124 protein-coding genes and 5 pseudogenes (2 of these 129 only partly in view) are annotated in these 115,343 nt (G+C 34.9%); 97 read left to right on the top strand and 32 right to left on the bottom strand.

Annotated elements, in window-relative coordinates; all coding sequences use genetic code 11:
• The 3 genes and pseudogenes from U9R83_RS18655 to U9R83_RS18645 all read right to left on the bottom strand — a co-directional run.
• Window positions 1-172: the 5' portion of an SDR family oxidoreductase gene (locus tag U9R83_RS18655; RefSeq protein ID WP_116740277.1), read on the bottom strand. 536 nt of this gene lie to the left of the window's left edge; 172 of the gene's 708 nt are visible here — the first part of the coding sequence; it begins with the start codon at window positions 170-172; its stop codon lies beyond the left edge, outside the window.
• Window positions 173-303: 131 nt separating this feature from the next.
• A complete protein-coding gene (locus tag U9R83_RS18650) occupies window positions 304-1,473 on the bottom strand; it encodes an MFS transporter (RefSeq protein ID WP_014458812.1) in 1,170 nt (389 codons plus the stop codon).
• 81 nt (window positions 1,474-1,554) lie between these two features.
• Window positions 1,555-2,070: pseudogene (locus tag U9R83_RS18645) on the bottom strand (cyclophilin-like fold protein).
• A gap of 178 nt (window positions 2,071-2,248) precedes the next feature.
• Here U9R83_RS18645 and U9R83_RS18640 point away from each other — a divergent pair.
• The 6 genes from U9R83_RS18640 to U9R83_RS18615 all read left to right on the top strand — a co-directional run bounded on the left by U9R83_RS18640 (window position 2,249) and on the right by U9R83_RS18615 (window position 6,650).
• Window positions 2,249-3,151: a LysR family transcriptional regulator gene (locus U9R83_RS18640; protein ID WP_243549784.1), complete on the top strand. Its 903-nt coding sequence runs from the start codon at window positions 2,249-2,251 to the stop codon at window positions 3,149-3,151.
• A gap of 630 nt (window positions 3,152-3,781) precedes the next feature.
• Window positions 3,782-3,937 carry a hypothetical protein gene (locus U9R83_RS18635; protein WP_014458815.1) on the top strand — a complete coding sequence of 52 codons (156 nt, stop codon included), beginning with the start codon at window positions 3,782-3,784 and terminating at the stop codon, window positions 3,935-3,937.
• 282 nt (window positions 3,938-4,219) lie between these two features.
• Window positions 4,220-4,549, top strand: a complete 330-nt coding sequence (locus U9R83_RS18630) for a PadR family transcriptional regulator (protein ID WP_014458816.1) — start codon at window positions 4,220-4,222, stop codon at window positions 4,547-4,549.
• A complete protein-coding gene (locus tag U9R83_RS18625; protein WP_209367501.1) occupies window positions 4,536-5,099 on the top strand; it encodes an HAAS signaling domain-containing protein in 564 nt (187 codons plus the stop codon). The genes U9R83_RS18630 and U9R83_RS18625 overlap by 14 nt, the downstream gene beginning before the upstream one ends.
• Window positions 5,089-5,952: a DUF4097 family beta strand repeat-containing protein gene (locus U9R83_RS18620; RefSeq protein WP_328575376.1), complete on the top strand. Its 864-nt coding sequence runs from the start codon at window positions 5,089-5,091 to the stop codon at window positions 5,950-5,952. The genes U9R83_RS18625 and U9R83_RS18620 overlap by 11 nt, the downstream gene beginning before the upstream one ends.
• A 311-nt stretch (window positions 5,953-6,263) precedes the next feature.
• The gene (locus tag U9R83_RS18615) at window positions 6,264-6,650 is read left to right on the top strand and encodes a hypothetical protein (RefSeq protein WP_328575375.1); all 387 of its coding nucleotides are present in this window, start codon (window positions 6,264-6,266) and stop codon (window positions 6,648-6,650) included.
• Between the two features lie 131 nt (window positions 6,651-6,781).
• Here U9R83_RS18615 and U9R83_RS18610 read toward each other — a convergent pair whose 3' ends face one another.
• Window positions 6,782-7,894: a type II asparaginase gene (locus U9R83_RS18610; RefSeq protein ID WP_328575374.1), complete on the bottom strand. Its 1,113-nt coding sequence runs from the start codon at window positions 7,892-7,894 to the stop codon at window positions 6,782-6,784.
• Window positions 7,895-8,498: 604 nt separating this feature from the next.
• Between U9R83_RS18610 and murQ the strand changes: the two genes are divergently transcribed.
• The 3 genes and pseudogenes from murQ (at window position 8,499) to U9R83_RS18595 (ending at window position 11,389) form a co-directional block, all read left to right on the top strand.
• Window positions 8,499-9,389: an N-acetylmuramic acid 6-phosphate etherase gene (gene murQ / locus U9R83_RS18605; RefSeq protein WP_328575373.1), complete on the top strand. Its 891-nt coding sequence runs from the start codon at window positions 8,499-8,501 to the stop codon at window positions 9,387-9,389.
• Between the two features lie 32 nt (window positions 9,390-9,421).
• Window positions 9,422-10,828, top strand: a pseudogene (locus U9R83_RS18600) (PTS transporter subunit EIIC); the annotation flags it as partial.
• 78 nt (window positions 10,829-10,906) lie between these two features.
• On the top strand, window positions 10,907-11,389 hold the full coding sequence (locus tag U9R83_RS18595; protein ID WP_243550272.1) for a PTS sugar transporter subunit IIA: 483 nt from the start codon (window positions 10,907-10,909) through the stop codon (window positions 11,387-11,389).
• A 108-nt stretch (window positions 11,390-11,497) separates the two neighbouring features.
• Here the strand turns inward: U9R83_RS18595 and bioC are convergent, their stop codons facing one another.
• Genes bioC through bioF form a run of 3 tightly spaced genes read right to left on the bottom strand, consistent with a single transcriptional unit; the run spans window position 11,498 to window position 14,236 of the window.
• Window positions 11,498-12,322 (bottom strand): malonyl-ACP O-methyltransferase BioC, encoded by an 825-nt coding sequence (gene bioC, locus U9R83_RS18590; protein WP_328575372.1) that lies wholly within the window; start codon window positions 12,320-12,322, stop codon window positions 11,498-11,500.
• Entirely contained in the window at window positions 12,315-13,061 is a 747-nt protein-coding gene (locus tag U9R83_RS18585) for an alpha/beta fold hydrolase (RefSeq protein ID WP_028414877.1), read from the bottom strand. Before U9R83_RS18585 ends, bioC begins: the two co-directional genes overlap by 8 nt.
• On the bottom strand, window positions 13,058-14,236 hold the full coding sequence (bioF, locus tag U9R83_RS18580; protein ID WP_328575371.1) for an 8-amino-7-oxononanoate synthase: 1,179 nt from the start codon (window positions 14,234-14,236) through the stop codon (window positions 13,058-13,060). Before bioF ends, U9R83_RS18585 begins: the two co-directional genes overlap by 4 nt.
• Before the next feature lie 854 nt (window positions 14,237-15,090).
• Here bioF and U9R83_RS18575 point away from each other — a divergent pair.
• Window positions 15,091-16,011 carry a CPBP family intramembrane glutamic endopeptidase gene (locus tag U9R83_RS18575; RefSeq protein WP_328575370.1) on the top strand — a complete coding sequence of 307 codons (921 nt, stop codon included), beginning with the start codon at window positions 15,091-15,093 and terminating at the stop codon, window positions 16,009-16,011.
• 43 nt (window positions 16,012-16,054) lie between these two features.
• The gene (locus U9R83_RS18570) at window positions 16,055-16,201 is read left to right on the top strand and encodes a hypothetical protein (RefSeq protein ID WP_014458831.1); all 147 of its coding nucleotides are present in this window, start codon (window positions 16,055-16,057) and stop codon (window positions 16,199-16,201) included.
• Window positions 16,202-16,251: 50 nt separating this feature from the next.
• Here the strand turns inward: U9R83_RS18570 and U9R83_RS18565 are convergent, their stop codons facing one another.
• Window positions 16,252-16,965, bottom strand: coding sequence for a hypothetical protein (locus U9R83_RS18565; RefSeq protein WP_014458832.1), 714 nt, complete (start codon window positions 16,963-16,965; stop codon window positions 16,252-16,254).
• 226 nt (window positions 16,966-17,191) lie between these two features.
• Here U9R83_RS18565 and U9R83_RS18560 point away from each other — a divergent pair, with 226 nt between their 5' ends.
• The 3 genes from U9R83_RS18560 (at window position 17,192) to U9R83_RS18550 (ending at window position 18,638) form a co-directional block, all read left to right on the top strand.
• A complete protein-coding gene (locus U9R83_RS18560; RefSeq protein ID WP_316910273.1) occupies window positions 17,192-17,794 on the top strand; it encodes a type 1 glutamine amidotransferase family protein in 603 nt (200 codons plus the stop codon).
• Window positions 17,795-17,890: 96 nt separating this feature from the next.
• A complete protein-coding gene (locus U9R83_RS18555; RefSeq protein ID WP_328575369.1) occupies window positions 17,891-18,274 on the top strand; it encodes a hypothetical protein in 384 nt (127 codons plus the stop codon).
• 196 nt (window positions 18,275-18,470) lie between these two features.
• Complete coding sequence (locus U9R83_RS18550) at window positions 18,471-18,638, top strand: hypothetical protein (RefSeq protein ID WP_014458835.1); 168 nt, start codon at window positions 18,471-18,473, stop codon at window positions 18,636-18,638.
• Window positions 18,639-19,040: 402 nt separating this feature from the next.
• Here the strand turns inward: U9R83_RS18550 and U9R83_RS18545 are convergent, their stop codons facing one another.
• Entirely contained in the window at window positions 19,041-19,232 is a 192-nt protein-coding gene (locus U9R83_RS18545) for a hypothetical protein (protein WP_013084390.1), read from the bottom strand.
• Window positions 19,233-19,613: 381 nt separating this feature from the next.
• Between U9R83_RS18545 and U9R83_RS18540 the strand changes: the two genes are divergently transcribed.
• Window positions 19,614-20,033, top strand: coding sequence for a GNAT family N-acetyltransferase (locus tag U9R83_RS18540; RefSeq protein ID WP_014458837.1), 420 nt, complete (start codon window positions 19,614-19,616; stop codon window positions 20,031-20,033).
• 78 nt (window positions 20,034-20,111) lie between these two features.
• Window positions 20,112-21,314, top strand: coding sequence for an iron-containing alcohol dehydrogenase (locus U9R83_RS18535; RefSeq protein WP_328575368.1), 1,203 nt, complete (start codon window positions 20,112-20,114; stop codon window positions 21,312-21,314).
• A gap of 79 nt (window positions 21,315-21,393) precedes the next feature.
• Here U9R83_RS18535 and U9R83_RS18530 read toward each other — a convergent pair whose 3' ends face one another.
• Window positions 21,394-21,987, bottom strand: a complete 594-nt coding sequence (locus U9R83_RS18530) for a hypothetical protein (protein WP_208733014.1) — start codon at window positions 21,985-21,987, stop codon at window positions 21,394-21,396.
• A gap of 99 nt (window positions 21,988-22,086) precedes the next feature.
• Window positions 22,087-22,518, bottom strand: coding sequence for a hypothetical protein (locus U9R83_RS18525; protein WP_226701535.1), 432 nt, complete (start codon window positions 22,516-22,518; stop codon window positions 22,087-22,089).
• Window positions 22,519-23,852: 1,334 nt separating this feature from the next.
• Here U9R83_RS18525 and U9R83_RS18520 point away from each other — a divergent pair.
• The 4 genes from U9R83_RS18520 to U9R83_RS18505 all read left to right on the top strand — a co-directional run bounded on the left by U9R83_RS18520 (window position 23,853) and on the right by U9R83_RS18505 (window position 26,154).
• Complete coding sequence (locus U9R83_RS18520; RefSeq protein ID WP_034267402.1) at window positions 23,853-24,395, top strand: sigma-70 family RNA polymerase sigma factor; 543 nt, start codon at window positions 23,853-23,855, stop codon at window positions 24,393-24,395.
• Window positions 24,379-25,470 (top strand): DUF4179 domain-containing protein, encoded by a 1,092-nt coding sequence (locus tag U9R83_RS18515; protein ID WP_208733015.1) that lies wholly within the window; start codon window positions 24,379-24,381, stop codon window positions 25,468-25,470. Before U9R83_RS18520 ends, U9R83_RS18515 begins: the two co-directional genes overlap by 17 nt.
• A gap of 88 nt (window positions 25,471-25,558) precedes the next feature.
• Window positions 25,559-25,804, top strand: coding sequence for a GH32 C-terminal domain-containing protein (locus U9R83_RS18510; RefSeq protein WP_308015004.1), 246 nt, complete (start codon window positions 25,559-25,561; stop codon window positions 25,802-25,804).
• Window positions 25,805-25,956: 152 nt separating this feature from the next.
• Window positions 25,957-26,154: a ChaB family protein gene (locus U9R83_RS18505; protein WP_049165948.1), complete on the top strand. Its 198-nt coding sequence runs from the start codon at window positions 25,957-25,959 to the stop codon at window positions 26,152-26,154.
• A 220-nt stretch (window positions 26,155-26,374) separates the two neighbouring features.
• Here the strand turns inward: U9R83_RS18505 and U9R83_RS18500 are convergent, their stop codons facing one another.
• Window positions 26,375-26,569 (bottom strand): hypothetical protein, encoded by a 195-nt coding sequence (locus U9R83_RS18500; RefSeq protein WP_028414863.1) that lies wholly within the window; start codon window positions 26,567-26,569, stop codon window positions 26,375-26,377.
• Window positions 26,570-26,859: 290 nt separating this feature from the next.
• On the opposite strand from U9R83_RS18500, the gene U9R83_RS18495 reads away from it, so the two are divergent.
• The 20 genes and pseudogenes from U9R83_RS18495 to U9R83_RS18400 all read left to right on the top strand — a co-directional run bounded on the left by U9R83_RS18495 (window position 26,860) and on the right by U9R83_RS18400 (window position 44,098).
• Window positions 26,860-27,492: a TetR/AcrR family transcriptional regulator gene (locus U9R83_RS18495; protein WP_328575367.1), complete on the top strand. Its 633-nt coding sequence runs from the start codon at window positions 26,860-26,862 to the stop codon at window positions 27,490-27,492.
• A 68-nt stretch (window positions 27,493-27,560) separates the two neighbouring features.
• Window positions 27,561-29,258 carry an MFS transporter gene (locus U9R83_RS18490; RefSeq protein ID WP_328575366.1) on the top strand — a complete coding sequence of 566 codons (1,698 nt, stop codon included), beginning with the start codon at window positions 27,561-27,563 and terminating at the stop codon, window positions 29,256-29,258.
• A 149-nt stretch (window positions 29,259-29,407) separates the two neighbouring features.
• Window positions 29,408-29,941 carry an SF0329 family protein gene (locus tag U9R83_RS18485; RefSeq protein WP_155010464.1) on the top strand — a complete coding sequence of 178 codons (534 nt, stop codon included), beginning with the start codon at window positions 29,408-29,410 and terminating at the stop codon, window positions 29,939-29,941.
• A 535-nt stretch (window positions 29,942-30,476) separates the two neighbouring features.
• The gene (locus U9R83_RS18480; protein ID WP_115654620.1) at window positions 30,477-31,922 is read left to right on the top strand and encodes a DHA2 family efflux MFS transporter permease subunit; all 1,446 of its coding nucleotides are present in this window, start codon (window positions 30,477-30,479) and stop codon (window positions 31,920-31,922) included.
• A 157-nt stretch (window positions 31,923-32,079) separates the two neighbouring features.
• Complete coding sequence (locus U9R83_RS18475) at window positions 32,080-32,262, top strand: hypothetical protein (protein WP_115654619.1); 183 nt, start codon at window positions 32,080-32,082, stop codon at window positions 32,260-32,262.
• 30 nt (window positions 32,263-32,292) lie between these two features.
• Window positions 32,293-33,126, top strand: a complete 834-nt coding sequence (locus tag U9R83_RS18470) for an alpha/beta fold hydrolase (RefSeq protein ID WP_014458853.1) — start codon at window positions 32,293-32,295, stop codon at window positions 33,124-33,126.
• Between the two features lie 477 nt (window positions 33,127-33,603).
• On the top strand, window positions 33,604-33,969 hold the full coding sequence (locus U9R83_RS18465; RefSeq protein WP_014458854.1) for a DUF2089 domain-containing protein: 366 nt from the start codon (window positions 33,604-33,606) through the stop codon (window positions 33,967-33,969).
• A gap of 11 nt (window positions 33,970-33,980) precedes the next feature.
• Complete coding sequence (locus U9R83_RS18460) at window positions 33,981-34,370, top strand: SHOCT-like domain-containing protein (RefSeq protein ID WP_328575365.1); 390 nt, start codon at window positions 33,981-33,983, stop codon at window positions 34,368-34,370.
• Between the two features lie 10 nt (window positions 34,371-34,380).
• Complete coding sequence (locus U9R83_RS18455) at window positions 34,381-34,662, top strand: hypothetical protein (RefSeq protein WP_049166390.1); 282 nt, start codon at window positions 34,381-34,383, stop codon at window positions 34,660-34,662.
• 540 nt (window positions 34,663-35,202) lie between these two features.
• Window positions 35,203-35,601 (top strand): DoxX family protein, encoded by a 399-nt coding sequence (locus U9R83_RS18450; protein ID WP_209367472.1) that lies wholly within the window; start codon window positions 35,203-35,205, stop codon window positions 35,599-35,601.
• 142 nt (window positions 35,602-35,743) lie between these two features.
• Window positions 35,744-36,682 carry a ring-cleaving dioxygenase gene (locus tag U9R83_RS18445; RefSeq protein ID WP_328575364.1) on the top strand — a complete coding sequence of 313 codons (939 nt, stop codon included), beginning with the start codon at window positions 35,744-35,746 and terminating at the stop codon, window positions 36,680-36,682.
• 155 nt (window positions 36,683-36,837) lie between these two features.
• Window positions 36,838-37,404, top strand: a complete 567-nt coding sequence (locus U9R83_RS18440; RefSeq protein ID WP_014458858.1) for an NADPH-dependent FMN reductase — start codon at window positions 36,838-36,840, stop codon at window positions 37,402-37,404.
• A 174-nt stretch (window positions 37,405-37,578) separates the two neighbouring features.
• Entirely contained in the window at window positions 37,579-38,223 is a 645-nt protein-coding gene (ycaC, locus tag U9R83_RS18435; protein ID WP_014458859.1) for an isochorismate family cysteine hydrolase YcaC, read from the top strand.
• A gap of 255 nt (window positions 38,224-38,478) precedes the next feature.
• On the top strand, window positions 38,479-39,570 hold the full coding sequence (locus tag U9R83_RS18430) for a low temperature requirement protein A (RefSeq protein ID WP_209367462.1): 1,092 nt from the start codon (window positions 38,479-38,481) through the stop codon (window positions 39,568-39,570).
• A 36-nt stretch (window positions 39,571-39,606) separates the two neighbouring features.
• Window positions 39,607-40,449 carry an alpha/beta fold hydrolase gene (locus U9R83_RS18425; RefSeq protein ID WP_014458861.1) on the top strand — a complete coding sequence of 281 codons (843 nt, stop codon included), beginning with the start codon at window positions 39,607-39,609 and terminating at the stop codon, window positions 40,447-40,449.
• Between the two features lie 454 nt (window positions 40,450-40,903).
• Window positions 40,904-41,050 (top strand): annotated as a pseudogene (locus U9R83_RS18420) (DJ-1/PfpI family protein); the annotation flags it as partial.
• A 240-nt stretch (window positions 41,051-41,290) separates the two neighbouring features.
• Complete coding sequence (locus tag U9R83_RS18415; protein ID WP_028414839.1) at window positions 41,291-41,518, top strand: helix-turn-helix transcriptional regulator; 228 nt, start codon at window positions 41,291-41,293, stop codon at window positions 41,516-41,518.
• A gap of 1 nt (window position 41,519) precedes the next feature.
• Entirely contained in the window at window positions 41,520-41,870 is a 351-nt protein-coding gene (locus U9R83_RS18410; protein WP_115654613.1) for a DUF2178 domain-containing protein, read from the top strand.
• 1,030 nt (window positions 41,871-42,900) lie between these two features.
• A complete protein-coding gene (locus U9R83_RS18405) occupies window positions 42,901-43,452 on the top strand; it encodes an SF0329 family protein (RefSeq protein WP_226701497.1) in 552 nt (183 codons plus the stop codon).
• A 19-nt stretch (window positions 43,453-43,471) separates the two neighbouring features.
• Complete coding sequence (locus U9R83_RS18400) at window positions 43,472-44,098, top strand: hypothetical protein (protein ID WP_014458867.1); 627 nt, start codon at window positions 43,472-43,474, stop codon at window positions 44,096-44,098.
• Window positions 44,099-44,213: 115 nt separating this feature from the next.
• Here U9R83_RS18400 and U9R83_RS18395 read toward each other — a convergent pair whose 3' ends face one another.
• Window positions 44,214-45,089, bottom strand: coding sequence for a LysR family transcriptional regulator (locus U9R83_RS18395; protein WP_140451162.1), 876 nt, complete (start codon window positions 45,087-45,089; stop codon window positions 44,214-44,216).
• 106 nt (window positions 45,090-45,195) lie between these two features.
• Between U9R83_RS18395 and U9R83_RS18390 the strand changes: the two genes are divergently transcribed.
• From U9R83_RS18390 to U9R83_RS18380, 3 genes and pseudogenes are all read left to right on the top strand, one after another.
• Window positions 45,196-45,606, top strand: a complete 411-nt coding sequence (locus U9R83_RS18390; protein ID WP_226701496.1) for a tautomerase family protein — start codon at window positions 45,196-45,198, stop codon at window positions 45,604-45,606.
• A 2-nt stretch (window positions 45,607-45,608) separates the two neighbouring features.
• Window positions 45,609-45,920: a carboxymuconolactone decarboxylase family protein gene (locus U9R83_RS18385; RefSeq protein ID WP_328575363.1), complete on the top strand. Its 312-nt coding sequence runs from the start codon at window positions 45,609-45,611 to the stop codon at window positions 45,918-45,920.
• Window positions 45,921-45,966: 46 nt separating this feature from the next.
• A pseudogene (locus U9R83_RS18380) lies at window positions 45,967-46,140 on the top strand (stage II sporulation protein P); the annotation flags it as partial.
• 78 nt (window positions 46,141-46,218) lie between these two features.
• Here the strand turns inward: U9R83_RS18380 and U9R83_RS18375 are convergent.
• Entirely contained in the window at window positions 46,219-46,566 is a 348-nt protein-coding gene (locus tag U9R83_RS18375) for a DUF2834 domain-containing protein (protein ID WP_328575362.1), read from the bottom strand.
• A 130-nt stretch (window positions 46,567-46,696) separates the two neighbouring features.
• On the opposite strand from U9R83_RS18375, the gene U9R83_RS18370 reads away from it, so the two are divergent.
• From U9R83_RS18370 to U9R83_RS18355, 4 genes are all read left to right on the top strand, one after another.
• Window positions 46,697-47,236 carry a TetR/AcrR family transcriptional regulator gene (locus U9R83_RS18370; RefSeq protein WP_014458871.1) on the top strand — a complete coding sequence of 180 codons (540 nt, stop codon included), beginning with the start codon at window positions 46,697-46,699 and terminating at the stop codon, window positions 47,234-47,236.
• Window positions 47,237-47,912: 676 nt separating this feature from the next.
• A complete protein-coding gene (locus U9R83_RS18365; protein WP_217027085.1) occupies window positions 47,913-48,122 on the top strand; it encodes a hypothetical protein in 210 nt (69 codons plus the stop codon).
• Window positions 48,123-48,506: 384 nt separating this feature from the next.
• Window positions 48,507-49,685, top strand: coding sequence for a DUF418 domain-containing protein (locus tag U9R83_RS18360; protein ID WP_217027087.1), 1,179 nt, complete (start codon window positions 48,507-48,509; stop codon window positions 49,683-49,685).
• A gap of 11 nt (window positions 49,686-49,696) precedes the next feature.
• Window positions 49,697-50,104 carry a 3-isopropylmalate dehydrogenase gene (locus U9R83_RS18355; protein ID WP_328575361.1) on the top strand — a complete coding sequence of 136 codons (408 nt, stop codon included), beginning with the start codon at window positions 49,697-49,699 and terminating at the stop codon, window positions 50,102-50,104.
• 119 nt (window positions 50,105-50,223) lie between these two features.
• On the opposite strand, the gene U9R83_RS18350 is transcribed toward U9R83_RS18355, so the two are convergent.
• Entirely contained in the window at window positions 50,224-50,493 is a 270-nt protein-coding gene (locus tag U9R83_RS18350) for a YesK family protein (protein ID WP_208733025.1), read from the bottom strand.
• A 372-nt stretch (window positions 50,494-50,865) separates the two neighbouring features.
• On the opposite strand from U9R83_RS18350, the pseudogene U9R83_RS18345 reads away from it, so the two are divergent.
• The 5 genes and pseudogenes from U9R83_RS18345 (at window position 50,866) to U9R83_RS18325 (ending at window position 55,457) form a co-directional block, all read left to right on the top strand.
• A pseudogene (locus tag U9R83_RS18345) lies at window positions 50,866-51,789 on the top strand (ABC transporter ATP-binding protein).
• 132 nt (window positions 51,790-51,921) lie between these two features.
• The gene (locus tag U9R83_RS18340) at window positions 51,922-52,626 is read left to right on the top strand and encodes an ABC transporter permease (RefSeq protein ID WP_014458877.1); all 705 of its coding nucleotides are present in this window, start codon (window positions 51,922-51,924) and stop codon (window positions 52,624-52,626) included.
• Between the two features lie 37 nt (window positions 52,627-52,663).
• Window positions 52,664-53,533 carry a DUF4097 family beta strand repeat-containing protein gene (locus tag U9R83_RS18335; protein WP_217027091.1) on the top strand — a complete coding sequence of 290 codons (870 nt, stop codon included), beginning with the start codon at window positions 52,664-52,666 and terminating at the stop codon, window positions 53,531-53,533.
• A 278-nt stretch (window positions 53,534-53,811) separates the two neighbouring features.
• A complete protein-coding gene (locus tag U9R83_RS18330; protein ID WP_208733027.1) occupies window positions 53,812-54,519 on the top strand; it encodes a response regulator transcription factor in 708 nt (235 codons plus the stop codon).
• A gap of 2 nt (window positions 54,520-54,521) precedes the next feature.
• The gene (locus tag U9R83_RS18325; RefSeq protein WP_328575360.1) at window positions 54,522-55,457 is read left to right on the top strand and encodes a sensor histidine kinase; all 936 of its coding nucleotides are present in this window, start codon (window positions 54,522-54,524) and stop codon (window positions 55,455-55,457) included.
• Window positions 55,458-56,034: 577 nt separating this feature from the next.
• Here the strand turns inward: U9R83_RS18325 and U9R83_RS18320 are convergent.
• Both U9R83_RS18320 and U9R83_RS18315 read right to left on the bottom strand, forming a co-directional pair.
• The gene (locus U9R83_RS18320; RefSeq protein WP_328575359.1) at window positions 56,035-58,650 is read right to left on the bottom strand and encodes an ABC transporter permease; all 2,616 of its coding nucleotides are present in this window, start codon (window positions 58,648-58,650) and stop codon (window positions 56,035-56,037) included.
• The gene (locus U9R83_RS18315) at window positions 58,647-59,399 is read right to left on the bottom strand and encodes an ABC transporter ATP-binding protein (RefSeq protein ID WP_328575358.1); all 753 of its coding nucleotides are present in this window, start codon (window positions 59,397-59,399) and stop codon (window positions 58,647-58,649) included. The genes U9R83_RS18320 and U9R83_RS18315 overlap by 4 nt, the downstream gene beginning before the upstream one ends.
• 150 nt (window positions 59,400-59,549) lie before the next feature.
• Here U9R83_RS18315 and U9R83_RS18310 point away from each other — a divergent pair, with 150 nt between their 5' ends.
• From U9R83_RS18310 to U9R83_RS18225, 18 genes are all read left to right on the top strand, one after another.
• Complete coding sequence (locus tag U9R83_RS18310; protein WP_108674853.1) at window positions 59,550-60,251, top strand: response regulator transcription factor; 702 nt, start codon at window positions 59,550-59,552, stop codon at window positions 60,249-60,251.
• Window positions 60,244-61,665, top strand: coding sequence for a sensor histidine kinase (locus U9R83_RS18305; RefSeq protein WP_328575357.1), 1,422 nt, complete (start codon window positions 60,244-60,246; stop codon window positions 61,663-61,665). Before U9R83_RS18310 ends, U9R83_RS18305 begins: the two co-directional genes overlap by 8 nt.
• Window positions 61,666-62,226: 561 nt before the next feature.
• Window positions 62,227-62,754: an RNA polymerase sigma factor gene (locus U9R83_RS18300; RefSeq protein WP_328575458.1), complete on the top strand. Its 528-nt coding sequence runs from the start codon at window positions 62,227-62,229 to the stop codon at window positions 62,752-62,754.
• A complete protein-coding gene (locus U9R83_RS18295) occupies window positions 62,744-64,075 on the top strand; it encodes a DUF4179 domain-containing protein (RefSeq protein WP_328575356.1) in 1,332 nt (443 codons plus the stop codon). The genes U9R83_RS18300 and U9R83_RS18295 overlap by 11 nt, the downstream gene beginning before the upstream one ends.
• 249 nt (window positions 64,076-64,324) lie before the next feature.
• Window positions 64,325-64,921, top strand: a complete 597-nt coding sequence (locus tag U9R83_RS18290; RefSeq protein WP_328575457.1) for a GNAT family N-acetyltransferase — start codon at window positions 64,325-64,327, stop codon at window positions 64,919-64,921.
• Window positions 64,922-66,092: 1,171 nt separating this feature from the next.
• Window positions 66,093-67,490 (top strand): MFS transporter, encoded by a 1,398-nt coding sequence (locus U9R83_RS18285; protein ID WP_208733035.1) that lies wholly within the window; start codon window positions 66,093-66,095, stop codon window positions 67,488-67,490.
• 162 nt (window positions 67,491-67,652) lie between these two features.
• Complete coding sequence (locus U9R83_RS18280; protein WP_014458886.1) at window positions 67,653-68,333, top strand: transaldolase family protein; 681 nt, start codon at window positions 67,653-67,655, stop codon at window positions 68,331-68,333.
• Window positions 68,334-68,420: 87 nt separating this feature from the next.
• On the top strand, window positions 68,421-69,092 hold the full coding sequence (locus U9R83_RS18275; protein ID WP_140451168.1) for a DUF4867 family protein: 672 nt from the start codon (window positions 68,421-68,423) through the stop codon (window positions 69,090-69,092).
• 56 nt (window positions 69,093-69,148) lie between these two features.
• On the top strand, window positions 69,149-71,188 hold the full coding sequence (locus U9R83_RS18270) for an alpha-glucosidase (protein ID WP_328575355.1): 2,040 nt from the start codon (window positions 69,149-69,151) through the stop codon (window positions 71,186-71,188).
• A 110-nt stretch (window positions 71,189-71,298) separates the two neighbouring features.
• A complete protein-coding gene (gene sftI / locus U9R83_RS18265; protein ID WP_140451170.1) occupies window positions 71,299-72,639 on the top strand; it encodes a sulfoquinovose isomerase in 1,341 nt (446 codons plus the stop codon).
• 84 nt (window positions 72,640-72,723) lie between these two features.
• A complete protein-coding gene (locus U9R83_RS18260; RefSeq protein ID WP_014458890.1) occupies window positions 72,724-73,458 on the top strand; it encodes a GntR family transcriptional regulator in 735 nt (244 codons plus the stop codon).
• A gap of 30 nt (window positions 73,459-73,488) precedes the next feature.
• A complete protein-coding gene (locus U9R83_RS18255) occupies window positions 73,489-74,922 on the top strand; it encodes an aldehyde dehydrogenase family protein (RefSeq protein WP_328575354.1) in 1,434 nt (477 codons plus the stop codon).
• Between the two features lie 91 nt (window positions 74,923-75,013).
• Window positions 75,014-75,916, top strand: coding sequence for an AEC family transporter (locus tag U9R83_RS18250; RefSeq protein WP_016766289.1), 903 nt, complete (start codon window positions 75,014-75,016; stop codon window positions 75,914-75,916).
• A gap of 526 nt (window positions 75,917-76,442) precedes the next feature.
• Window positions 76,443-77,639, top strand: a complete 1,197-nt coding sequence (locus tag U9R83_RS18245) for a GTP-binding protein (protein ID WP_116740115.1) — start codon at window positions 76,443-76,445, stop codon at window positions 77,637-77,639.
• Window positions 77,640-77,797: 158 nt separating this feature from the next.
• Window positions 77,798-78,331, top strand: a complete 534-nt coding sequence (gene dcd, locus U9R83_RS18240) for a dCTP deaminase (RefSeq protein WP_047750166.1) — start codon at window positions 77,798-77,800, stop codon at window positions 78,329-78,331.
• Between the two features lie 143 nt (window positions 78,332-78,474).
• A complete protein-coding gene (locus U9R83_RS18235; protein WP_116740113.1) occupies window positions 78,475-79,419 on the top strand; it encodes a CobW family GTP-binding protein in 945 nt (314 codons plus the stop codon).
• A 143-nt stretch (window positions 79,420-79,562) separates the two neighbouring features.
• A complete protein-coding gene (gene sufU, locus U9R83_RS18230; RefSeq protein WP_208733039.1) occupies window positions 79,563-80,003 on the top strand; it encodes a Fe-S cluster assembly sulfur transfer protein SufU in 441 nt (146 codons plus the stop codon).
• An 84-nt stretch (window positions 80,004-80,087) separates the two neighbouring features.
• Window positions 80,088-80,393 carry a PTS sugar transporter subunit IIA gene (locus U9R83_RS18225; protein WP_243556215.1) on the top strand — a complete coding sequence of 102 codons (306 nt, stop codon included), beginning with the start codon at window positions 80,088-80,090 and terminating at the stop codon, window positions 80,391-80,393.
• Window positions 80,394-80,591: 198 nt separating this feature from the next.
• On the opposite strand, the gene U9R83_RS18220 is transcribed toward U9R83_RS18225, so the two are convergent.
• Genes U9R83_RS18220 through U9R83_RS18210 form a run of 3 tightly spaced genes read right to left on the bottom strand, consistent with a single transcriptional unit; the run spans window position 80,592 to window position 82,303 of the window.
• Entirely contained in the window at window positions 80,592-81,119 is a 528-nt protein-coding gene (locus U9R83_RS18220; RefSeq protein ID WP_243556218.1) for an NAD(P)H-dependent oxidoreductase, read from the bottom strand.
• 49 nt (window positions 81,120-81,168) lie between these two features.
• Window positions 81,169-81,816, bottom strand: coding sequence for an SDR family NAD(P)-dependent oxidoreductase (locus U9R83_RS18215; protein ID WP_028414818.1), 648 nt, complete (start codon window positions 81,814-81,816; stop codon window positions 81,169-81,171).
• A 49-nt stretch (window positions 81,817-81,865) separates the two neighbouring features.
• Window positions 81,866-82,303 (bottom strand): MarR family winged helix-turn-helix transcriptional regulator, encoded by a 438-nt coding sequence (locus U9R83_RS18210; protein WP_226555052.1) that lies wholly within the window; start codon window positions 82,301-82,303, stop codon window positions 81,866-81,868.
• Between the two features lie 226 nt (window positions 82,304-82,529).
• Between U9R83_RS18210 and U9R83_RS18205 the strand changes: the two genes are divergently transcribed.
• Entirely contained in the window at window positions 82,530-82,943 is a 414-nt protein-coding gene (locus tag U9R83_RS18205) for a DUF6892 domain-containing protein (RefSeq protein WP_226555053.1), read from the top strand.
• A gap of 228 nt (window positions 82,944-83,171) precedes the next feature.
• Here the strand turns inward: U9R83_RS18205 and U9R83_RS18200 are convergent, their stop codons facing one another.
• Window positions 83,172-83,993, bottom strand: a complete 822-nt coding sequence (locus tag U9R83_RS18200; RefSeq protein ID WP_328575353.1) for a MerR family transcriptional regulator — start codon at window positions 83,991-83,993, stop codon at window positions 83,172-83,174.
• Window positions 83,994-84,184: 191 nt separating this feature from the next.
• Between U9R83_RS18200 and U9R83_RS18195 the strand changes: the two genes are divergently transcribed.
• The gene (locus U9R83_RS18195) at window positions 84,185-85,066 is read left to right on the top strand and encodes an ABC transporter six-transmembrane domain-containing protein (RefSeq protein WP_115654596.1); all 882 of its coding nucleotides are present in this window, start codon (window positions 84,185-84,187) and stop codon (window positions 85,064-85,066) included.
• A 105-nt stretch (window positions 85,067-85,171) separates the two neighbouring features.
• Complete coding sequence (locus tag U9R83_RS18190; RefSeq protein ID WP_243549737.1) at window positions 85,172-85,741, top strand: GNAT family N-acetyltransferase; 570 nt, start codon at window positions 85,172-85,174, stop codon at window positions 85,739-85,741.
• Window positions 85,742-86,005: 264 nt separating this feature from the next.
• Here U9R83_RS18190 and U9R83_RS18185 read toward each other — a convergent pair whose 3' ends face one another.
• Window positions 86,006-86,632: a type 1 glutamine amidotransferase family protein gene (locus tag U9R83_RS18185; RefSeq protein ID WP_048020755.1), complete on the bottom strand. Its 627-nt coding sequence runs from the start codon at window positions 86,630-86,632 to the stop codon at window positions 86,006-86,008.
• A 52-nt stretch (window positions 86,633-86,684) separates the two neighbouring features.
• Between U9R83_RS18185 and U9R83_RS18180 the strand changes: the two genes are divergently transcribed.
• The 11 genes from U9R83_RS18180 (at window position 86,685) to U9R83_RS18130 (ending at window position 95,653) form a co-directional block, all read left to right on the top strand.
• Complete coding sequence (locus U9R83_RS18180) at window positions 86,685-87,017, top strand: isochorismatase family protein (protein ID WP_258232160.1); 333 nt, start codon at window positions 86,685-86,687, stop codon at window positions 87,015-87,017.
• Between the two features lie 243 nt (window positions 87,018-87,260).
• The gene (locus tag U9R83_RS18175) at window positions 87,261-87,581 is read left to right on the top strand and encodes a PadR family transcriptional regulator (protein WP_028414817.1); all 321 of its coding nucleotides are present in this window, start codon (window positions 87,261-87,263) and stop codon (window positions 87,579-87,581) included.
• Window positions 87,582-87,639: 58 nt separating this feature from the next.
• On the top strand, window positions 87,640-87,993 hold the full coding sequence (locus tag U9R83_RS18170; protein WP_048019363.1) for a DUF1048 domain-containing protein: 354 nt from the start codon (window positions 87,640-87,642) through the stop codon (window positions 87,991-87,993).
• Between the two features lie 189 nt (window positions 87,994-88,182).
• A complete protein-coding gene (locus U9R83_RS18165) occupies window positions 88,183-88,944 on the top strand; it encodes an ABC transporter ATP-binding protein (protein WP_328575352.1) in 762 nt (253 codons plus the stop codon).
• Window positions 88,945-89,694: an ABC transporter permease gene (locus U9R83_RS18160; protein WP_226555057.1), complete on the top strand. Its 750-nt coding sequence runs from the start codon at window positions 88,945-88,947 to the stop codon at window positions 89,692-89,694. It abuts the gene before it with no gap.
• Window positions 89,695-90,194: 500 nt separating this feature from the next.
• Window positions 90,195-90,953 (top strand): IclR family transcriptional regulator, encoded by a 759-nt coding sequence (locus U9R83_RS18155; RefSeq protein WP_115654590.1) that lies wholly within the window; start codon window positions 90,195-90,197, stop codon window positions 90,951-90,953.
• Between the two features lie 17 nt (window positions 90,954-90,970).
• A complete protein-coding gene (locus U9R83_RS18150) occupies window positions 90,971-91,924 on the top strand; it encodes a sugar kinase (RefSeq protein ID WP_115654589.1) in 954 nt (317 codons plus the stop codon).
• 17 nt (window positions 91,925-91,941) lie between these two features.
• Window positions 91,942-92,604, top strand: a complete 663-nt coding sequence (locus U9R83_RS18145; RefSeq protein ID WP_328575351.1) for a bifunctional 4-hydroxy-2-oxoglutarate aldolase/2-dehydro-3-deoxy-phosphogluconate aldolase — start codon at window positions 91,942-91,944, stop codon at window positions 92,602-92,604.
• Window positions 92,591-93,739 (top strand): galactonate dehydratase, encoded by a 1,149-nt coding sequence (dgoD, locus tag U9R83_RS18140; RefSeq protein ID WP_029323432.1) that lies wholly within the window; start codon window positions 92,591-92,593, stop codon window positions 93,737-93,739. The genes U9R83_RS18145 and dgoD overlap by 14 nt, the downstream gene beginning before the upstream one ends.
• A gap of 93 nt (window positions 93,740-93,832) precedes the next feature.
• Entirely contained in the window at window positions 93,833-95,152 is a 1,320-nt protein-coding gene (locus U9R83_RS18135) for an MFS transporter (RefSeq protein ID WP_182421841.1), read from the top strand.
• Between the two features lie 201 nt (window positions 95,153-95,353).
• Window positions 95,354-95,653 carry a hypothetical protein gene (locus U9R83_RS18130; protein WP_328575350.1) on the top strand — a complete coding sequence of 100 codons (300 nt, stop codon included), beginning with the start codon at window positions 95,354-95,356 and terminating at the stop codon, window positions 95,651-95,653.
• A 181-nt stretch (window positions 95,654-95,834) separates the two neighbouring features.
• Here U9R83_RS18130 and U9R83_RS18125 read toward each other — a convergent pair whose 3' ends face one another.
• The gene (locus U9R83_RS18125) at window positions 95,835-96,431 is read right to left on the bottom strand and encodes a hypothetical protein (RefSeq protein ID WP_115654587.1); all 597 of its coding nucleotides are present in this window, start codon (window positions 96,429-96,431) and stop codon (window positions 95,835-95,837) included.
• An 81-nt stretch (window positions 96,432-96,512) separates the two neighbouring features.
• Complete coding sequence (locus U9R83_RS18120; RefSeq protein WP_115654586.1) at window positions 96,513-96,965, bottom strand: hypothetical protein; 453 nt, start codon at window positions 96,963-96,965, stop codon at window positions 96,513-96,515.
• A 151-nt stretch (window positions 96,966-97,116) separates the two neighbouring features.
• Here U9R83_RS18120 and U9R83_RS18115 point away from each other — a divergent pair, with 151 nt between their 5' ends.
• Both U9R83_RS18115 and U9R83_RS18110 read left to right on the top strand, forming a co-directional pair.
• On the top strand, window positions 97,117-97,620 hold the full coding sequence (locus U9R83_RS18115; RefSeq protein WP_115654585.1) for a hypothetical protein: 504 nt from the start codon (window positions 97,117-97,119) through the stop codon (window positions 97,618-97,620).
• Between the two features lie 89 nt (window positions 97,621-97,709).
• Entirely contained in the window at window positions 97,710-98,162 is a 453-nt protein-coding gene (locus U9R83_RS18110) for a hypothetical protein (protein WP_328575349.1), read from the top strand.
• A 783-nt stretch (window positions 98,163-98,945) separates the two neighbouring features.
• Here the strand turns inward: U9R83_RS18110 and U9R83_RS18105 are convergent.
• Entirely contained in the window at window positions 98,946-99,146 is a 201-nt protein-coding gene (locus U9R83_RS18105; protein ID WP_042991987.1) for a hypothetical protein, read from the bottom strand.
• 341 nt (window positions 99,147-99,487) lie between these two features.
• Here U9R83_RS18105 and U9R83_RS18100 point away from each other — a divergent pair, with 341 nt between their 5' ends.
• The 3 genes from U9R83_RS18100 to U9R83_RS18090 are packed head-to-tail and all read left to right on the top strand — an operon-like array spanning window position 99,488 to window position 100,730.
• Complete coding sequence (locus U9R83_RS18100) at window positions 99,488-100,060, top strand: TetR/AcrR family transcriptional regulator (RefSeq protein WP_014458912.1); 573 nt, start codon at window positions 99,488-99,490, stop codon at window positions 100,058-100,060.
• A gap of 14 nt (window positions 100,061-100,074) precedes the next feature.
• Window positions 100,075-100,416, top strand: a complete 342-nt coding sequence (locus U9R83_RS18095) for a DMT family transporter (RefSeq protein ID WP_115654581.1) — start codon at window positions 100,075-100,077, stop codon at window positions 100,414-100,416.
• Entirely contained in the window at window positions 100,416-100,730 is a 315-nt protein-coding gene (locus U9R83_RS18090; protein WP_014458914.1) for a DMT family transporter, read from the top strand. Before U9R83_RS18095 ends, U9R83_RS18090 begins: the two co-directional genes overlap by 1 nt.
• Before the next feature lie 140 nt (window positions 100,731-100,870).
• Here U9R83_RS18090 and U9R83_RS18085 read toward each other — a convergent pair whose 3' ends face one another.
• Together U9R83_RS18085 and U9R83_RS18080 are read right to left on the bottom strand one after the other, a co-directional pair.
• Window positions 100,871-101,455 (bottom strand): YitT family protein, encoded by a 585-nt coding sequence (locus U9R83_RS18085; protein WP_328575348.1) that lies wholly within the window; start codon window positions 101,453-101,455, stop codon window positions 100,871-100,873.
• Between the two features lie 1,117 nt (window positions 101,456-102,572).
• Window positions 102,573-102,908: a winged helix-turn-helix transcriptional regulator gene (locus tag U9R83_RS18080; protein ID WP_116740089.1), complete on the bottom strand. Its 336-nt coding sequence runs from the start codon at window positions 102,906-102,908 to the stop codon at window positions 102,573-102,575.
• Window positions 102,909-103,051: 143 nt separating this feature from the next.
• Between U9R83_RS18080 and U9R83_RS18075 the strand changes: the two genes are divergently transcribed.
• Together U9R83_RS18075 and U9R83_RS18070 are read left to right on the top strand one after the other, a co-directional pair.
• The gene (locus U9R83_RS18075; protein ID WP_116740088.1) at window positions 103,052-103,546 is read left to right on the top strand and encodes a lactoylglutathione lyase family protein; all 495 of its coding nucleotides are present in this window, start codon (window positions 103,052-103,054) and stop codon (window positions 103,544-103,546) included.
• 298 nt (window positions 103,547-103,844) lie between these two features.
• Window positions 103,845-104,885, top strand: a complete 1,041-nt coding sequence (locus tag U9R83_RS18070) for a zinc-binding dehydrogenase (RefSeq protein ID WP_042991991.1) — start codon at window positions 103,845-103,847, stop codon at window positions 104,883-104,885.
• 51 nt (window positions 104,886-104,936) lie between these two features.
• Here the strand turns inward: U9R83_RS18070 and U9R83_RS18065 are convergent, their stop codons facing one another.
• Window positions 104,937-105,104: a gamma-type small acid-soluble spore protein gene (locus U9R83_RS18065; protein ID WP_033580113.1), complete on the bottom strand. Its 168-nt coding sequence runs from the start codon at window positions 105,102-105,104 to the stop codon at window positions 104,937-104,939.
• A 913-nt stretch (window positions 105,105-106,017) separates the two neighbouring features.
• Between U9R83_RS18065 and U9R83_RS18060 the strand changes: the two genes are divergently transcribed.
• Window positions 106,018-106,194: a hypothetical protein gene (locus U9R83_RS18060; protein WP_328575347.1), complete on the top strand. Its 177-nt coding sequence runs from the start codon at window positions 106,018-106,020 to the stop codon at window positions 106,192-106,194.
• A gap of 920 nt (window positions 106,195-107,114) precedes the next feature.
• Window positions 107,115-107,315, top strand: a complete 201-nt coding sequence (locus U9R83_RS18055; RefSeq protein ID WP_013056497.1) for a cold-shock protein — start codon at window positions 107,115-107,117, stop codon at window positions 107,313-107,315.
• A gap of 247 nt (window positions 107,316-107,562) precedes the next feature.
• Here U9R83_RS18055 and U9R83_RS18050 read toward each other — a convergent pair whose 3' ends face one another.
• Entirely contained in the window at window positions 107,563-107,763 is a 201-nt protein-coding gene (locus U9R83_RS18050) for a cold-inducible protein YdjO-related protein (RefSeq protein WP_144634986.1), read from the bottom strand.
• A gap of 309 nt (window positions 107,764-108,072) precedes the next feature.
• Here U9R83_RS18050 and U9R83_RS18045 point away from each other — a divergent pair, with 309 nt between their 5' ends.
• From U9R83_RS18045 to coaD, 3 genes are all read left to right on the top strand, one after another.
• Window positions 108,073-108,672 (top strand): hypothetical protein, encoded by a 600-nt coding sequence (locus U9R83_RS18045; RefSeq protein WP_328575346.1) that lies wholly within the window; start codon window positions 108,073-108,075, stop codon window positions 108,670-108,672.
• A 22-nt stretch (window positions 108,673-108,694) separates the two neighbouring features.
• A complete protein-coding gene (locus U9R83_RS18040) occupies window positions 108,695-109,606 on the top strand; it encodes a hypothetical protein (protein WP_328575345.1) in 912 nt (303 codons plus the stop codon).
• A gap of 271 nt (window positions 109,607-109,877) precedes the next feature.
• Window positions 109,878-110,363: a pantetheine-phosphate adenylyltransferase gene (gene coaD, locus U9R83_RS18035; RefSeq protein ID WP_208733053.1), complete on the top strand. Its 486-nt coding sequence runs from the start codon at window positions 109,878-109,880 to the stop codon at window positions 110,361-110,363.
• 260 nt (window positions 110,364-110,623) lie between these two features.
• Here the strand turns inward: coaD and U9R83_RS18030 are convergent, their stop codons facing one another.
• A complete protein-coding gene (locus tag U9R83_RS18030) occupies window positions 110,624-111,613 on the bottom strand; it encodes a ketoacyl-ACP synthase III (RefSeq protein ID WP_217027140.1) in 990 nt (329 codons plus the stop codon).
• Between the two features lie 491 nt (window positions 111,614-112,104).
• On the opposite strand from U9R83_RS18030, the gene U9R83_RS18025 reads away from it, so the two are divergent.
• Complete coding sequence (locus tag U9R83_RS18025; RefSeq protein WP_217027143.1) at window positions 112,105-112,917, top strand: class I SAM-dependent methyltransferase; 813 nt, start codon at window positions 112,105-112,107, stop codon at window positions 112,915-112,917.
• Between the two features lie 233 nt (window positions 112,918-113,150).
• Here U9R83_RS18025 and U9R83_RS18020 read toward each other — a convergent pair whose 3' ends face one another.
• Window positions 113,151-114,503, bottom strand: coding sequence for an MFS transporter (locus U9R83_RS18020; protein WP_014458930.1), 1,353 nt, complete (start codon window positions 114,501-114,503; stop codon window positions 113,151-113,153).
• Window positions 114,504-114,592: 89 nt separating this feature from the next.
• A protein-coding gene (locus U9R83_RS18015; RefSeq protein WP_328575344.1) for an FAD-dependent oxidoreductase crosses the window boundary here: on the bottom strand, window positions 114,593-115,343 show its 3' portion. The gene runs 446 nt beyond the window's last position; the window shows 751 of its 1,197 coding nt (coding positions 447-1,197); its start codon lies off the right edge, out of view; the stop codon is at window positions 114,593-114,595.

Genomic DNA, 115,343 nt, shown 5'->3' with positions numbered 1-115,343 from the left:
ATGAAACATCAAGATGAGAGTCTTTAAGTTTTTGCACGGCTTTATGTCCGGTTTCTGAATTTCGGCTCGTCAAAATGACCTTAAAACCTTTCATCGCCAATTGTCTCACTAGTTCATATCCAATACCCCGATTTCCGCCGGTGACAAGTGCCACTTTAGTGTGGTTTTCCATTTAAAGTCCTCCATTTTTTATATATTAATGCTGTAAGCATTGATTAGAACAGATTTCTGCTTTTCATAGATGTAATAAAAGAAAACAAAGGGATCCTACTAGGGATCCCGAAAGAAAGTTGCGTTGATGTCTTATTTTGAAAGTTGCCTTACAGGACGTTGCATGTAGCTTCTTGGTAAAATGAATAGTACACTCAATACCAATGACAAGATCCCCACTAGTACAACATATTGTGTACCCATTCCTGATATAAATAGTCCACCCACAGCTGTACCAATCGTTGTTCCTAAGTTAACGGATGCTAAAAATAGTCCATTTGCGAAATCAGGAGCTTCTGGAGCTGCTGAGGAAATCCAATATTGATTAATATTCGTTCCTATACCAGCAAATATTCCCCAAACTAAAGTCATGATAGCCATAGGCCAAGTAAACTGTCCGATGAAGAATAAAATGGTGTAAACGACTCCCAATGCGAAAGGGAAAACGACTACAGTTTTAATGGCATTTTTCGTAAGTAACTTCCCTGCGATAATATTTCCGAGAATATTTGCCCCACCGAATAGAATCAACATGAAGCTAATTAATTGTCCAGAGATGTTCGTAACGCTTTTAAGATACTCAGCAAGATAACTGTAAACCCCAAATACTGCTGAATTCAGTAAAAGAACGGCAATAATAGAAAGCCAAGTAATAGGTTTTTTTAATACGCTTAGCTGTGCTCCGTATGAAAGTCTTTCTGTAACAGGCATAGAAGGGAAGAATGCCCACGTAGCAATAAATACAATAGCATTAATAACAGCAAAAAACGTCATTGATAGTTGAAACGAAACTGTGCTTGCAAGAAAACTTGCGATTGGTACACCAAGTACCATGCCTGCAGATACGCCAATAAAGACTTTGGAAACAGCTTTTGGAGCGTCTTCTTTGCTAACGGAGTTCGCTGCCATTGTAAAAGCTGCTGAAAAATAAATTGGATGAAAGATAGCTGGAATCACACGTGCAATGATGGCAATAGCAAAGTTAGAAGTAAAGATAGAAATAATGTTACCTAAAACGAAAATACCAAGTACAAGTAACATTGCCTTCTTACGATTGACTCCTGAAAATAATAATGGCATCGTTGGACCGGATATTGACACAGTAAGCGCAAAGAGACTAACCAGCCACCCTGCCTTTGATACACTGATATGAAAGTGGTCAGCAATGTAGGGCAGTATCCCTATAACCCCCATTTCGGTATTGATAATACCGAAAGCTCCTAGGGTTAAGACAAATATAAGTAACTTATTTTGTTTAGACATAAAATAAAGATCCCTCTTTCTAAAAAATGTTGAGTTCTAGTTGCTGTAAAGTGGGGTGGTTAAAGGTGTATTGTAATGTTTTCACTTAGTCACTTTTTCAATTCTAACTGTAAAAGTACCGTCAACATTTTCAAAATTTTCCTTTCCTGATTCAATTTGACCTAGTATGATAAGGTCGTTTGTAGCATCCTCAAAATCTTTGTGAAAAATAGCTACATTTCCCCAAGGAGCGTAATAAGCAAAGTCTCCTTTTTTTGATTGATTTCCGGCTTGTACATCATCTATAGATAATTTTTTTGTAAAATACTAATTTTTCTCTTTACCTATATAATCTTCAAACGTTACTGTCAAAGGCAGTTGAGCTAGAAAATCCTTACTTATTGGGTTATCGTGCATCCTAACAAGCACTTCTTTGTTGTCGAATGTTAATTTTATTTTTGCATTTGAAATATTATCTTCTTTTGATTGTTCTGGTTCCCGGTTTAAGTTGTCATTTGCATTATGATCTCTGTCGGTTGCAGATGAATTATTGTTGCCACAAGCGGCGAGGGCAAGGCTTATTGCTAAGATAGAAGTGAGACACAACAGCTTTCTCATTTTAAGCTCCTTTCCACTTTGAATAAGTAAAGGTGTTGCTTTTGTGATATAACCTTCTGTGTTATTCATTCTAACGTCTTCTTTTTAATATAAAAAATACTTATATCTTATATCATGATATGTTTGATAAGCATTTCTGGAGTGTATATACTAAAGCTTATGAAAGGAGGAGGGGGATATGGAAATTCGAGTTTTGCGGTATTTTCTTACGGTTGCAAGAGAAGGAAACATCACGAGAGCCGCTAATGTTTTGCATGTGACACAGCCAACTTTGTCTAGACAATTAAAAGACCTTGAACAAGAGTTGGACAAAAAATTATTTATTCGCAGCAGTCACAGTATCATTTTGACAGATGAAGGAATGCTTCTGCGAAACAGGGCAGAGGAAATTGTTAATATGGTCGATAAATTAGAGGCGGAATTTAGTTTGATGGAAGAAACAATAGGTGGTGATGTCTATATAGGAGGAGGAGAAACAGAAGCAATGAAGCACATTGCACGAGTAGCAAAAGATGTACAGCTACGTTATCCAAATATACGATATCACCTCTACAGCGGAAATGAAGAAGATATAACGGCACGGCTTGACAAGGGATTGCTTGATTTCGGTATTTTAATTCAGCCAGCCGATATTTCAAAATATAATTATCTTAATATGCCTGCCAAAGATGTTTGGGGCGTTGTGATGAGAAAAGACAGCCCTCTTGCCCTCAAAGAAAGCATTCAAGCTGCAGATTTATTAAACGTTCCACTGATTTGTTCACGACAGGCCATGAAACAGACGTTTTCAAAAAATGAATTTGCGGATTGGTTTGGCGAAGATTTTCATAAATTAAACATCGTCACTACATACAATCTTGCATATAATGCGGCCATTATGGTTGAAGAAGGCGTTGGATATGCAATAACACTTGATAAAATAGTCAATACGTCTACTAATAGCAATCTTTGTTTCAGGCCGTTGCAGCCAAGGCTTGAATCAGGTTTAAATATTGTGTGGAAAAAGCATCATGTTCTTTCGGCCGCAGCTGATGCCTTTTTAAAAGAGCTGCAGGAGGAATTTGCACACACTTTAAACTGACAGAACATCGGTCTAGCACAAATAAATGGAGTAAAACAGCTCCCAGGTAATTTATAACCGACTAGAACATTTTAATGAAAGTTAACGTTGAAAACCGAGGGTAGTAAAAAGGTAGCTGATTAATTAGATACAATTAAATTTGCATTATCGCTAACAAAAAAAGACTTCATAGCTAGTGAAGTCTTTTTTGTTAGGAATTAGCCTTTTATTAAAGGTAAAATTAGATATAGATCTTTATTGCTATACTCAAGCTTCATCTTTAGTTGGAAGATTAAATTTCTGGGTTAAACAAGAGTATTCATTTAGTGTAGATTATATGGCTGAATAAATGGTTGAATATATTAAGCTTTTTGTAGCATTCTACTTAAAACAGTCATGAAATTGGCTGGTTTTTATTGTTAAAAAATGTGAAATAGCAGTTGCTTTATTCTTGAACTTATTACAAAAAATCAAATGAAATTGATCCATTTCTATCAATTGTGGCGGAAACTGTTAAATTTTATCTTAAAAAGTGATATTCTTACAGAAATTCAATCAGTATGCTTTCAAAGCTATTTGTGGATTTAATTTTTACAGTATAAAAAATATTGAGAGCCATGATTGTACTCTTAAACTAAGGATGAGCAATTTATGAACAAACTTGTAATACCAGCTATACTCGTTATATTCGCTTTGTGGATCTTATTACAATTAGCTTTAGATGGGAATATCTTTAAAAACCCGCTAAATTATTTTATCTTAATTACGGTTTTCTTTTTATTTATCAAACAGGCAAAAGAAAAATAGCTTGGCATGATCGCTGCTGAGTAGTCTATAGTTATAGGCTGCTTTTTCTTTTGGCCGCGTTAAAAATAATTCCATCTATAAGCTAATTAGAAAAAGGAGGTTGAACCTTGCTTTATAAAAAATACCTTACAACTATAAAAATGGTTAAAATTCAAAGAAATATTAAACAGTACCTTGCAATAAACAATAGCTGATGATATATTGTAATTATTAGGAAATCATTGTAAGTCAGTACTATACAATAAACAGTAGTGGACTTTAAAAAGAAAAGGGTGAAGAACAGTGAACGTGCAATTTAAAAAAGGAGTTTTAGAGCTTTGCGTCCTTGTATTACTTGATAAGAAAGACCGCTATGGATATGAATTAGTTCAAAAAATCTCTGATCAAATTGAAATATCAGAGGGGTCCGTATATCCTCTTCTCCGCCGATTAACGAAAGAAGAATACTTCACAACGTACTTAAAAGAATCTACAGAAGGTCCTTCAAGGAAATACTATCAGCTTACAGATAAAGGAAGAGATTATTTATACGAACTTGTCGATGAGTGGAACGAGTTTTCAAGAGGTGTTAATCAATTAATTAAAGAAGGTGTGAACAATGTCGAAGAGTAATTTTTTACAGCAATTAAACGAATCCTTAAAACCATTATCCTCAAAAGAACGAGCAGATATTTTACAAGATTATGAAGAACATTTTTCCATTGGTTTAGAAGAAGGAAAAACAGAAGAAGAAATTGTAGCGTCGCTAGGCTCCCCGAATCAAATAGCCAAAGAATTGCTGGCAGATTATCATGTTGAGCAAGCAACAGCTAAGGCAACAACTCAAAATATTTTAAGAGCCACTTGGGCCGTAATTGGTTTAGCTTTTTTTAATGTAGTTATTGTGCTTGGGCCCGCCGTTACATTAGCTGGCTTCATTTTGTCAGCTTGGGCAATAGGTCTATGTTTCTTGCTATCTCCTATTCTAGTTCTTGGTGAAGCTATTGTGCATTCAAGCGGATTTTTTCTCTTTAATTTTTTTATGTCGTTAGCATTTTGCGGACTTGGATATTTCATTATGCTAGGTATGTTCGTTGTAACGAAGCTAGCTATAAAAGGCTTTGTACGTTATCTGAAATACAATGTATCATTGGTGAAAGGCGGTTTAAAACGTGTTGAATAAAAAGAAACTCTCCGTTCTTGCAGGCATTCTCATTCTTATTGGGGTCATAGGAAGTCTCCTTACTTATCGTGCTATTGATCCTGAACCTATTTCAAAAGAAAAAACGATCAACAGTAATCAAGTATCCAAAGTAAACATCGATACGGATAATACTCGTGTTCATGTGTATCCTATCAAAGGTGATAATATCAAAGTAACCTTAAAAGGAGAAACATCTCCTAATATAAAAAGAGACTTCACTACTGACGTTAAAAATTCAACGCTTTTCATCTCCTATAATGAACAGCAGCGCAGCTGGGTCAATTTTGACATTGTTAGTGTATTAAAACCGCTATCTATCAACGTTTATCTGCCTGAAAAACAGTATAATTCATTGGGGATTTCCAGCAACAACGGATATGTGTCTGTTAAAAAATTACGCGCAGCAGATGTTTCTGTTCGTGCAAACAATGGACGTGTGGAATTAGGGGACGTTGACTCAGAAAGCCTGAATACAAACGTACACAATGGACTCACAAGCATAAAAAATGCTACGGCAAAAACAGTTGGAGTAAAAGGAAATAATGGGAAAATAACGCTGAGTAACGTGCAAGGTAGTTTAAAAGGCGAAACGCATAACGGAAGTATCGCTCTCGAAACAGAAGAACTTGATCGAGATATTGACTTTAAAACGAACAATGGAAAGATTAAAATTACAACGGAAAAAGAACCAAGTAACGTTCAATTTAACGTTTCTGTCGACAATGGGAAAGTTGATATTCTGAATAAATATGATAGTAACACTGTTATTGGAAAAGGAAAGAATATTATTAAACTAGCTACCCACAACGGCAATATTTCAGTAGTAAAGTAACTATTTGTTATATGGCATAAGCTCACCTACAAAAAGGTAGGTACAGAGCTAGCCTCAGATAATTAAAGGGGTTTCACTCATTGAACGTTAATGAGTGGAACCTTTTTAAATTTAGTATATGGTGAAGTAAAGTAATAGTGGCAGCTAAAAATGAGCCGTATACAAATCTCTCTTGGTTCTTGTAATTTGAGCATGGAAGGTCTAAAAAAAATATATCTTCTTTTATCTTTTCTTCAAAAAAGGAATATTTGTTTAAATAAAACGATACTATTTTCTGATACAACCTATTCCTGCGAAAGGAGCAAAAGTAAATGAAACGAAATGTTGTGTATGGCTTATTACTAACAGTGTCTTTAGTATTTGCGATTTTTTTAATTGTTGATTGGCGCCAGTACGAAAATGGGCTAGAACACGCTATTAAACCTGCTGATAAAAGCTATGAGAACAGCGAAAACTATATTTCTGACAAACGTATGATAGATGTAATTGTAAAGCTAACGGAAGAAAGTCCTGCAACATTTGGAACAAGATTAAAAAGTGCACAAAGAATAGACGAGAAACGTGTCCATGTGAATACCAATAAGTTGGAGGGAACTATTGAATTAAAAGATATAGAAGGTAAGACCTTGGTATGGCGTGTCCTAGACAACACATCCCATCATTTAATTATAGAAAGCAAGAACTGGGGAAATGAATAAGGGACCTGCTGATGCTTTTTCTTATGAAAACAGGCTGAGACAAAAGTATGCTAGTGGTGTCTCAGCCTGTTTATACTTTTGTTACCGATTGTTCTTAAAGCACCAAAATAGAGGAGGAAAGATATTTTTGATTAATACTCATTAAAATATTCTTGAATCTTTTTAGGGTCCTTTGTTTTCGTTAAAGCAAGCATTAAAAGAATACGGGCTTTTTGTGGATTTAATGAATCGGATGTAACAAACTTATCTTTATCATCTGATTCTTCATGTGTCACAACCCCGCTTCCTACGCGGCTAGATCTAACAATAACTATGCCTTTTTTTACCGCATCTCTAGCACCTGTTAGGGCAGCATCAGATAGCAGTCCATTTCCTGCTCCTGCGACGACTATTCCTTTTGATCCGGCTTTTACGGCCGTGTCATAAAAGTTCCTAGAGTCGTTTTGATACCCATATATGATGTCTACTTGAGGAAGCTTATCTAATTTTGATACATCGAATATTGATTGCGTTGTATGCTTACGAGTTGCTTTATTATAAAATAATACCTGATCTCCAGCTATTTCTCCTGCATATCCCTGTTCAGGAGATTTAAACGTATCAACTGCCGTTGTATGCGTTTTTGTTATATAGCGAGCTGCGCCAATTCGATCGTTAAGCGCTACTAAAACGCCGTTATTTCGTGCTTCTTTTGTAGAAGCAATTTTCACTGCATTATACAAGTTTAGCGGCCCATCTGCACTTATAGCGGTAGCTGGTCTCATTGAACCAACCACAATTACAGGTTTTTCACTTTTTACTACTAAGTTTAGAAAATAAGCCGTTTCCTCCATCGTATCAGATCCGTGTGTCACGACAATCCCGTCAACGTCCTTAGACGCTAATAGTGTATTAATTCGTTTTGCTAACTTTAACAGAATGGTGTTATCTATATTTTGACTTCCGATATTTACAACCTGTTCTCCGCTTACATTCGCTAGTTTTTTTAACTGAGGAACAGCTTTAATGATGGTTTTAATGTCAAGCGCTCCTGATTCATATCCAGTTGTGTCTGTGCTGCTTTCAGAAGAACCTGCAATCGTACCTCCAGTGGCCAAAATCTTTATATTGGGCAATTTTTCTTTCACTGAATTTTTCACAGGCATTTTAGAATCATTTACTGATGCATTGACAAATGATAAAGGTCCCGAAAATAAGGTAACGCTTGATAAAAAGGTGACAATTACTATTCTTTTCAGTTTCATCGTTACTTAGCTCCTTTTACGCAAAAGACATATAACGGTATTATTGGTAAGCTGAATTTAAAATATCCAATCATTTGTCCGCACGAAGAATAAATAGATAAACGCATTATTTTTATGAGATCCTTCTTGCTTTTTCTCTTAATAATTTTCTAATCTTCTCACATAAGTGAACTTGAGAATCTAAAAGCTTTATTTCTTTTATATCTTCTATTTGTTTAGACATGAGTTCGGCTCCTTTATAACCTTTTAAGGAACTAGTCTATTTTAAAAGATGGAAATCCTTTCGCTTTTTTACCCATTTAACATAATGTAGTCTCTATATAGGGATGAAAATAATGATTTTAATAGGAACGTTTGTAAAAAAAATCCTTGCTGCAGCAGGGAAGGAGTCATTATTGATATAAGACATGCTTGATATTTATACGGTGAGAGTTGTCTTATTTACTAAAATTCAGGTATATGATGTTTGTTCAAAGTCACATATTACTATAGTCTTTGAAATTAAATTTTAACATTTTAAAATAATTGTTGAAATTTAATTTCAAAGACGTTATTCTGTACTTGAGAACGATTTCAAACAAAAACAAAGATAGGATGATAAGTAATGCTTGAACATTTAACTACTGAGACTCGTAATGAAAAAACAATGAATCTGGATGAAATGTCCATTTTTGATTTTCTTACAACCATGAATGAAGAAGATGAAAAAGTTGCGAGTGCGATAAAAAAAGAACTTCCTTCTATTGCAAAAGCTGTAGAAGCTATTATAGAAGCTAAGAAACAAGGGGGGCGCCTTATTTATATAGGTGCAGGAACTAGTGGCCGCATCGGTTTGCTTGATGCTGTTGAGTGTCCGCCTACATTTGGTACAAGTCCAGATGAAGTAGTAGGCTTAATTGCCGGCGGAGAAAAAGCCTTTATTGAAGCAGTAGAAGGAGCAGAAGATAGTAAAGAGTTAGGCATGGAAGACTTACAAAACATTCGACTTACTAAGGTAGACATTGTGGTGGGGATTGCAGCAAGCGGTCGTACACCTTATGTCATTGGAGCATTAGAATATGCTAACTCAATTGAAGCTCAAACAATAGCAGTTAGCTGCAATAAAGATTCTGATATTGGAAAAGTAGCAAACATTGCAATTGAAGTAGTAAATGGTCCTGAAGTATTAACAGGTTCTACTCGCTTGAAAGCCGGAACAGCACAAAAATTGGTTTGTAACATGCTTTCGACAGCTTCTATGGTAGGTATCGGAAAAGTGTATGGAAATCTAATGGTAGACGTTCAGCTGACGAATGAAAAGCTCGTAGAACGCGCAAAACGAATTGTGATGGAAGCAACTTCATGCACGTATGATACGGCAGAAGAGTACTTAGCAAAAGCAAATTGTAATTCTAAGCTTGCTATAGTCATGATTTTAACAGGACTTTCATATGAGGAAGCTTTACATCGTTTAGAACAAACACAAGGATTTATCCGTCAAGCAATCGTGAATTAAGTAGCGAAACTATAAGGGAGATGGGAACAACTATGAGCAAACATCATCAAACAGCTAAAGAACTGCTTCAAGCTCTTGGAGGCAGTTCTAATATAGCGAATTATACACACTGTATGACAAGACTCCGAGTCACCCCAGTGAATCATAATAGAATTGATGAAGCGAGTATAAAACAAGTGAAAGGAGTGGTAGGAGTTGTCGATGATGATACGTATCAAATTATTCTAGGACCAGGAGTAGTTACGAAAGTTGCTGAACAATTTGGTATTGTACTTCAAGAAGGTTCTGCAGCTCCTTCACACGAAAAAGCTTCATCTGAAGATTTGACGTCAAAAGGTGCAGATATGAAGTCTGAGCTAAAAAAGAAAAACAATACGCCATTCAAAAATTTTTTACGAAAAGTTGGAAGCATTTTCATACCTTTAATCCCAGCATTCGTAGGCGCAGGTTTAATAGCTGGTGTTGCCTCTATTTTAGCAAATAGCATAACCGCGGGAGATCTTGATAAAGATACTTGGCAACAATACGTTACGATTCTTAATGTGATTAAAAATGCAATCTTCAGCTATTTAGTTATTTATGTAGGTATTAACGCAGCAAAAGAGTTTGGGGCTACTCCGGCCCTAGGTGGGGTTATCGGAGGTATTACTCTTTTAACGGGAGTTACAGAAGAGTTTCCTATTATGAATATCTTTACTAATCAGCCTCTAACTGCTGGGCAAGGCGGGGTAATTGGCGTTTTGATTGCTGTATGGTTACTCTCATTTTTAGAAAAATTCTTACGTCGATTTATTCCCGATGCAATCGATATTATTGTTACACCTACAGTTGCTCTTCTGATTGTTGGATTACTAACGATTTTCTTTATTATGCCTTTTGCAGGTCTAATTTCTAGTAATTTAATTGGAGGCATAGATTGGACACTTGAACGTGGAGGGGTTTTTGCAGGTTTTGTACTAGGAGTGGCATTTTTACCATTGGTGATGCTAGGTCTGCATCAAGTATTAATCCCTATTCATATTGAAATGATTAACACAGCTGGTATGACCATCTTGCTTCCGATTCTTGCCATGTCTGGTGCTGGACAAGTAGGTGCAACTTTAGCACTTTGGATTCGTTGTCGTAAAAATAAATCACTTGTTACCATTATTAAAGGGGCTCTTCCTGTCGGAATATTAGGTATTGGAGAACCACTTATTTACGGAGTTATTCTTCCATTAGGACGCCCATTCATTACGGCTTGTATCGGTGGAGGAATTGGAGGAGCCGTAATTGGAATGTTCGGAAACGTTGGTTCCATCGCTATCGGTCCATCTGGTCTAGCTTTAATTCCATTAATTGCTCACGGTTTATGGCTAAAATATATCATTGGCTTACTTGCAGGATATGCTGGAGGATTCATCTGCACATATTTATTTGGCATACCAAAAGAGGCTATCACAGAAGGCTCTAATAACAAAGAAGTACCTGAAGCGAAGACAAAAACTGAAGTTGCTGCAACAGGTGAGAAAAAAGAAATGAACGATACAACTTTAGAAAGCGCATTCAAACTTCCGTTTGATGGATATATTGTGCCTCTAGAAGGAGTCCCTGATGCCGTTTTTTCTTCAAAGATGATGGGAGACGGTTTTGCCATCGAACCAACTAATAATACTCTTGTTTCTCCTATCAACGGGGAGGTTGTTAGCATCTTTCCTACAAAACATGCCATAGGTCTAAAAACAGATCATGATCTAGAGTTATTAATTCACGTAGGGTTAGAAACAGTGAACTTGAATGGGAAAGGGTTTACATGTCTAATTAAAGAGGGAGAAAAGGTTACACAAGGAACCCCGCTTTTAAAAATAGACCTAAACTACATTAAAGAAAATGCTAAATCACTTGTTACACCAATCATTTTTACAAATTTATCTGAACATAATCAAATACAGTTATTAAAAACAGGGTACAATGAGCAAGGTATAACAAATATTATTGAGCTAGTTTCTAAAAAACAGTAAGTTAATTAAATCTAATTGATTATTTAAGGGTACTTTTCTACATAGAAGAGTACCCTTTTTTACTGGCAGCAATTCATCACTTCTAGAGAGTAACCAGGGCTGGATTGGCTATTGGTTCGTTTTTGTAATATTAAACATTAAGCAATGATAGGTTACTTTTACGCCATTTTCGTCACGATGATTATTTTCATATAAATTGATTAACTCACGAAAAAAGGAAGGGCGCTGACAGTATCTTTCCTCGTTACTGTTACTTGCTCCAATCTTTTTTATTGATGTAAAAAATTCCTGGACCGTCGGAAAGTATTGAATCTCTAGTTTCTCCATTTTTGATAGTTTAAATGGATCCTCTCTCAATGGAACTAATGCTTGTTCACAAATTTGAGACAACTCTTCAAGAGAAAAAAACAATTGGCCAGGTGAACTGTTACTGAAAAGACCAAGCCTTTGTTTCGCATGACTGTAGCATGAATGAAGCTCTTGAAATGTACGATTTCCAAAGGTTGAAAATAGCAGGCTGCCTGTAGGCTTAAGTTGTTTATACAATTTTTTGATTGTCGTATGAAGACTATTAAACCACTGAAATGTTGCATTCGAAATAATAAGGTCGTAATGTCCTTCTATACTTATTTCCTCGATATCTCCGCATATGAAAGAAACTCGATCTTCCGTTACTTTTTTCTTTGCTAACTCCATCATTCCTGATGACAAATCAACTGCTGTAATAGCAGCCTTAGGAAATTTTTCGCATAATAACTGTGTTAAATAACCCGTGCCGCAGCCAATTTCAAGAATAGCTATTTCCTGGTTAAAGAAATTGGTGGAAAGCTGATCTATTAATTGGTTTGCCATGCTTTTTTGTACATCGGCATAAGCATCATAAGTTTTAGCATGATTATTAAATCTTTTCTTTAAAAGTTGCTTATTAATCATAAATGAGCTCCTTTTCGAGAAATTTTTCTATAAGTTGCGTACAGTGCTGAGGCTTTGTAAAAAAAGGAATATGGCCAGCTTTTTCTAAAATACACAGCTGCGCTTTTCCACCAATTCTTTCAGCTATGAAAGAAGAAGACTCAGGCAAACATATTTGATCATCTCTTCCATGGATCAACAAACAAGGAGTTTGAATTTGATTGAGTTGCATTCTAACATCTTTTTGGAGTAAATAATCTAGCCCTGTAAGGAGGGAGTACGTACTGTCTCCTTGATAATCACGCTGAACAACTTCAATAAATTGATGATGAAATTCTTCTTCTTTTTCAGATTTAGTGAACATAGCGTTATAAAATGAAGTAAGGGTTTTTTCTTTATTACGCTGTAGTTGTTTTTTCATACGTTCAACGATGCGTTGCTCCCATCCAAATGTATTATGCATGTCGTTTGTAAAGCGACTAGTTCCGCCAATTAATATGAGTCCTTCTATCTTGTTAGGGTATAAACTTGCAAGTTCAAGCGTTACAAGGGAACCTAATGACCAACCCATTAAATAAACAGTACCTTGAGTAGAAGTAAGCAATTGGATTGCTCGTTCTCTAAAGTCACTTAGTTCTTTTACACCTCTCCAGTCTGTACACAAAACGTTACATATAGTAGACAATGGTTTTATGATCGGATGAAACGCTGCTTTTTCCATTCCCCATCCGGGAAATATTATAATAGTGGCTTGTTTCATTGAATCACACTCATTTCTTTTCCAATTAGAGAAATTCTCTTTATGGCCCAATTTAAATCTTCTCGAGTATGATCGGCTGTTACAGTAAAACGAATTCTTGCTTTATTTTCAGGAACAGTAGGAGGCCTAACTGCAATAGCAGCAATTCCTTCTTTCTGTAAACGCTCTGCAAACTGCATTGTTCTTTTGTTTTCTCCCGTCAAAATTGGAATGATTTGAGATTGACTTTTGCATGCGTTAAATCCTTCGTATGTAAGGGCCTTCCTGAAAAATAGTGCATGTTGTTGAAGAAGTGCGCGACGCCCTGTGTCTTGTTGCACCTTTTCAATTGCAGCCGTTATTGCACCGAGTATAGCAGGGGGAAGAGCAGTTGAATAAATGAGTCCTCGCATTCTATTTTTTAAATAATCTATGAGCCACTGTTTTCCGGTAACATAAGCTCCAAATGACCCTAGCGCTTTACTAAACGTTCCTATTTGAATATCAATTTTATCTTGTAGATCGAGAAAATGCGCATATCCTCCACCATTTCTTCCGTATATACCGCTTGCATGAGCCTCATCAACCATTAGTAGGGCGTTATACTGCTCTTTTAATTTAACAAGCTCCTTGAGCTTGGCGAAATCACCATCCATGCTGAAAACAGTATCTGTTACAATTAACTTCCGTGACTCCAAGGGAACTTTTTTTAATAAATTTTCTAGGTGGTTCATATCGTTATGGCGATAGCGCTGAAGTTTTGCACGGCTCAGTAGGGCCCCATCAATGATACTTGCATGATTTAACTTATCGCTGAAGATGAAGCCATTACGCGGAACCAAGGCTGAGATGATTCCTAGGTTTGCATTATAACCACTATTGATAATAAGTCCTGCCTCAGCTTTCTTCCAATTAACAAGGGATCTTTCTGCTTTCTCGTAAAGAGAGTGATTTCCTACTATTAAGCGTGAAGCTGTTGCTCCTACTCCATAAGTCATCACAGCATCACTCATTGTTTTCTTCAGTCCACTATCTCCTGCATAGCCTAAATAGTTATTAGAGGCAAGGTTTAACATTTTACGTCCATTGACTGTAAGCCATGGTTGTTCAGCAAATTCTGTAGTAACAAGGTGCCGTTTTTGAAAAATTTCATCTAAATAGGCAAGTTCTCTCTTAATATCTTCTTCCCAATACAATACACTCTCACCACCGACAATAAAATTAGTTAACTTTAATTTTTAAATGGTTAACATATATATCTAATCACTCCTTTAGAAGAGTGTCAAGATGAGATAGGTTATAAAAACTCTTGAATAAAAGAAGCAAACTCCTAACGGTAGGGAGTTTGCTTTTTTTGTTCTTTAAATATTCCTGTTTAATAACAAACGTCTTTTCCAACATGTTTTGGATTTATTTACACGCATCATATTAATCTAGCAATTTTATTAGTCTTACTGAGCACTTCATATTGATTATCCTCTTTTTCTTAGTTATAATGTAATTGTTACATTTGTAATAATAATGTAATATATTTGTAACTTAAATGCATTTTTGCGATGTTAGATAGAATGGTAGCTAATTTTAAAAAATGAAAAGCTGTTTATGGATAAGCCCTTAGCGGTTGTGGTAGCAGCCGTGAGGGGAAAACTTTAGATAAAAAGGTGAGGACGATGTTGAAAAAAATATTTATTTTAGTTGTTCTAGGATATATATTCTTGAGTAGCAAGTATTTTCTTCAAAATTATGTGTATGCGGGCACGTATGAGCAGGATATAAAGGTTAACGATGACTTGGTGTCGAGTCTTCTTTTAGAAAAAGCTGTTTTTTAACGGCTTTTAAGACGCTAAATTTTATATAGAGAGGTAATGGGTAGAGTTGTAATGTCTTCATATTGTCAGTCTCTTTCCTTATCTTCAAAGGTAAAAAGCAGGCGGTAGTTAAAATGATGGCAGGACTTCGGGTCCTAATAGATTTTTACATTGCCTAGACAACAACGAAGTAGAGAAGAACGATGTAATTGAGAAGAGAAGGCTGAGGGAGTAAGAATGAAATGAAAAACTATTTAAATGTGGAAGAAGGAAAAAATAGCTGGAAGCGTTATGTAAGTACAACAATCCTTGCTTCTGTGTTTATGCTGTTAGGATCAATTATTTATATTATTGCTGAAATGATAATGGTTTCAGCTGATGAAAGTGGAAAATCATACTTTGATTTTGATAGTGGGGTAGCTGTAGGAATCAATGCTAATCTTGATTTTCTGTTGTCTCATATTATGTACATATGCTGGATTTTTGGTTTATGGATCGGGATTCGTTTTATTCACAAACGAAAAATGAAATCATTAATCACTGCTAACAAACGTGTGAATTGGAAGAAAGTAATATGGTCTTTTGGAGCTTTTAGTCTGTTACTAATCGTTTCACAATTAATTGATGTCGTGTTTAACCACTCGGATTATTCATGGAATCATGTAAGTTTAAAAGAGTATGCCCTGTTAGTACTGATTACGCTTTTGTTAGTACCTATTCAAACAACAACGGAGGAGCTGTTTTTTAGAGGACTTCTTCTTCAATGGGTGAGTAAGAAAGTGAAGCGTCCAATTTTACTTGCTATTATTGTTGGGCTAATGTTTTCAATAGGTCATTTTGCTAATCCTGAAATGAATAAATCCATTATATTGGTGGGACTAGATTATATTGTAGCTGGTTTTGCTCTTACATATATCGCGATTAAAACAAAAAGCTTAGAAATTACCATTGGCGCACACGCAGCCAACAACATGTTTCTCGCTCTGTTCCTTACAACGGACGATTCTGTTTTCGGATCTATACCGAGTTTGTTTAAGGTAGCTAACACTGAGCCAGGAGCTAATCTTATTTGGTCGATTGTTATGTTTAGTGTTTTTTATATCTTATGTAGAGGGAAGATAAAAAAGGAAGAAGCAGCTGACAAAGATCAGCTTATTGCTTAAATTGGCAGAACCAATAACTAAACAGGATAGGAGATGTAATAGAGTGAGTGGAAATCACGATGAAAATAAACCATTGACTCGTGCAGAAATGAAGCGAGGCCACTTAGCTACTCAACATCGCATTTTGAATGTACTTATCGTTCTTGCATCGATTGCTGCAGTGTATCTAGTAATAAAAACCATACTTTAAAAGAGCAGCCTTTATGGCTGCTCTTTTTATTTTGTCCCAACACCTCGCAACTACCAATTGAAAAAAGCTTTTAACGAAATCATTGTAGCGGCGTAGACAAGAGATGAGATTAAAAAGGTAGGCAAATGCGCATGTTTTTCAAAAGGGAGCTCTTTACTGATCACGTTAAATAACATTGCACCTGAACTAAAAGCAATCATCGACTCAATAAGCAGTCCTGATGAGGGTCCGAAAACGCCCAGAATTGACCCAAGAAAAGTTGCTCCGGCCAGCATATAGCGACCTCTAGTTTTGTGTAAGCGCGGATGTTTTTTTCCTAGATGGTAAGACCATCCGATAAAATGAAGGCTGATAGCCAGTCCGTAGAATACTGATTCAACTCGCTTAACATCGGTTGAAAACACGACATAAGAAATGATAAAAGAATAAATCATAAAAAAACTAGCCTGTACCATATAAACGGTCAGTTCCGTTAGGTGTGTGGCTGCTTTTGTCTGAGCAAATGAATACACTGAAAAATAGACGAGTAAGCCGAGAAGACCAAGAAAATATAGTTCAGTATCAAGGGCTAGCGATCCTCCAAACTCTTCTTGTTTCTTATGAAGCGTCGGTAAGATATAAATAAATACATAAGCAATAGCTACACCGCCTGATAATGAGAGCAGCTTTTGTTCTCCGATTGGAGAACGTTCGACAATCGTTAATGCGTATAGTTGAATGAGAATAAAAACAATACCTATTATGATTGATTCAATTGTAACCATGATGGTCTCCTTTTAAGGTTCACTTTTAGGGTTTAATTCCCTTTAATAGAAGAAGAGAAACCATGATTTAGATGGAAACATTGCTCAATTATAGATAGATGTTTTTAAACGTAATAGTTTGATATTGGTGTTATTTTACACTATATATATAAAGTGGTAAATTAAAATAGGTGATTGATCATGTACTTAGTTATATTTCTAATCAAGAATTAGGGGTGGTGTATGTATGAAAAAAGTGATGGTCTTTATTACAGATGGTTTTGCTGATTGGGAAGCCAGTTATGTGACAGCTGAGTTAAATAAACAGGGAACAGGATTTCAAGTTCAGACAGTGGCAATCGACAAACACCCCAAAACTTCAATGGGAGGATTGACCGTTCTTCCAGATTACAGCCTAAAAGACTTTCCTTTTAAACTGGACTTTGCGATGTTAATTATGCCTGGGGGAACGGGATGGAGAGAAGAGAAAAATCATCAGGTAAAGAAACTGGTGAGCTTTTGTTTTGAACATAACATTCCGGTTGCAGCGATTTGTGATGCAACGACCTTTTTAGGGAACTATGGGTTTCTTGATCAGAATAAACATACAGGTAATTCATTACCTTATTTGAAAGAAGGAGCACCTAATTATCTAGGGGATGAAAATTATATAGAAAAACAATCTGTTAGTGATGGCTGTCTAATTACAGCTAATGGAAGCGGTGCATTAGAATTTTCGAAGGACATTTTAAATAAATTAAATGTTTTAAAGAGTAAAGAACTAGAAGAATGGTACGCTTTATTTAAAAATGGTTTTATTCCAATAACAGGAGAACATATTGAAAAATAACTCACTTTAAATTACTTAAAAAAAGGCCAGATAATAATAAAAATTTACCCAATAGGATAATATGGCTGCTTTTTTACCGTGTAGGAGGATTCAAAATTGAAAAGAAATTTGTTGTTTTTAGGATTCATGTCTATTCTTTTATTAGTATTGAGTAGCTGTGGGAGTAAGGAAGAAAGCGTGCGTTTTGAAGGGGAAGGGGATCAGTGGAAAGCTTTGTATCTTTTAAATAAAGGCGAGAATACTCAAAACGGACAAGGCAGTATCATTTATAAAGGAAAAGACAAAGAGAAATTAGGAAAAGTTTCTTATGTTGTAGAAGGGGAAACAAGCAAATTATCAGGTACGGATGACGAGACAGAAGGGAAAATTAATTTAAATGGAAGCTGCAGTGGGTGTTCGACCCAAAGCAGCAACGCTCCTTTTCATGTGACAATAAAATGGAATGGTAAAGAAGATAAATTTGATTTAACATCAAAGTAAAACGATAAAACGTTGTATGTATATGAAACTAAAAATCTGGCACATTAATAACGTATTTTTCCTATTCTAATAAAGTTAAAAACCCTTTGCCTACATCAGAGAAAGATTTTTTTGAAAAAATCTTGCATTTATTGGTTGTTAATCTAAATAAAGGGGAATTACATCTATTAAGAGCATACAAAGGGGATAAATATTAGTGACAAATTATAGGTACTATACGGGATCCCTGTTTGTCAGGGAATTAGAACGTTTAAAAGAAGAATATATTCAACTGGATCTCGACGATATGAAAAGAATGGTTGAAGAAGATATTTTACTGTTAGAAAAAGCGGTGAATATGTTGTCTATGAATACCGTTTCTTAAATTAAGCAAATTACTCAAAATACAATAAAGCATTATCTAACGACTACTGTTCATTCAATTTTAAAAAATGCTACCTCTTGTAACTGGGAAGAGGTGGTCTTTTTCAATTTCTAGACTGGATAGGGCATATGAAACAAAAAAAAGCGTTTGAAAGAAGTTTTATAACATTTCCTAGTTTCTAACAAATGTTGCCCAAACAAAAAAAGGACATTTCTTCTATGCCCTGTTCCCTCATATCAGCCCCGCCTACGCTAAATACTATGACAGCCACTCATGCCATCCAACCTATACTTAGTATAAACGAAAGCGTTTACAAAGTAAAGATATTGATAAAATATTCTGTCTATTTTTTATATTAAACTTATTTCTTTCGAATAATATCAAATATAATAGATGAAATTTTTAATGTCTAGAGATTAACTCACTCATTAATCTATTTAAAGCAATGTGTAATATATCATGTTCTGTATACTCTTGTTCAAAGGCTAGACTTCTTTTTTCTTTTTTTCTCAACAACTTTCTAATTTCATCACATAAGTAAATTTGAGAATCCAAAAGCTTTATTTCTTTTATATCTTTTGTTTGTTTAGACATAAAATCAACTCCTTTATGACTCTTTAAGAAACTATTTTATCTTAAAAAGTAAAAATCCTTCTTCTATTACATCGGAATAACGTAATGGGGTTTATTCTTTGCCTATATCCCATCTGATAAATTTTTCGGTTTCCCTGTCCCTAAAAATGCAAAGTTAGTAAAAGGAAAAGAACGTGTAAACATATATGAATGGTCTAAAGCTTCTGAAGAAAACGGCATACCGTCAGGATATAAATTAGTGATCAAATCAAAAGGGTGGAAGGAAAGGGACCGAGAAGGGGCCTCGACTTATTATGAAAAAGGAAATCAGAGAATTGATTTAATATCTCAAACCGATGAATTAACCCTCATAAATGGTTAAATGATGAACGTGCAATACGAATGATAGGCAGAACACCTTTAACTTATGAAGAGGTGGTACAAGAAGTAGAAAAGAAAAGAATGAACAACGATTTAATTCTAGGAATTGAAAGCGATGAAAAAGAATTAGTTGGGTGGATATTTCTGAAGGATATAGACCATGGACATGGAAGAGCTAGTATAGGAATTCTCCTATCTTCAGAATCTAGAGGTCACGGATATGGTCGAATGGCTATGGAGCAAATGATTGATTTAGGATTTAAACAGCTTCGTCTAAATAAAATCTATTTAACCACAAGAGGAATAAACGAACAGGCAATTGCACTATATGAAAAAATTGGTTTTATTATCGAAGGGAAATTAAGAAATCATGCCTATGTGGATGGGAAATACGTAGATACATATTTTATGGGTATATTAGCTTCAGAGTGGAACAAGTAAGTTTACAGGCCATGGTGAAATGAAAAAACAGTGCTTCTTAAGACAGGTATTTAAGTTTAGATAACCGGAGGGATATAAATGAAATCTTATAACTATTTTTGTTCTACACAAATTGAGGTAGGGATGGGCAAAGCTAGAGAATTACCAGCAATGCTAAAATCTTTAAATATCGGTTCATCAATTTTAGTCGTGAGTGATCCAGGTGTGGTTCGTGCAGGACTAGTTTCACCAATTGTAACTGCCTTGGAGGCTTCTGGTTACCGTGTGTTGTTGTTTGACTCAATTGAACAAAACCCTCGAGATACAAATTGTTCGGCAGGTGCTAAATTATTTTGTGAATTTGGTGCAGATGCAGTTGTTGCTATTGGGGGCGGGAGTGCTATGGATACAGGAAAAGCTATTGCACTGTGCGGTCCAAACGGCGGGGAACCATCTGACTATGCAGACGGACGGCTTTTGTATTCAAACATTGCACCAGTTATTTGTATTCCAACTACTTCAGGTACAGGCTCAGAGGTTACTCGGTCTGCTGTAATTACGGAGGCATCTACACATCGAAAGATGACGCTCAAACATGCTTCATTAAGACCTGTCTTGGCGATTCTTGATGCTGAACTAACATTAAGTCTTCCTCCTTCTGTTACGGCTGCGACTGGCATTGATGCACTCGTTCATGCGATTGAAGGTTATACGTGTAAAGTAACAAATCCTATTTCACAAGCGCTTGGGGCTCAAGCAATGAGAACGATTGTTTCAGCATTGCCTATCGTTTTCCGCAATGGTAAAAATGAAACGGCTCGTCAAGATATGCTGGAAGGAAGTCTCTTAGCTGGCCTTTGTTTTGGATCTGCAGATGTTGCCTCGGTACACTGCTTAGCAGAAGCGCTTGGAGGACTTTATGATACCCCGCATGGAGTTGCTAACGCAGTATTTTTACCATACGTATTACGATTTAATTCTATGGAGAATAAGCAGCTGCATGCTACATTAGCAAGGTATATGAGTTTTGCCAAAGATTCAGATTCAGATGAAATAGCTGTTGAAAAATTAATTCAAGGAATTATAGAATTAACAGAATCATTAAATATTCCTAAATTAAAAGAGCTAGAGGGTGTAAAGAAAGAAGACTTTCCGAGCATTGTAAAGTTGGCTATGCAAAACAACTCAACGCCAAGTAACGTCCGCTTAATTACCGAGGCTGATTATATGCAAATTCTTGAACAAGCTTACTTTGACCGTGTAGATAAAAAACGGCATTCTGAAGTAGAGAGTTTGAAGTAAAGAATGAAAATTAAAAACCGGCCCCAATTGTCAGACAGTGTCTAACGATTTGGGGCCAGTTTTTAAGTAGTATCTATTTTTAATAAGAAGATACATAATACCAGTTTTTATGTACTTTTTCTATCTGTTTAAAATCTCCGTCAAAATCGCTTTTGGAAGGTTTATGATCATTTGGGTCATAAACAAATCCTGAGAAATTGTCTAGCATCCCACGGTACGTAAAGAAAAGAATTGATGTCGACTTTCCTTTTGTTTCTACTTCAATGTCGCCTCCACCTTTAGACAATTGAGTATACTCTTTTGGCAATTGAATAAGTGATGGACTATCGGGTACGTTAGGTTTAATCATGCCATTTTCTATTTTAGCCGCAGCTTCTTCTCTCTTCTCTTGATGGATTTTAAAGTTCAAATCCAAGTTGACTTGAGTAAAGGGAAAGAAGAACCATAATATAATAGTAATGAGCTGAATAACAAGCGGCTGCCACTTTCTATTTTTAAAAAGATGAATCAATGCCCATACAGTTATGATGATAAAGAAGGCATATACAAATAACCAAACAGGCAACATTAAAAATTCCGTTATCATATCAACCAGATCCCACTGGAATAACGATACTGAAATAACTAACAAACTACTAACTAACGACAAAAGCAACAATCGACTACGTTTCACACATTTTCCTCTTTCTGAAATTATTCTTTTTTATAATATATATGAAAATCCTTCTGTATCATAATGTACGTTTGCGTTAGAAGCAAAAGCAAACCTTAATTAAATTTTCTTTCTGTTAAAAACCTTATTTATAAGTAGCAAAACATGATAAAAAGTATTAGATGCAAAAATACCCAGGGCAAAAAAATAAAATAACAATTGATAATCTAACTGAATTCCTTCAAACAGAAAGTAAAATGCTAAACCAGGAACTATTCCTGCTAACGAGTACATTAAGAGTTTAGACAAGTACATTTTTCTTGTCTGCCTGTTATGTGCTAGCATATCAATTAGATAGGAACAAATAAGTCCAACAACTATATAAACGGGTAAAGTATACATAAATGTAAATACGAATGTATCTGTAAAGCTGAAGTAATAAATATTAGGTTCTTTTTCACTTTCAGGTGTTAAGCTGATTATCCCGTAGACAGCACTAAAAATAGCAGTAGATAAAAGGGAAGTAACAACTAATTTTATAAAACGACTCAAGACAGTGCTCCTTTAATTTTATACTTAGTTCAGCTTTTTATCTTTTCTAGTCTTCTTGTTTGCTTAAAATGAATTTTAGTAGAGGTAAATCACTAATGCTAAATAAATCTGTGGGCTAGCTTGACCCACCCCAAGTAGGAGATTCCTAAAATAAAAGCCCAAAGAAATGCTACACGAATATTTCTAGGTATAGAAATCCATAGCTTTAACATGTTCCAAAGTAAGTGATCTTTATTCGATTTTTTCATTGTTCGTAGATCCTTTCTCAGCTAAGCCGTTCTTCCTTAAGCAGCTCTAAACCATTTTTGCTTACGTAATAGACTAAGTTTCTTTTTAGCAGCCATTGTTTCCTTGGAAGGCAAAAACGGTAGTGTTCCTCCAAATAAATCTTCTATCAACAAAATCACCTCTTATACAGTTAAAGGTAATTATATCATTGATTACCATAAGTGGAGTTCTTTTTTAATTAACTATCATATGAATTCCTTAAAATGTAGTATGTACAGCAACGACATAATAAAATTCTTGTTTTTTCACACAATGTTTACGTATATACCTTACTAGAAGGGGATTCTTTCTATCTAAAATTGTATGACAACCTTTCAATTAATATGCTATAATTATTTATAGACCTAATCTTTCTTAAACTTTTGCAATGCTTAAAATTCGAAAAAGCCATCTCACTTTTTAATATCAAAAGAATGAGGTGGCTTTTTATTTTATGATGTAGTTTATTCCTCTTCAGGAATCTTAATTAAAATAGTGATAGCAACTGTTGTCAGAAATATAACCCCTAAAATGATCAATAGATTTGTACTCATATGTCCCATCTGCCCTTCTGCTATAATCCCTATAATGTCATTTTAACAAAGAAAACAATTGAATAGAATAAGAAATGAAAGCGTTTTATTTTTTATTTATAATCTCCTTCGAAAGATACGTACTTTTAGTTCCACGTACTGTTATGTAAGTACAACATCTTGTTCTTCGCTCTTGGATGTGGATTGCAAGGCTTTGAATTTATTCGAGAAATGACTACTGCAAGAGGATCAGAAATAATGATGCTTTTAATTATAAAACAAGGGATATGTGTTTTATCCAAAGCAACAGACTCATCCATCCAATTATCTAAGTAACTTGAAACTTGGAGCACACCATTCTTCTCATGCAGCATGTACAGATGTCACGAATCGTTTTCACAAGAGCATAGGGTATTTATCGCTGATATTTTACTTTATAGATAGTAAAAATAAAATATTTTTTGAAAAAAATGGAGATAATGAAACTTTTTGCTTGTTGAGACGACTCTAATTAATGAAGGGAGTGATAATACTGTGAAACATAATATACATACAGTAAAACAAGCAATAAACGGAGACAGCAGAGCTTTTGAAGAGCTGCTTTTTCAAGAAGAGAAAATGCTTTATTATAAAGCTCTTTCTTATGTTGGAACAAAGGAAGATGCTCTTGATGTTATCCAAGAAACAGCATGTAAAGCCTTTCTGGCGATAGGTCACTTGCGAGAACCAGAATATTTTTCAACCTGGCTATTTAAAATCCTTATTCGAGAGTGTTACAAGCTATTAAAGAAACGAGAACAAATCGTACCTTATGAAGAACACGAATTATTAAAGAGGTTAGATGAAAAACAAGAAAAAGAAATTGAATCTTTTCATTTAACTGAGGCATTATCTAAACTTAATTCATCTTATCAAACGTCTATTATCTTATTTTACTACCATGATCTATCCATTCAGGATATTTCGGACGTGATGGAAAAACCGGTTGGTACAGTAAAAACGTATCTACGTAGAGCAAAGAAAAAATTGAGAAGTGAATTAGAAAGGAGCTATAAATTAAATGAAAGAATCTCATGAGCATGTAGAAAATTTCCCACAAGAACAGGTTCGGTCAGCTATTCAAGCAGGTATCAGTCAAGCAGAATCACAAATGAGTGGTAACAAGGTAAGTTATAAATATAGCCATAAAATCAGTAATAAAAAAAGGAAAGGCTTATATGCTTTGTCTAGTGTGGCAGTCGCTTTTGGACTATTAGTTGCTTCTTCTTATCAATCTCCAGCTTTAGCAAGCACTTTGTCTCAAATACCTCTTATTGGTTCTGTTTTTGCAGATTCTAATTCCGTTGGTTTGAAACAAGCTCAAAAAAATGGACTGACCAGCCAGGTTGGAGAGACCCAAACTGTTAATGGAATATCTGTTACGCTTGATGAAATTTTATACGACCAAAGTGGCATTAGCCTTAGTTATATCATAAAATCAGAAAAAAAATTGGGAGAATATTATTTTGGTAGCGGTATGGATTTTACCATAAATGGAAAATCACCTGACGGATCTTCGGGTGGATATGAAGAAAAAGTTCAATCTGCCACAACTCGAACGGCCATTCAGGAGATAAACGTATCCGAAGATATGCCAAATGCTTTTGAGCTTGGATTAATCTTACACGGTGAAAATGGGGAAACGTGGTATTTCTCAAATCCAATCAAAAAAATTACGGATATTAAGAAGGTTCCTATTAATCAATTACAGAATGTTGATGGCATCACTCTTAATGTTAAGGACTTATCTTTAAGTAAAACAGGTATGAACATATCTTATGAGAGTTCTGAAAAAGGAGAGGACTTTGAACTAAGCAGAGTTGGATATATAGAATTCCAAGTAGTTGATCAAGATGGAAAGGAAATTACAAGCCATTCAGGTGGAGCAAGCGGTCAAAAAGTGAAAGATAAGCTAGTGTTTAAGAGTAATAAAAAGTTTGATCCAATTGACTCACATGTTACTGAATTAAACGTTACTCCTTATTTATCTCTTCCAACAGACGGGGGAGGAGTCGAATTCGATGAAAACGGCGAGTCAAGAGATATAGGTTTTAAAGGTGGCTCTTTAAAACCAGTTAAATTTAAACCTTTTAAAGTGAAAATACCGCAATAAGTTTATTTTGTAAAAAGAGCTGATATCCAGCTCTTTTTACTTTTTTGAATCACCCTACATTAAGTATTAAAAGAGATAGTGTACAAAAATCCCCTCTAATGCTACTACTACAATTAAAAATCAAGTCAAATCGATAAAATTTTTTATTATTTTTTCTTACGAGGTTTCAATTGAAGTTTTTATTAATGAAGGCGAGAAAGTGATCACGAGCAGAATCTATCCTGTAGAAAATGCAAAAGGTATTTGTTTCTTTGCTGATCAAGAAATTGAATTGATTACCTTAAGCAAATGGAACTTAAGCAAGGGCGTTTCCCCGCTGATGTTTAAAGGGTAATTAGATTCACTTGAAGAACAGGCTTCCTAGAGAGGTGCTGCTCTTTTTTATAGAGTCAAAACTCCAATTCGTTTTCAGAGTTTATTAAATGTTTATACTCATTAAGAACAGGTAAATCATTAGTAAAAGACGTTTTCAAGGAGGAATACTATATGCCCTACAATTCATTAAAAGAACTGCCTGATGGAGTAAAAGATAATCTTCCTCATCATGCTCAGGAAATTTATAAAGAAGCATTTAATTCAGCCAGTGACGAATACAAAGAAGAAGCTACGGCGCATAAAGTTGCGTGGAATGCAGTAAAAACAAAGTACAAAAAGGATAGTAATGACCACTGGGTGAAAAAATAGCGAGAAAAGAGCTTAAAAGAAGTTTAGTGGAAGGAAGATTCGAACGATAAACTGTTCGGATCTTTTTTATTATGAGGGTGAATGTAGGTGCTTGTAGCCGTTAATTGGACAGCAAGGCAAAAGACTCCTGCGGGCTCACTTGCCGCCTGCGAAAAGCGAAGCCTTGCATGGAAATTAACAGCGGTGTAACAAGCAATTCATACCCCGTTTATATCGTTACTTATTCTTTTTCAGCTACGGTAAAGTATTGAACGCTGCTTTTAACGAGTACCAAGTCATTTGCTAAGTCCAATACTTTACTTTTATCTTCAAATCTATATTGTATGTAGTTCTTTGCACGAATAAGTGATTTAGTTTCAACTATATGACTGATTTCACCATTGATTAAGTGAAACGTTACTTCAAACTTTTTCATAAGAAAACACCTCCATAATATCAATTTTTACTATTCCTTCATTTCTAATACCATTTCTTTTGAACGTTTTTAAAAAAGATTTCACTCTTGAGTTCACGCAATCCATCTCTAATAATGGAATGTTTTAACCCTACCCAATTTTTGATATTGACAGATTGGCAATACTTTGTGAGACTTAATATACATGATGTTCATTAGTTTACATTATGTATAAAATGTATGTTGACGATACAGTATAGTTTAAATAGTCCATCGTATGTCTTAATAAAATTGATATAAGGAGATCAACTATGTCTAAAAAAACAAAAGTAGATCCCAGGATAAAAAGAACAAATAAATACTTAAGAGACGCTTTAGTCGAACTTCTTAAAGAAAAAGATGTCACGTCCATTACGATTCAAGAAATTACGGAAAAAGCGGAATTAACGCGAGGGACCTTTTATTTACATTATCAAGATAAGCAAGACTTTCTTGTTCAGATCATGAATGAAGTTTTAGAAGAGCTAATAGAGCAAGTAAAGCCTAAACAAAATAACGAGACTTCCTCAGAAGTAGAAGAAAAAGACGAGTCTGTTTCTTTCTTAAAGCTTTTTGAATTCATCTACGAACACGCGGATTATTTTAAAGTCATGCTAAGTGACCGAGGATTGCCTCAATTCAGAAGTCATATGACGGAAATTGTAAAGAAGAGAGTGTACGGAGAGCTCATCTCTTCGATTGGAGAAGCAGAGGATGGACTTGATATTCCTAAAGATATCCTGATTAGCTATATCACATCAGCTCATATAGGTGTCATTTGTTCTTGGTTAGAAAGCGATATGAAATTTAGCCCTGCATTTATGGCTGATAAATTAACCCGTTTAACCCTTCTAGGGCCAATTCGAGTGGCAGGTTTAGAAAATAAAATAAAGCTTCCTTACTGAAGCTTTATTTTTTAGTTTGTTGAAATAAAGATATTTTACAATCATGAAAGGCAGAAAGGAATTGTGGTATGAAAATAGAAAAACACTGGGAGATTTCCTTACTGGCAGTTTTAGCTATTGGTCCTGGTTTAATGTTAAACACTTCATTAAATTCTATACGTGAAATTCTCCAACAAACGTTTAACAATCAATCTTATATTTCGATAACACCGGTTTTAATAGGGATTATAAGCTTTGCATTTTGTATTCCGTTTGGACCGATTCTTCGACACGAGCTAGGGGAGAGGAGTACTTATGTTCTTTCGATGTGTTTGTTTCTTATAGGAGCTATCGTAAGTATTGCTTCTAACAGCTTTCTAGGAATGGGCATTGGTCGGTTTTTACAAGGGACAGGAACGGGTTTAGCACTTATGATGATGATTCCAATGCTGGTTCTTTCTTTTCCGATTTATAAACGGAACTTGGCATTACTGATTCTTATTGGTGGATTTTATGGCTCTAGCGTTGTGGGCATTTTTCTCGGAATGTTAGTGAACAGCTACGGACACTGGAGATGGTTATTTTATATAGCGGCCGTACTTTCCTTACTGGGAATATGCTTCAGCTACAAATTTTTAACAAATGATCACGCCAAGCAACAGAACAAACATCATGAACCATTTGACATCATCGGTGTAGCGTTAATGTTTATGGTTACTGCATTTATTACGTTTACATTACTTAATCTCCAAAAATCAGGATGGGCATCTACTTATGTATGGATAGGCATAGTAGGAAGCATCATTTTTTTATGTTTTTTATTTATAGCAGAATGGCATATTAAAAATCCTTTAATTCCCTTTCGATTAGTGGCTTCTCGAAAACCAGCTCTCGCTATCTTAATCGCTGTTATAGGAAATATTAGTATGAGTCTCACTCTTTTATCCCTACAAGGATTGCTTAAAAGTGGATCTAGTTTTGATAAAGGAGACATTTCACTGATCTATATCGGGCTTTTTGCGGGGATAGTGATTGCGGCCATATTAAGTGCCGTATTATATGATAAAGTCGGGCCGGGGGTATTAGGTATTATAGGAGCCATTATTATTATGGGAGTAAACATACAGTGGATGTATTTGGACGGTCAGGCTTCAGCTTTTCTCTTTGTTAGTAGCTTCGCAGCTTTAATCGCAGGAGTAGGATTCACAGTCGCTGCAGGTCTGATGGGTGCTGCTTTAGGCGGACCGCTACCAAGTTTAGTCCCTCGAATGGTCACCGTTCAATTTATAAGAGTTACAGTATCTGCAGTCATTCCTGTAATCAGCAGTATTGTTTTTGCAAAGGTGTATAAAGATCACCTTGCGACGGTAAGTGCAGAGAGCCAGGTTGCTAGTAAAGAAAATTTTACTCAGTCTCTACATGTAAAATCTGAAATCATTACGTATCATACCTTTTCTACGTTTTCGTGTGTATTGAGCATTGTGGTATTCATTCTCTCGTTTTTGATGTTTTTAACAGGTAAGGGACACAAGCTGGCTCACAAGCCGCATGATAAAGAAAAAAATAAAGAAAAGCTGAGTACCGAAGAGGTTCACAGTAAAAAAGCTATTCCCGTTTTTGAGCATTCGCCTAAAGAGATTGTTTCGAATCAAGTCATTGGTGACAGCGAGTATAGAGAAGCTTTAAAAAAGTTTGGCCAGCCTAAATTTTCTCCTGATAAAATGCTGCATATGAAAGATCAAGAATATAGAAAAGCTCTTAAAAGGATGAAGGATATGGGACAATAAGTTAAAATGAAGAAATTTGAATGAAGAAGAGAAAGAGCAAACTCACGTGTAAGAGAGTTTGCTCTTTTAATTTTTGCATATACTTCTTTTCTACTACCACAGATATGTTATAATGGTAAAATTTAATAGGTTGAAAGGGAGGGAGTTTATTGCTGTATCATCCAAAATGGAGCAAAGCAAAGAAACGTTTACTGAGTTTTGTATGCGAATCTTTGCATTCAAGAGTAGATTTTCAAGTGATTAATTATCGAAAAGCACATGACCAGTTAGGTAGAGCTGTTATAACTGTTGATAAAGTAGAAATGTTAAATATGTGTACGATTACTGCTGAAAAAGAAGAATATTATAGAGAAAGAGATATTCGTATTCAGTTAGACGATTTTACTTATGATAATGTTTTTAATAATCGAGCAATCCAAGAACAAGCTCAAGAACAATTAAAAACGGAAGGCATTTATGCACAATATGATTTCTTTTCTGCTTTGGAGGAATATTTTAATTCACCAATTGAATTATCTTTAAAGTCGAATGATATGTTAATAAAAATATTGTGTATGCTTGACCGTCGTGTAGGAAAAAGAACTTTACGTAAAATGAAAGAATCCATTTTAGAAGAAAACACATTCGTTCAGGATTTTTATAAATTACGTTGTGAAGCAGAGAATATACATAGTAGCCAATGAACATAAACAGAACTTCTATTACATTCAAAAATGACTATATACGTCATTGCTAATGAAATAACAGAAACAAATTTTAATTGTCACAGGGCACTAAGTTAGGTATATAGATATCATTATTTAGTATATTTTAGATAGAAACAGTACTTATAGATGTGTTACAATATTCCTGGTATACAAAGTGGAAATTCATTTTTCCTTTGTGCAGGGGAATGGTATAAATATGTGCCTTTCCTCTTTTCATTTTTTAGTTCTATCTTGCTTATTGAAAAAGCATATACATAAATGGGAAACAGTTTACATACGTAATTTAGAAATGAAATGGAGAGAGAGGTAACTGTGGGAAGAAACGAATTTAGAAGACAAAAAGCAACCCAGGCAAAAGAGAAGAGAAAGAAAAAGCTTAATCAGCACAATGTCTTAAACTTATTGCTAATCTTTATGTCGGTATGTATTGTTTGTCTGCTAATCAACTTATCATTGAGATAGAAAAAAATTTATCAAAAAGAGTACGTAAAAGAGAGGAAGACAATTTAATATGAGTAATCAACAAATAGCAGCCGAAGGCTCTAACATCAAAGTGCTGCCGATTATTACGTCGTTTCTTATTGCCGGGTTTATCGGTTTATTTAGTGAAACAGCGCTAAATATGGCGTTAAAAGAGCTAATTTCAGGCTTTGGTATTCACGAAACAACGGCACAATGGCTAACAACAGGGTATCTATTAACGTTAGGAATTCTGGTACCTATTTCAGGTTTTATTCTTCAGCGGTTTACGACGAGACAGCTTTTTATAGCATCGCTAATCTGCTCGATTATCGGAACATTTATTGCCGCTATCGCACCAACGTTTGGGGTGCTAATGATTGCCCGTGTCGTGCAAGCTGTGGGAACTGCCTTACTTTTACCGCTTATGTTCAACACGATTCTTGTTATTATTCCACCGCATAAGCGTGGAAAGTCAATGGGGATCATTGGCCTTGTTATTATGTTTGCTCCAGCTGTTGGACCAACTGTATCAGGCTTAATCTTAAAAACATTAACGTGGCACTGGATTTTCTGGATTTCACTTCCATTATTAGTGGTTGCCTTGGTGTTTGGAGCTTTCTTTATGCAGAACGTTACCACACCAACAAAGCCAAAAATCGATATGATTTCTGTTGTTCTTTCAACAATAGGTTTTGGAGGAATTGTATTTGGATTTAGCAGCGCTGGAGAAGGCGGGGGCTGGGGAAGTCTACAGGTTATTCTAACTCTTGTGATTGGAACTGTTGCACTAGTTGCCTTCTCTATTCGTCAAACGAAGATGAAAGAGCCAATGTTAGACCTTAAAGCCTTTAAGTATCCAATGTTTACAATTGGTCTTTTATTAATTCTAGTCTGCATGATGGTACTACTGTCTGCCATGATGATTTTACCCCTGTACTTACAAACATCATTAGCTTTATCAACCTTTGCCGCTGGCCTAATGCTTCTTCCAGGAGGAGTGATTAACGGAATTCTTTCACCGGTTATGGGCGGATTATTTGACCGTTTTGGTCCCAAATGGCTAGTTATTCCTGGTCTTTTGATTGTAGTCGGCACCATGTATGGTTTTTCAACCGTAACGCTGGAAACGTCAACAGGGTTTATCATTGGGTTACACATTGCGCTTATGATAGCTATTTCGATGATTATGATGCCAGCTCAAACAAATGGATTAAATCAGCTCCCACCTGAGCTGTACCCGCATGGAACAGCGATTATGAACACTTTACAGCAGGTTTCAGGCGCAATTGGAACAGCTGTTGGAATCTCGATTCTGTCATCAGGTTCAAGAAGCTTCCTTGAGACGGTATCAGATAAAATGGATCCATTAAACCAAGTTCTTGCCTTTACCAACGGTGTTCAGCATGCGTTCATCTTTGCGATTATTGTTTCAATTGTTGGATTGGTTATCTCGTTCTTTATCAAGAGAGTTAATGTTGAACAGAAGGCGCATTAATAAAAACCACAGACCATTATCGATGTAAAGGATTCAGTTTTCGAATACAAAAACTCAATTCATGAAAAATACAGTCCAATTGGAAACCGAATTGGACTGTATTTTTTTGTTGATATATTAGGATTTCCTGTGAATTTAATGAAGGGTTATCACTTTAGTGGAAAATATTATCAGCTTGCCAATTGGTACGCTAATTGTTATCCGGATGATTGTGTTAAAAATGGCAAGCAGGTTTTTGGATATTTATGTTGAAATCATAGGGACGCTTATGCAGTTAACGCAGCAGGATTGTTCAAGGTGGAAAATTCACCTCGACACAGAATTCTTATTTGGAAAATAAAAATTGATAAAAGGGATAACGGGGGGAAATATGCCGAAAGTAGAATTAAACAAAGCTCTGATAAATTATGAAGCAAGAGGAGAAGGTCAGCCTATAGTGTTTTTACATGGATTAGGAGGTAGCTGGAAGATGTGGCTCCCGCAAATAGATGCCTTCTCCTCTAGATATAAAATGATTATGTTAGATATGAGGGGACACGGAGAATCTACAAAAACCTTTCCAAATGATAAATTTTCAGCAAGAGTGATGGCGGAAGACCTAAAATTATTTTTAGATGAACTTAATATCACCAAGACTCATCTGGTTGGTTTATCCTACGGTTCTGTTACCGCTCAATTGTTTGCATCAAAGTACTCTAGCTACATTGATAAACTGATTTTATCGAATGGGTACAGTGAAATCCCTACAAAGGTGTCAGGGTTGGTATTAAAGTTGTCCAATGCCGTATTCAAAATGATGCCCTATGATACCATTATCACCCTGATGATGAAGGTGTATGGAAAGGACGAATTCACGAAGAAGGTATTACGTGATTCTTTTACATTCGATAAAGAAATGATAATCCTTGCAAAAAACTCTGAATTTCCTACTCATACAAATGAGTTAAAACATATAAAGGTCCCAACACTAGTGATGGGTGGAAATAAAAAAGTCATGGGAGTGGACGAAAGAAAGGGTTCACAAACACTATTTGACAATATTCCAAATGCCACACTTGCGTTGTTTGAAAATGCGTTCGACCCAATAAGCACAATGGAAATAGATATTTTTAATGAAATGATTCTTGATTTTTTAGATGAAAAAACACTTAAGGGATATGAAGGAATATCTATATTTGAAAAGTCGAAGAATCCTATGAAATAATCTCAATTTGTAAAAAGTTTCATTTAAACAAAAGGAGGGCTAATGTACAACATCATATTGCTATAAAAGAGCAAGTTCCAAGAGGTAAGGTTAAGCCAATCTTACCTCTTTTATTAGTGAGTGCTGCTATTCATTTAGCAGAAAGAGTAAAGGTATAAATAAAAATGAACAGTGCAAGCCGTGTTTTGACTGACATGCAGAGGGGAATATGGTGAAGTCTGCGCTGAAGACAGCACATATATTTTTTGAAGAGAAGGGGTTTATCCTTCTCTTTTTTTATTTAATCTCATCTTATATTCATTTTTGTAGGTTTGAAGCATCTCATTTATTAGTAGGTATAACTTAAAGTGGGATATTAATATTATTAAAATTAGTATTTATATATTTAATTTTTTTATTAATTTAATTTAATTTTATTGTTTTTAATATTAAATATTTGTTATATAATCAAATTAACTAAAAGAAGGAGATTTGATTATGGCTTATAAAGTGCTTACAAGTTGTCCTGTCTGCAGTGAAACGTTAAAAATTACAAAGCTGCAGTGCAGCCATTGTCACACGACGATTGAAAATGAGTTTGAATTATCTAAGCTGGCCTCCTTATCGAGTGATCAGCTTCATTTTGTAGAAGTGTTTTTAACATGCAGGGGAAATATCAAGGAAGTTGAGAAAGAACTGGGCGTTTCATATCCAACGGTTCGAGGCAAGCTGACTGACATCATTTCATCTCTTGGATATGTAGAAAAGAAGAAAAACGAAGTAGACGAGAAAAAAGTTGTGTCTATGCTAGAAAATGGTGAAATTACAGCAGAAGAAGCCATCAAGCTTTTAAAAGAAGAATAGGGGGATTGTCTATGAAAGATGAAATTACAAAAGTGTTAACAATGGTTCAAGAAGGAAAAATTGATGCAGAAAAGGGATCAGAACTCATTCAAGTATTAAAAGAAAAAGAAGAAACAAGCAATAAGCTTTTGAAGAAACCGACTGCGTATTTAGATAAAACGTTAAAAATTCGAGTTGTTTCAACTGAAAACGATAATGTGAAGGTTAATTTGCCTATAAAGCTTGTCAAGCTGGTATTAATGGCTGGACACAGCATTGCAGCCAGTATTCCTCAATCAGAAAAATATGTAAAAGATATAGACATAAACCTGATTGTTGAAGCAATTGAAAACGAGTTAGATGGTCAAATTGTTGATATTAAATCGGCAAACGGAGATACCGTTTCAGTCATCATTGAGTAATGGTTCGCTTATGATTCATGTAAAAGTGAAAACAAAAGATGTTCGGTTTAGCATTCCAGTTCCATATGCTCTTTTAAACGTTGCTATTAGCGTTGTTTTTTCGAAATTTATCCAGAAGCATGCAGATAAATGGACAAAAGAGCATTTTAAAAGAAAAGAGCTGAATTTTACTTTTCCGCAAATAGATAAAAGTGTGCTAAAGCCTATCGTCAAGGAACTAAAGAAACATAAGGGAATGGTGCTAGTAGATGTCAAAGCTACGGATGGTACGGAGGTAAGAGTTAGACTATAATTTAGTGTAAAGTGCAGTTGGCTTTAAAGAACTAAAATAAAAATGGCTCCGATTGTCTGAGCTTATTTAATAAAAGGTCTTAAATATTTGAAAGTAGAAAAAAACTTCGGTTAGTTATATACACGAGTACTATCTAACAGTTGGGTGTTCTCTATGTGTCCAAATAGAAGGAGCAAACTCTGGCGATACGGGATTGCTTCTTTTATTTATGTATAAGCTTCTGTTTATAGGCTTTGAGATAAGTTTTGATACAAAAAAGGGCCTCAATTTAGCTCAGAATCGTTAAGTATAGTTGCGTTTCAAAAACCACTTCACTTTTAGTAAGAACAACAAAGTTCACCCGTTATATTTTCCACCCCGTGCTCATATCCATATAAAATCATGAATATGTTTCTAATAAGCCGTTAAGCGTTTCAACTAGCTGCAAAAAAATATAAAAATTTATATTGACAGTGGAATTATAAGGTTTTATAATTATCCTTAATTCAAGATATTTTAATTCGAGATTTTAAAGTGATGAAAAAATAGGAGGAATAAAAAATGGTGAGCATTGGTTTATTGTTAATACGTTTAGTCATTGGATTATCTTTTATGGCCCATGGAACTCAGAAATTGTTTGGATGGTTTGGCGGCCACGGGCTAAAAGGAACGGGAGGCTGGTTTGAATCCATCGGAATGAAGCCAGGTGTTAGAATGGCTTTAATGGCTGGATTATCAGAGCTGGTAGGCGGGGCTTTATTTGCTGCAGGACTTCTTACGCCGCTTGGAGCGCTTTTAATTGTAGGAACAATGGTCATGGCGATTGTGAAAGTACACGGTCCAAATGGATACTGGGCAACACAAAACGGATATGAATATAATCTTACGCTGCTAGTTGTAGCAGTCGGTGTAGCAATCGCTGGACCAGGTTATTATGCACTCGATACTTTTATTTTCTAAAAGAGAGAATGGGTTGGAATAAGAAAGGTGCTTTTATTTTTTGACTAATATCTCGAATTCGAGATATTTACGATAAATAGTTGTAATTTTAAGAGGGATAACGAAACATATGACGAAAAATGTATCGAAGGAGATGGTAGTAATGAGTAAAAAAACAGCGGGTATTCATCATATCACGGCGATTGTAGGTCATCCTCAGGAAAATGTTGATTTCTATGCGGGCGTGTTAGGATTACGCTTGGTCAAACAAACGGTAAACTTTGATGATCCAGGAACGTATCACCTTTACTTTGGAAATGAAGGCGGAAAACCTGGAACGATTATCACATTCTTCCCGTGGGCAAATGCACGACAAGGAAAAATAGGCGACGGGCAAGTTGGCGTAACTTCCTATGTGGTTCCAAAAGGTGCGATGGGCTTTTGGGAACAACGATTAGCTAAGTTTGGAGTTCCAGCTACAAAGATGGAGCGATTTAGAGAGCAGTATTTAGAGTTTGACGATCCTCACGGTTTACATTTAGAGATTGTTGAAAGAGAAGAAGGAGAAAAAAATACGTGGCAAACTGGTGAAATTAATTCGGATGTTGCTATTAAAGGATTCGGAGGCGCTACGTTATTATCGGTTCGACCTGATGAAACAGCTCAGTTATTAGAAAATGTAATGGGTCTACAAAAAGTAGGGCAAGAAGGAGATTTTATACGTTTTCAATCATCAGCTGACATTGGAAATGTGATTGATTTAAAATTAACGCCCATTGGACGGGGGCAAATGGGCGTTGGAACGGTTCACCATATTGCATGGCGAGCAAAAGATGATGAAGATCAGTTAGAATGGCAGAAATACGTAGCTGATAGCGGATACGGAGTGACGGCTGTTCGAGATCGAAATTACTTTAATGCGATTTACTTTAAAGAACACGGAGAAATTCTATTTGAAATTGCAACAGACCCTCCAGGCTTTGCACATGATGAGTCACTTGAAACAATGGGAGAAAAGCTCATGCTGCCTGAACAGTACGAAACCCACCGAGATCAAATTGAAAGAGCTTTGATTCCTTTTGAAGTGAGAGAATTAGACTAAATTTTAACGAAAGAATTCTTTTAGTAATAGTAAAATGCTAGGTCGATCCCAAATTAGGTACAAAGAAGGAATTAATTTATCTATATATAAAACTAATATCTATATTTGAAACACCGTGGTAATATGAAATTAATTCCAAGTAAGGAGGTGAATAGATGACAAAAACCATTGGTCTTATTTGTGGAAGTTTACGAAAGAATTCGTATAACCGAATGATCGCTGAGTCATTGGCTACATTAGATGACTCAGCTCAATATCGCTGGATTGAAATAAGCAGCTTGCCTTTTTTTAATGAAGACCTAGAAGCCGACGGATCACCAGAGTCTGTCGCATCCTTTAGAGCTGCGATTCAAGATGTTGACGGCGTTATTATAGTTAGTCCAGAGTACAATTCCGGAATTACAGGAGTGTTAAAAAATGCCTTAGACTGGGCATCAAGACCTCGGACTTCTTCTGTTTTAAACAGAAAACCGGTTGGTCTCATTGGAGCAACTCCTGGAGGCTTCGGTACAGCATTTGCTCAAAAACAAACGAGAGAAGTACTGGAAGCTATGCAAGTTCATGTTTTACCATTTCAAAAAATGCTGATTTCGCAAGTTCATGAAAAAGTTGATGTTCAACAAAAGGTACTAACTGATGAATCAACAAAACGTTATCTTCAGCGCTACTTACAGCAGTTCATTCATTGGATTGATCAAGCGCCTGTTCCTGTTCTAGATTAAGAAAGAGAACACACCTCACGAACCTTCACCTCAGAAACAACTTTTCTTTCTATATATGTTTTACCTAACAGATCATAAATGAAATCCAAAAAACCGTTCAAATTATAGACCGCTTGTAAGGAACGAAAAAGGTACGTGTATCCTTACTTGCCTTAATTTAAGGAGGATTATAAAATGTCTGATCTTTACTCTCGCCTTTCAAAAGATGATGCTGCTGTGCTTTTAGTTGACCACCAAACGGGCCTTATTTCTGGCCTTGTACGTGACTATGGGGTTGATGAATTTAAAAACAACGTATTGGCTCTTGGTGATACGGCTAAATTCTTTGATTTACCGGTTATTTTAACAACTAGCTTTGAAAATGGACCCAATGGCCCGCTCATGCAAGAACTCGTTGATTTGTTTCCTGATGCGCCAAAGATAGCTCGTCCTGGACAAATCAACGCATGGGATAACGAAGACTTTGTTAAAGCCATTGAAGCAACGGGCAAAAAACAGCTGATCATCGCAGGTGTAGTTACAGACGTCTGCGTTGCTTTTCCTGCGCTTTCTGCCATTAAAGCAGGCTACGAAGTGTTTGTTGTGACAGATGCTTCAGGTACGTTTAATAAGCAAGTAGCCGATGCAGCATTAACGCGTATGGCTCACGGGGGCGCACAGCTTATGAACTGGTTTAGCGTAGCGTGCGAGCTGCAGCGTGATTGGCGAAACGACGTTGAAGGTTTTGGCAATTTAATTTCTAGTCATCTTCCTGGATATCAAAACTTAATGGGCAGCTATAGAGGAGCTCAGCGCGATTTCAGCAAGCAGGGCGTTTAACGTAGCGGAGCTTCATTTTGGCATCGGTCGTTCTCTTTACATATAAGACATGAAAGTAGAATGGCATCTATGGAGCATTTATGTGACGGAGAAAACGTAACGACATAAGAGCAATTGTTAGCTAGGCGAGCCGACTGATGAACAGTCGGCTCATCTAGCTTTTACTACGCTGCCTGTCATGAAGTATGCATCTCTTGTATATAAAATAAAATACATTCACTACAGCTTATAAATGATAGGAAGGGATGCGGAGTAGTGGAAGAAAAAAAAGTTACGTGGCTGGAGCTTTTTTATGATTTGTTATTTGTGGCAGCGGTTGCTACTGCTACGCATGTTTTGCTTCACGTTGAACAAGGGTATATTCATGGGGAGTACTTGTTAAAGTTTGTCTTAATTTTTATTCCTATATGGTGGGCGTGGACCGGACAAACGATGTTTATCAACCGGTTTGGACAAGACTTTTTGCATCAGCGCATCTTTATGATTCTTCAAATGCTGTTTGTTCTTATCATGATCTCAAGCCTGTCTGTAGATTTTGATCAATATTACGTCTCTTTTCTGATTGGCTATATTGGACTAAGAGCGTTAACCGCTCTTCAGTATCTTATTGTTCAAAAATTTGAACAGAGTGAGAGAAAAAAAGTTGCTGTGTTTTTAGGCACATGCTTTGGGATTGGGATCTTTATCTCGCTTCTTTCGCTTTTTTTTGATTCATGGATTCGCTACGCCGTGTTGTATACAGGAATTGCAGTGGACATGATTTTACCTATTTTAGGGCATAATAGACTGGCAAAATTACCGACCAACACCGCTCATTTATTAGAGCGCTTTGCTTTATTAACATTAATCCTGTTTGGAGAATCCGTTGTCAGCATTCTTGCTGTGATACAGCCTCAAAAAGGAGACTGGAATACAATCTTATTTGCGGTTATTTCATTTGTCCTGATCATTGCCATGTGGTGGCAGTACTTTGAAAACGTAGAAAAGAAAGTAAACAAATCTATTCAAAGAGCCGGGCAAACGATTATTTACGGACACTTACTTATCCTCATGTCTCTAAGCATGATTGCAGCATCAATTAAACTCATGTTTTTACATGAAGTTCACTATACATTCAGCTTATATTTTGTATTTGGCTCCGTGCTGCTTTACTTCATGGCAACGACTCTTGTTTTTCACCAATATAGATTCGAAGAACATCGTTTGAAAGTGTATCATTTAGGCTTGTTTTTAGGGATTTTAGCGGTATTTTTTATTGTTAACTTAATACTGATTGTTCCCAGCACGCTCATCATAGGAGAATTAGCCATCTTTTTTATGATCTACGCTAGGGTTACGACCACTTAACCAAATAAAGAACGACTATATAATGGAGGTAGCAAAATGGCAAAAATTACGGTAGGAACAGAAAATGAAGCACCTATTGAACTATACTATGAGGATCATGGGACAGGAAAGCCGGTTGTCTTAATTCACGGCTGGCCACTAAGCGGACGATCTTGGGAATATCAAGTTCCGGCTCTTGTTGAGGCTGGGCACAGAGTCATAACGTATGACCGCCGAGGATTCGGAAAGTCTTCTCAGCCATGGGACGGCTACGATTATGATACATTTGCTGCTGATCTACATCAGTTGCTAGAACATTTGGATTTAAAAAATGTGACACTAGTCGGGTTTTCAATGGGCGGCGGAGAAGTAGCTCGCTATGTAGGAACGTACGGCACAGATAGAGTAGAAAAAGCCGTATTTGCAGGAGCTGTACCGCCGTTTCTTTACAAGTCAGAGGATCATCCTGAAGGAGCATTGGATGATGCAGGAATCCAAGAATTTGAAAACGGCGTAAAAAATGATCGTTTAGCTTTTCTTGATGATTTTACAAAAACATTTTTTGGAGCTGAAGACGGAAAGGGCTTAGTCAGCGAACCATTTCGACTGTACAACCGGGATATTGCAGCAGCCGCATCGCCTAAAGGAACACTAGACTGTATAGCTGCTTTCAGCAAAACGGATTTCAGAGATGATTTAGCCAAATTTACAATACCTGCTCTTATTATTCATGGTGATTCAGATGAGATCGTTCCATTTGAATATAGCGGAAAGCGAACGCATGAAGCCATTTCTGGTTCAAAATTAGCCTTAATAAAAGGCGGTCCACACGGCTTAAATGCAACGCATGCACACGAATTTAACGAAGCGCTGCTTTCGTTTTTAAGAGACAGAATGTAAGTGATTATTTTGTAGGTGAAAAATCTGACGTATGAATAGGAAAAAAAGAAGTTACCAATATGGTTACTTCTTTTTTGTTTTTAAGTGGTTAGGCATAGTAAGTGAATTTGCTTAACATCACTCTTTATGTGATAGAAGATTTAAAAATGCTTTTAGTATCTTTAGAAGTCTCAACAACATATAGAATACTAATAGTTAACAAGAATGTAATAAAAAGTTCAATATAGCGTTTTGCAGATCCTCATGAAACTCCTTGCGATTAAAACCTTCGGGATCCTGAGAGGGAAGGAAGGTAGGAGATCTCATAAAGTCGGGAAATGGACTGAGAACTGAACAATACCCTCCATTTTCGATAACTATATGCTGAATTCGTTCTGCATCAGAAACGCCGTTTAACACAAATTCCCCATGAAAAGAAGGAGTAATCGTATCCTTTTTGCCTGTAATCATTCTTGTTCAAGATGATTATATTGTCGTAAACCACAATATAATTACTTCGTCAAACCCCAGCACCGGGTTTGATGTGGCCTTTTTACTATTAGAGAAATTAACTTCTTTAGAGAATGTTCAACAGGTGAAAAACTTAATGGGATTTAACTAATCAACAAATATTGTTTTTAGCGAAGAAACGAAAATGAACTGTTTTTAAACAGTAAAAGGAAATGAGTACTTTATTTTTTGATGTTGAAATAGAAAAAGAGTTAGACTCCTCGCTAAGAGTCTAACTCTTTTTATTTCCCTAAATTGTATAATAATATTTATCTTTTGTATAAGTTTACTTTACCTTTATCAAAGTTTGTTGTATTATATAGTTGTAGTCAAAAAAAGGAAGGTGATTACATTGAAAGAAAAAAATGGTGACTACGTTGAAAATAAAGTGTATGAGCACCGAGTTTTAAACAGGATGTCTCAAAAAGAATTGGCTGACGCAGTTGGAGTATCTAAACAAACTATATATGTGATGGAGAAGAATAATTATTCGCCTTCTCTTGTTTTAGCTTTTCGAATAGCTGATTTCTTTAACGTAGATGTTAACGATATTTTTAGTTATGTGAAAGGAAGGGATTAAAATGATAACTGACAAAATAGAAAATGCCATTTTTACTCCTTTGAGAACCTGGACAGAACAATCGAATAGTAACTGGAATATGTTGATTTGTATTGGATTTATATCTCTTATAGTAGGAGCGGTTTTAATATATGTTTTTCAAAAGAAAATGGGCATGAGTGTGTCTGACGAAAGAACAAGTCAAATCGGTTTAAAAAGTGCCCTCGTTGTACTGTGTGGAGTCATTTTGTGCGACTTGATTTTCCCAAAAGAATATATGTGGCAAATTTTCTTCTTATTTAAATATTCCATTGCATTCATTGCTTCAGGTATATATCTTGCTGTTCGATATAAAAAGGATTTTTTAAGCTAGAGGATGACGCAGATTGATCAGCAGTAAAAAAGCCATAGAAGGCTATATGTTTCTTTGGCTTTAGTATTTTAACTATAATTTTCTTACAATAATCTTATTAACTTCATGACAATCCTACTCTTATTTTTATGGTCGTCTTTAAACGAATAAGATTGATACATTCCTATAGACCAACCATCATTCATTCTCTTTCTTTAGTGCTCAACATTTCAGACATTCAATTATAGTAGACCATTGGTTACGTTTTATAAAATGAAATAGATGATGATCAATAACTAAATCATATTTATCATTAAATTTATAGTTAACTATATTCTCTACCCAGACGAGTGTGTCTCTACAGGAAAATATAATGTTTACCGGAAAAGTATACTATAATTCATAGTAAAACAGATTCTATATTAAATTTCTCGTGAAAGCTGCCTTACTTGACAAATCGAGGCGGCTTTTATGTTTGTTATTTAAAAGGAGTATGACTATGAGCAAGTATGATGAAATAGATTTTGAAAAGATTGCGCTTCACATGCAGAAGCAAGTGGAAACAGACCCAAACAACGTGCAGCTAAGAAATGAGCTAGCGATAAGGATGAGGTGATGGAAATAAGAGCATAAAAAAAGCTATTTCAATCGTATTGGCATCGGAGTGAAATAGCTTTTTCTATTTTACATTCAAGAGTTTGTTAGTTCATATGAACATCCTTATATGTGAAATATATCACAAACTATTTTTGTTGTGAAGGTGGAAAACGAAATTTGTATGACAAATTTTAAGGTGCAAGAAGCAATCTCATTATTAGCGAGAGGTTGCTTCTTTATTGTGTTGAAGGGGTTTGAATATTCGGTTTAGCATAACTCGTACGCAGATAGAAAAGAGTGCTTGACTTGGAAGAGAAAGAGCAGGAAGAAATAGATCTTGATAAAGTATATGGATATGCTGAATACATTAGGAAAAACAAATATCTTATATAATATAATGTTTCTATAAGCCAAATCGTATAGTTTTAGGAAAGAATAGGAGTACAAGGATAGTATGAAATGGACAAAAGTAAAGAAAGATATGGGGAATTTAACCTGTGGTAAGTTGAAGCATAGATTGAGTATTCATTTAACTAAATATAACGTTTCTCGTGGAGAGCAGACGCGTATTTGGATTACTTTAGATAAAAAGGAAGTTTTTAATGCTTCTTCAGCAGAATATTTAATGGAACATGATAACCTCTGGGAGGAAGTGAAGAGAAAAACAAGCAAACCCTTTCCAGAGTGTTTATATGAATGTTTCCCAGAATTCATTGGCAAGGTAGATGATATGGACTACACTGCAAGTATTCTAGAACATAGAGGCGTTTTTAACGCTGAACATGTTTATGACGCTTTTATCCAGTATCCTCAGCTGACCATTGATCGAGCATTAAATTCTGAGAATATTATTCTTCAAGCTCTTGCATTAGTAGATAGAAGGTTAGGCAAGAGGACATTGGAAGCTTTAACATATGATTCTAATGTGCACCCCTTAATCATCCAATTTTATGAACTAAGATGCGAGGTTGATAACATCGCGCCGTTCAAACATACGCCCAGTTAATAAAAAAGGAGGCTACACTGTGAAGCCCACCAATTTTTTCATTAAAGATATCCAAGACTTTCAATCCACGAATAAAAATTTAAAAAGTATCTTTAATACGAATAAGGAATTGCCCCATCAAGTATTTAACCAAAGATGTGATTATTACTTATTTGAAGAGTTCTACTGGAGCATGTGTGAGGATTTTTGGCCTACCGTGCAATATTTAACAAAAATCTTTAATGAAAAAGAAGTTACAGTTGCTGTTTTAGATCCACATCCCAAAGATTATTTTTATAAAGAGTTTGGCTATTTTAATTATTTGCAGCTTCCTACTTCTTTATCAAGTGAAGAGTATAGGAATGCCTTAGACATTGGACCGGAGGATAGCCCTGCCGATGCTCCTTACTATCATTCAGAAAAAGTGGTATGGTTTTCGTCTTCTAAGCAATGGGCGATATGGGGAGAGCGGAGCTTAGATATATGTGTGATAGGCTTTAATGAATCTATTTTGTTAGACCATTTAATGACATCACCATCTAAATGGTCCTATTTAAATGAAGAAGTTGAAGAATTAATTGGTTTAAATTTTAGAAACATGACTCTTCCTCAAGATTTCAGAAAAAGCTTATCAAAAAACTATGCCCATGATAGAGATAGTGAATGAGTATTATATTAATCTGTAAAAGGGACAAAGCTCTCTATAACTACAAAAAAATCCTTTGCTTTGGAAGCAAAGGATTTTTGTATAAATGAATTCATTACGTTAAATAAGTTTCCATCTACGATAATGTAGACTTAATTACCTCTATAACATTCTTTTTTGTCTGGCTTAAATAAGTTCTTTTTTCAGTAGAAATTAATAATCCTATAGGCATTTTAGGATCAAACCCCTGTACTTTAAACGGGATGTTAGTTGGCTTCAAACTAGTTCCTCTAGGAATAATCCCCACTGCATGTGCAAACATCATTTCTGGAATGAGGTGCAGGGCACTGCAGCTGTAAACGGTTTTAAAGGCTAAATTATTCTCTGCTAAAAAGTGGTTAACAGATTGATAGTAATAACAGCTATTTTCTCCGATTAAAATGGGATAGTGAATAATATCGGCTATTCCAACTGTTTCTTGTTGCAGTAGTGGATGGTTAGGTGTATTAACAATAAATTGAATTTGTTCTTTACCAAGCGGGGTGAAAGTTACGCCGGAAAGATTTGTATTCTCTCCGCAAACAGCAAAGTCCAGTTTATCTTGACGTAATAGTTCTGATAAAAGTGCCGTGTTTCCAATGGTAAAATCGCAGTGTATGTAAGGTTTTTCGTCATTTAAATAGTTTAATATAGCTGACATCAATCTTTGAGCAATCGATTCTGATAACCCTATTTTGATGGTTCCTTTTTCCTCTTTGCTTATACGCTGAGCTTGAGATATGGAATACTCCCAGTGCTTCAACAAGCTATCTACTTCTTCTACAAATAACGTACCTTCCTTTGTTAATGTTGCTTCCCAGCCTCGTTCAAATAAAAGAAATCCAAGGTCTTTTTCTAACTTTTTTATATGAGTGGTGACGGTAGACTGGGCATAGTTTAGTTTTTTTGCTGCAAGTGAAAACGTTCCTTCTGCCACAATTGTCTTAAACGTCGTTAATTCTTTAATTTCCACTTTCTAACCTCATCTCTATCGGTTTTTTCGATAATTACTATACTTATTTTCAATTATACAAATGAAGACAGTGGAAGTACACTAAATATAGAAAGGAAGATGATCGATGCCATTTGTGAACGTTTATTACCCAGAACATCAATTAAACCATAAGGAACTAAAAGAAGTAAGCAGTCATATTCATCATTCTTTAATCCAACATTTTCACATCCCAGAAGACGATTATTTTCAACTGTTTTTACCGTATCCATCTCAGCATTTTTTCTATGATTCACAGTATCTCTTAGAAAGGGGAGAAAAAAGAACAGATAACATGATTTATATCTCCATTACGTGCGGGCAAGGAAGAACGGTCGAGCAGAAAAAGAACCTATACCAATCCATTGCAGAGGGACTTCACGCCGACTTAGACCTTTCTACAAACAATATTTTTATTACATTAAACGAGACACCCCTTGAAAACTGGTCATTTGGGCAAGGCCTAGCACAAATGGTAAATCAAAAGGAGGGAAAATAGCTATGAATAACCGTATTGAATCCAAGCTACTGAACGAGATGAGAGATCTCGCTCCGGATTTTGTGAAATATGGAGAACATATCTTATTTGGGGAAGTGTGGAGAGACCCCACTTTGACATCAAAAGAAAGAAGTTTGAGCACACTTTCTGCTTTAATCAGTATTGGCAACACTGATCAAATGCCTTTTCATCTGCAGCTGGCAAAAAAGAATGGAGTGACTGAAAAAGAGATCATCGCCTTAATAACCCATATGGCTTTTTACGTGGGATCGCCAAAAGCAGCTGCTGCATTGAATATAGTAGGGGAGAAATAATAAAGGTAAAGCACATAAATATCGTTATTTTTTAGTATCTAGAGGAGTTGTTCAAAAAGATGAAGGAATAGCTAGCGTGTCTTCTTATAATCAGGATCTGCACGAGGGGTCAATCATGGTGAACATTGGAGGGGTAGAAAATACATTAAAAGAAGAAACACGTACAGCAAAGATGCTCGCAAAGGCTATTAAAGTTGTACTAGAGGAAACAGCTGATTAACACTTAATTAGATAAAAAGAAAGCCTTGTTTTATTTTGCAAAAGGCTTTCTTTTTGCAATACAAAGTCTTTTAATCTGCTAACTGCGTTTGCGCAGTAACAGATACAAAAGGGGACCGAACGAGCCAATTATTAGCGTGACTAGTGCCCATGGCCAAAAAGAACGATTTGTCTTTTTTGCATCATGCCACATCCATACAAGCACTAGAATTAGTGCTATCAATAAATCAAAGAATATTTGCATAGAAGCATAGTTGTTAAATGCCTGAGAAAAAATACCAAGGAAGCCATAATGATATACGGCCAAACCTGTTAAAACAGAAAAAGATACTAATACTAAAATAAGTAATGCTTTTGGTATTCGATTATTTCTAGAAAATGTGTTACTGTCCATTGCTTTGTCGTTTTTACTTACCAATTCAATCATCCCCCTTTCTTAAAATGTAGCACTCATTACATTTTTTATCAACAAAAAAATGAATGGGAGTAATGCAAAGCAACTAAGTTTCCTTCATAATTGTATCTATACGACAGAAAAAGACAGTAAGGAGCTTTATATGAAAAAAGGTGAAAAGAAAAAACAAGAAATTATAGAAAAAACGGCTGACTATATTTTATCAAATGGTCTGCAGGCCTCCAGTTTGCGAAATCTTGCGAAAGCAGCAGAAACCAGCGATAGAATGCTACTTCATTATTTTAATGACAAAGAGGAATTATTTACGGTTGTGCTATCCTTTATTTCTCAGAAGCTTATTTACATGCTGCATAATACAGAAATGGAGAAGCATTCATTTCAGACGCTAGTTCCCCATTTGTATAACATGATGAGAGATCCTGAAGTTCGTCCATACATTAAGCTGTGGCTTGAATTAGTTGCGGTTGCATCAAAAGAGGGGGACCCATTCTATTCTGTAGCAAAGGAAATCTGTGACAGTTTTTATCAGTTTTACATGGATATCATTCAAGTGGGAGAAGGAGAGGATAAAGAACAAGTAGCGGCACTAGCTCTTGTTACAATTGAGGGAATTGCTCTTTTAGATACAATAGGTGATGATGTTCGTATTACAAAAGCGATTGCGGCAATTAATAAGGGTTGATCTGCAATAAGCAGAAAATAGAACCCTCTCTATTTTTTGAGTGATAGGTTAGGAACATCAAACTCTAAAAGCAAGTAAGATAGATGTAACTACTTCTCCTAGAGAAATGTACAGAAGGCCATAGCAGTAGAAAAGGTGGGGGTTTTCAAAATAAGAGCATAAAAAAAGCTATTTCAATCGTATTGGCATCGGAGTGAAATAGCTTTTTCTACTTTACATTCAAGAGTTTGTTAGTTCGTTATGAACATCCTTACATGTGAAGTATATCACAAACTATTTTTGTTGTGAAGATGAAAATTAAAATTTGTATGACAAATTTTATTGCGTTGAGAGATTTTGAATGGGTTATTTAGCGTGACCCTTACGCAGAGGCTATTTTAGAACAGCTGAGCATCTTAATAAAACTTGACGTCACCTCTCAATACCTCAAAAAACCTGCTTCTTTTAAAGGAACCTTTCAATTTCTATAGACAAACAAACACTAGTTTATCAGGTATATTGTTAAGAGAAGTTTTAAGTGGTAAGTTTGTGTTCACTATATTTGATATAATAAGCATCTTTGGATGGCTACTCATGGTACAGAACAAGAAATATAGATAACAGTAACTCTACTGATAAAGCATCTTTTTAAAGAAAGACATCTGACCGATAAAAATTATAAAAAGGAGAGACGTAAATGAAATTTGATGTGCCTGAATTAGTTGAAGCAAAACGTCAAATTGATTCAACTTTACATAAACTCAGACAGACAGTAAAAACGTTTGAAGCTAAAGAAAATGCGGATAGATATAAATCTCAAATAACCTTAGCTAAAAGAAGGATACAAGCATTCGAGCTTTCAGCAGCTCTTATTGAAAGGGAGATAAACGAACTTTCTAAAAGCTAGGTGCCTACTTTTAGAAAGTGTGTATTTAACGACGTTATTTAATTTATCTCCAATTGTCGCTTAGAGTGGAATATCAGAAAGAAAGAAGCCTTAAAAATACTAGGGTTTCTTTTTTTGTAATTAGTACTCTGCGTAAGCCAGTATATCTTTTGGATTTTGGCTAAACCTGTTTCCAAAGCAGGCAGCCTTCGCACTTCTCAAAACGTATCTACGCTCTCTTTATTGCACTAAAAATAATTCATTCATTCATTTAAAAATAAGGGTTGAAGGTGACGCGACGTAATCTAATATAGTTGAACTATGACATATCAAGAAGGAGAGTAACGAAAATAAACAATCCTTTTTAGAAATGTATTCGGAACGTTATTAGAATGAAAGTAAAGGATGGGGGCATGGGAAGTGGAGAATAAAAAACGAATTCGCTCTTTAGATATATTAAGAGGGCTAGCGATTCTGGGAACATTAGGAACAAACATTTGGCTGTTTGCCTATTTGGGAGATATAAATTATATATTTACTTTTAACCATAATCAATGGTGGTTATCAGGAGATGACTTTTTAAGAATCCTTTTTCTGTCCTTAATTAACGGAAAATTACTTGGTCTCTTAGCAATTATGTTTGGTGTTGGTTTAGAGCTGAAATATCAGCAATCAAAACGATTAAATCAGACGTGGCCGGGAAGGTACATATGGCTGTCTTTACTTTTATTAATGGAAGGGCTTTTGCACTTTATTTTTGTCTTAGAGTACGACATTTTAATGTCCTATGCAGTAACTGCTATTGTCGTATCGTTTATCGTAAAAATGCAAAAGACGATGATACGAATAGCAATGATTAGTGCAGCAGCGATTCATCTTTTCTTTATAGTACTTGTGTTCTTAGGTGTGCTAACTAACTCGATAGGAGATGAGCTAGTTGCTGTCCCAAAAGAAGTGGTGAACCTTTATCAACATGGATCATGGATGAATCAAATTCAGTATCGACTTTTTCATTTTTGGGAGCTGCGCACAGAAGCAATTTTCGTCATTCCATTTAATATATGCATGTTTTTACTTGGTGTTTTACTAGTGAGAATAGGGGCTTTTGACAATAATTCCAATGGTATTAATATCAGAAAGAAGATGATGAAGGCGGGCCTTTTAGTTGGTTTACCTCTAAACCTATTATTATTTATTCCTGGAGGATACTTTGATTTTCCAGTAAGGTATGTGTTTGCCCCTATTTTATCGATTGGATACATGGGAGCTATTAGTTTCCTAATTGAAAAATTTCAGGCCTTTTCATTATGGAGAGTTTTAGAAAAAGTAGGTAAGATGTCTTTAAGTTGCTACGTGTTACAGAATGTTTTAAGTTCAATTTTATTTTATGGATGGGGCCTTGGATTGGGTGGACACCCTCGTTCATTCTTCGTCATTATGATTTGGATACTAATCTGCTTGTTTCAAATGTTATTTGCTACTTTGTGGCTTCGTTATTTTAAAATGGGTCCTATGGAATCAGCGCGTAAACGCCTAGCCAGTTTAACTATAAGGAAAAATATAAAGAAAGATCTTAAAATGTAAGTCAGCTTCTTTTGGATGAATATCAAACACGTTATAAGAAGCAAAACTTTTACATAGAATTTTATGTTAAAGTGATATTAGGTATTAGAAATTTTAACCAATTAATAGTCCGCAGAGGAGAATTAAAGAAAATGGCTAACTTTTTCTTAATACTTATCGGTCTCTTTATTATAATTTCAAATATCGTTGGATTTATCTCCTACCAAAAAAAGAAAAGTCTATACGCTGCTGCTTTCACAATACTAATACTGGCGGCTTTATTTGGGGCAATAGGTGGTATATTAGCACTGTTGATCATTAGAGACGCTTTTGCAATATTTTATGGTTTACAAGTTGGATACTATTTACTGATAAATAGCGCAATTGTTCTGTTACTGGCAGTTATAGTCACAGTTATAAAACAATTTAACAATAAATAAAAAATTTGCTTAGTAAGACTTATACTTCATAAATTTGTAGTTACCATAATCTCAGTTATCCGTACAAAAAAGCCTTTAGATTCATAAATCTAAAGGCTTCAAATATGATTAACACTTTATTAGTTATACCTAATTAAAAGCTTAGTAAAAATAAGTCCACTTAATGATGGGAAAAATAAATACGCCCCTAGTGCGCCCAAAGCCATTCCATCCCATCCGCCTACTACCAAAATACTAATTGCAATTATAGTTAAAGAGATGACAAACCCAATGTTAAAAACTTTATCCCCTATGTGTTTATCAGAGTTTCTTTTTCTCTGAACCGAATGAAATATATAGGCTAATACTAATGCAGCCATGATGGTCATTAAAATGATCTTAACATCCATAGAATACCCCTTTTATCCTTTTAATTCCATTTTAACAATAATAGTAAGTAAAATCACTATGTATACCATATAAAACGCTAGTTTACATAATTTCCAAAAGACAAGAAAAAAAGGAGCCCTTAATACTCAAGGGCTCCTTTGATTTTCCAATTTATCGTTTATACACCGCTGTTTTAGCAAACCTTTTAGCTTGCTAAAAAGACAAACAAGTGCTTAAACAGGCAGCTATTTATATATAAACTCTTTTTTTAGAGTAAAAGATAAACTTCCACTTTATATAAAAAGAAAATTAAGAAAAACGTAAGATTTAAGTAAGAGAAAAGAAAATTTCATTTTATACAATAACCATATAAATTGAAAAGGAGAAAATAAATGACATATATATTGAAAACTAACCAACTTACAAAGTCGTTTAAGGGAAAAGAGGTTGTTTCTGAAGTTAATATGCACGTGAGGAAAGGAGAGATTTATGGCTTCTTAGGTCCGAATGGTGCTGGTAAAACGACGATTATGAAAATGCTCACAAACTTAATCAAGCCAACGAGTGGTGAAATAGAGATTTTTGGTGAGAAATTAACGAACACATCATTTGAAGTATTAAAGCGTATGGGAACTATTATCGAATATCCAATTTTTTATGACCAGCTCACTGCTAGAGAAAATTTATCTTTACACTGCGAGTATATGGGTTATTACGATAACGAAGCTATTACTCAAGCTCTAGAGCTTGTTAAGTTACATAATATTGAAGGCAAAAAAGTGAAGGATTTTTCATTGGGAATGAAATAAAGGTTAGGAATAGCTAGAGCTATTTCTACAAAGCCAGAGCTTCTAGTTTTAGATGAACCAATTAATGGACTCGATCCTATAGGTATAAAGGAATTAAGAGACCTTTTTAAAATACTCTGTAAAGATTATGGAATTACCTTATTAATATCTAGTCATATTTTAGCTGAAATGGAACAGATGTCAGATACAATCGGAATTATTCAAAATGGAAAATTAATAAAAGAAGTTTCTATGAAGAGTATCAACGGAAAACAAACTGAGTATATAGAAGTACAGGTTCAAAATATAAAAAAAGCTTTGTATATTTTAGAACAAAATTTAGGAATAAAAAACTTTAGAGTTATTGGTGAAGAGATGATACGTATATATGAGACAATATTAACTCAGCAAGAGATTTCTAAAGCATTCGTTATGAATGATGTTGGTATAGAAAGTATCAACAAAAAGAACAGTTCACTAGAAGAGTACTTTTTAAGTTCAATGAATAGTGAAGGAATTCACATTTAATTACTTATATCATCTCACCGTCCAACTTTTTATAACATCATTAGTTAGCTAGTATCATTTACAGTATACATTATCGCTTAAAAATCATTAAATTGAAACGTCTTAAATTCCATTGGGGGGGAGCTTTTAAAAATGTTAAAACTAATGAAATTAGAATACAAAAAACACCGATTATCAAGGTATATAAAAAATATAGTCATTTGCATTTTAGCTATCTTTTTTATAGCTGCACTTATGGGATGGGGATCAAGAAATGAAATTGAACCTATGTATCCAGATTATGCGGACTTTATGTCGTTAGCTAATATTTTTATTAGAATTGTATTTATTTGTTTCTCTAGTGTCATTTTGTCTCGGCTAGTAATTGATGAATATAAAAATAAAACAATTCAGTTGTTATTCACTTATCCATTAAAAAGAAAAAAGTTAATGCAAGCGAAACTGCTTATTGTTTTCGTATTCTGTTTTGTCAGTATTATTATTGCTACTTTTATTATCGATTTATTGATTTTTTGGATCAACCCGCACATATATCTGGTTGAAAAACCTGTGAAAGTCAATGACATTATTTCTACAGTACCTTCAACTATTATTGGCGCGCTTATGATGGCTGGTGTGAGTTTAATTCCTTTATTTTTTGGTATGAGGAAGAAATCAGTTGCTACTACAATAACTTCGTCTCTAGTGATTGGATTCTTAATTAATGCAACAATTTCCAGTGGAGGAGAGACGGTAAGTTTGTATGAAATTGTAGCAATTCCTGGCGTACTTTGTCTTCTTGGACTTCTAATAGGTTACTTGGCAATAAGAAAGGTAGACAGTGTTGACATAGCATAATACATAATTTCTAAGAGTAGAAATAGGAGGAAAAGAGATGAAGAAGATTGTATCAACTTCTGTAGCTTTAGTTTTAATTTGTGGGTTCACTTTCAATGACAATGTTGCACAAGCGAAAGGCTTTGAAAAAAATAAGTCTTACAATATCGAGAGTGTTGATGCTTTAAAAGTAGATAATGAATCTTGGGATATAAGGTTGAAGAAAAGTAATTCAAATAAAGTAATTGTATCAGCTAAAGGGAAGAAAAAAGAAAAACAACGTGTCACTTTTAAACAAGATGGAAAAACATTAATAATCAAGCAAAAGGATCAAAAGAAAAGTGGCTTTTTGGGAAGCTTTACTTTTGGAAAGAAAGGTACAGTTTCTATTGCCATTCCAAGTTCAAAAATAAACAAAATTGACTTAAATAATAAATATGGTGATATCCAATTGAGTGAAATTTCTACTAATAATCTTATAGTTCACAACAACTCTGGTGATAAAAAAATAAAAGGCCTTTCAGCTAATACAGCAATGTTTGTATCCGAGGATGGAACGTTAAGTATGGAAGATAGTACTTTTGGAAATTTAAACATTTCCTCTACAAGTGGCGATAACTATATGAAAAATGTAAATGGTTCAAAGATTAAGGTTACTTCTAAAGATGGAGAGGTTTCAATTAAAGATATAAAAGAAGGAAAATCCTTAGCTGTAGAAAGTGACTCTGGCGACGTCAGCGTTTCTTATAAACAAGCCCCAACTTCTCTATCCGTGGCTGCTAGAAGTTATTCCTCCGATGTAAAACTTAAACTCAATAGACTTAAGAAAAACACAGATACTGAAAAGCTTCAAAAAGGGAAAATTGGACAGGGCTCCAATAAGTTAAATTTATTAAGTAACAACGGCGTTATTAATGTAACAAATTAATCATTATAATACGTTTGGTAAAAATCCTTGAAATAAACTAATAACAAATTCTTTATTGAAAATGCTATCTTCATCGACATTAAGGTAGCATTTTTTTAATGAATATCTTAGCGAAACTATAGATAAAGAATTTATACCGTTTATTTACTACTAACTTTTTTTAACGCTATATTAATTAGTTATAACATTTTTCATAAAAAGGATTATAATGTAATTAATTGTTATTTTTTATGTCAATAGAATATTAAACATACTAAAGGTTTTAGGAGTGGAAAGTGTTGAGTCACAAGATACTAATTGTAGAAGACGATCCATTTATAAGTGAGATGGTTAAAGAGGGTTTAGTAAAAGAAGGATATGAAGTCACCGCTGTTTTTGATGGCGAGGAAGCTTTAGAAATACTTAATGTACAAACATATGACGTTATTTTACTTGATCTTATGCTGCCCAAAGTGGATGGCATGGAATGTTTAAAAATAATTCGTTCTAAAAGTATGGTTCCTGTTCTTATTATGTCTGCAAAAGATGAAGACGTAGACAAAGCACTTGGACTAGGTTTTGGTGCTGATGATTATATTGCTAAACCGTTCTCTATGATTGAATTATTAGCGAGAATTAAAGCGATTATAAGAAGAGAATTACATTATATGCACTCATCGCAGTTAAAAAAAGAAAGTCAAAGCAAGGTCATAAAAATAGGAGATATAAGTATCGATATGGACAGCTTTTCTGTGAAAAAGCTTGATAAGGATATTAGCCTCACAGCAAAAGAATTTAACATCCTAAAAGTATTCATTTCCAATCCTACTCATGTATATACGAAGTCACAACTGTATAAAGCCGTATGGGAAGATGAATATCATGGAGATGAAAACGTAATTAACGTCCACATTAGGAGGCTTCGAGAAAAAATTGAAGACAATCCCTCTCATCCAACGTACATAAAGACTTTATGGGGAATAGGTTATAAATTGGGGGATTTATAAAAATGTTTTACCTGGTCGTCATCTTATTGGCCTGTTCTATTTGTATAAACATATTTCTGATTCATAGGCGATTAAAACATAAAGCAGAAGTGAGATACATAGAAAGTAAGCTCAAAGCTATTATTGATGAAGAAACAAGTGAAAGACTATTATTATATACAGACAATAATCAGATAAAGTCTTTATTGAAACAAATAAACCGTCTTCTAGAACACAATCAAAAGACAGTGGCAGATTACCATAACGTAGAACGTTCAATAAGAAAAATGCTATCAAATATTTCACATGATTTAAAAACACCTCTAACAGTCATTTTAGGTTATATTGAAATTATAAATAATGATAAAAGTCTAAGTACAGAAAAAATGATGAGTTTGTTAAAAACCGTTAATTTAAAAACTGTAGAGGTGCTAGAGTTAATAAATCGTTTTTTCGAACTTGTAAAGCTTGAATCCGGAGACAAGAAATTAAGCTTTTCGAGAATTGATATATGCGAAATTAGCCGGAAAATAATATTGGATTACTACGAAATTTTAATCAATAAAGAATTTGAAGTATCTATTGAAATACCAGAAGAATCACTCTTTGTTAGAGGAGATGAAAGTGCAGTTGAAAGGGTTCTTCATAATTTAATTTCTAATGCCATTCAGTATGGTTCTGATGGTAAAATGATAGGTTTAAAGCTTAGAAAAGATAAAGATAATATCTATATAGAAATATCAGATAGAGGAAAAGGAATAGGTGAAGTACATAAAGAACGAGCCTTTGAGCGAATGTATACGCTGGAAGACTCAAGGAACAGTCGCTATCAAGGAAGTGGATTAGGATTAACTATTACGAAGAGATTGATTGAACAAATGGGTGGAAGCATCTCTTTAGAAAGTATTCCGTTTAAACATACTACTTTTACAGTATGTTTAAAACGTATTAATTTTTAGAGTAGTAATACGTTATTTGTTGTTATAAAGTTTTGAAACTTTGTATGTATATGAATCTATAAATCTGGGCAGAATAACGTATTACCGGCCCTATTCTAATAAATTTGAAAATCTTTTGCACATTTAGGCAAAAGATTCTTTTTTATTAAGTGCAATTTATTACAAGTAATTTTACTTAATGCGCGTTATAGGTGGTTCTTATCATTTTTAGCTTTCTTAATAACATCTGTTATAAATGGTGCCTTTGCTTCTGTGTATGCCACCCTATCAGAATGGTGTTTTTCAGCCAAGTCTCTTTTCAACTGCTAATACTCTTGAAGTACCAGAGGATATGCTCTCAAATTTGATACAGAGGCATTCACTCAATGCCTGAGTGGAGGAAAGATGTATAAAAAGTGTATGGTATATATATAGGCTTGTACAGAAAAATATAGTTTATGTGGTGAAAATACGTTATTGTATGCCTGCACATGATTTTTATTTTGGACCTTATAATGAGATTTATATAATTTAGTTTTGTTAAATTTAAAAAAGGAACCATTAAATAAGGCCAGCTAATCATAGCTGGCTTATATTATTACTCAGATAATTCTTTAAGGATATCCCTTTTCGACAAATACAATGCTGGAATTAAGGTTGCAATTAAACCCATTATAGGAGTAATAATTAAGCAAATTAATATCATCTTCCAAGGGAGAGTAACACTATTATTATCAAGGGATAGTAGTAGTTGGTTTAATAGTATGGATCCAAAAAGAACTCCTAGGATTCCACTACCTAATGTAACCATAGCGCCTTCTACTAATGTTAAACGAACTATACTTTTGGTCTTACTTCCTAAAGCACGAATTGTAGCAAACTCTCGTGAACGTTCTTGAAGGCTACTTGCCATACCATTCATTAGCCCTATCATAGCTAACAGACAAATTAACACAACACATGATAATAGAATGGTAACCCTCTGATTAAATTGATTATATAACGTCTCTAATTCAGTTTGACGGTTATATAATATAACTTTAGATGAAGGCTGACTTCCAATTAAAGTTTCAATCTTATTCTCTATATCACTTTGAGATTTTTTATCAAGTATTTTATAATAAACTTCATTTATACTATCTACATTAAAACGTTTTTTCATAAATTCAGGTGAAGTGTAGATACCTATGTCAGGACCTTCTTGCATAGGATAATCCTTTATAATACCAACTACTTTTAGACGGAGTATTTGCTCTTTAGACTTTTCATCTTTATACTCAAGTTTATCTTCTTTAAAATTTAATTCCGTATCATGAATAAATTTAATGTAGTCTCCTAATTTATAGCCTAACACTTTAGAACCATAATCTGTTATGACCACTCCACCTTGGTTTAATTCGTTTGTGTTTATAATTCCTTTAGTTACTTTTAAGGGTAAACTGTTCTTCATCTTATTAAAGTCTACACCTTGTAGAGCTGTCATCACTTCACTTTCTCTATTTACATTGTACAACATAAGCTTTGAATTCTTTTTAACATTAGATTTATCAAAATTTTGAGTGAATACCGTAATATCTTTATAAACTGGGACTGATTTTACCCCAGGAATGCTGTCGACCTGTTTATAAAAAGTTAACGGTAATCCAGGTTCATCATACTCTGAATTAGAGTCAATTACATGACTTAGAGGGTATTTCATTAATATTGATTTCTCCGTTGTATCTCTAACTGTAGTTAAAACACTTATCCCAACAATACTTATGATAACGCCTAGCATGGTTACACCTGCTATTTGTATGCTTCTTCGTAACTGCCTAATCGTATTACGACTTGCTAATAGACTATATTGTTTTAAAAAAGGTTTAATTATAAAGGATAATACTTTAACTGTACATTTTAACAAGAAAGAAATACCAACGAATGTAGATAAAATTAATATGGCAGCTGAAAGTATATAGATCTTAGGATTGTGGATTTTTATATAATTAAAAAAGCTTAGAGCAACAGATAGGAAAACTAAACAAACGCTAATAGTTGGTAAAACAATCCTTGTTTTATGTTCTGTATCAATAGATTGTCTATATGCTTGAATAGGAGATAATTTACTAGCTAAAGTAGCAGGAATTATACTTGCTACTATTGTTATAAGAATACCTAATAAAACGCTATGCATAATGGATTGCCATTCAATATAAATGTTTTGTACTGATATTCCACTCACTTTTGTTATTATACCCTTCAGGATAAAAGAGATTCCTATACCAAAAATGACACCTAGTATAGCAGATAAAGTTGCAATAATTACTGATTCGGAAATAACTAACCATGCTATTTGTGACTTCTTTGCACCTAACAACCTTAGAGTAGCTAGTTCTTTTTTCTTTTCCTGAATTGACATTTGCAATGTACTAATTAACAAAAGGGCACTCCCGATTAATACTGCTATATTTAATCCTTGAACAACAGGTTTTAGTCCTCCTAATTGCTCGCGCTCTTTATCCATTTTTACCTGTCTATCAATAAAAAAGTTAGGATCAATCTCTTTTAATTGATTTATTACTTGTCCTTTCGCATGCCAGTCGTTTAATTTAATCATTAGTGTTGTAACATGATTATTTTGAGAAGTAGCTTTAGCTAACCAATCATATTGGAATAAAACAACCGAGTGAAGGTATTCACTTTTCTTCATAATTCCTGATACACGTACGGTTTTTTCTTCATTTGGTGGAAATGGAAAAGTTAATTTAGAACCTATTTTTAAATTCTTTGTTTTGGCCCAGCTATATGGAATAACCACTTCAGACTTTCCAGGTAAATGACCTGAAGATAGCTTCGTGAATTCATGCTCCTTTGATAAAGAATCATTTTTTAATCCCACATACATTGGTTGTATTTCAATCTCTTTTTTATAAGGGTTACCTTTACCAATGTATGGATAAAGAAATGGGCTGGTTTGTTGAACATTGTCAAATTCATTAATTTTATCTACATCGCTATTATTTAAAAATAAACTAGATTTTTGATAACCTACTATTAAATCATAATTACCGTATTTCTCCTCAACTATGTTTTCATTTGATTTTTCTAAAGTACTCATTAATATATTGGAAGAAATAAGTAACATGAAGCCGATTGAAATCCCTATAATAGATAATATTGTCCGGCTTTTTTTTGATTTAAGAAAACTGTTTGCTAGAGAAAAAATTAAACTCATAATAAAATACCTTCCACTCTTGCAGTTATACTAGAAACTTTTTCTTTAGCAGATAAATTTTCGGTTTTCAATACTAATTCATCATGAATTGTTCCATCTTGTAAAAAAATCACTCTATGGGCATAGGATGCTACATTCGCATCATGAGTAACCATTACAAGGGAATGATTTAAATTATCACAAAAATGTCTCAAAATATTTAAAATCTCTTTTCCTGTTTTAGAATCCAAACTACCAGTTGGCTCATCAGCCAATATAATTTTAGGTTCTGTCACTAATGCCCGTGCTATTGCAACACGTTGTTGCTGCCCACCAGACATTTGGGAAGGATATGAATCTTTTAATAGACTAATTCCTAAAAGTTTTAAAATTTCTATTCCTTTCGTTTCTGCTTTTCTTTTTCCTGCAAGGTCAATGGGTAAAGTAACATTTTCCAAAGCTGTGAGAACGGGTATTAAATTAAAAAATTGAAATATAAACCCTATATTATCCCTTCTTAAAGTTGTTAAAGCAGAATCATTTAAATTGTTAATCTTTTGGTTACCCAGAATCACTTCACCTGTTGTCGGCTTATCTAGACCAGACATCATATTTAACAAAGTAGATTTTCCAGAACCACTAGTCCCCATAATGGCTAGGAATTCGCCTTCTCTGACTGTCACATTTACATTTTTTAGTGCGTAAAATTCATTAGAGCCCTCACCATATACCTTTGTAATATCTTCAAGGCTTAATATAGTTTTCATCATTAATAACCCCCTTATAGGGTTTATATTAAGAAAAATATCTAAAGATATTATTCAATAAATATAAAAAAAGTATCAAAATTAACAAAAATAAACACAAAAAGAATTTATTGTTATAATTAAGTGGAATTTAATTAATGAGGAGAACCTATTATGAATAAAAACATTTTAATTGTAGATGACGAGGAAGAAATAGCTGAATTATTAGAGGATTTTCTAAGTATTGAAGGTTATAAAGTCTATAAAGCTACAAACGGAAAAAAGGCAAAAGCAATTCTTTCTGAAATAGACATTCACTTTATATTGTTGGATATCATGATGCCAGAAGAGTCGGGTTTCACTCTCTGTAAAAGTTTAAGGGAATTGTATAGTATGCCAATCATTTTCCTCAGTGCTTTACAAAACGATACGGATAAAATTAGAGGATTAAACATTGGAGCAGATGATTATATTGTAAAAGATGCTACTCCAGGGGAAATCGTAGCAAGAATTAAGGCAATTGAAAGAAGACTAACTAATTTTAATAATCAATTGAAAAATAAAACAAATGAAGTTATACGGTTTAAAAGTCTAGAATTAAATACACTGACACGATCTTTATTTATACAGGATGAAGAAGTTACCCTAACAGCGAAAGAGTTCGATCTTATCAAGCTTTTCTTGACTAATCCTAATCAAGTTTTTACATATGACCAAATTATTGAGAAAATCTGGGGCTATAACCAGGGGGATTTTCATAGTGTAAGAGTCTATATTGGTAAATTAAGAGATAAAATTGAGGAAAAAACAAATGATTTTAAAATATCTACAGTGTGGGGAGTAGGGTATAAAGCAGAAGGAGTTTCAGGTGACTAATTTTCAATTATCTATAAAGAAATGGGCCTTAATCTTTTTAATTTTATTTTTAGTCATTCCTTTATTTATTACAAGATTAACTGTTCATCTGTATGAAAATTTTTACTCTCCTTACAAGAATGTGGAATTGGATAACTTAGATACATGGATGAAGAAGTATGTTTTAGATGATGTGAAACAATGGAATAATTTATCATGGCAGAGATCAATTAATGAAAAAACTAGTACATTAGGAATTAAAATAAAGCTAATAGATCGAAAACAAAAGCAAATATTTTCTAACATTAACAATTCTAATAAATATGAATTAAACTCAGATATTTCCAAAAATAAGGTGGGATTGTCAAGTTTCTTGGAAGAATATAAGGTTTATTCTAATGGCAAGTTACTAGGCGTAGTCTATGTACAAGATAATCGTACTTTTGAGACGAAACATACCCCTAACAGATGGATATCCTATGTAATCAATGAATGGGGAGGAGCGTTTATTTGGTTAACTATTTTTGTTTTAATTTTAGTAATTAGTGTAAGGTTTATTAAAAGAAAAATACTTTTTCCACTGAAGGAATTCAGGAAAGCTACTGACTCAGTAAGTAAACAAAATTTTAATTTTAATGTACCCCATACTCCAGTAAAGGAAATAAATCAACTTTCTGAAGCTATAGTATGCATGCAGGAAACATTAAAAGAGTCCCTGGATAAGCAGAATGAAATGGAAAAGGAAAGAAAAATTTTTATATCCTCTATCATACATGATTTACGGACTCCTCTTTTTTCTATTCGCGGGTGCTTGGAAGGAATAAAAAAAGGAATAGCCAATACGCCGAAAAAAATTAATAAATATGTTAATATTAGTTATAAGAAAGCAAATATTTTAAATGAACTGATTAATGATTTACATACTTTTACTACTGTTAATTATGTTGAACCTACACCTAAATTTAAAGAAATCAATATAACTGATACAGTTGATATCACGATTAAAGGGTTCTATCCAGCAGCCTTAACGAAAGGGATAAGCTTACAATCTAATTATAATGGTGAAGAGGTTATCATTATAGATGGAGATCAGTATCTCTTATCTAGAGCTTTAGAAAACATAATAGGAAATGCTATAAGGTATACTCCTAATAAAGGAGAAGTATGTGTCACGGTTACAACTATAAACGGAGAATATTGCAAAATAATTATAAAAGATACCGGTATTGGAATTTCACCTAGCGAGATTCCTCATATATTTACACCACTATATCGTGGAGAAAAATCTCGGAATAGAAAAACGGGAGGCAATGGATTAGGGTTGTCTATAGCCAAACAAATTATAGATCAACATAGAGGAGTTATTAAAGTTCATAGCAATAATGGGCAAGGAACTATTTTTGAAATTGTCCTACCTATTAAGACTACATCTTAGCAATGTAGTCTTTTAATTTTATTAATAATTAATGTTAAATGGAATTTTTTTCTCTGAGAACTGACCATACTCCATAATATGTAAAGATACATATCCATAAAAGTATACGTTAATGAATTTAAAAAATTATAAAAATTCAGTTTATACATAATGAAGGTCATCTATTCTTTATATGTGTACAGGCGGCTTTGTTTATATTTAATAGTTTGGGCATGCGGCATTTCTAACAACAATATTTTTAGGTGAATATACTGTTAAAATTGGTACGGAGGGTATCTTATTATATTTGTGGAGGACCTAGTTAAGGTACATTTTGTATACATCGACGTGACTCGTCCTTTTAACAAAAACATACAAAACTACATAAACGAGAAAAAGGAAATAGAGTATATTGCTTTTCAGTAATTTACTTGTAAAAAGTGGTGTTAAGTTGAATAAAGTGAGCAAAAACAAGGGATATGTATTTCTTGTTTTTTTATCTTCTTATTTTTTATAAAACTTTAAGCCAAATGCCAAGTAACTTTGTCTAATAGGTATAAAAGGAAAAAGCAGAGAGGATGAATTTCAATTATTAGGATCGTTAAAAAAGCTCAAAAAGGTAATGATAAAGCCTTTTTGAAGCTTTTTCAGACATATGAACAAGATATTTATCGAATGGCTTATGTATATGTCAAAAATAAGGACGATGCTCTTGATGTAGTGCAAGAAGTAGCCTACCGTTCTTTTAAAAAGATAAATACATTAAAAAGGCCCGAGTACTTTAAGACATGGTTAATTAAAATTACCATTAGGTGCGCAATCGATCATCTAAGAAAAAATAGCAAGGTCGTTCAATTACATCCAGAACATGAGGAAATCATCGGTTCAGACATTGAAGATATTCCCCTTACATTGTCCCTTCACCAACTAGTAGAAGAATTAAATGAAGATGAAAAAAGTGTGGTTATTTTAAGATTTTACGAAGGCTATTCTTTTAGGGAAATAGCTGAGACGTTAACCATTCCTTTGGGCACGGCAAAATCTATTTTATATCGTGCTTTAGCTAAACTTCGTAAACAAGTGAAAGGCGTTGGTATTTATGAAGAATAAACTAAAACAAGAACTTGAACAAATTGAAATTCCAAAAGAATTACATATGAGAGCCAAACTCGGTGTAGAAAAGGCTAAATTGGAGCAACCAAGAAGAACATTTAAAAAAGCAATTGTATTTCCGGCTGCCGCGGCCTTATTCCTTATAGGCTCTGCAGGTGTAAGTGCAGCGGCCTTTCCAAGTTTTAACCACTTACTATCTCTTGTTAGTCCTGACATTGCTTTGTTTCTTCAGCCTATTGAAACCACTAGTGAAGATAAAGGAATAAAAATGAAGGTTATAGGTGCCATGAATGATGATGAAATGGCTGTTATTTATGTTACGATGCAAGATTTAACCGGTAACCGCATAGACAAAACGTTGGACCTTTATGATTACACACTAACTGAAGGGCATATGTTTAATAGCCAAATTGTTGACTACGATAAAGATACAAACACAGCGACGTTACGAGTTCAAGCAAACGGAGGCACAAACTTAAACCATAAAAAAATAAATTTCCAAATAAGCTCTTTCCTTAGCCACAAGCATAACCATGATGGTATTCATGTAGACACTCACTTAGCAGATTTAAAAAATGAAGAAGTAGCGACAGTTTCTATTAACTCAGATAGTACGTCTGGAGGTGGTGGAGAGATGTTTGATAAACTTGAAAAAGGTGAAAAGATAGAAATCTTGAAACCTAACGAAACCACTCTTTCTCTACCAAAAATAAAGTTTATGCATGTATCGAACATTGGAATTGTGGATGGTCAACTTCACGTTCAAACAAAATGGTCCGATGACGATATCGATAGCCACGGAGATTTTTACTTAGTTGATTCCTTTGGAAAGCAGATAAATGCTTCTTCTAGCGTCCATTATGGAGTAGATAAATCAGGGAAAACCGTTTATGGAAATAAATATGTAGAATATATTTTTGATGTAAATAATGAAGATCTTAGTAAGTTAAAGCTGATGGGACACCTTGTATCTAACGGTAATTTTACAAAGGGTGATTGGAGCACTACATTTAAACTGCATTCTGTAGAAAATGAAAAAAGCCTGAACTTTAATGAAGACTTTGGCAGTTGGAAAGCGACTAAAATGACCCTTTCATCTCTAGGTGTAACGCTATATGGAAAAGGCCAATTTAAAGATACTGATAACATAAAAGTGAGTGTGAAAATGAAAAATGGAAGCATTCAATCACTCGACTCATTACAAAACTTTAGTGATAATAAAAGCGTTAAAGCTAAATTTCTACCTTCTTCTCCGTTAGATTTATCAAAAATCAAAGCAATCAATGTAAATGGTATAGTTGTTAAAGTATCTAAATAAAAGATAAAGCTAAGTTTCTTACTTATCGCACTAAGAAACTTAGCTTTTTTAGCATTAACGATTTTAATAGCTCGCCTTAACGTTGATTAGTTAAGGTTACAATACATATGGATTGGAAAGATATACGTTTAAAAAAGTATCCGTAATAGTACTTTCTTACCCCACTAAATAAAAACTTTTGGTATAAACGAGGAAATTTATAAGTGATAAAAGAAAAGGTCTTCTTAAGCGATTAATAAGTTTAGGAGGATTTTCTTGTATATAAGAGATTATAAAGAAACAGATGAAACTGAATGGCTTCGGTGTAGAGTATTATCGTTCTTGGACACTGCTTATTTTGATAACGTTCTTAGAGTGAAAGAGAAATATAAAAATTCAGCTGTTGAGCTAGTGGCTTTAGAAAATAAGCAAATTGTGGGACTTATTGATGTTGAATGTGAATCTCAAAAAGGCACGGTTTGTTCCGGTTTAGAGAGCGGGCTTGGAGGTATGATCTGGCATCTTGCTGTTCATCCAGATTTTCGTCGCAAGGGAATTGCCAATCAACTGCTTTGTGAAGCAGAAAATCAAGTTAGAAAGCTAGGGATTACTTATCTTGAAGCGTGGACTCGGGATGATCACTGGGTAAATAAATGGTATTTAAAAAACAATTTTAAAACCACGGCATCTTATTTACATGTATTCCTTGAAACATCTACGGAAATAAAAAAAGCCCTTAGTAGCTCAGTCCACTATTTACAGCCAGTTCAGGCATTTGCCCATTATACAGGGCCTGAAAAGGAAAAGATTATTCGTGAATACGATAGAGTGCATGAGTGCTATTGCTATCAAAAGGAACTCCTGTAATGATGACTAATTCTTTTGTGTTATCGATCAAACTTATTTTTATTAGGATATTTCTAGGAATACTCTTTTTTAAACAATAAGATTTATAAAGTGATATTAAAGCTACTTTGGACGAAGTAAAAAAATAAGTTGGGGCTAATGTAATACCTGTTTCAACAATCAAAACAGCCTTTAGATTGGCAAATCTAAAGGCTGTTAGTATATCTAGATATTTAATATTCCTTGTATGTAACAGTTACATCCTTATAAACACTAGGACTTATTGGATCAAATAGATAATGAATTTTCAATTTGTTATGATCTATCCATTCTAATTTGTAATTATCCTCGTAAAACATTCTGTAACCATCATCACCACGAATATCCACAAGTTTTTTTGATAATAATTTAAATTTCAACAGTTGATAGACCTCACTATGACGCGTTTCTTTAACCACAAAAGCTTCATTCCTGCTAGGAGAATAAAAAGTAGTGTATGCAGTATCACTATCTATAAGCAGCCACCAGCAAAAATTACTTACTATGAGAAAGGTCGAACATATAACAGTAAAGGTTTTTAAAGTTTTATCTTTTAGTTTATACATAATAATCGTGGTAACGGATAATAAGATTACGGTATTTATAGTGAGGTTAATAGTGTCCTGAGAAAAGTTGGTGCCTTGCACGTAAATGCCATTCACATTTAGAACAAGCATTATAATTTTGAGTAGAATACTTAATACACAAATGAATAACGTTATAACAAAATTTCTTCCCAAATTGATTTTACCTCTTTTAATTTTTAAATCCCTTTTAATCCCATTTTATCATAATTATTCTTTGGATAGATCTTTATATCATATATAAAACTAGTGTACATAACCATTCTTTCCGGCACACAGCCCAAAAAGAATCCTTATTCCCCAAGGGACATCTATAGATTTATTGTTATTAGTATTCAGCCTTTTGTAAATAAAATAAAAAAAACACTTGATAATTTGTATGCGTTTTCATATTATAAATAAAAAGGTAGTAACTTTTTAAAAAACATTGTGATGTTATGAAAGAGGGGTGATTTTAGTATCAACTTAGAGGAGGTTATAAGTTTGGAAGTGTATCAAAATTGTAATCTCCTATGTGATGCATCTTTAATGTGAAGTCTTAAAATGTGTTAATCAAAGGGGGAGAACTTATGGAACAGCCATTGGTTCAAAATGTAGAACATTCAATTAATACGCCTAAGAAACTAAGACTTAAAGAGAAGGTTGCTTATGGATTGGGAGATGTAGGAAATAACTTTATGTTAGACTTGGGTCAAATTTATTTGCTGAAGTTTTATACCGACGCGTTAGGCTTGCCTTCTGCAACAGCAGGTTTAGTATTTTTAATTACAAAAATATGGGATGCGTTCGCTGATATTACAGTAGGTACTTGGATTGATAATCGAAAGAAGATAGGTCCTAAAGGCAAATTTAGACCATTCTTTCTTTATGCTGCAATACCGCTTGCTTTGATAACGATAGTCAGCTTTACTAATCCCGATTTTTCAATAACCGGAAAGATTATATGGGCATATGTAACGTATATGGCATTTGGAACGATTTATAGCATTTCAAATATTCCTTATGGATCAATGGTACCTGCGATGACAAAAGATCCCGTTGAACGAGCAGAAATGGCATCATTTAGACAAGCAGGATCAAATTTAGGCCTTCTTATTACAACTGTAGGGTTTATGCCGATTGTCTTAATGTTTAACAATCAATCTACTGGTTATTTAGTGGCTGTATCTATTTTTGCATTTTTGGGCGTTTTATTACAAGTCTATTGTTATGCCAATGTAAAAGAAAGATATGTGTATGAAAAACCCCAAAATACAAATGTAAAGCTGACTGACAGCTATAAAGGGCTTTTTAAGAATACGCCTTTACTCATTCTTTGTTTAGTTAATTTGTTTACCTTTTCAGCTTTTAACGTCAAGCTTGCTGTACAAGTCTATTTTTGTCAGTACGTTTTAAAAAATGTAGCAATCGTTCCTTATATGGGCTTTTTTAGTATCGGCTGTGTATTTATCGGCGTAGCAATGGTTCCTTTCATGGTTAAAAAAATTGGAAAGAAATCTACGTACATATTAGGGTGCGCGATTTGGGCTGTAGGAGACATTTTAGCTTATGTTTTTGCAGATAACGCAGTGATCTTTATTACATTAGCTTGCTTTGCTTTCTTCGGAAGCTCATTTGTAAACAGTTTAAACTGGGCATTAGTTTCTGATGCTGTAGAGTATGGCGAATGGAAGACTGGAAATCGATCTGAAGGTGTTGTGTATTCTTTCTTTACGTTCTTCCGTAAACTTTCTCAAGCGCTTGCAGGCTTTATTCCTGGCGTTGTGTTAGGAATTGTGGGTTACGTTCCAAACGCGGTGCAAAGTGCAAATGTACTGGAGGGAATCAGAGGGTTAATGTTTATTTATCCAAGTGCATTAGCAATTGCAACGATTATTGTCATGTTTTTCTTTTATAAACTTTCAGATGAAAAATACAATAAAATCGTAGCGGATCTTGCTAAGGGTAAAAATAGAATACCAATGTAAGATGATAGGTAAAATAGACGAAATACAAAATTAATTTAATAATCTAGCAAAAAGTACTTGAAATATTGGTGGCGTTTTCATATTATAAATACAAAGGTTATTACAAATTATATAAAGGTTATTATCTTTTAAGGATGATAATCACTTACTGGAGGTATAAAGATGAAGTATTTTTTAGATAGTGCTATTTTAGAGGAAATTCGTTACGCGTATGAAAACTGGGCAATTGATGGGGTTACAACAAACCCTCGCCACATTATGAACAGCGGTAAACCATTCTTAACGGTTTTAGATGAATTTGCAAGTGAGTTTAAAGGAGTCGAAAATTTCCCGATTTCAGTGGAAATTAATCCTCATTTAGATAATGCCAAAGATATGGTAGAAGAAGGGACAAAGATTGCTAAGTTATCTTCAAACTTTGTTATTAAAATTCCATGCACAGAACCTGGTTTAATTGCAGCAAAGGAATTTGAAAAACAAGGTATTTCTACTAACGTCACTCTTGTCTTCTCGCCATCACAAGCACTTCAGCCTGCAAGAATCGGTGCTAAATTTGTATCTCCATTTGTCGGCTGGAAAGAAAATAGCGGGGACGATACAACTCAATACATTCAGGATATTGTGAATATCTATAAAAACTACGATTACAATACAGAAATCATTGTTGCTGCTTTACGTAATGGTAAACAAATTGTAGATGCGGCAAAAGCTGGTGCGCATATTGTGACTTGCGGATTTGATGTATATAAAGAAAGCTTCCAGCATGCGTTTACAGACTATGGTTTAAACAAATTTCGCAACGCTTGGGATAATACAGTCACAGAAGCTCCTGTCTTAAAATAAACATATGTATTTTATAAAAGGCGCCTCTTAGAATCTTATTATCTTCTTGGAGGGGCTTTTTATATAGCAAAAGGAGAGAAGAAAACGTTGAGCAGCTTTCAATACATGAAAGACTTAAATAAACATATACCTTTTTATCATATAGAGGACAGCAAATTTAAACATTATGGAAATGTAATAAACGAGTATGATTTCAATGAACTAGAAACATATATGGATAGTTTAACTATTCCTCAAGATCAGAATGTGTATGTAGCATCCGTCACGGAGATGGAAAATACCATTATTAAGAATCAGCTTCAAGAAGCTTTTTATGGTGAGATGCCTATTCAAATTGGATATTGTAATGGTCCTAATTCAACCTTAAATGGTCTCGAGTATCATAAAAGCAGTGAAATCAATATCGCTATAACGGATATGGTTCTTTTATTAGGTAAGGTACAGGGAGTTGAAAATAACTTTTTTAATTCAAGTGATGTAATCGCTTTCTTCGTACCTAAGGGAGCAGCAATTGAGTTGTATGGTACGACATTACATTTTGCTCCTTGTAAGGTCAATAATGAAGGGTTTAAAACAATCGTCATTTTACCTAAAGGAACAAACGATCCGTTGTCAACTAATATTCAAAAAAGAACAAAAGAAGATGAGTTATTGTTTATGAAAAATAAATGGTTAATTGCTCATCCTGAAAGAGAGCAATTAATTAATAAAGGTGCACATCCCGGTATAAAAGGAGAAAATATTAAAGTTTATCAATAGAGCGCATGAATGCTAGACAAAAGACTAAGCTCTATTAATTGATGGGAGAGATAAAAATGTCAGGTACCTTAAACGTAACTAAAGGGGTAAATGTGGAGATCTTACAAGATGGGTTTGAAGTTGCTCTTAACGGTGTAGTTCTACTTCAGCATACAATACAAAAGCCAATGCTGTTTGTTGGTTATGGAGAAGAAACGATTGAAATGTATAGAGGGAACTTTGATATTAAAGATTATGTGACCGAACGTACAGCTCTTCGCTACGCGAATGTTGAAGAAGTAGAAGGGGCATATAAAATTGATTTCTCCAGCTTTAAAAATGGAGATACTATGCTGTCTCTTATAGTTAAGGAAGAAGAGAATCGTCTAAAAGTAGAATACCAAAAACACGATGCGAACATTAACCGCTTTTGGTTACGAGTAGCTGCAGATGAACAGGAAAAAGTCTATGGATGCGGAGAACAACTTTCTCATTTTAATATGAGAGGAAAAAATTTTCCTTTATGGACATCTGAGCCGGGTGTAGGAAGAAATAAACAAACATATGTAACATGGCAAGCTGATGTAATCGATAAGGCTGGAGGAGATTACTATAATACCAATTTTCCTCAACCTACATATGTATCTAGTAAAAAGTACTATTGTCATGTAGAAACAACAGCATACGCGGACTTTGATTTTCGCAATGAGGCGTTCCATGAACTGCAGGTTTGGGAAGTACCTAAATATATGCTGTTTGAAACGGCGGATACGTACCTTGAATTAGTTGAAAAAATTACCGGTTTATTCGGAAGACAGCCCGAGCTACCAGACTGGGTATATAACGGCGTGGTTTTAGGCATTCAAGGTGGTACAGATGTTGTTGAACAAAAATTAGAAAAAGTTTTAGTAAAAGGTATGAAAGTATCTGGAGTATGGTGTCAAGATTGGCAGGGCAAACGTATTACTTCTTTCGGCAAACGTTTAATGTGGAATTGGAAATGGAACGAGAATGAATACCCGGAGCTAGATAAAAAGATTGCAGAGTGGAAAGAAAATGATATTCGTTTTCTAGGTTACATTAATCCATATGTAGCCATTGAAGGTGATTTATATAAGGAAGCTGAAGATAAAGGGTACTTAGCATTAAATACGGAAAGAAATACGTATTTAGTGGATTTCGGTGAATTTTATTGCGGAGTTGTTGATTTTACTAACGAAGAGGCTACCGAATGGTATAAACAAGTTATTAAAGAGAACATGATTGATTTTGGATTAGACGGATGGATGGCCGACTTTGGCGAATACTTACCAACTGACGTTGTGCTCAAAAATGGAGTCGACGCTAAGATTATGCATAATGCTTGGCCGACAATGTGGGCAAAAGCGAACTATGAAGCGGTATCAGAAGCAGGGAAACTTGGTGAAATTGTATACTTTATGCGTGCCGGATATACGGGCATACAAAAATACTGTACGCTTCTTTGGGGCGGAGATCAAAGTGTAGATTGGTCGCTAGATGATGGTTTGGCTTCTGTTATTCCTGCAGCTTTATCATCAGGAATGAGTGGCTGTGGCTTACACCATAGTGATATTGGAGGGTACACAAGTCTACATGGTAATAAACGTTCAAAAGAGCTTCTGATGAGATGGGCAGAAATGGGAGCCTTCACGCCTATGATGAGAACACATGAAGGAAACCGTCCTGATGATTGTTTTCAGTTTGACGGTGATGAAGAAGCACTAGAGCATTTAGCAAGAATGTCTAATGTTTATGTAGCGATTGCACCTTATATTAGATCACTTGTAGAAGAAAATGCGCGACGCGGAATTCCTGTTCAGCGACCTTTGTTTATGCACTATGAAGAAGATGAAAAAACATATGATATTCAATACCAATATTTATTTGGTGAAGATGTACTTGTTGCGCCGGTTCATCAAGAAAATCAAACAGAGTGGGAAGTATATTTACCAGAAGATCAGTGGGTCCATGTATGGAGCGGTGAAGAGTACACAGGAGGATCGGTCACTGTTCAGGCGCCATTAGGTTATCCACCTGTATTTTACCGTAAAAAATCTATATGGAGTGAGTTGTTTTCTAAACTAATTCACATCTAATTTAAAGGCTATTTATATAATGTAGTCAAACGGAGAAATAGTATTGATAAAGGTAATGATGTATCTTAAAATGGTTATAACAAATAGTTTTACGACAAGGGGAACTCTATATGCAAAATACAACAGTTTTATATGTGCCTATAGGTAGAAAAACATTTGATATTGAAGTAGCTGAAATGTATCGTCAAAAAAGTATGGAGTGGCTGAAAGGCAACTGCAGTACTCTTATCGCGCCGGAGCAAATTATAACATCAGTTGAAGAATTACAGGGATTTCTTGATTCAATTAAAGGGGATAAGATTGATACCGTCTTATATCAAAGCGTTACGTTTGCCGACGGTGAATTTATGGTTAAGATATTGGAGTATTTTAAACAGCCTGTAATTGTTTGGTCCGTACGTGAGCCAAGTGTAGGGGGGCGTTTACGTTTAAACTCGCTAACAGGTGGAAATAGCACCAGTAATGTGCTGCGCAACCATCAGCATCCGTTTGCATTTGTATTTGGAAATCCAGATGAGAAAGCGTTGCAGGAGCGTCTATTAAGACAAATTAACGTTATGGGCGTGCTAAAAGCATTAAATGAATTAAAAATTGGGGTAGTGGGAGATTATCCGCCGGGATTCTTCTTTTCACAAGCTAACGAAGATGAATTAAAAAGCGCACTTGGAGTAACCCTTCATAAGATGGATTTACAAGAAGCGTTCAAAGAGTGCGTAAAGCTTCCAGAACACGAATGGATAGGGGAAGTTGAGCGTGCAGAAAAGCAGGTAATTGGTTTAAATCGAAATGATGAAACGGTTACTAAATTTGCTCAATTTTCCACATATATTAAAAAGCACATTCAACGTGAAGAGTTAGATGCACTAGCTATGCGATGTTGGCCAGATTTCTTTAATGATTTAGGAGCTGCTCCATGCTCAACGCTGTCTCAGTTTACGGAGGATGGAATGGTAACGTCCTGTGAATCGGATATTCATGGATCAATCTCCATGTTTATCCTGCGTGAGTTAGCAGGTGGAAATGCGCCTTACCTAGGGGATTTAGTTCACATAGACGAAGAAAAAAACTCAGTTGTTTTTTGGCACTGCGGTGCAGGAGCATATTCACTTGCCAATCCTTCTACCGGAGCAACAGCAGGGGTACATCCTAATAGAAAAATTGGTTTTGCGATGGATTTTGGATTAAAAGCAGGAGAAGTAACGATCTTCAGGGTAAGTCATACGCCTGATGGATATCGCCTTCTAGTGATGAAAGGAGATGCCTTAGATGTAGAGCAGCCTTTTACAGGTACGTCTGTAGAAGTGGAACTGGCGACAAATGCATCAGACACACTTTATGAACTTATGCACGCGGGGTACGAACCTCACTTTGCACTAGTGTATGGTGATGTCACAGAACATCTAATTGAACTAGGACGTATGCTTAATCTAGAAACAAAGGTCTATATCTAAGAAAATCGTACTTCTCTGCTACAGTAAAAGTTAGCCAATACTATATAATAATACCAAACGCTAACTTAAAAGGAGTTTGAGAACATGAAAGATACAATCGGTTCTAATAAAAATATCGCGCTTTATCTTCAAGTAAAAGATGTCTTAATTAAACGTATACAAGAGAAAGTTTGGAAGCCCAATACGTTAATTCCAACAGAACAAGAATTAATGCAAGAATTCGATGTAAGCCGTACTACCTTAAGACAAGCTATTTCTATGCTAGTACAGGATGGACTGCTAGAAAAAAAACAAGGCAGGGGGACAATCGTAAAGCCTCAGCCACTGATCGGCGGCAGCTTAGGCAAGCTTAAAGGACTAGCAGAAGAAGTAGCGGAAAAAGGATTAACACCGAATTCAAAGCTCATTCGTACTGATTTTAAAAAAGATTTATATTATGAAACTTCCATGCTGGAATTGGATGCTGGAGAAGAGGTTTTAGTTATTGAACGAATTCGTTTTGCCGATGAGGTGCCTATTGCCATTGAACGTTCTTGTTGGCCTACGCATATTGGGAAAATACTAGTTGAACAAGATTTAAATCGTGCAAAATTTTATGAGGTACTAGAAGAGAATGAAATCTTCTTAAAACGAGCTAAAGAGAAGATATCTGCGATTAATGCAACCATTTATGAAGCCGATCTGTTAGGCATACGAGGCGGAGAAGCTTTACTTGAAATGACACGAGTAAGTTATGGTTTTGATGATAAGCCACTTGAATTTACGGTAACAAAATATCGCAGTGATAAATATCATTACAATATTGAGCTTACAAGATAAAACGCTAATACAATTGGGGATGTGGAGATAATGACAAGTTTAACTCAAGTCAAACAATATGGTTTATATGTAAACGGGGAATGGGAAACAACAGCAGAAAAAATGGAAGTCTTAAATAAATATACGCAGCAGCCTGCAGCTGAAATCTCAGTAGCTACAAAAGATGATGTAAATAAAGCTGTGGCCAGCGCGAAAGAGGCGTTAAAAAACACTTTTTCACCATATGAACGCTACGAGGTATTAATGAAAGCAGCTGAGCTACTGCTAAGCCGCCAAGAAGAATTTGCTGAAATTTTGGCTACTGAAGTTGGAAAGTCTATTCGTGAATCTCGCGGAGAAGTTGAGCGTGCGGCTACAACTTTACAAATTTCAGCGGAAGAGGCAAAGCGTATTCATGGAGAAGGTGTACCTGTTGAATCGGCTCAAGGCTCGGAGAATCGTATGGCTTTTACAGTAAAAGTCCCGGTTGGAGTTGTTGCAGCTATCACACCGTTTAATGTGCCTATCAATCTAGTTTGTCATAAACTTGGACCGGCAATCGCAGCTGGGAATAGTGTAGTATTAAAGCCTGCTGAAGTCACTCCAATTTGTGCGCTCAAGCTAGCTAAGCTAATGGAAGAAGCAGGGCTGCCAAAAGGGCGCCTTCAAGTATTGACTGGAGATGGAGCAGAAATTGGTGAATGGTTATTAGAAAACCAGGATGTTAATATGTTTACGTTCACAGGAAGCCCAAGAGTAGGAGAACTTATCCGATCTAAGGCAGGTTTACGTAAAGTTTCACTTGAACTAGGAAATAATTCGGCTACTGTCGTACATAAAGACGCTGATTTAGAAAAAGCTGCATCTTTAATTTCTCAAAAAAGCTTTAATAACGCAGGACAAGTTTGTATTTCCGTTCAACGAATTTATGTTCATACGAATATTTATACTGCTTTTGTTAATAAGCTAAAAGAAAAAACAGAAAAGTTAGTAGTTGGTAATCCAATGGATGAGCAAACGGATATTGGACCTATGATTCGTCTTAAAGAAGCAGAGCGAGTGGAAGAATGGGTAAAAGAAGCGGTGGAAGAAGGGGCAAAAATTGAACTTGGAGGAAAGCGTGATGGTGCTTTCTATCTTCCTACAATTTTGACCAATGTAAATGATGAGATGAAAGTTTGTCGCCAAGAAGTATTCGGGCCAGTAGTAGCTATTGCTCAATATGACGAGATTGATGAAGTGATTTCAAAAGTAAATGATTCTGACTATGGGTTACAGGCAGGCCTTTTTACGAATGACTTACAGTTTGCTATGAAGGCAGCTCGTGAAATCGAAGTAGGCGGATTAATTGTAAATGATGCTTCAGCGTATCGTGTTGATCATATGCCATATGGCGGTGTGAAAAAGAGCGGTAACGGAAAAGAAGGGCCAAAATATGCAATTGAAGAAATGACTGAAGAACGTATCATTGTTCTAAATTTATAATTTATTAGTTTAAATGAAAGACCTAGATTTTTAATTTTCTAGGTCTTTCATTTGGAAAATAACAAAGAAAAAATGACGAAGGTGAACAAACATGGAGTTCCTAACAATCCTCCTTCCTATTTTCGGGATTTTTGCACTTGGATTTATTGGACAAAAGAAAATAGGATTTGATACCAAAACGATTTCAACAATGGCACTTTATTTGATGTCTCCAGTTCTAGTGTTCAAAACATTTTACACAACCAAATTTACGATTGATTACTTATATCTTACGTTATACACATTTGCACTTTGCTTTGCATTAATTGCTGTCGTCTATATTATTGCTTATTTCCAGCGATATTCTACTTCAGAAACCTGTGGAATGATATTAGCGTCCTCATTTATGAATAATGGAAACTACGGTACGCCCGTTGTTTTATTACTTTTTGGCGTGACAGGCTTAGACTCTGCTATTATTCTAATGGTCATACAGCAATTGGTCATGTGTACAGTGGGAGTTTACTATGCAGCTAAAGGAAGTCCACAAGGAAATGGTATAAAATCAGCCATTGACGCAGTTCGACGGATACCAATTGTGTATGGGGGACTTTTAGGAGCTATATTTCAGTTTCTTCATATTCCATTAAGCAACTCTGTAAAAGAAGCGGTTGATTTAGTAGCGGGTGCAGCTATTCCCACCATCATGATTGTACTTGGAATGCAGCTAGCTAAAATATCAATTAGAAATTTAGCCAAAGCAAAAGTTTCATGGTCATTAGCGATCAAACTTGTGATCTCGCCATTTATCGCTTATATACTAACACTTCTGTTACCGGTGGACGAGATGGTGAAACAAATAATGATTATTATGGCTGCTATGCCCACAGCTGCGAATACAACTATGTACGCGCTTCAATTTAATACAGAGCCGGAGTTTGTATCAAGTGCAACGTTAATTAGTACCTCCTTAAGCCTTGCTACATTACCTATCATTTTTCTAATTGTTTTATAAAATGACACAGAAAAACGTTCCAATATAGGTTGAAAAAATAATTTTATTATATGACTTTAAAAGGAGTAGTCAACGTGAATTCTCCTCATAATGCTGTTTTAAAAAGATATTTAAAATTTATTTTCTATTTTAGTTTTGTGTTCTTCTTATACTTTTACTTCACCTATAGTTTTCAACACTACCTGACGAAATATTTATTTCTTAATTGTTTACTGACAGGGATCTCTTTTTTAATTCGAAATTTAAGAGGTTATACGGAAAAACTGTAAAGGCATCGCTAAAAGAAAAAACTTATTAAAAGGACCTATGGATTCTTTTAATAAGTTTTTTTGGGTTTTAGTATGATCCTTGAGTATATCTATACAGCGGAGGGGCTCCAATCACTAGTGAATAAAAAGAGCGCCTTACAGCTCATATAAAAATACAAGAGAAATAAATAACAATTTTACTAAATTTCTTGCTTTCATCTAATCTACATAGTATATTTAAATCGTAATGATTACGATTTGTGTATAGGAGTGTTCCAATGAAGAAAATACCTGTTACCGTTTTAAGTGGCTATTTAGGCTCTGGAAAAACTACATTATTAAATTATATTTTAAAGAATCGACAAGGATTAAGAGTAGCAGTCATTGTAAATGACATGAGTGAAGTCAATATCGATGCTGAATTAGTAAAGCAGGGTGGAGATTTATCTCGAACTGAAGAAAAGCTTGTTGAAATGTCAAATGGGTGTATTTGCTGTACTTTAAGAGAAGATCTTCTGATTGAAGTAGAGAAATTAGCTAAAAGAGGAAATATTGATTATATAGTAATTGAGTCTACAGGCATAAGTGAACCCGTTCCTGTAGCACAAACGTTTTCATATATCGATGAAGAAGTAGGAATTGATCTAACTCAATTCTGTAAACTTGATACGATGGTGACGGTTGTAGATGCAAATCGCTTCTGGAAAGATTTCGAGTCAGGAGATTCTTTACTTGATCGTAAAGAAGCGTTAGGAGAAGAGGATACAAGGGAAATAGCAGATCTACTAATTGACCAAATTGAATTTTGTGATGTGCTGATTCTAAACAAATGTGACCTCGTAACAGAAGATGAGCTGCTGAAATTAGAGAACGTACTAAGAACATTACAACCTAGTGCTAAAATTATTCGTGCTAGTCATTCACAAGTTGATTTAGGAGAAATTTTAAATACGAACTTATTTGATTTCGATAAAGCGAGCGCTTCGGCTGGCTGGATAAAGGAACTCAATGAAGGTCATCATGCGCATACACCTGAAACAGAGGAATATGGAATTAGTTCTTTTGTCTATGACATAAAAAGGCCTTTTCATTCAGAACGTTTTACTGAATGGGTTTATTCAATGCCAAAGCAAATAGTTAGAGCTAAAGGGATTGCATGGTGCGCTAGCCGAAATAATGTAGCACTTTTAATGTCTCAAGCTGGACCATCTGTAAGTATTGAGCCTATTTCTTATTGGGTTGCCTCCTTGCCAAGAAACCAACAAGAGCAAATTATTAAACAAAATCCGCATTTATTGGATGAATGGGATGATCAGTTTGGTGACCGTCATACCAAATTAGTATTTATCGGTGTGGATTTAGAACAAGATAAAATTGAAAAGGAATTAGACCAATGTCTTCTAACGGAGGAAGAGCTGGAAGAGGATTGGAGTAAGTTTACAGATTCCTTCACTTGGAAGTTACAACAGGCGTAGTAGAAAATATCTTATCTCATTTGTGGCTTCTAAAATGTCAAAAGGTTTGATTTATACTGCAATCGAAGGAAGCAGGTTAATACTTTTTAACCTGCTTATTCTTCATAAGGTGTAATGATTGGTTTTTTATAATAAAACGTAAAGAAAGCGAGAATATGATGATTTTATCTGATAAAACTATCGAGCAGAAAATAAAAGACAAACAATTACATATTGAACCTTTAACGGATAATCAAATTCAACCTGCTTCAGTGGATTTAAGAATAGGATCTAGCTATTTAAAGGTTAAAGAGCATCAAATAGGTGTTATGTCTTTAGACCAAGAAATTAAATATGAACACCTGAAAAATGATGAAATAATTATTCCGCCGCATTCTTTCTTGCTGGCAACTACATTGGAGTACATTAAACTTCCCAACGATTTAACTGCCTTTGTAGAAGGCAGAAGCTCTATAGGCAGAATGGGGTTGTTTATCCAAAATGCCGGCTGGGTAGATCCAGGGTTTGAAGGACAAATTACTCTTGAACTATATAATGCTAACCGCCTGCCCATAAGGCTAATTAAAGGATGGAGAATTTGCCAACTAGTATTTGCCCAAATGGATCAATCGACCATTAATCCTTACAGAGGAAAATATCAGGGACAAAAGAATGCTACTGGCAGTAAAATTTTCTTAGATGAGGGTAGATAGAGGAATTAAGATTAATAGAAGAATTCCGGTATGATGTGAAACAACAGAGTATAACAAAAGATATATTGAAACTAAAAGTAAGCGCTCAGGTCATATGAAAGAAACGAAACATTGAATATAAAAGAAGAAATGAGTGAAGATAGGTGAAAAAAATTGAAATATATATACTTGGTGGTTTTTTAGGGAGTGGAAAAACGACCTTATTACAAACTATTTTAGAGCAAGAGAAGAAACGAAAGAAAAAAGTGGCTGTTTTATTAAATGAAATAGGAGAGCACTCTGTTGATACAGATATTATTGGAAGAGAAACGCCGTTAAGAGAGCTTTTAAATGGCTGTATTTGCTGCACGATGAAGGATCAATTAGAACTGCAGCTGTTATCTCTCTATCAACAGCATCAACCAGATGTTATTTACATAGAAACAACGGGAGTTGCACATCCTTTAGAAGTTTTAGACGCCTGTTTATCCCCTATTATTGCGCCATATATTGATGTTAAGTCTATTATTAGCGTCATTGATTTAAGCAGATGGAAAGATCGCAAGAAATTGAATAAATCGATTCAGAAGCTGCTTGTAGAACAAATAAAATATAGTGATCATTTAATCTTAAATAAAAGTGATTTAGTGACCAAAGAAGATCAATTATCTCTACAAGAGGAAATAAGAGAGGTGAATACTAAGGCTCAAATGAGCAGAACAACATATGGGAATATTTCATCCCTAGAAGAAATTAATCATTCCTTTCATTCCTCTGTGGATAATCATACTGAACTACACGTTCATCACCATCTGCATATTCAAACGATGACTTATCAATTTGAAGGTAAAGTTATAAAAGAAGAATTTGAAAAATGGATAAAAGAACTGCCTGGTACTATTTATCGAATAAAAGGCTTTTTACAGTTTGTAGGAAGTGAGGAAGATACTTATTTATTTCAATATTCATATGGAATTCCTTACTCTTTTCCACAAAAAAAATCCTTTCCAAACAATCTCGTCTTTATTGGCGAAAAATTTGATAAAGAAAAGTTAAACAAAGAGTTAAAAAGCTTAGAAGAAAGCGCGAAGCAAAAAAGCTTTCTATAAAAAAGACGAAATCTTCACAATTTACCTATCTAATAAGGGGGATAGGTTGTTTGGTTCTGATTAAAGTAGAAGAAAAGGTGTAAGAAAAGCCTCGATTTTCTATCAGTAAATCGTTTTCTTCAAAAGCATAAGGGAGGAAATAAATGAACCTAGATCATTTATACAAGCATGTAATAATGGATCATGCGAAAAATAGAAGAAACCACAGATTGATGGAATCCCACACTCATAAAGTACATTATAAAAATCCTACTTGTGGGGATATCATGACAATGTATGCAGTCATTAAAGGCGATAGAGTGCAAGATATATCTTTTATAGGAGAAGGTTGTTTTATTAGTATGGCTTCTTCATCAATGTTTACAACCATAGTAAAAGACAAAAAAATAGAAGAAATCAAGGATATTTCTACCCTTATAAAAAATATGATTGTACGTGGAAGTAAAGTAGAAGATCCTCAAATACAAGATGCGATTAGTTTAAAAGATATTCATAAGCTGCCTGCAAGACATAATTGTGCGTTAATGCCTTGGCAAGCATTTGATAAATTGTTAAAAGTGAAACAAGAACAACAAATTAAGTAAGAAGCAAAAAAATTATGCAGCTCCATTTTTGACAAACCCTCTCAAGAATCATTGTAAGACCTTAATTAAATGGTGTCGTTCTATGTGTTACCTCATGCAAAAGAAATATATGCACCTATCGCAGGAGCAATCGATTCTATTTTTCCAACTAAACATGCCTTTACAATGAAAACTGACAGTGGAATCAGCATTTTGGTTCATATTGGTACCGATACAGTACAGCTAGAGGGCATTCCTCTTGAGCTTAGTGCTAATGAAGGAGATTATGTGAAACCAGGTGATTTCCTAGGTACTGCTGATTTTGATTATATAAAAGACAAGGGTAAGGGAATAGAAATGTATGTGGTTTTTCCAGAACTTGATGATTCAAAAAAAATTAACGCTGACTAAAAGGGATAGGATTAGTAGTCAAGATATTATTGGTACGATTTGATTGTTCGGCAAACATAGAAGATAATGGTGTCTGCATGTAGAATAGTGAAAAGAGGTAACAAAAAAGACTAAGCGCCTTCGCGTTAGTCTTTTTTTTATTTGGACTACAATTTTTGTGAGAATATATCAGATGTTTTGTACAAAGATTGTCCGCGCTTAAAAGGTAAGCTTGAGGTGATGCAACAACTCCTCAGCACTTTCATGGACTTGTTCGTTCGTTAAGATACGTGCTCCTTGTTTTATGAAAGAGGGCAAAAATCGCATACCGGTCAAGTTTGCTGTTGCTTGAAACGGTTTGGTTAGTTCACTCATGCTGAAAAGGTTAGATCCACCAGCTTGATAGGCTGCTTCAGGTCCGCCTGTTGAAATGGCTAACATAAACTCTTTTCCATGCAATTTTGTGCCTTCAGATCCGTATGCCCAACCATAACTAAGAACAACATCCTGCCACTCCTTTAATAAAGAAGGACTGCTGTACCAGTAGAGCGGGAATTGAAACACAATCCGTTCGTGTTCAAGCAGCAATTGTTGTTCGTAAGCAACATCAATAGTACCGTTTGGATATGTGGCATATAAATCATGAACAGTAATGTCGCTCTCTTGACTCAAGCGATCTTTCCATGTTTTGTTAATGGTTGAAGTGGTTAAATTGGGATGTGCAACAATAACTAATGTTTTTTTCATAAATAAACTCCTTTTATATTTGTATATACAAATGATGTGTTAAAAATTTTTACTTTTCTTCAAAAGTGACCTCTACGTCTTTTCGGTTTTCAAACATGTGATAGAAGGTCTCAGCAATATTTGCAGGTGAGACGTACGTTCCTTCTTCAACAAAACCCTTAATAGTCAACGTTCCAACGTAAATTCCTTTTGAAGCAAGTTCTTGATTCAAGCTATATGCTAAATTACGAATGCCTGCTTTTCCAATCGCTAATGAAGAATAGTCAGCATATGGATGAAGAGCTAATCCGCCGCCTGTTAACAAAATGGCTCCGTTTTGCATATGGGGAACTGTTTCTTTAACAGCAGTAAGAGCTCCAGCTACACTGATTTTAAAATCTTCTACTAATTGATCAGCGCTCAATGTTGTTGGTTTGCCAGGTCTTCCTGAAGCAGCATTGTATAAAAGAACATCAACTTTTCCATAAGTTTTAATTACTTTATCGATGGCTTTTCTTAAAGATTCTTCAGAAGAGACATCACCTGGAAATCCTTTTGCTATAATTCCGTCGTTTTTAAGTTCATCTTCATATCTCTGTAAGGAGTCCATACTGCGGGAAATCATAGCCACTTTGAATCCTTCTTTTCCAAATTTTCTTGCTGTATTTAAGCTAATCCCTGGACCAGAACCAACAATTAGTAATAGTTTTTCAGACATATTAAATCCTCCCATTATATTTGTATATGCAAATGAAGGGGTAAAAAAATTACGATTCTTTCTCTAACTTATTGCTCGCTTCATGCAGCATTTTACTTAAGTCTTTACTAAATTCATCTCCTAATATTTCTGAGTAATTAGTAAACAATTCTTTTAACGAAACGCGAAACTGATGATACACTTTTTCTCCTTCATCCGTTAACGAGATCCGCGTCTGCTTTCCATCCATTTTTTTGACGACAAGCTTTAATTTTTCAAGTTTATCAATAAACCTCGTACTTGTAGAAGGAGCAATTGATAGCTTGTGGCACAGTTCTTTCTGAGTGATATCCGGATGAAACTTTACAATCATAATCATGTAAAGGTAGGAAGGAGCGACGTCACCAAAATTAAATGTTTTTTCAGCTAATTTTGTAATGTTGCGAGCAAATCGGCTAGCTGTAAAGTAAAGACAGTGTATTAATATTTGTTCTTCTTCATTATTCATGTAATCATTCCTTTTCTTCATTTGCATATACAAATTAACACGTAATAAAAGTAAAGTCAACTAAGTTGTGGTTGAATATTTGGTTCAGTTGTGCCGTCAACGCGAAAATAATAAAAACGAAAAACATACGTGAAAACGCAGGTTTTATTCATAGATGATTGTTATAATACGAATAGTGCAGGGGCGATTACAAGCCTAATACAGAGATAAGATCGGAGGTAGCAAAATGGGGAAGAGTGGGATGTTTAAAGACTTTAATTTTAAACTAGTGGTCATTGAAGCTTTATTAGATCAAGATCCGTTATTTCTAGAAGAATTAACCGATTTAAAAGATAAGTATACGAATAATTTTGAATGGTATTCTGGAGCTGGACCCATTGTTGAAATCAAAGATTATTTAGAAGAGTTAACCCTGGAAAAGAGTGATTTGGAAAAGGTTGAATCCCTTTGCTTTGATGGGGGTAATGAAATTTATCATATTCTAAAGCCAGATTGGGACGGTGAAGACAGTTTATTTGACGTACGGTCTGTGGAAGGGTTTCAGAACTTAAAGAATCTAAAAGCAGTGGACTATATTTCCATGTGCGATCCAGAAGTATTGGAACCATTCAAGGAAGCTGGAATTGAGATTGAGGATTAAGGAGAAGGATGTTATTGTGCTAAAAGAAGCAATCCGTCTTTATGAAGAATAAAGTTTCCTCATTATTGCCATCTAGAAAAATCAATAAGCAATTCTCCTATACTCTGTTTACAAAAACAGAAAACCCAACCTTTAGAGCTCACAGGTTGGGTTTTCTATTTTTAGTCTGTATACGCCACATATGTTTAGTAAATATGGTACTTCTTTGCAATACAAACTAAAAAAACGTTATTGGCTTTGAATTTGAAGTTGAATTCTTGTAATTGAATTCTCTATTCCATCCGCCATTACCTCATCAATCACGTATTCCTCATATGCATACTCCCCTATTTTTAACCCTTTTTCTCTAACGAATTGAATAATTCGATCGTAAGCATGTTCGGTTTCGGCACCTTTTTGATACCCAACAACATATAGTCCCTGGGGACGTGTATGACAATGAATTTTTTCTATCTCTTCTGGGATTTTGATATACAAATGTTCGTAATTGTAAAACTCTTTTTTTTGAATTTGTTCTCTCGCAAGCATTGCTCCAATTGGATATCCTCGATCTAATTTATGAAGTTGAGTATAATGAATGAGCTCCGGAATAACTGTAGTATATTTTTGTTCGGCTTCTTCTAAAATATTTTCACTAATCATAAAGGTTTCTTCATCTAAATATTGCAATGAAATAGAAGAAAAATCAGTTTTTAAAGCATGTTCTGCTAACTGTAAGCGCGTTTGAATAATTGCTTGTAAATGATTAAGGCTCTTAATTTTTTCTTCAATTTCAAGAGATTTTTCCTTTAAAAGAGTAATCATATTTATTGGTTTTTTATCTTTTAAAAGAACTTTTATCTCTTTTAATGGAACACCAAATTCTTTAAATAAGGCAATCACTTGAAAGGCTTCAAATTGTTCATACGAATAGTACCTATATCCATTCTCTTTTTTTATTTGAGGTGAAAGTAACCCTATCTCGTCATAATGAAACAGAGTTTGCTTTTTTACACGACAGAGATTCGCGAATTCACCAGTAGTAAAGTACTTTTCCAACTCTTCCCTCATAAAATCCTCCTTGACTATACGGTAACCATATACTTTATGATGTTCATTGTACTGGAAAGGAGATATAAACAGCAATGACGAGTCTTTTATTTCATTAAAGTAAGTGAAAAGGCAAATTGATGATGAATTTGAAGATAAAGAAATGAATAGAATTAAAGTTTTTTAATTAGAGAAAAGAAAGAGTAGATAAGATGCAAATGATAAAAAAGAAAAAATCCTCCGTAGGTCAACTCCTTCAAGGTATATGGTCAAAAAATCGTAAAGGAATTTGCCTTACCTATATGCTCACTCTTGTTGAAAATGTTTGCGATCTTCTTTACGCTGCAACAACCGGTTTTGCAATCGATGGGTTGCTTAAAGGGAATCCGGCTAGCCTTATACCACTTGCTCTACTATGGATCCTTCACCTAGGGGTTGGCTTGTTCAGACACGTTTACGATACCAAAGTATTCGTTGGAATTTATTCTAATGTTGCTGCAGAAATGGTAGAGCGCCAGCGTGCTGATGGAGTAAAAGGAACTCGAATTGTAGGACGTGTCTCATTGTCTCGAGAGGTAGTAGATTTCTTTCAGATGGAGCTGCCAGCAGTTGTAACAACGGTTATTCGATTTTTAGGCGCTATTATCATGTTATTTCTTTATGACCAGTTTATTGGGTTCTTAAGTTTATTGGCACTAATTCCAATACTAATCATAAACCATTGGTTCGGTCGACGTTCTTATCGTTTGAATCACGCACTTAACAACCGGATTGAAGAAGAGGCAGATATAGTCGTTCATCGTCCACTTACCATTGTTCAAAAACATTTTGCACGATTACGTTTGTGGCGTGTTGCTATTTCTAACGCTGAGGCTAAAACATGGGGGATGATGGAGATTGTCGTCATTCTCTTAACCCTAGCTACACTACTTAGACTTACAGGTGTTCAGGGTACTACGCCTGGTGCTATTTATGCAGTTCTAGCTTATATTTGGATGTTTCAAGAGGCAGTAGTTGGTCTTCCTGAAATTGTGCAAAATATTTCGCGTGTACTTGATATTGGTGAACGCGTTGCTGAAGACGTTAACAGCTAAAACCACAAAAGCTTAGCCAACCATTATTGTTATGTTATCCCTTAAATTATTGTTGTTGTCTTTTCAGAGAAATAAGCCCATAAATATAGGTTAGGAGGATTTTTAATGAAAAAGATTGAAACTGATCGATTACTATTGAGAAACTTTTCTAAAGCAGACTCTCAAGCTCTTTTGGAATACTTGGCTAATCCAAGGGTAAACTGCTTTCTTGAAGACAAAGTTCACACAATAGAGGAATCTGCTTTAAAAGCTCAAAAAAGAAAAAAAGATGACTCTTTTGTTGCAGTCTGCTTAAAAGGCAGTGATGATCTAATAGGAGAAATATTCTACTTAAAGGAAGATCCAGATACTTATTCCATTGGTTGGCACTTTAATGCTCAATATGAGGGGAAAGGGTACGCAAGCGAGAGTGTAAAGGAGTTCCTTAGGAATCTGTTTACTCAATTGGATGCAAGAAGAATCTATGCATACGTTGAGGAGGATAACTATAAATCACAAAAACTATGTGAAAAATTAGGAATGCGTAAAGAAGGACGTTTTGTTGAGTTTATTTCGTTTACTAAATACGAAGATGGAACACCTAAGTATGAAAATACTCTTCAGTATGCATTATTAAAAAAAGAATGGATAAAAAATATTTCTTTTAATGAATCTGAGGAAAAAGTATCTCCTTAATTGATCTAGATAAACAGAATCAGTATTAAATTTATTGATATTTAATAATCTAAGATATAGGAAATTCGTGGAAAAGATATGTATTTGTCGTTATCTAATGTAAACATTAAAACCTTTATAATAAAAAACCCCAGATATTTTGATTATCTGGGGTTTTAAGGAGGGTAGACAAAAGCTGTTTTTAATCATCTTTTTTATCTATTTTTACGTATACAAAAATAAAAAAGAAAATTATTGTAATCCACCTTGTATATAATTAGGAACCTATATTGAGCTCATTAACTGAAAAAAGTATTCGGACTTCTGAGTTTTATTTAAGCTATACCATGAATCTAATGTATTTGATGCAAATACATCTAATTTTTTTAATACGTCCCTCGCGAATTCTAGAGGTGCTACTCCTGAAGCAGTAATCATGTTATTATCGGATACTACAGGTCCAATCTCATACAACTTTTCCCCTTTATAATTAGGACAGACCATTTGTGTATATTCTAAGTTATTAAGCGTATGCTTTCTAGAATCTAAGTATCCACTATTTGCAAGGGCATCAGTAGCACCACAAATTGCAGCTACAATAGTACCAAGCTCTAAAACTTCCCCAACTTTTTTCAATATAGGTTGATGAATCTCCTCACTCCATGTATTTCCTCCCGGTAGAATTAAAAGATCTTTATCCAGAAGAGTGCACTCATCAAGAGAAATATCCGGCTGTATACTCAGCCCCCCCATTGTTTTAATAATTTCTTTATTAACTCCTACCGTCATTACTTTTAAAGGGGCTAAACCTTGCCTGAAATATCTTCCTGAATTTAATTCAGCAATTAAATATCCATACTCCCAATCTGACATTGTATTAAATACATAAATATAAACTTTTTTTGTTTGCATATTAAGCCTCCCGAACTGACGTTCTCTATATTATACCACTTTAAAGGTATATATCTATAAAAATGTTAAAATATTCAGAAAAAATAAGGAGACTGAGAATCATTTGAAAGAAAACAAAATAGAAAAAGTCGTAATAGTAGGATTAACAACTCCACATTATGTATCAACTTTTACTCGAATGAGTGATAATTTAGGATTTGAAACGTATCTCGTATCAGATGCCACAGCTGCATTTGCAATAAAAGGAGCAGATCATGCATATTATCCAGCTGAACAAATACATACTGTGTCATTAGCAACTTTAGATAATGAGTTTGCCAAAGTTTTAACAACTGAAGAATTGATCAAAAAGTTAAATTTGACTGAAGCAATACAATCATATTAATAAAAAAGGTATTGTACTAACAGAAATAACTCATTTTGATAAAAAATGGTTTTTCTATAATAAACAGCATAAATAATTTTTAAAATATTTTAAAAAATAGTTGAAATGCCCGGTACTAAGTATTACAATCTACATATACTAAGTATTACTTAATAGCTTAATTTTAAAAGTTATTAAGTAAAAATTGGCTTGGTACTAAGTAATACAGAATATAAGTCAGACAATATAGAGGAGGTTCTGAAGATCGAAAATTTAACTGAAATGCTGAAGGGTTCGCTGGAAGGCTGTGTGTTAGAAATTATCAGCCGCCATGAAACCTATGGCTATGAGATCACACGCCGTCTGAACGAGCTTGGATTTATCGAGGTCGTGGAAGGAACGGTCTACACTATTCTCGTACGATTAGAAAAGAAAAAACTTGTGAATATAGAAAAAAAACCATCAGATATGGGCCCACCCCGCAAATTTTATTCGCTTAATGAGGCGGGCTACAAGGAGCTTGAGCTGTTTTGGAAAAGGTGGGATTTTGTATCATCAAAAATCAACGTCTTGAAGTCAAACTAGCTTCATAGGATAGTTTTAAAGCATCTTATGAAGCTTTATAAAAAGGAGGAAAAATGACATGTTGGAAATATTCAAAAAAATGATTGGTGATAAAAAAGAGTATAAAATGATGATGGCACGGGTTGAAGCCTTGCCAGAGGACTATGAGTTTGTATTTAAAAAAATTCAAAACTACATGTGGAATTTCTCATCGGGCAACGGAATGGATATGCTACACATGCAGTATGAATTAATTGATTTATTCGAAGCAGGTGCTGCAGAAGGTAGACAGGTGCTCGAAATTACTGGAGACGATGTGGCTTCCTTTGCTGACGAATTAGTGGCAAACGCTAAAACTTATATGGTTAAGTATCGTGAAGATTTGAACCAGAGTATTAAGGAACGATTAGGAAAAAATAAATTTAATCAATAACATCGACTGAATAGCTAGTTGCTTTCGCTATTCAGTCATTTTTTAAACTCAGTACTAAGTGATACAGAATATCAGTCAGACTAAATAGTGAAATGTCAAAAACCTAGCTCTACGAGACGCTCAGCTTAGTTACAGCATGACAGTTCTAGCAAGCAAGCTTGTGGAGCTTTTTAAAAGGAGGAAAAACGTATGAGAAATACAGCGATTTTTGTAAAAGAGTTAAAAAAGACCTTTAAAGACAAAGAAGTTTTAAAAGGGGTGAATGTTGAGGTGCAGCGCGGTGAAATTTTTGCACTGCTGGGCTCAAATGGAGCAGGGAAGACGACGACAGTTAACATTCTTTCAACACTGATGAAGGCTGATAGCGGCGAAGTGAGTATTTGCGGATTTGACGTCCAACGTCAACCGGCTGACGTCCGCCAAAACATCAGCCTAACGGGGCAGTTCGCAGCGTTAGACGGCATGCTTACTGGGAAGGAAAACCTGATAATGATCGCCAAATTGCGAGGGGTATCTAATCCTAATGAAGTAGCTGACAATCTCCTTGCAAGATTCAGCTTGACCGATGCAGCCAATCGCCGGGCGGATCAATATTCTGGCGGGATGAAGCGCCGACTTGATATAGCTATGAGTCTGATTGGGGCGCCAGCCGTTATTTTTTTCGACGAACCGACGACCGGACTTGATCCGGAAGCCCGGATTGAAGTCTGGAACACCATCAAAGAGCTTGCTGGCGGTGGTACGACCATCTTGCTCACGACTCAGTACCTAGAGGAAGCTGAACAACTGGCAGACCGTATAGCCATCCTACATGGCGGAAAAATCATCAAAACCGGTACCCTTACTGAACTTAAAGAGATGTTCCCCCCAGCAAAAGTGGAATACATTGAGAAACAGCCAACATTGGAGAAAATCTTCCTCGCAATCATCGGTAAAAAGGAGGAAATGTAAATGAAAAACAATACAGGTGTATTACTAGGACGTTTGATGCGCACTATTATGCGCAGCCCGGATACGATTATTACGGTGGCGATTACGCCGATTATGATGATGCTACTGTTTGTCTACGTATTTGGTGGCGCTATAAATACAGGAACAGCCAATTACGTCAATTATTTATTACCGGGAATCCTGCTGATGGCTATCGCATCCGGCGTCGCTTACACTTCCGTGCGGCTATTTAATGATGTAAAAAGTGGACTGATGGCCCGTTTCATCACCATGCCCATTAAACGTTCTTCGGTATTATGGGCTCACTTGTTGACATCTTTTGTTTCCAATGCGCTTACTATCGTGATAGTTATCTTCGTCGCGCTCTTGATGGGTTTCCGTTCCAGTGCTGATATCCTAGATTGGTTCGCGGTAGCCGGGATACTCGGGCTGTTTACGCTAGCCCTGACATGGTTGGCCATTATTCCAGGACTGACAGCGAAATCTATGGAAGGAGCCACAGGCTACTCGTACCCACTGATTTTCCTACCTTTTATTAGTTCCGCCTTTGTTCCCACTGAAACGATGCCTAAAGCTGTTCGTGCATTCGCCGAGAACCAGCCCGTGACTTCAATCGTGAATACGATTCGTGCCCTCTTGTATGAAGGATCTGTTGGCAACGATATCTGGAGTGCCCTTGCCTGGTGCCTAGGTATCATGGTCATCGCTTACTTTTTCGCTAGTAAAGAATTCAAACGCAAATTAGGGTGAATTTTATAAACTGAGCAAGCTACTCAAGGTATATGGAAGCATTGAAATTTTAATGTAAAGTATTGATAGCATAAAACAGGGATTACTTCTAGTTGTCGCAATGCCTCTTTCCGGAACTCATGCAAAAAACAAACCCTTGGTACTCAAGGGCTTGTTCGCCTCTTGAGTTTATCGTTTATACAGCTAACTGAACAAAATCAAAAATTAAATAAAGGAGAAAGACCCATAGATAAGCTAAAAATACATTAAAAAAAATCGATAATAAAAAATCTCTATTTTTCATAACTAACTTCCATTACAATTTTTTCTAGTTTCTATGATTTCATCATAGAAGCTTTTTTATATTGGTATTTATTAATCATTTTTCAGTTTCTGTCATAAGTATTTTTGTTTAATTTGTAAAAATATTTTGAATTAATGATCTGTCTATGATAGTATTTAAATCAGTAAATCATATATAAAATTCAAAATCACATATGTGATTTAGAGAGGATTTCTTCATGTCAGTAAAATCAGCAGAACGTGTATTAAGGGTATTTGAATTAATTGCTCAACATCCCGAGGGGTTAACAGTAAAAGAAGTTAGCGATTTACTTTCGCTTCCGCAAAGCAGTACGTTTAATCTTGTGGGAACACTTCATAATGAAGGGTATTTGAATCAGGACTCATTAAAGAAGTACAAGCTAGGGCCAAAGCTAATTCAAATTGGAACAGCGGCTATGGAATCATTGGATATTTCTTCAGAGGGAAAACCGTATTTAAAGAAGCTGATGGAGGATGTTCAAGAAACTGTGTTTATGGCCTTGCTGTCAGATGGAGAATTGGTCTATGTTGTTAAGATTGATAATAATCGTTCTATTAGAACAACCGCTCAGCCTGGTAACCGAAAGCCGCTTTATTGTACAGGACTAGGAAAAACCTTTTTAGCTTTTCTTCCTAAAGATCAGCGAGAGCAGCTGCTTGAACATACGGAGCTGCTGCCTATTACGGATTATACAATTACAGATAAAAAAGTTCTTAATGACAATCTAGATTCTTTTGTTCAAATGGGCTATGCGATTGATGATGAAGAAAATGAAGAAGGATTATTTTGCCTTGCTGCACCTGTATTTGGAGCGAAGGGAAGCATTCAAGCTGCTATTAGTGTAGCTGGTCCTAAGGAAAGAATGCTGAAGCATAAAGACTTTATTGTAGAAAGGCTGCTTCAAACAGCGACTAATATATCTTTTATTGCTGGATATGAAGAGGCAAAGAGATAAATGAAAAGAGGGGTAAAATGGATGTGATAAGCATGGGGGAAACAATGATTCTGTTTACCCCACACTCGAATGGAAAAATGAGATATGCTAAAGACTTTTCTTCGAAAATTGCTGGAGCAGAAAGTAATACGTTAATCGCTCTGTCAAAACTAGGTTATCAAACGGGATGGGTTAGCCGATTAGGAAAAGACGAGCTAGGAGAGCGTATTCTTTCAAGTATAAAAGGAGAAGGAATAGATGTAAGACATGTGATATTTGATGATAATGCTCCTACAGGTCTTTTTTTAAAGCAAAAGACAAATGAAATGAACAGTAAAGTCTTTTATTACAGACAAGGGTCAGCAGCAAGCTTTATGAATCCGCATGATATGAATGAAGAGTATATCTCTTCTGCCAAATATTTATACGTGACAGGAATAACACCTGCGCTGAGCGACTCCTGCCACGAAGCTGTTTTTCAAGCGATAAAAGCTGCTAAAAAAAATGGTGTAAAAATAGTGTTTGATCCAAATTTACGCAAGACACTTTGGAATGAAGAAACTGCGCGTCAAACACTCATTAAAATGGCTACATATGCGGATATTATCTTACCAGGAATGAACGAAGGTCAGTTTTTATTTGAGAAGGATAACCCTGAAGACATTGCATCAGCGTTTCATCAATTAGGTGCAGAGCTAGTTGTTATTAAGCTAGGTGAGGAAGGAGCTTATTATTCAACTAAAAATGAATCCGCTTACGTAGAAGGTTTTAAAGTTGCTAGAGTGATAGATCCAGTAGGAGCTGGTGATGGGTTCGCCGCTGGGATACTATCGGGATTAATAGATAAATCCTCTTTAAAAGAAACAGTTAGAAGAGGGTGTGCTATAGGAGCTATGGTTGTAACCGTAGAGGGTGATATTGAAGGCTTGCCTGATAAGAAAGAGCTTTACGAATTTATGAATGCGATTACAAAAGAAGACGTTATACGATAAAAGAAAGGGGCTTACCCATGACGGATAGTTTATCACATTTATTAGAGCATAAAATCGTTGCGATTATTAGAGGAGCCAAACCGCAGGATGTAGTGAAAATTGCTTCTGCGCTTAATGACGGCGGTGTAAAAAATATCGAAATTACTCTAAATTCGCCGGACGCACTTTCAGCCATTAAAGAGGTTTCTACAGAGCTGGGTGATCAAGTGTTAGTAGGAGCAGGTACAGTGCTTGACCCTGAAACAGCACGTTCAGCTATTTTAGCAGGAGCAAAGTTTATCCTTTCTCCAACTGTTAACACGGAAACGATTAAACTAACAAAAAGATACGGTGCGCTTAGTATCCCAGGGGCTTTTTCACCTACTGAAATTCTAACGGCATATGAAAATGGCGGAGATATTATAAAAGTCTTTCCTGCTAGGCTGGGTGCTAGCTATATTAAAGATATTCGAGGGCCGCTTCCCCATATTCCACTTCTTCCAACAGGAGGAGTGAGCTTAGACAATATTCAAGAATTTGAAGAAGCAGGTGCTGTAGGGTTTGGTATTGGGAGTTCTTTAGTAGATACAAATCGTGAAATTACTCATGCATACCTGCGGGAGCTAACACAAAAGGCTAAAGCGTACGTAGCCGCAGTGAATGGTATAACGAAAGGGGAAAAAGTACATGAAAATTACTAATTATGAATTGTTTCAAGTGCCGCCACGCTGGTTATTTTTAAAAATAGAAACGGACGAAGGAATTGTTGGGTGGGGAGAACCTGTTATTGAAGGAAGAGCCTCTACCGTTAAAGCTGCAGTAGATGAGCTGATGGAGTATCTTATTGGCAAAGATCCATTAAATATTGAAGATCATTGGAACGTTATGTACCGAGGCGGCTTCTATCGAGGCGGACCTATTTTAATGAGCGCGATATCAGGAATTGATCAAGCATTGTGGGACATAAAAGGAAAATATTACGATGCTCCTGTACATCAACTGTTAGGCGGAAAAGCAAGAGAATCTATTAAAGTATATTCTTGGATTGGAGGAGACCGCCCTTCAGATGTAGGCGAAGCAGCAAGAGAAGTGGTTTCAAAAGGGTTTACAGCAGTAAAAATGAATGGGACAGAAGAACTTCAATACGTAGATTCATATGAAAAAATTGATCAAGTAGTAGAACGTATTGCTGCTGTCAGAGAAGCAGTGGGGCCTTATGTAGGAATAGGTATTGATTTTCACGGACGAGTACATAAGCCAATGGCAAAAATTTTAGCTAAAGAACTAGAGGTCTATCGTCCAATGTTTATCGAGGAGCCGGTTTTGCCCGAAAACAATGAGGCATTAAGAGAAATTGCCAACCATGTATCCATTCCTATTGCCACAGGAGAAAGAATGTTTTCAAAATGGGAGTTTAAAAAGCTCTTAACGGACGGATACGTTGATATTATTCAGCCGGATTTATCACATGCGGGAGGAATTACAGAATGTAAGAAAATTATTTCGATGGCTGAAGCCTTTGATGTAGCGGCTGCGCCTCATTGCCCGTTAGGACCAATTGCATTAGCGGCGTGTCTTCAAGTAGATGCAACGTGCCACAACGCATTTATTCAAGAGCAAAGCTTAGGCATTCACTATAACCAAGGCAGTGATTTACTAGATTATATTGTTGATAACCATGTATTTAAATATGAAGAAGGCTTTGTGAAAATTCCTGATGGACCTGGCTTAGGTATTGAGATTAATGAAGACCATGTTAGAAGAATGGCTGATATTGGTCATAATTGGCGTAATCCAGTATGGCGTCATAAAGATGGTTCTGTAGCGGAATGGTAAAGGGGAAACCATTTTAGTACGGGAGATCTGATTGATAAATGACCATCAGTCAGATCTTCTTCTTAAACTAGTCATATAAAGGGGGATAAGGAAATGAAGGGGTATAGCGAAAAGCCGACTCGCATTAGATTTCGTGTTTTAGCATTTATTTTCGTAAGCGTTGTCATCAACTATATGGATCGAAGTAATATTTCTGTAGCCGCCACAGCCATGTCCAAGGATTTAAAGCTATCATCCGTAGAACTAGGTCTTATATTTTCAGCCTTTGGATGGGCTTATGCTGCTTTGCAAATACCAGGAGGGGTAATGGCTGACCGCTTTGGCGCTCGTGCTACGTATGCCGTTAGTTTAATTACTTGGTCTATTGTTACGCTGCTGCAAGGATTTACTAAGGGATTTGTGAGTCTTTTTGGTCTGCGTCTAGCTACAGGAGCATTCGAAGCACCGGCTTTTCCGACCAATAATAAAGTAGTCACCAGCTGGTTTCCAAATCAGGAAAGAGCATCAGCTATTGCTTTTTATACTTCAGGACAGTTTGCAGGGCTAGCATTTTTAACACCTACACTAGTTACCATTCAGCACTTTTTAGGGTGGAGAGGTCTGTTTATTACTACCGGGATTATCGGTATAGCGTGGGGCATTATATGGTATATCTTTTATCGTGATCCTTCTCAGCATAGTAAAGTAAATAAAGCAGAATTACAGCATATCGAAGAAGGTGGAGGTTTAGTTAAAGCTGCTGATACGAAAGGAGAAAGAGCAAAGTTCGAATGGGGAAATCTTAAAGAAGCCTTTTCTCACCGAAAGCTATGGGGCATCTACTTAGGACAGTTTGCCGTAAACTCTACTTTATGGTTCTTCCTTACCTGGTTTCCAACGTACCTTGTGGAATACAGAGGGTTAGATTTCTTAAAATCAGGATTCTTAGCATCAGCTCCGTTTTTAGCAGCGTTTGTAGGAGTATTATTATCTGGCTTTGTATCTGACGCCTTAGTGAAAAAAGGAGTATCACTAGGTATTGCAAGAAAAACACCTATTATCGTAGGACTGCTTTTATCAACTTCAATCATTGGAGCCAATTATGTAAATAGCACACCTCTCATTATCATGTTTATGGCTATTGCGTTCTTTGGAAATGGTCTGGCTTCTATTACATGGGTCTTTGTCTCAACGCTAGCGCCTAAACACTTAGTCGGTTTAACGGGCGGAGTTTTTAACTTTATCGGCGGTCTAGCTTCTATTATTGTTCCGATTGTTATTGGTTTCTTAGCTAAAGGAGGAAACTTTGCTCCAGCGCTAGTATTCATAGCGGCATTGGCCCTTTTAGGAGCACTTTCGTATATCTTCCTTGTAGGGAAAGTGGAAAGAATTAAAGTGGTTAAAGATGAAAAATTAAATCGAGATATTGTGTAAGGCTGTTTATAGTTTTATAGGAATCATATATCTGAAGTTGTTTGTGGCAGGATTAAAAGAGAATTTGTAAAAATTCTATTAAAGAAAGAGCATAAATTTTGTTGGAGACCAACGGATTTATGCTTTTTTGTCTCTTTTTTATTTGTTGATAATAGAGTATATTCTATTATATAGTAATTTCTAAAAAATGGAGATATATAAATGGTGAAACTGAGAGTTACTGCTATTTTACTATTACTATTAGTAATAGTAGGTTGTCAAAAGGAAGGGCAAATGGATAAACAAGAGATTGAAAAAATTGCTTCAGCAGTAGCAGCTACCTATATGAAAGACGAAAAAGACATTGACTTTGTTCCCAAAGGTGTTGAATTTTTAGGCGGGGAAGATTTAAGTACGGTATTAGTCCACGGATATGCTAAGGTTAAAGGTAAGAAAACAGAAATGTCTGTCACAGTAGATTATGGTGATGATTACCGAGTAACATCATATGGATATAATTAAAGAAAACCAATGTACAGAACTCTGTACATTGGTTTTCCATGTGTGATGAGTGACAAGCAATGAGTATGTATTGGATCTATCATTTAGAAGTATAAACATATAGACTACATTTTACTTACTATGTTTACCTAAAGGGATCCCGTCATAAATATGTTCTTAGCTTTGATAAATCGCTTCTGCTTCATTCCATCTTTCCAAAATTCTCTATTTGTTTCATTGATTCTTTCTTTTTGCTTGAATAATCAATTGAATTAGCTATTTCAATAAGAGATTGGATCGATACTTGTTTTGAAACTCTCTTATCAATACTAAGCATATACTGCCAATTAGCTTTTTCGAAAACAATCATCTCGGACCCTGAATTTTCTATATAATGAGCTGATTGCCCATCTTTAAGAAGGTAAGATCTTTTTATGTGCTTATTTGTAAACTGTATTTTATGCTTACTAGGCCTAATTTCAATTGTGTAATGATTTTCTGGAATTTGATCATGAACACATTCTAAATCAAATGAGTCGTTAATCGTACCTTGCAAATCACTAAAGCGCCCGAAGCAATGAGTAAAAGGAAGAGATGGAACTCTAAGAGGTAGGATTACGTCTTTCTTAAAGTGACGCTCAAATGCCAATAACGCATTATCTACGGATTGATAACCGATTTTCGGATAACTTTCTTCATACGGTTCTCGCTTATCTAAGGTGGCTGATGCCTTTTCACCGTATGTAAAGTCTAGTCCTAAAAGAACAAGAAATAAACAAATGTATATCCTTTTCTTCATTTTAATCACCTACATAATATTGATTTAGATATATTGAATGAGCATGTATTAAACTAAACGATTCGTTTTAAGCTATTTAGCTCAATTACAAGACGAAAGGGTACTCTGTAAAACTGATGATCCTAATTTTTCTGTTTTAGAATTTGAAGGACGCACCTGTATCTTGACATTTTTCATCTCTTCCGTAATCCAATCGAACTTTCCAGCCCACGTAACGCCATCTTCTTCAGGTGTAGAATATAGTTTAAAACGCCAGCTAATATAACCTGGAATGGTTGCAAATCCTTCATATTGATCATACCTACCATAAGTAGAAGGGTGAGGAAGGTGAACAGCCATAATACTAATGTTTGTTCGAGCAAAACTGGGTGGATTCAATTGTACTTTGTAAATTAGAGCTGTTCCTTTTGCATTTTTTAAATGTTTATCTAGAGGTTCTAATATCAAATTACAAGGCATTTTACTGGCATTAGCTTGATATGGGTAAGCAAGTACTACAAACGACAAGACTATAATTAAAATAAGTTTTTTCACGTTATTTCCTCACATTTTTTAGTTACTATCTCCTATTGAATACATATTTATTAGGATGAAATCAAAGCAGTATTTACTTCAACAAAACAGAAGGATAGCAACAACGCAACTGGGCAAAAATACAACAAAATATGAATATAGGGTGAGTTATATGAATAAACGGGCAGTTCTTTTACTGCTGATACTTGGTATCTACGCTTATGGAACAAATTACGGAACTGTATTTGCCAATTCAACGGAAGAAAGAAATCGACCTGAGAAAGCTTGTAGCGAGGAATTTGAAAAGTATCGTAAAAAACTTGATGATAGGGTGCTAAAAGATATTGTTAAAAGTTATAGCTTAGATTTATCTGGGTTTCAGGAATTCACGCACAGAGAATTAGATTTAAAAGTAGGAGATAACATCAATGACCATTCTGACCAGATCTCATTGCAACACTTATTTGTCGGAGGTAGCATTGGATCAATGAGATTGTTTTTGGAGAATGGCTTAGAAGGAACAAGAGGATATTTTCTTTATAAGAGAGTTGACGGAAATAACGTATTAAAAGAATTAAATAAAATGGGGAATATTTGGGTTGTTATGACAGTTGATGAAAGAAAAGCAGCTAAGCTTGAGCAGAAGCCTTTTAATTGGGACAAATGTACTGACTAAGTAAGGAAAGGGGTCGAAAGTGACTTTGAATATTTGCGATTATAAAGAGAACAATAAGCCCAACTAAAAATAATGGGAGGCGTACATAAATGAAGAAGTACTTATTTTTATTTTCGTTAGCTGTTATGCTTTTTGTTCTCCATAGCAATATACAAGCTCATGCTTTAACTTTTAATCAACTTCCTAACACTCAAAGTTCTGACCAGTGGACTGTCGAAATAGACAAAGTGAAAAGTAACGATCCACATGCTATAAAATCTAAAAAAGGTGTTTATCAAACATATAGCATGGCAATTAAAATTATTAAAAATGATGCATCTGATGTACGAATTGAACTTTTTAGAGATGAAGAAAACTCTACTAGTAAATATGGAATTGTTCATTCAGAAAGAGAAACATTAAATAGAGATGATAAAGAAGCTTTTTACTTTGCGAATTTCCCACTTTCTGAAAAAGCTAAAAAGCTAGAAGTAGTAATTACATGGAAAGAAAAAGGCAGCGATAGAAACTATCAAGAGCGATTTACATTTAGTCAAAATTAACGAATAAGCAAATCAAAGACCGTCCATAATTTTAGAAATTATGGACGGCCTTTTTTATAGATTGCTTCGTAAGCTACATATATGACGAATAGGGCTATAAAAGTAATTCCTATTTCTAATAAATCTGTTATTTTCGTATCAAAGCAAGCATATTGATCCAGCCTTTTGGGCGACTTTAAAGTATCAACTCTTTGCCTTTCCCCTATTTTTGATAGCCAATATGCTCATCGGATACGGTATTAATTTGGATTTAAAGCGATTCAGAATTTAACATTGGTTTTAGTTACATCTAAAGGAATAGAGATAGTAATTTCAATATTAATGGGTTATCTATTTTTCAAAGAGGTTCCTACTTGGAAAACAGCATTGGGTTTTTTTATTATGGTTGTAGGGATTAAAATAGAACCTGCAACGGTTTAGAAGATTCCATTGATAAACTTCAAACAATAAACAACTTCTGTTTGGAGAACGTTGTAGTAAAGCTTTAGTAACCATAATCACTCTTTTGAACCACACACAAAAAACCTCTTTTCGCATAGCTCGCGCGCAAGTGGGTTAAGAAAGATTATTATTATAAGGTATGCAGGTTTTTATAAATGACGAACATGCTAATCATTATTGGTTAAAGAGATGCATAACAACCAAAATTTTTATACATATGCTCGGACAGTAGAAATCTACTCTTTATGGTAAGAATACGGTATGCTTTATTTTAAGTTATAGATTTTTTTGAAAGGGAACCTCCTTCTCCAATGCTATTAGAAAGAGGTACCCTTTTCTTATTTAACTACTAAAGAAACTTCCACTCTTTCTTTTCCTCTTATAATGATGATGTCCATAACTTCCGTGATGACCACGTTTTTTCCTATAGTCATCACTACTGCTATAACTTTTAAAAGGTTTTGATCTGCCTCTTTTATAATCACTGCTACTATAACGCTTATGCTTATTGTTCATTAGTGAATCAAACAGTTTCTTGAACATAATTTAATCACTCCTCATAGTCATTTTAAATCTATAAAAAACAAAAAGCGCTTTTATCCTTTTAGTAGATAAAAGCGCTTGATGTATAAACACAGTTTTCACCTAACTAAAAAAGTAGGCAAAGGTCTTGCTAACAATTAAGATTGCCAACAAAGCCGGAAACATTTTGTTTCGTAGTGACGACTTTTGTTGTACAGCTACTCCCCTTTGGAGTATTAAGTTTGTTCAATGTTAACTTAAAACAATTCTATAAGTCAATTAATAACAAAACGCTATTTAAATTGACATCAAAATCGCGTTTTGTTAAGATTTCCTTACGAACGTTCGTAAGGAGTGGTGAAATGAAATCAAATCAATTAAAAGAAGTCGCTTTAAATCAATTTGCTTTACATGGTTATCAAGGGGCTTCGCTTGCTTCTATTGCTAATGAAGTAGGCATTAAAAAACAATCTATATATGCACATTTTAAAAGTAAAGAAGATCTTTTTATTAGTACTTTTAATGATTCTCTAGAAAATGAATTGCAATTTATTAAACAATTCATGGAAGAAAATCATTCAGTACCTCTTGAAGAAGTTTTATATAACTTTTTAAACGAATACTTGGGACGTTATCAAAAAGATCATAATATGAGTTTCTTTATGAGAACATCCTTTTTTCCACCATTAGAGTTTGAAGAACAAATTAAGATTGGTACTAACACGTTTGTGAATGAATTAGAATCCTTGTTTTTATTAGTATTTAAAGACAGAAAGGCTGACTTGAAGTCAAACCTTGCTCCTGAATCTGCAATGATGTCATTTTTAACAATATTTGATGGATTATTAGTTGAATTGCTATATGGATTCCCAAATCGTCTTCAGAAACGTCTAACTAATTCGTGGAATGTTTATTGGCAAGGTATTACTAAATAAAAGGAGAGAGTCAAATGAATCGCGCTTGGGGTTTATTAGTTTTAGGATCCATATTAGAAATATTCTGGGTCATGGGGTTAAAACATGCTGATGATGCACTCACGTGGACAGGAACAATTATTGCCATTGTTTTATCTTTTGGCCTATTAATTAAGGCCACTTCAAAACTTCCTGTTGGAACAGCCTATGCTGTATTTACTGGACTTGGTACCACGGGTACTGTGTTACTTGAGATGCTAGTTTTTGGAGAGCCATTTCAACTTGTAAAGATTATCTTAATTCTGGTTCTTCTTGCGGGTGTTATTGGTCTGAAGCTTGTAACCGGAAGTACAAATCAAGAAGGGAGTGCTTCATAATGGGATGGATTTTTCTTGTTTGTGCAGGAGTCTTTGAAGTTGTAGGTGTCACAGGTTTAAACCTTATATTACGTAATAAAAACATCTTCTCATTTGCAGTCTTTGTCTTAGGACTGGGAAGCAGCTTCACCTTCTTAAGCCTAGCCATGCAATCTCTGCCAATGGGAACAGCTTATGCAATATGGACAGGAATTGGAACAGTTGGGTCAGGACTTGTAGGAATCCTATTTTATGGAGAATCAAAGAGCTTAGCTAGAATTATATTTATGGCTATGGTATTAAGTGCCGCAATTGGTCTAAAGCTTATTAGTTAACATAATGGATTCTCTAGGAACGAACGATAAAAGAGAACCCTTTAGTCAATCTTAGAATTGTTATAAGGGCCTTTCAAATTTATAAAAATCAAGAAAGTGCAAAAAATGGAGGATAGAAGATACTAATTTTATAATCCAAATTATTCTTTTTTAGTAATTAACGAAGTCGTCATTCCACCTATAAAAATTGTCGAACATGAAAAAAGAAACGTTTTAGGTCCTAATAAAGGAAGACCTGCTGTTATGATAAAACCATCTATAATTAAAATAACCATCCCTATGTTTAAAGAAAAAGCTTTTGATATAAGTTGTGCTAGTAAATCTGTTCCTCCAGTGCTGGTCTCATATCGAAGCATAAGATCAATCCCTGTCCCAATACACACTCCTCCAAGGATTACACTAGGAAAAACAGGAAGTTGAAACTGGTCTTTAATAGGTTCTAGCCAATCAATCAATAAAGAAGAAATAACTAAACCATAAAAACTATTATAAAAATAAGTTCTTTCATAAACCCAAGCAAACCAGCATAATGGAAAACCCAAAATAATAATCATCACACCTGTAGGAAATTCAAAATAATAGTGAAGGATGAGAGCAATCCCAATTGTTCCTCCATCTAACAAATAATGAGGAACTAAAAATCCATTAATTCCTATACTTAACAATAAGCTTCCGACTAGAATAACCGATATTTTCCGAATAATAATAATCACCTTTTTAGTCAATTTATCTCTTACTATATGTATAAGCTTTAGCTAGCTGTCATGAATGTTTTTATCGGAAAAGCGCTTAGAATAATTTATTCTAAGCGCTTTTTAATTTTATAGATCAGGGAGATTATAAAAAATACGGATTCAGAGCCGAAAGCATTCTGACTACACTATATGTTTTCATTCTTTATCAGGCAACTTGCCTAAATTGAATACTTTTTTATCATTTGAGCAAACTACTCAAGATGTCTGAACGGCGTCTTCCACTGCAACCTTGTAAGAAAGAAAGCTGCCAGGGAGGGCAGCTTTCTTTCTTATCGATTATCTAGGAAATAAAATTCATTAGTGTAACCACACTATTCATGATGATTAAAGTCATCAATAAAAACATAGTTTGCACTAGAGAAAACTACTGCTGTCCCAGTGGTTTTTTCTATTTTTAGGTAGTTTGTTTTTTAAAGGACAAAAAGTCATAGCACTTTAAAAACAGGCATATGATTTATAAAGACCTCAACGTGCTTATAAATTGAATTAGTAAATAACCCTTGAATGTATTGATTCAAGGGTTATTTTCTTTTTATATGAATTAAAACATCGTAACCAGAACAAACTACACAAGACGCCGTGAGGCATCAGCGAAAATCCTTACTGCAATAGAGCAGAAAAAACCTACCTCTTTTGATTGGGAAGAGATAGGTTTTTTTCTGTTTTTAAGGTGTATAAGATATACATTCTTAGTTAACATAATCACTCTTTTCCGGAACACATCAAAAAAGAGAACCCTTATGGGAGTAAGGGTTCTGCAATGGTCACTTTTATAGAATATGCAACTTTTTATTCATCCTTGATTTATCAACGTTTGGCCTCGGGCTGAGTGACAAATAGATGCATAAAAAGCGCACCTTTTATTCATAGGCAGCAACATATTGAAAATATCCTATAATTACATAATGTGGTAACATGCTTATGTTTCAATGCTTCGGATACGTATGAACAAGCCCTTAGTACCACTTAATTTAATATGTACAAGATTACCTTCTAACGGTATTGCTTCCTATATACCAGTTCTTAATTTATTACCAATATTTAGAGTATTTTACAATAGGCAAATATTTTTGTCAAAGCTCTCCAATCAAAAACCTTCTCCATGTTCTTTCCCCCATGTATGCATCAGGTCTAAGATGGGCATTAACGTTGTTCCCTTGCTGGTTAAGGAATAGTCCACTTTAGGTGGTACGGTATTGTACTGAGTCCTATTAATTAAGTCATCTTGCTCAAGTTCTTTTAATTGTTTCGTCATTACTTTATGGCTCACACCAGGTAACAAGTGACGTAATTCACTATACCTTAATGTCCCGTCTACGCCTAAATGCCATAGGATCACTGTTTTCCATTTGTTACCTATCTTTCCTAGTGTATATTCAATAGAACATTTTAATTTTCCTGTATCATCTATCGGAGTGTTCATTTCATTCTTCAGTCCTTTCTTACCTTTAGGTTAGTTTCTCACAAAAAAGTGCGTTCTTCCATAATTCAAAATTGTGAAATACAATATTCATGTGTTCGACAGCAAACACTAAAATCATTAAAAAAATTGGAGGAATATAAATTATGTTCACATATCCTAAAACATTTTCTCATATCGGTCTTTCAGTACCTAACCTAGATGAGGCAATTAAATTCTATACTGATGTGTTCGGCTGGTACGTTATTATGGAACCTTCAGATGTAGAAAATGATGACACACCTATCGGTCAAATGTGTCGAGATGTATTTGGGAATGACTGGGATAAATTCAGAATTGCACATTTAGCTACTGGAGATAAAATTGGCGTAGAAATGTTTGAGTTCCCTGAAAATAAAAAACCTGAAAATAACTTTGAGTATTGGAAAACAGGAATTTTCCATTTCTGCATTCAGGATCCAGATATTGAAGGTCTTGTAGAGAAAATTAAGCAACATGGTGGTAAACAACGTATGCCTATCAGAGAATATTACCCAGGAGAAAAACCATATAAAATGGTTTATGTAGAAGATCCATTTGGAAATATTTTTGAAATTTATACGCATAGCTATGAGTTAACTTATTCACAAGGCGCCTACTAATAAATAATCTCTTTCCACCAGCAAAATCTTTTGTTGGTGTTTTTTATTATATGGTAGCGCCATGTTACAAAACAATAAAAAAGAGAGTTTATTAATATTTCTAAATTTAATGATCCAATGGTTTTTGACACTGCGAAACAGAAGTAAAAAGAAAAGGCCGTAAAAGTATACTGACTCCAAACTTGATGATAATAGAGAGAAGAGCGCATAATGAAATATGCATGTTTTTTTCTAAACTATAAGCAGCCGTATGAAATATATTAAAAACTATATTCGTAAAAAAGAAGGTGACTGTTCTATGAAAGCTGTACAAGTAACAGGGTATGGAGACGTAAGTAAATTAAGCCTAGTGGAAATTCCTATACCTGAACCGAAAGAAAATGAAGTTCTTATAAAAGTAAAGGCCTGTGCTATTAACAATACAGAAATTTGGATGAGAGAGGGTGCTTACGGTACTGACTCAAAATCTGGATGGCGACCGGAAGGAGTCCAGTTTCCACGTACACCAGGATCTGATATAACGGGAAAAGTAGTAAAAGCAGGAAAGTTAGTAGAGGAGTCTATAGTGGGAAAAGATGTTGTTTTATTCCCTTTTATATCTAGTGGAGAAGAAGGGTACGAACATATTTCTGATGATATGTCCTTTATAGGTTCAGAATACGATGGTGGTTATGCTGAATATGTGGTTTGGCCTGCTGAACTTTGCTTTGACATGCCCCTATCAAGCTATTCAGAAAGTGCTGTTTTTTCGGTAAGTGGGTTAACTGCTTGGCACATGGTCAAACAAATTCAAGCTCAACCAGGTGAGACAGTTATAGTAACTGGAGCAAATGGTGGTGTGGGATCATTAAATGTACAAATTGCCTCTAAAGTCTTTGGTGCTAAAGTTATTGCAATCACGGGGGACTTAGAGAATCAAGAAAGAATTAAGGAATTGGGAGCCACACACGTATTATCATATAAATCTGATACTCTTTCAGAAGACATTTTAGAACTGAACGGAGGTCCGGTCGATTCCGTTCTAGATGTTGTAGGAGATGCTTTGTTTTCCATATCTCTTCAAGTTTTAAAAAACGGAGGGAAATTTTGCATTTCAGGTTCTGCTGGTGGTCAGCATACAAATTTTGATTTTAGAACATTGTATCTAAAACATATTACAATGTATGGATCTGTGTTGGGAACGAGAGCAGAGTTTAAAGATATGCTTAAGGCAATTTCTGAGGGGAAAATTAAACCAGTTATCGATAAAATTTTCCCTTTAGACAAAGCAAAAGAAGCCCAAGTGTATTTTAAAAATAAAGGGAAGTTAGGGAAGATTTTATTACTTCCCGAAGAATAACCTTGTATCACAAAGGGTTCTTTCAACGAGCATGAAAGAACCCTTTTAACATTATTTTTGGTTTTTGTTTGCTTGAGCGTTTTGACGTTTAACGTGTTGTACGTCAGTCTCGCTAGCAAATTCCGTACCGTATTTGCCAGAAGATGCTTGAGCATTCTTTTGCTTCACGTGTTGTACATCTGTTCCTGAAGCTGTCTTGTTAGAGTATTTGTTTTCCATTACTATCACCTCCACAAGAATTAATATATCCAAGTGGAGAGACAGTATCCTTAGAAGTACCTGGTAAGAAAAAATTGAAAATTTCAGGAAGTATTGGGCATATCACTATGAGGCAACATGTACAAGAAAACATCGTCAATAGTTTGTTCAAATTTTTACCGATTATATATTATAATCTTTAGGCAGCATGCTCTTAAGATAATTCGTTGTGTAATTTTAGAATAGATGTACACCTTAAAATAGAGAGGTGTATAAAATCATGAAAAAGAATAGACTATTTTTAATACTGTTAGTTATCACTTGTTGGTCCAGCTTTTCATTTATGAAAGGCAAAGATTTTAAACGTTTTCTTCCAGCGTCCATTGCTATTTGTATGGTAACTAAATACCTTAATTCTTATGCTAAGAGAAAGAATTTTTGGTCTTTTAAACAAAGTATACATCCGAAAATTCCTGGTGAAGATGTGTGGACATGGGGGCCCTTTTTTACTGTATCCATGTGGGTGCTTAAATCCACATACCGTAAATTTCCTCTGTATATAGCTGTAAACTTTATGATTCATACTACATTTACATTTGTAGTTGTACCTAAATTAAAAAAGGGCAGCATCTTTAAGCTTAAGAAAATTAATCCTTTTCAGTACGTAACCATTTTGACTGTTAGACAACTCCTGTTATATGGTTTTCAACATATAAGTGAGTTTATAATGTCGAAGAAACTAGAGATAAAGTCGGATAATGGGGAGCATTAATAGGAGCATTCCTTTATTAGGTTATTTGGTAAGTGATAAAAGTATCTGGCTACAAGACAAGACAAACACCTTCTAAATAGCTGATTGTTTCTTCAGCTGTCTCTACTTGAAAGTAGAGACAGCTTTTTTAAACCTCTCATCGCTTTTTTCTCGGCTAGGTATATGAAAGACGAAGAAGACGTTGATTTTGTTCCCAAAGATGCTAAATTTTCAGGTGGAGAAGATTTAAGTACAGTACTAGTCCACGGATATGCTAATAGTAAAGAGAAGAAAAAAGAAGTGTCTGTCACAGTAGATTACGGTGATGATTACCGAGTAACAGGGTATGGATACAATTAAAGAAAACCTATGTAGAGAACTCTGTACACCTTAATTGAAGACTTACATACAAATAAACAAGTATACCTCAGATAGTATGTATAACAAAAACGAGATGCAAACGATTATGCATCCCGTCATGTGAAGAAGGAAAAATCAGCTTTTAATGCAGCATATGATCTTTAAGGAACACCTCATTTACGTAATTCCATCGCCTAATGAAACAGTAACTTGAAAAAGTATATTCTCTTTAACAAACACCTCATTTAAGCATTGAACTAAAAAATATACAATGTGAACGAAATCGTTCTTGGTCTGGGACAAACACCTCATTTGTATAGTGATAAATGAATATTATTGTCTACCCATTATATATATTCTTACTACGTTCATGACTACCATCCCCTTATGAATCAAACATACATCGATTTACAATAAGGTTTTCTGAAATATGCCTGCTGTAGACACCTCATCCCAAATGTAAGAAGCTTTGTAATGATTAGTTGTAATCAATAACTTGTTTTCCTTCTTCCCTAAATAGAATATCCCAATAGCTTCTTTATAATTCAATAAAGCTAACAGGTGTTTTTTGGATTACATATGCTCTTCATTTATAAGAAAGATTAAATAATGAATTATTATGAATAGCTATAATAAATGAAGATATACACATATTCAATACGCTCGAGTATTCATAAGCTATGCTACATATGCCTATCATAAGTTTTGGTAACGGAAAGACGAATAGGTAGAACTTGTTGAAAGGGATATTTTCCTTATTTGCTATCAATCCTACTATGTGTTACACTACGGATAACTTATTTTTGTTCGGTATATTGAGAAAAGAAAAAACCCTAAGTAGAAGTTTTTATCTTGAAATAGTATGTTTGGGCAAGATTAGTAATACATTTGTGGAGTATTCCACAGCAGGAGGCAACATTATGACACAAGGTACAGTAAAATGGTTTAATGCAGACAAAGGTTTCGGTTTCATTGAAATCGAAGGCGGAGACGATGTATTCGTTCATTTCAGTGCTATTCAAGGTGAAGGTTTCAAATCATTAGAAGAAGGTCAAAAAGTTACTTTTGATATTGAGCAAGGTCAACGCGGAGCACAAGCTGCTAACGTTCACAAAGCATAATTAAAAGCGACCCCAAAAAAGACTCCTGTAAAGGAGTCTTTTCTTATGGTTTTATAATTACAAAACCGTGATTTACCTACTATTAGTTAACTAAAAACCCCAGGCTTTTTAAAAGCTTGGGGTTTAGTCAAGACGATCGATACAAGGTTAAGTAGTTATAACATACAATAGAAATAGAAAGCAAATATGAACCAAGACTTTTTTATGGATAGATAGTGTTTGGTCTTTAAGAAAGCATAGGTTTATATTATCTTCTATGCGGATTACGGGGGATTTTATCAATAAGCCGTTTTTTAGCTTCCATCTGACTTTTACACAAAGGACATTTCTGATGACTGTCGTAAGAGAAGTCTTTCCTCATCCAGCCTTTACACTCTTCTACTGTACATTCCCAAATTTCTGTTTCCTCTTGAATCGGAGGTTCTTGATTTCTTTTACTATAATGCATATTAATCACTGCTCCTCTCTTTAGAAGTATGCCTTATAAAGAGAGCATAAATACTTTATACCTTTACGTTTTCTTATGGGGGGGTTTATTGTTTAAAAGTTAGACATGCAGTCCAGTATCTAATCTGAGAGTCTCTATTTTTTACTGTATTTCCTTCTACACTTTCCACATTCATTCTGTAGTGCAGATAAATAGCAAAAACATATAACAAAGTGAAAAGAGGCAGGGGAAGTTCCCTGCTTCTTTTTTTATATTGTGAGTTAAAAATATTCCAATCGTAATATGATGTTGTTAAGAGGGGGAATGAATGTGAGTAATTTAGCACAGGAAGAAAGAGGAAAAGAAAAAAAGAAAAGAAAAATGATACTTATTGTTTTGACATTTGTGCTCATTATTGCAGCGTTTGCTTCAATTGGTGCTTATCATAATCACCAAGAACGCGTAGCAGCAGAGCAAAAGAAAAAGGCCGAGCAAAAATATAAAGAGAATTTGTCCTCAGCCTATGACCAAATGGTAGCTGCTGGCTCAATGATGGAAGACATCATTAATGGTTATACAGAGGTTTGGCATGCGGCTATATGGAATAATGGTGCTACGATCGATGGTCAACACTATACAGATTTTAACATGGCATTAGATGCTCAAATGGCATCTTATGATACGAATGGGGATTTAGCTACGGTAGAAGCTACAATAACTGCATTAGACCAGACAATGGATAAATTAAAGAATCCTCCGGCTAAGTTTAAAGATGAGTATACTGTCGCTCTTGATGCTTATACGGCTGTTAAAGATATGAATACTTATGTAAATCCTTCCGGTTCTTATCAGACTTATTCTCAAATCACAAATGAAAAAGATAATGAACTGGCAAGTAAGTTAAATAGTTTAGAAGTGCGTATTGATTAAATCAAATAATGGGGGAAAGAGAATGTCGCGACAACAGGAGCAAAAAGGGTTCTTTAAAACGTTATTTAGTAAGTGGTGGGCATGGGCACTAGTACCTGTCGCATGTATTGCTCTTATTTTTACTGCTCTGATTATCAGCATTGGGATTACACCAGAATCAGTAGAAGAAGTGACCTCGCAAAAGGTAGAGGTTCAAGAAAAACTAGATAAGAGTGAAGCAAGACGAGAAAAAGTAGAATCTTCACTGGAACAAACAAAATCTTCTCTTAAAGACGCTCAAGCCAAGCTAGTGGATAGCGAAGCAAAGCTGAAGAAAGCTGAATCTACATCAAAAGATAAAAAAGAAGCTAGTAAAAAGGATTCGGAAGCACTCCAAAATAAGTTAGCTAAAAGTGAAAGCAGCTTAAAAGAAACGAAAGGTGACTTAAAACAAACGGAGGATAAATTAAATAGTGCGAATGCTAAGGTAACTGAGTTAACAAAACAATTAAAGGAAGCTAACAATCAAGTCGCAAAAGCCAAAGAGGAAGTAAAAAAGGCTAATGCGAAAACGGAAGAGGCAAAAGCAGAAACTGAAAAGGCACTGGCTAAAGCGAAAGAAACACCTGCACCTACCAAAGAAGAGTCAGTAAAAGAAGAACCTAAAAAAGAAACTGCATCATCAGGTAATTTCCATAATCCTGTTCTCGATCTTGATCCAAGCAATGTAGCTAGTACAATTAAATCAAATGCAGAAGAGAGGTGGAAAGATGATTATCAAATGCAAGACTATGAGGTACAGCAGCAAACGTCAGCTTATAATCAATTGAAGAACGTAGCGGTTGATAGTGAAGTGAAACAAACTCAAATGGAAAACGCATTAAGCAGGTGGGGCTATGACTTTGAAATGGTTCAGTATGAGTACAATGAGCAGATGAATGCTTATAATAATTAGAGGGGGAAGGTAGGAGGGGATAGCCGAGGCTGCTGGGGGGCAGTTTTGGTTATGCTATCTTTCTTTAAAAAATGTTAACAACCCACTAAAGTTGACGTTATTCCTTTAACATTTGAAAACACATTAAAAATCATCATTCGTAAACGTATACTTTTACGGACAAGATATTCAAATCTATTACAAGATGTTAAAGTAATTATTATTGCTAACAAAATGAAAAGCTTACCGATTACTTTCCAAAATGGTTAGTAGTAAGAAGTGAGGTGATTAAATGAAGGCTATATATCCAGGGAGCTTTGACCCAATTACAAATGGCCATATTGATATTATAAATAGAGCCAGTGAATTTTTTGATGAAATTTTAGTCGCTGGTTTGGTGAATTCTAAGAAACAATATTTATTTTCTACCGAAGAGAGAAGACAGCTAATTGAACAATCATTTAAAGATAATAAAAAAGTCAAAGTTGATACATTTGAAGGATTACTTGTAGATTATATGAAAGAACACAATTATAGAGCGATTATCAAAGGCTTGAGAACTGTGACTGATTATGGGTATGAAGCCCAGATGGCGTTAACAAATAAAAATCTATATAAAGAAGCTGAAACATTCTTTATTCACTCAGAAGAAAAATATTCTTTTCTTAGTTCAAGTATGGTAAAGGAAATCTATTCTAATGGGGGAAGGTTGAGCAGTTATATTCCCGAGCACGTTGAAAAAGCACTTTTATTGAAAGTTCCATGTTACCAAGTATAAATAATGTACACGCACATGTTATCTTGGAGTAAGGCTGCTTTTCTTAATAGAAAGGTGTCCTTTCCTATATTTTTATGAACATACTCTATTTATAGAAGTAAATGAAAAGATCCTACATCATTTTGGTGTAGGATCTTTTGGTGTTGTCATGCGGATCGTCTTTGTTTAGGTTATTTAAGGGTTAATTAACATTGTGTATAGAAACTTACTAACTTCTCGTTAGCTGTAAAATTCTTGTTGCAATGATATACATTAATTGTTTACTCTTTACCTAAATCCCATTTAATAATATGACCTGCGTGGGTAAGGCCTCCTCCAAATCCGTAGAGTAAGAGAACGTCTCCATCTTTTAATTTTCCTTCGTTTATCCCTATTTGTAGTGCTAGAGGAATGGAAACAGAAGAAGTGTTTCCCATGTACTCGACACTAGTTAATGTCTTCTCAACTGGAAACTCTGATCTTTCACATATAGACTCAACCATTCGTAAATTGGCACTGTGTGGAACGAACCAATTTACTTCACTCTTTTGTAGATTTGCTTGTTCTAGCAATTCAGCCATACCTAAAGGAATTGTTCGAGATGCCCACTTATATACTTCCCTTCCATTTTGCACCATCTTGCCACTCGAACTCAAAGGTTGTCCATGCATGGTAGTAGATAAATTGGTGCGGTATACATGTTTACCTCCCTTTCCATTTGTACCAATATGCGTAGCAATAAAACTTGGGCGCTCTGCATCACTTTCGACCAAAACAGCTGCAGCTCCATCCCCAAATAGGACACATGTAGTGCGATCTGTATAATCTGTAACCTTTGATAACGTTTCTGCAGTTACGACTAAGACTTTATCATGAAGTCCAGATGTAATAAAGGCGTTTGCCATGTGTAATCCGTATGTAAAGCCAGCACAGGTAGCGTTAAAGTCTAGCGCCCCAGTTGTAGGAATATCAAAGTAATCTTGTATTTGGGCTCCCACGCTTGGAAATACATAGTCCGGTGTTGTAGTTGAGACAACGATACACCCTACATCCTTTAATTCTTTTTGATACTGTTCCACTAAGTTTTCAATTGCTTTAATAGCTAGGTCAGAAGAATATTCATTTTCATCGGCAATTCTTCTTTCCCTCATGCCAGTTCGTTTCACAATCCATTCGTCGTTAGTATCTACAACTCGTTCTAAATCGTCATTCGTAAGTCTTTTTTCTGGTACGTATGTACCTATTGCTGTAATACGTGCAGTTGATTTCATTGTATTCACCCTTCTTTATTATCAAGATATATAAGTTGATATTAGTACTAGGTACTAATAAAGTCAATGATTTTATATGAAAAAATTGTAAAATGAGTTCACCCGATTTTAATTGAAAAATATAAACCTCTCCAAAATTGTACTCGGAAGAGGTTTATATTTAATAAGGTCATAAAAGGATTAAGTTAATAAACATATGTATAAAACACATATTTTTTATACATTCATTTTATCAATTCTCTCGCATCAAACCTTTACAAATAAGAGATTTATAAAAAACTGTATAAACGATAAATTCAAAAAGCAAACAAGCCCTTGTGTATCAAGAACTCATTTTTTGCGTGTGTTCCGGAAGAGTGTTTATGTAAACTAGCTCTGTATAGAGTATACACGAAAAAGCTTTTCATTATATTTGTTAAAGTTCAGTTGACGGTTAAATAGGTTGGTGTTAGATTAATTTAAATATCCAAAAAATGGGGGTAGAGACTTATATGATTAATGATGCAGCAATGAAAAGAGCTAAGCTTACAAAAACGGAAGTAATAGATACTCGCACTCTTGAGAATTCTCATAAGAGATTGGCAGAGATAATAAAACCAGGAATGACTGTACTTGATGTTGGGTGTGGTACGGGAACAATTACTTCGGGAATTGCAGAGCTAGTCGGTCCAAATGCTCGCGTAGTCGGTATTGATAATAATCCAACTTTGATAGAAAAAGCACGCCAAACTTACAAAGATATGCCAGGGCTATCTTTTGAAATTGCTGATATCTACAATCTCCCCTTTCATGGTGAATTTGATATTGTTACTTCTGCAAGAGTTCTTCAATGGTTATCAAAACCCAAAGATGCTTTATACCAAATGATTGAGTCTACAAAGAGGAATGGTCGAGTTTTAGTTCTTGATTATAATCACACAAAAATATCTTGGGAACCAGAAATTCCTGAAACAATGAAATCCTTCTACAAATCCTTTTTACAATGGCGTTCTGATGCAGGTATGGACAATGCAATAGCAGATCACCTTCAAGATATGTTTAAAGAAGTTGGGCTTACAGATATCAAAATAACTCAACAAAATGAAAAGACGAAACAAGATGATCACGATTTTCATAATCATATTACAGTTTGGGCTAATGTAGCTCAAATTAAAGGAAAACAAATGATAGAGGATGGAGCAATAACAGAGGATAAGTTAGAACAAGCTCAAAAAGATTTCTCAGAATGGATAAAAGGTTGCGCAAAATCTCAAACAATGTACTTATTAGCAATAGAAGGTACTGTAAACAGAGAACCTAACTAAACAAACAAACTCTTAAAAGGCCTTTGTAGATTACAGAGGCCTTTAAAAGTTCCTAGAACGCGTTTTATGGTAACTAAATAAATCCAAGTAGCAAAAAATCTACTGCTTCCGCACAGTAGATTTTTTGCTATGAATATCACTATTTTTAGATGATGCTCGGACACATCATGAATAGCTTACTCATTTATTAATTTAGCGTGACTTTTTATTTTAGGGATAAGGAATACTGTGTTTTATTTACTAATCTGCTGAGTAAAAGAAACACTTTTCTTAATAACAGCTGTATAAATTATACCCATACCAACAACAATGATGCTGAGAATGATATAAATGTTCGTGTAGCCTGAAACTCCGTTATGATCATTTAATGATGTCCCCATTAGCGTAGTGGCTATAGAACTCCCCACAAAGTTTGTTAACATAAATAATCCCATGCCTACCCCTGTTTGGGTAGAAGGAAGAACTTGTGAAACAGTGTTTGCCAGCGACATTTGGCAAAAAGACTGTGCAATATAACCAAAGATGATTGCAACCATAATAAGGTAAGGAGAATGTCCAACGATAATAGATAAACTAATAAAACAGATAAAGTAACAGCTTAACGCAATATAAGCTAGTACGACATTGCCTTTTTTATCAGCTAATTCTCCGCCTTTTTTTGCTAAAAGAGCTGTAATTGCTGCACCAGGAAACATAAATAAGCTACTTGTAAAGGCGCTTAAATGGTTTACATCTGCAAGCAATAAAGGTGTCAAGTAAGGAAGCCCAAAGCCAATACCTGAACTACACGCAAATAAAAGTAAAATAACAGAGTAACGTTTGTTTTTAAACAACTCTGCCTTAATAAATGGCTCTTGTGCCTTACTAATTCTCCAACTAAATAATCCTAGTAGTAGAATACTGATGATAAAATAATATAGGTGCTGCATAGAAATGCCCAATAAAACAAACGTTACCATTCCAGCTAATAAAGCAGCGCCCAAGTAATCTAGTTTTGCAGCATTACCTTTCGTATCATCCAAATAAGTACGGAAAAAAGGAATAGCAACAACAGGTATAATAGATACTGCAAACAAATAGTGCCAATGTAAAGATGTCGTAATGACCCCAGCAATAATCGGTCCCACTGCTACTCCTAATGATAGTCCTGTTGATGTAATGCCGAGTGCTTTTCCTCTTACTTCAGGCGGAAAGTAACGAGAGGGGATTAGCATTGCAGAAGCTGGGAAAACAGATGCTCCAACAGCTTGCAGAACTCGTGCTGAAATAATAAAAGCAAAGTTTGTTGAAAAGAAGCCAATGACGGAACCAACTGCAAAAAAGAGAAGGCCGGCCGTTAATAAATTTTTCAGTTTGTATTGATCAGCCAATCGTCCATAAGCAACAGACCCAATAGCATAGATAATCATATAACTTGTAATAATCCAGGCTGCTTGAGAAGGCGTTAGCGACAATTCATGTGTAATAGAAGGTAAAGCCACATTAAACATGGTCGCACTCATCGACGAAAAGACCAGTGTGCATGCTAATACAATAATTAACTTCTGTTTTTTAGATTCGGAAATTAAATTGTACGTATTCATCATTTATAGATCTCTCCCTAATGTAGTAAAAAGAAATACTGTTTCCTTCATATCATCATTTCAGAAACAGTACTATATAGTGTTTATCTATCTTACTGGTGTACTTTATTGAATTTTCGTGCTTTCTTTTCATTTGATGACATCTCGAAAATTGGATAGTCATGAGCTCTCATGGCTTCTTCATATTGAGAAATTCCACCATGTACGTCGGTTTGTTTCTTGTGAATAGCTATAATTTGTTCAGCTAAAATGCGCGCATCTCGCAGCGCTAAGTTTGAACCAGCGCCAAAGCTTGGTGGCATTGCATGAATAGCATCACCAATTAACGTAACGCGACTTGTTTCCCAAGGTTCTATAGGTTCTATTGCGCGAACAGGCAGCACGGATACCGTTTGAGGATCTATACGCTCAACAAGACCTCGTAAAATAGGGTGCCAATCTTTTGTTAAATCAAGCATTAACTGGTGGTGTTCTTCTGGGTTTATACGACGAAGCTCTTCATCTGATACCTTTAACTGTTCAGAGACATTCAGAGTAATCATGACATAATCCTCTACAGGTTCTATTGCAGATTCAGGTGCTAGTTCTCTAGCAGCTTCAGCTACTGGACGTCTTGGCTCATATGGACCAATGGCCATATACGTACCAATAGAATCCATTGCACTTGTAAATCCATCAAATAAGATCTCTGGTAACTGTTGTCTAATCTCTTTTGTAAGAGGGGATTTAGAATAAATCGCCCGAGCTTTTGTATCTACAGGTTGAACGTCTGGCATCAATTGACGACGAATTGCTGAATTGATACCGTCTGCGGCTACTAATAAATCACCTTTAGCAACTGTT

Source organism: Priestia sp. LL-8, from assembly GCF_036227845.1.
Lineage (GTDB): Bacteria > Bacillota > Bacilli > Bacillales > Bacillaceae_H > Priestia > Priestia zanthoxyli.
Note: the sequence above shows the minus strand (reverse complement) of the source record. Positions and strands in the feature narration are given on the sequence as shown.

Coding starts and splice junctions, on each gene's coding strand:
- U9R83_RS18585 (WP_028414877.1), bottom strand. CDS start 13,061: ATGAAACAAGCCACTATTATAATATTTCCCGGATGGGGAATGGAAAAA.
- U9R83_RS18365 (WP_217027085.1), top strand. CDS start 47,913: ATGAAATTTGATGTGCCTGAATTAGTTGAAGCAAAACGTCAAATTGAT.
- U9R83_RS18540 (WP_014458837.1), top strand. CDS start 19,614: ATGATAGGCAGAACACCTTTAACTTATGAAGAGGTGGTACAAGAAGTA.
- U9R83_RS18610 (WP_328575374.1), bottom strand. CDS start 7,894: ATGAAACTGAAAAGAATAGTAATTGTCACCTTTTTATCAAGCGTTACC.
- coaD (WP_208733053.1), top strand. CDS start 109,878: ATGAAGGCTATATATCCAGGGAGCTTTGACCCAATTACAAATGGCCAT.
- U9R83_RS18315 (WP_328575358.1), bottom strand. CDS start 59,399: ATGATGAAAACTATATTAAGCCTTGAAGATATTACAAAGGTATATGGT.
- U9R83_RS18280 (WP_014458886.1), top strand. CDS start 67,653: ATGAAGTATTTTTTAGATAGTGCTATTTTAGAGGAAATTCGTTACGCG.
- U9R83_RS18205 (WP_226555053.1), top strand. CDS start 82,530: ATGGGGAAGAGTGGGATGTTTAAAGACTTTAATTTTAAACTAGTGGTC.
- U9R83_RS18285 (WP_208733035.1), top strand. CDS start 66,093: ATGGAACAGCCATTGGTTCAAAATGTAGAACATTCAATTAATACGCCT.
- U9R83_RS18445 (WP_328575364.1), top strand. CDS start 35,744: ATGAGTAAAAAAACAGCGGGTATTCATCATATCACGGCGATTGTAGGT.
- U9R83_RS18150 (WP_115654589.1), top strand. CDS start 90,971: ATGGATGTGATAAGCATGGGGGAAACAATGATTCTGTTTACCCCACAC.
- U9R83_RS18185 (WP_048020755.1), bottom strand. CDS start 86,632: ATGCAAACAAAAAAAGTTTATATTTATGTATTTAATACAATGTCAGAT.
- U9R83_RS18455 (WP_049166390.1), top strand. CDS start 34,381: ATGATTCATGTAAAAGTGAAAACAAAAGATGTTCGGTTTAGCATTCCA.
- U9R83_RS18410 (WP_115654613.1), top strand. CDS start 41,520: ATGATAACTGACAAAATAGAAAATGCCATTTTTACTCCTTTGAGAACC.
- U9R83_RS18040 (WP_328575345.1), top strand. CDS start 108,695: ATGTCGCGACAACAGGAGCAAAAAGGGTTCTTTAAAACGTTATTTAGT.
- U9R83_RS18025 (WP_217027143.1), top strand. CDS start 112,105: ATGATTAATGATGCAGCAATGAAAAGAGCTAAGCTTACAAAAACGGAA.
- U9R83_RS18325 (WP_328575360.1), top strand. CDS start 54,522: ATGTTTTACCTGGTCGTCATCTTATTGGCCTGTTCTATTTGTATAAAC.
- dgoD (WP_029323432.1), top strand. CDS start 92,591: ATGAAAATTACTAATTATGAATTGTTTCAAGTGCCGCCACGCTGGTTA.
- U9R83_RS18100 (WP_014458912.1), top strand. CDS start 99,488: ATGAAATCAAATCAATTAAAAGAAGTCGCTTTAAATCAATTTGCTTTA.
- U9R83_RS18270 (WP_328575355.1), top strand. CDS start 69,149: ATGTCAGGTACCTTAAACGTAACTAAAGGGGTAAATGTGGAGATCTTA.
- U9R83_RS18030 (WP_217027140.1), bottom strand. CDS start 111,613: ATGAAATCAACTGCACGTATTACAGCAATAGGTACATACGTACCAGAA.
- U9R83_RS18640 (WP_243549784.1), top strand. CDS start 2,249: ATGGAAATTCGAGTTTTGCGGTATTTTCTTACGGTTGCAAGAGAAGGA.
- U9R83_RS18625 (WP_209367501.1), top strand. CDS start 4,536: ATGTCGAAGAGTAATTTTTTACAGCAATTAAACGAATCCTTAAAACCA.
- U9R83_RS18360 (WP_217027087.1), top strand. CDS start 48,507: ATGGGGGCATGGGAAGTGGAGAATAAAAAACGAATTCGCTCTTTAGAT.
- U9R83_RS18250 (WP_016766289.1), top strand. CDS start 75,014: ATGGAGTTCCTAACAATCCTCCTTCCTATTTTCGGGATTTTTGCACTT.
- U9R83_RS18070 (WP_042991991.1), top strand. CDS start 103,845: ATGAAAGCTGTACAAGTAACAGGGTATGGAGACGTAAGTAAATTAAGC.
- U9R83_RS18575 (WP_328575370.1), top strand. CDS start 15,091: ATGAAAAACTATTTAAATGTGGAAGAAGGAAAAAATAGCTGGAAGCGT.
- U9R83_RS18460 (WP_328575365.1), top strand. CDS start 33,981: ATGAAAGATGAAATTACAAAAGTGTTAACAATGGTTCAAGAAGGAAAA.
- U9R83_RS18335 (WP_217027091.1), top strand. CDS start 52,664: ATGAAGAAGATTGTATCAACTTCTGTAGCTTTAGTTTTAATTTGTGGG.
- U9R83_RS18495 (WP_328575367.1), top strand. CDS start 26,860: ATGTCTAAAAAAACAAAAGTAGATCCCAGGATAAAAAGAACAAATAAA.
- U9R83_RS18130 (WP_328575350.1), top strand. CDS start 95,354: ATGGTGAAACTGAGAGTTACTGCTATTTTACTATTACTATTAGTAATA.
- dcd (WP_047750166.1), top strand. CDS start 77,798: ATGATTTTATCTGATAAAACTATCGAGCAGAAAATAAAAGACAAACAA.
- U9R83_RS18650 (WP_014458812.1), bottom strand. CDS start 1,473: ATGTCTAAACAAAATAAGTTACTTATATTTGTCTTAACCCTAGGAGCT.
- U9R83_RS18090 (WP_014458914.1), top strand. CDS start 100,416: ATGGGATGGATTTTTCTTGTTTGTGCAGGAGTCTTTGAAGTTGTAGGT.
- U9R83_RS18350 (WP_208733025.1), bottom strand. CDS start 50,493: ATGGATGTTAAGATCATTTTAATGACCATCATGGCTGCATTAGTATTA.
- U9R83_RS18500 (WP_028414863.1), bottom strand. CDS start 26,569: ATGAAAAAGTTTGAAGTAACGTTTCACTTAATCAATGGTGAAATCAGT.
- U9R83_RS18535 (WP_328575368.1), top strand. CDS start 20,112: ATGAAATCTTATAACTATTTTTGTTCTACACAAATTGAGGTAGGGATG.
- U9R83_RS18295 (WP_328575356.1), top strand. CDS start 62,744: ATGAAGAATAAACTAAAACAAGAACTTGAACAAATTGAAATTCCAAAA.
- U9R83_RS18115 (WP_115654585.1), top strand. CDS start 97,117: ATGAATAAACGGGCAGTTCTTTTACTGCTGATACTTGGTATCTACGCT.
- U9R83_RS18110 (WP_328575349.1), top strand. CDS start 97,710: ATGAAGAAGTACTTATTTTTATTTTCGTTAGCTGTTATGCTTTTTGTT.
- ycaC (WP_014458859.1), top strand. CDS start 37,579: ATGTCTGATCTTTACTCTCGCCTTTCAAAAGATGATGCTGCTGTGCTT.
- U9R83_RS18385 (WP_328575363.1), top strand. CDS start 45,609: ATGAATAACCGTATTGAATCCAAGCTACTGAACGAGATGAGAGATCTC.
- U9R83_RS18245 (WP_116740115.1), top strand. CDS start 76,443: ATGAAGAAAATACCTGTTACCGTTTTAAGTGGCTATTTAGGCTCTGGA.
- U9R83_RS18200 (WP_328575353.1), bottom strand. CDS start 83,993: ATGAGGGAAGAGTTGGAAAAGTACTTTACTACTGGTGAATTCGCGAAT.
- U9R83_RS18155 (WP_115654590.1), top strand. CDS start 90,195: ATGTCAGTAAAATCAGCAGAACGTGTATTAAGGGTATTTGAATTAATT.
- U9R83_RS18135 (WP_182421841.1), top strand. CDS start 93,833: ATGAAGGGGTATAGCGAAAAGCCGACTCGCATTAGATTTCGTGTTTTA.
- U9R83_RS18215 (WP_028414818.1), bottom strand. CDS start 81,816: ATGTCTGAAAAACTATTACTAATTGTTGGTTCTGGTCCAGGGATTAGC.
- U9R83_RS18210 (WP_226555052.1), bottom strand. CDS start 82,303: ATGAATAATGAAGAAGAACAAATATTAATACACTGTCTTTACTTTACA.
- U9R83_RS18425 (WP_014458861.1), top strand. CDS start 39,607: ATGGCAAAAATTACGGTAGGAACAGAAAATGAAGCACCTATTGAACTA.
- U9R83_RS18125 (WP_115654587.1), bottom strand. CDS start 96,431: ATGAAGAAAAGGATATACATTTGTTTATTTCTTGTTCTTTTAGGACTA.
- U9R83_RS18020 (WP_014458930.1), bottom strand. CDS start 114,503: ATGATGAATACGTACAATTTAATTTCCGAATCTAAAAAACAGAAGTTA.
- U9R83_RS18190 (WP_243549737.1), top strand. CDS start 85,172: ATGAAAAAGATTGAAACTGATCGATTACTATTGAGAAACTTTTCTAAA.
- U9R83_RS18615 (WP_328575375.1), top strand. CDS start 6,264: ATGAAACGAAATGTTGTGTATGGCTTATTACTAACAGTGTCTTTAGTA.
- U9R83_RS18145 (WP_328575351.1), top strand. CDS start 91,942: ATGACGGATAGTTTATCACATTTATTAGAGCATAAAATCGTTGCGATT.
- U9R83_RS18545 (WP_013084390.1), bottom strand. CDS start 19,232: ATGTCTAAACAAACAAAAGATATAAAAGAAATAAAGCTTTTGGATTCT.
- U9R83_RS18055 (WP_013056497.1), top strand. CDS start 107,115: ATGACACAAGGTACAGTAAAATGGTTTAATGCAGACAAAGGTTTCGGT.
- U9R83_RS18160 (WP_226555057.1), top strand. CDS start 88,945: ATGAAAAACAATACAGGTGTATTACTAGGACGTTTGATGCGCACTATT.
- U9R83_RS18095 (WP_115654581.1), top strand. CDS start 100,075: ATGAATCGCGCTTGGGGTTTATTAGTTTTAGGATCCATATTAGAAATA.
- U9R83_RS18340 (WP_014458877.1), top strand. CDS start 51,922: ATGTTAAAACTAATGAAATTAGAATACAAAAAACACCGATTATCAAGG.
- U9R83_RS18050 (WP_144634986.1), bottom strand. CDS start 107,763: ATGCATTATAGTAAAAGAAATCAAGAACCTCCGATTCAAGAGGAAACA.
- U9R83_RS18480 (WP_115654620.1), top strand. CDS start 30,477: ATGAGTAATCAACAAATAGCAGCCGAAGGCTCTAACATCAAAGTGCTG.
- U9R83_RS18450 (WP_209367472.1), top strand. CDS start 35,203: ATGGTGAGCATTGGTTTATTGTTAATACGTTTAGTCATTGGATTATCT.
- U9R83_RS18505 (WP_049165948.1), top strand. CDS start 25,957: ATGCCCTACAATTCATTAAAAGAACTGCCTGATGGAGTAAAAGATAAT.
- U9R83_RS18105 (WP_042991987.1), bottom strand. CDS start 99,146: ATGTTCAAGAAACTGTTTGATTCACTAATGAACAATAAGCATAAGCGT.
- U9R83_RS18255 (WP_328575354.1), top strand. CDS start 73,489: ATGACAAGTTTAACTCAAGTCAAACAATATGGTTTATATGTAAACGGG.
- U9R83_RS18490 (WP_328575366.1), top strand. CDS start 27,561: ATGAAAATAGAAAAACACTGGGAGATTTCCTTACTGGCAGTTTTAGCT.
- U9R83_RS18320 (WP_328575359.1), bottom strand. CDS start 58,650: ATGAGTTTAATTTTTTCTCTAGCAAACAGTTTTCTTAAATCAAAAAAA.
- U9R83_RS18170 (WP_048019363.1), top strand. CDS start 87,640: ATGTTGGAAATATTCAAAAAAATGATTGGTGATAAAAAAGAGTATAAA.
- U9R83_RS18405 (WP_226701497.1), top strand. CDS start 42,901: ATGAAATGGACAAAAGTAAAGAAAGATATGGGGAATTTAACCTGTGGT.
- U9R83_RS18560 (WP_316910273.1), top strand. CDS start 17,192: ATGAAAAAAGTGATGGTCTTTATTACAGATGGTTTTGCTGATTGGGAA.
- U9R83_RS18195 (WP_115654596.1), top strand. CDS start 84,185: ATGCAAATGATAAAAAAGAAAAAATCCTCCGTAGGTCAACTCCTTCAA.
- U9R83_RS18260 (WP_014458890.1), top strand. CDS start 72,724: ATGAAAGATACAATCGGTTCTAATAAAAATATCGCGCTTTATCTTCAA.
- U9R83_RS18080 (WP_116740089.1), bottom strand. CDS start 102,908: ATGAACACTCCGATAGATGATACAGGAAAATTAAAATGTTCTATTGAA.
- U9R83_RS18565 (WP_014458832.1), bottom strand. CDS start 16,965: ATGGTTACAATTGAATCAATCATAATAGGTATTGTTTTTATTCTCATT.
- U9R83_RS18310 (WP_108674853.1), top strand. CDS start 59,550: ATGAATAAAAACATTTTAATTGTAGATGACGAGGAAGAAATAGCTGAA.
- U9R83_RS18470 (WP_014458853.1), top strand. CDS start 32,293: ATGCCGAAAGTAGAATTAAACAAAGCTCTGATAAATTATGAAGCAAGA.
- murQ (WP_328575373.1), top strand. CDS start 8,499: ATGCTTGAACATTTAACTACTGAGACTCGTAATGAAAAAACAATGAAT.
- U9R83_RS18465 (WP_014458854.1), top strand. CDS start 33,604: ATGGCTTATAAAGTGCTTACAAGTTGTCCTGTCTGCAGTGAAACGTTA.
- U9R83_RS18065 (WP_033580113.1), bottom strand. CDS start 105,104: ATGGAAAACAAATACTCTAACAAGACAGCTTCAGGAACAGATGTACAA.
- U9R83_RS18375 (WP_328575362.1), bottom strand. CDS start 46,566: ATGATTGAATTGGTAAGTAAAAACGACAAAGCAATGGACAGTAACACA.
- bioC (WP_328575372.1), bottom strand. CDS start 12,322: ATGATTAATAAGCAACTTTTAAAGAAAAGATTTAATAATCATGCTAAA.
- U9R83_RS18595 (WP_243550272.1), top strand. CDS start 10,907: ATGAACGATACAACTTTAGAAAGCGCATTCAAACTTCCGTTTGATGGA.
- U9R83_RS18440 (WP_014458858.1), top strand. CDS start 36,838: ATGACAAAAACCATTGGTCTTATTTGTGGAAGTTTACGAAAGAATTCG.
- U9R83_RS18635 (WP_014458815.1), top strand. CDS start 3,782: ATGAACAAACTTGTAATACCAGCTATACTCGTTATATTCGCTTTGTGG.
- U9R83_RS18075 (WP_116740088.1), top strand. CDS start 103,052: ATGTTCACATATCCTAAAACATTTTCTCATATCGGTCTTTCAGTACCT.
- sftI (WP_140451170.1), top strand. CDS start 71,299: ATGCAAAATACAACAGTTTTATATGTGCCTATAGGTAGAAAAACATTT.
- U9R83_RS18390 (WP_226701496.1), top strand. CDS start 45,196: ATGCCATTTGTGAACGTTTATTACCCAGAACATCAATTAAACCATAAG.
- U9R83_RS18060 (WP_328575347.1), top strand. CDS start 106,018: ATGAAAGACGAAGAAGACGTTGATTTTGTTCCCAAAGATGCTAAATTT.
- sufU (WP_208733039.1), top strand. CDS start 79,563: ATGAACCTAGATCATTTATACAAGCATGTAATAATGGATCATGCGAAA.
- U9R83_RS18165 (WP_328575352.1), top strand. CDS start 88,183: ATGAGAAATACAGCGATTTTTGTAAAAGAGTTAAAAAAGACCTTTAAA.
- U9R83_RS18370 (WP_014458871.1), top strand. CDS start 46,697: ATGAAAAAAGGTGAAAAGAAAAAACAAGAAATTATAGAAAAAACGGCT.
- U9R83_RS18515 (WP_208733015.1), top strand. CDS start 24,379: ATGAAAGAATCTCATGAGCATGTAGAAAATTTCCCACAAGAACAGGTT.
- U9R83_RS18220 (WP_243556218.1), bottom strand. CDS start 81,119: ATGAAAAAAACATTAGTTATTGTTGCACATCCCAATTTAACCACTTCA.